70 protein-coding genes, 2 tRNA genes and 8 pseudogenes (1 of these 80 cut by a window edge) are annotated in these 84,321 nt (G+C 59.9%); 24 read left to right on the top strand and 56 right to left on the bottom strand.

Annotated elements, in window-relative coordinates:
- The 5 genes and pseudogenes from E4P82_RS07750 to E4P82_RS07740 form a co-directional block, all read right to left on the bottom strand.
- A pseudogene (locus E4P82_RS07750) lies at positions 1–218 on the bottom strand (transposase); the annotation flags it as partial.
- 530 nt (positions 219–748) lie between these two features.
- Positions 749–814, bottom strand: a pseudogene (locus tag E4P82_RS23575) (hypothetical protein); the annotation flags it as partial.
- A 19-nt stretch (positions 815–833) separates the two neighbouring features.
- Positions 834–1,751, bottom strand: a pseudogene (locus E4P82_RS23570) (exodeoxyribonuclease V subunit gamma); the annotation flags it as partial.
- Positions 1,752–2,008: 257 nt separating this feature from the next.
- The gene (recC, locus tag E4P82_RS23155; protein WP_312914400.1) at positions 2,009–3,706 is read right to left on the bottom strand and encodes an exodeoxyribonuclease V subunit gamma; all 1,698 of its coding nucleotides are present in this window, start codon (positions 3,704–3,706) and stop codon (positions 2,009–2,011) included.
- A 69-nt stretch (positions 3,707–3,775) separates the two neighbouring features.
- Complete coding sequence (locus E4P82_RS07740; RefSeq protein WP_246327439.1) at positions 3,776–4,165, bottom strand: DciA family protein; 390 nt, start codon at positions 4,163–4,165, stop codon at positions 3,776–3,778.
- Between E4P82_RS07740 and E4P82_RS21930 the strand changes: the two genes are divergently transcribed.
- Positions 4,049–4,387, top strand: coding sequence for a hypothetical protein (locus E4P82_RS21930; RefSeq protein ID WP_246327441.1), 339 nt, complete (start codon positions 4,049–4,051; stop codon positions 4,385–4,387). The genes E4P82_RS07740 and E4P82_RS21930 overlap by 117 nt on opposite strands.
- Positions 4,388–4,730: 343 nt before the next feature.
- Here E4P82_RS21930 and mobB read toward each other — a convergent pair whose 3' ends face one another.
- The 8 genes and pseudogenes from mobB to E4P82_RS23145 all read right to left on the bottom strand — a co-directional run bounded on the left by mobB (position 4,731) and on the right by E4P82_RS23145 (position 16,477).
- Complete coding sequence (gene mobB / locus E4P82_RS07735) at positions 4,731–5,249, bottom strand: molybdopterin-guanine dinucleotide biosynthesis protein B (protein WP_312914398.1); 519 nt, start codon at positions 5,247–5,249, stop codon at positions 4,731–4,733.
- A 9-nt stretch (positions 5,250–5,258) separates the two neighbouring features.
- Positions 5,259–5,939 carry a respiratory nitrate reductase subunit gamma gene (narI, locus tag E4P82_RS07730; protein WP_169248342.1) on the bottom strand — a complete coding sequence of 227 codons (681 nt, stop codon included), beginning with the start codon at positions 5,937–5,939 and terminating at the stop codon, positions 5,259–5,261.
- Between the two features lie 38 nt (positions 5,940–5,977).
- Positions 5,978–6,691 carry a nitrate reductase molybdenum cofactor assembly chaperone gene (gene narJ, locus E4P82_RS07725; RefSeq protein ID WP_169248341.1) on the bottom strand — a complete coding sequence of 238 codons (714 nt, stop codon included), beginning with the start codon at positions 6,689–6,691 and terminating at the stop codon, positions 5,978–5,980.
- 63 nt (positions 6,692–6,754) lie between these two features.
- The gene (narH, locus tag E4P82_RS07720) at positions 6,755–8,302 is read right to left on the bottom strand and encodes a nitrate reductase subunit beta (RefSeq protein WP_169248340.1); all 1,548 of its coding nucleotides are present in this window, start codon (positions 8,300–8,302) and stop codon (positions 6,755–6,757) included.
- Between the two features lie 2 nt (positions 8,303–8,304).
- Complete coding sequence (locus E4P82_RS07715; RefSeq protein ID WP_169248339.1) at positions 8,305–12,066, bottom strand: nitrate reductase subunit alpha; 3,762 nt, start codon at positions 12,064–12,066, stop codon at positions 8,305–8,307.
- A 28-nt stretch (positions 12,067–12,094) separates the two neighbouring features.
- Complete coding sequence (locus E4P82_RS07710) at positions 12,095–13,711, bottom strand: MFS transporter (protein WP_169248338.1); 1,617 nt, start codon at positions 13,709–13,711, stop codon at positions 12,095–12,097.
- Between the two features lie 75 nt (positions 13,712–13,786).
- The gene (locus tag E4P82_RS23150; RefSeq protein ID WP_312914397.1) at positions 13,787–14,212 is read right to left on the bottom strand and encodes an MFS transporter; all 426 of its coding nucleotides are present in this window, start codon (positions 14,210–14,212) and stop codon (positions 13,787–13,789) included.
- A 2-nt stretch (positions 14,213–14,214) separates the two neighbouring features.
- Positions 14,215–16,477: pseudogene (locus E4P82_RS23145) on the bottom strand (nitrate/nitrite transporter).
- Between the two features lie 309 nt (positions 16,478–16,786).
- On the opposite strand from E4P82_RS23145, the gene E4P82_RS07695 reads away from it, so the two are divergent.
- Positions 16,787–18,667 carry a type IV pili methyl-accepting chemotaxis transducer N-terminal domain-containing protein gene (locus tag E4P82_RS07695; RefSeq protein ID WP_169248336.1) on the top strand — a complete coding sequence of 627 codons (1,881 nt, stop codon included), beginning with the start codon at positions 16,787–16,789 and terminating at the stop codon, positions 18,665–18,667.
- Positions 18,660–19,310 carry a two-component system response regulator NarL gene (narL, locus tag E4P82_RS07690; RefSeq protein ID WP_169248335.1) on the top strand — a complete coding sequence of 217 codons (651 nt, stop codon included), beginning with the start codon at positions 18,660–18,662 and terminating at the stop codon, positions 19,308–19,310. Before E4P82_RS07695 ends, narL begins: the two co-directional genes overlap by 8 nt.
- Positions 19,311–19,369: 59 nt before the next feature.
- On the opposite strand, the gene mobA is transcribed toward narL, so the two are convergent.
- The 3 genes from mobA to E4P82_RS07675 all read right to left on the bottom strand — a co-directional run bounded on the left by mobA (position 19,370) and on the right by E4P82_RS07675 (position 23,550).
- Positions 19,370–19,966 carry a molybdenum cofactor guanylyltransferase MobA gene (gene mobA / locus E4P82_RS07685; protein ID WP_420887073.1) on the bottom strand — a complete coding sequence of 199 codons (597 nt, stop codon included), beginning with the start codon at positions 19,964–19,966 and terminating at the stop codon, positions 19,370–19,372.
- 25 nt (positions 19,967–19,991) lie between these two features.
- Complete coding sequence (locus E4P82_RS07680) at positions 19,992–20,744, bottom strand: MBL fold metallo-hydrolase (protein ID WP_169248333.1); 753 nt, start codon at positions 20,742–20,744, stop codon at positions 19,992–19,994.
- Between the two features lie 109 nt (positions 20,745–20,853).
- Complete coding sequence (locus tag E4P82_RS07675) at positions 20,854–23,550, bottom strand: bifunctional acetate--CoA ligase family protein/GNAT family N-acetyltransferase (RefSeq protein ID WP_169248332.1); 2,697 nt, start codon at positions 23,548–23,550, stop codon at positions 20,854–20,856.
- 186 nt (positions 23,551–23,736) lie between these two features.
- On the opposite strand from E4P82_RS07675, the gene acsA reads away from it, so the two are divergent.
- Complete coding sequence (gene acsA, locus E4P82_RS07670; RefSeq protein WP_169248331.1) at positions 23,737–25,497, top strand: acetate--CoA ligase; 1,761 nt, start codon at positions 23,737–23,739, stop codon at positions 25,495–25,497.
- A 199-nt stretch (positions 25,498–25,696) separates the two neighbouring features.
- Positions 25,697–25,960 carry an acyl carrier protein gene (locus E4P82_RS07665; RefSeq protein ID WP_169248330.1) on the top strand — a complete coding sequence of 88 codons (264 nt, stop codon included), beginning with the start codon at positions 25,697–25,699 and terminating at the stop codon, positions 25,958–25,960.
- 608 nt (positions 25,961–26,568) lie between these two features.
- Here E4P82_RS07665 and E4P82_RS21920 read toward each other — a convergent pair.
- From E4P82_RS21920 to E4P82_RS07635, 7 genes are all read right to left on the bottom strand, one after another.
- Positions 26,569–26,991, bottom strand: a complete 423-nt coding sequence (locus E4P82_RS21920; protein WP_246327430.1) for a hypothetical protein — start codon at positions 26,989–26,991, stop codon at positions 26,569–26,571.
- 38 nt (positions 26,992–27,029) lie between these two features.
- Entirely contained in the window at positions 27,030–27,869 is an 840-nt protein-coding gene (locus E4P82_RS21915; protein WP_246327429.1) for a glutaredoxin family protein, read from the bottom strand.
- An 8-nt stretch (positions 27,870–27,877) separates the two neighbouring features.
- The gene (gene pdxH / locus E4P82_RS07655) at positions 27,878–28,522 is read right to left on the bottom strand and encodes a pyridoxamine 5'-phosphate oxidase (RefSeq protein ID WP_169248329.1); all 645 of its coding nucleotides are present in this window, start codon (positions 28,520–28,522) and stop codon (positions 27,878–27,880) included.
- Between the two features lie 79 nt (positions 28,523–28,601).
- Complete coding sequence (locus E4P82_RS07650) at positions 28,602–29,276, bottom strand: type 1 periplasmic-binding domain-containing protein (RefSeq protein WP_169248328.1); 675 nt, start codon at positions 29,274–29,276, stop codon at positions 28,602–28,604.
- On the bottom strand, positions 29,239–29,667 hold the full coding sequence (locus tag E4P82_RS07645; RefSeq protein WP_312914407.1) for an ABC transporter substrate-binding protein: 429 nt from the start codon (positions 29,665–29,667) through the stop codon (positions 29,239–29,241). Before E4P82_RS07645 ends, E4P82_RS07650 begins: the two co-directional genes overlap by 38 nt.
- 919 nt (positions 29,668–30,586) lie before the next feature.
- Positions 30,587–31,006: a hypothetical protein gene (locus E4P82_RS07640; protein ID WP_169248326.1), complete on the bottom strand. Its 420-nt coding sequence runs from the start codon at positions 31,004–31,006 to the stop codon at positions 30,587–30,589.
- 21 nt (positions 31,007–31,027) lie between these two features.
- Positions 31,028–31,813, bottom strand: coding sequence for a M23 family metallopeptidase (locus E4P82_RS07635; protein WP_169248325.1), 786 nt, complete (start codon positions 31,811–31,813; stop codon positions 31,028–31,030).
- Positions 31,814–32,025: 212 nt separating this feature from the next.
- Between E4P82_RS07635 and E4P82_RS07630 the strand changes: the two genes are divergently transcribed.
- Both E4P82_RS07630 and E4P82_RS07625 read left to right on the top strand, forming a co-directional pair.
- On the top strand, positions 32,026–33,555 hold the full coding sequence (locus tag E4P82_RS07630) for a B12-binding domain-containing radical SAM protein (RefSeq protein WP_169248358.1): 1,530 nt from the start codon (positions 32,026–32,028) through the stop codon (positions 33,553–33,555).
- Between the two features lie 130 nt (positions 33,556–33,685).
- Positions 33,686–33,859: a hypothetical protein gene (locus tag E4P82_RS07625; RefSeq protein ID WP_169248324.1), complete on the top strand. Its 174-nt coding sequence runs from the start codon at positions 33,686–33,688 to the stop codon at positions 33,857–33,859.
- A 21-nt stretch (positions 33,860–33,880) separates the two neighbouring features.
- Here E4P82_RS07625 and lysS read toward each other — a convergent pair.
- The 12 genes and pseudogenes from lysS to E4P82_RS07565 form a co-directional block, all read right to left on the bottom strand.
- Positions 33,881–35,402 (bottom strand): annotated as a pseudogene (gene lysS, locus E4P82_RS07620) (lysine--tRNA ligase).
- A 35-nt stretch (positions 35,403–35,437) separates the two neighbouring features.
- Positions 35,438–36,538, bottom strand: coding sequence for a peptide chain release factor 2 (gene prfB, locus E4P82_RS07615; protein ID WP_169248323.1), 1,101 nt, complete (start codon positions 36,536–36,538; stop codon positions 35,438–35,440).
- 111 nt (positions 36,539–36,649) lie between these two features.
- Positions 36,650–37,720, bottom strand: a complete 1,071-nt coding sequence (fbaA, locus tag E4P82_RS07610) for a class II fructose-bisphosphate aldolase (protein WP_169248322.1) — start codon at positions 37,718–37,720, stop codon at positions 36,650–36,652.
- Positions 37,721–38,408: 688 nt separating this feature from the next.
- Positions 38,409–38,485, bottom strand: a tRNA-Pro gene (locus E4P82_RS07605).
- A gap of 82 nt (positions 38,486–38,567) precedes the next feature.
- On the bottom strand, positions 38,568–38,867 hold the full coding sequence (gene ihfA / locus E4P82_RS07600; RefSeq protein WP_169248321.1) for an integration host factor subunit alpha: 300 nt from the start codon (positions 38,865–38,867) through the stop codon (positions 38,568–38,570).
- Positions 38,868–38,870: 3 nt separating this feature from the next.
- On the bottom strand, positions 38,871–41,249 hold the full coding sequence (pheT, locus tag E4P82_RS07595) for a phenylalanine--tRNA ligase subunit beta (protein WP_169248320.1): 2,379 nt from the start codon (positions 41,247–41,249) through the stop codon (positions 38,871–38,873).
- A 10-nt stretch (positions 41,250–41,259) separates the two neighbouring features.
- Complete coding sequence (gene pheS / locus E4P82_RS07590) at positions 41,260–42,276, bottom strand: phenylalanine--tRNA ligase subunit alpha (protein ID WP_169248319.1); 1,017 nt, start codon at positions 42,274–42,276, stop codon at positions 41,260–41,262.
- A 168-nt stretch (positions 42,277–42,444) separates the two neighbouring features.
- A complete protein-coding gene (gene rplT / locus E4P82_RS07585) occupies positions 42,445–42,807 on the bottom strand; it encodes a 50S ribosomal protein L20 (protein ID WP_169248318.1) in 363 nt (120 codons plus the stop codon).
- 25 nt (positions 42,808–42,832) lie between these two features.
- The gene (gene rpmI, locus E4P82_RS07580; RefSeq protein ID WP_169248317.1) at positions 42,833–43,030 is read right to left on the bottom strand and encodes a 50S ribosomal protein L35; all 198 of its coding nucleotides are present in this window, start codon (positions 43,028–43,030) and stop codon (positions 42,833–42,835) included.
- 90 nt (positions 43,031–43,120) lie between these two features.
- Positions 43,121–43,642 (bottom strand): translation initiation factor IF-3, encoded by a 522-nt coding sequence (gene infC / locus E4P82_RS07575; protein ID WP_169248357.1) that lies wholly within the window; start codon positions 43,640–43,642, stop codon positions 43,121–43,123.
- 19 nt (positions 43,643–43,661) lie between these two features.
- A complete protein-coding gene (gene thrS, locus E4P82_RS07570; protein WP_169248316.1) occupies positions 43,662–45,578 on the bottom strand; it encodes a threonine--tRNA ligase in 1,917 nt (638 codons plus the stop codon).
- 131 nt (positions 45,579–45,709) lie between these two features.
- Positions 45,710–45,786, bottom strand: a tRNA-Val gene (locus E4P82_RS07565).
- Positions 45,787–46,010: 224 nt separating this feature from the next.
- Between E4P82_RS07565 and E4P82_RS07560 the strand changes: the two genes are divergently transcribed.
- Both E4P82_RS07560 and E4P82_RS23140 read left to right on the top strand, forming a co-directional pair.
- Positions 46,011–48,095: a metallophosphoesterase gene (locus E4P82_RS07560; protein ID WP_169248315.1), complete on the top strand. Its 2,085-nt coding sequence runs from the start codon at positions 46,011–46,013 to the stop codon at positions 48,093–48,095.
- On the top strand, positions 48,064–48,858 hold the full coding sequence (locus tag E4P82_RS23140; protein WP_169248356.1) for a tetratricopeptide repeat protein: 795 nt from the start codon (positions 48,064–48,066) through the stop codon (positions 48,856–48,858). The genes E4P82_RS07560 and E4P82_RS23140 overlap by 32 nt, the downstream gene beginning before the upstream one ends.
- Here the strand turns inward: E4P82_RS23140 and uvrB are convergent.
- A pseudogene (uvrB, locus tag E4P82_RS07550) lies at positions 48,855–50,895 on the bottom strand (excinuclease ABC subunit UvrB). The gene E4P82_RS23140 and the pseudogene uvrB overlap by 4 nt on opposite strands.
- A gap of 91 nt (positions 50,896–50,986) precedes the next feature.
- Here uvrB and E4P82_RS07545 point away from each other — a divergent pair.
- The 5 genes and pseudogenes from E4P82_RS07545 (at position 50,987) to E4P82_RS07525 (ending at position 55,934) form a co-directional block, all read left to right on the top strand.
- On the top strand, positions 50,987–52,171 hold the full coding sequence (locus E4P82_RS07545) for a pyridoxal phosphate-dependent aminotransferase (RefSeq protein WP_169248314.1): 1,185 nt from the start codon (positions 50,987–50,989) through the stop codon (positions 52,169–52,171).
- Between the two features lie 140 nt (positions 52,172–52,311).
- Positions 52,312–52,986 (top strand): annotated as a pseudogene (gene rpe, locus E4P82_RS07540) (ribulose-phosphate 3-epimerase).
- Between the two features lie 2 nt (positions 52,987–52,988).
- A complete protein-coding gene (locus E4P82_RS07535) occupies positions 52,989–53,669 on the top strand; it encodes a phosphoglycolate phosphatase (protein ID WP_169248313.1) in 681 nt (226 codons plus the stop codon).
- A 127-nt stretch (positions 53,670–53,796) separates the two neighbouring features.
- Positions 53,797–55,303: pseudogene (gene trpE / locus E4P82_RS07530) on the top strand (anthranilate synthase component I).
- 208 nt (positions 55,304–55,511) lie between these two features.
- Positions 55,512–55,934, top strand: coding sequence for a hypothetical protein (locus E4P82_RS07525; RefSeq protein WP_169248312.1), 423 nt, complete (start codon positions 55,512–55,514; stop codon positions 55,932–55,934).
- Between the two features lie 403 nt (positions 55,935–56,337).
- Here E4P82_RS07525 and E4P82_RS23565 read toward each other — a convergent pair whose 3' ends face one another.
- From E4P82_RS23565 to E4P82_RS07495, 6 genes are all read right to left on the bottom strand, one after another.
- Positions 56,338–56,523: a lysozyme inhibitor LprI family protein gene (locus tag E4P82_RS23565; RefSeq protein ID WP_169248311.1), complete on the bottom strand. Its 186-nt coding sequence runs from the start codon at positions 56,521–56,523 to the stop codon at positions 56,338–56,340.
- 324 nt (positions 56,524–56,847) lie between these two features.
- On the bottom strand, positions 56,848–57,228 hold the full coding sequence (locus tag E4P82_RS07515; RefSeq protein WP_169248310.1) for a hypothetical protein: 381 nt from the start codon (positions 57,226–57,228) through the stop codon (positions 56,848–56,850).
- 215 nt (positions 57,229–57,443) lie between these two features.
- Positions 57,444–58,145, bottom strand: coding sequence for a hypothetical protein (locus E4P82_RS07510; protein ID WP_169248309.1), 702 nt, complete (start codon positions 58,143–58,145; stop codon positions 57,444–57,446).
- On the bottom strand, positions 58,121–58,561 hold the full coding sequence (locus E4P82_RS07505; RefSeq protein WP_420887074.1) for a hypothetical protein: 441 nt from the start codon (positions 58,559–58,561) through the stop codon (positions 58,121–58,123). Before E4P82_RS07505 ends, E4P82_RS07510 begins: the two co-directional genes overlap by 25 nt.
- Positions 58,562–58,649: 88 nt before the next feature.
- Complete coding sequence (locus E4P82_RS07500) at positions 58,650–59,108, bottom strand: hypothetical protein (protein WP_169248308.1); 459 nt, start codon at positions 59,106–59,108, stop codon at positions 58,650–58,652.
- A 275-nt stretch (positions 59,109–59,383) separates the two neighbouring features.
- Positions 59,384–60,010 carry a hypothetical protein gene (locus tag E4P82_RS07495; RefSeq protein ID WP_169248307.1) on the bottom strand — a complete coding sequence of 209 codons (627 nt, stop codon included), beginning with the start codon at positions 60,008–60,010 and terminating at the stop codon, positions 59,384–59,386.
- 546 nt (positions 60,011–60,556) lie between these two features.
- Between E4P82_RS07495 and E4P82_RS07490 the strand changes: the two genes are divergently transcribed.
- The 3 genes from E4P82_RS07490 to trpC are packed head-to-tail and all read left to right on the top strand — an operon-like array spanning position 60,557 to position 63,001.
- A complete protein-coding gene (locus E4P82_RS07490; RefSeq protein ID WP_169248306.1) occupies positions 60,557–61,138 on the top strand; it encodes an anthranilate synthase component II in 582 nt (193 codons plus the stop codon).
- Between the two features lie 22 nt (positions 61,139–61,160).
- Entirely contained in the window at positions 61,161–62,195 is a 1,035-nt protein-coding gene (gene trpD, locus E4P82_RS07485; protein ID WP_169248305.1) for an anthranilate phosphoribosyltransferase, read from the top strand.
- Positions 62,196–62,200: 5 nt separating this feature from the next.
- Positions 62,201–63,001: an indole-3-glycerol phosphate synthase TrpC gene (gene trpC, locus E4P82_RS07480; RefSeq protein ID WP_169248355.1), complete on the top strand. Its 801-nt coding sequence runs from the start codon at positions 62,201–62,203 to the stop codon at positions 62,999–63,001.
- Between the two features lie 44 nt (positions 63,002–63,045).
- Here the strand turns inward: trpC and E4P82_RS22785 are convergent, their stop codons facing one another.
- The 13 genes from E4P82_RS22785 to E4P82_RS07420 form a co-directional block, all read right to left on the bottom strand.
- On the bottom strand, positions 63,046–63,180 hold the full coding sequence (locus E4P82_RS22785) for a hypothetical protein (RefSeq protein WP_281383662.1): 135 nt from the start codon (positions 63,178–63,180) through the stop codon (positions 63,046–63,048).
- 5 nt (positions 63,181–63,185) lie between these two features.
- The gene (locus tag E4P82_RS07475) at positions 63,186–64,394 is read right to left on the bottom strand and encodes an MFS transporter (protein WP_169248354.1); all 1,209 of its coding nucleotides are present in this window, start codon (positions 64,392–64,394) and stop codon (positions 63,186–63,188) included.
- Positions 64,395–64,463: 69 nt separating this feature from the next.
- Complete coding sequence (gene lipA, locus E4P82_RS07470; protein WP_169248304.1) at positions 64,464–65,486, bottom strand: lipoyl synthase; 1,023 nt, start codon at positions 65,484–65,486, stop codon at positions 64,464–64,466.
- A 100-nt stretch (positions 65,487–65,586) separates the two neighbouring features.
- Positions 65,587–66,249, bottom strand: a complete 663-nt coding sequence (gene lipB, locus E4P82_RS07465; protein WP_169248303.1) for a lipoyl(octanoyl) transferase LipB — start codon at positions 66,247–66,249, stop codon at positions 65,587–65,589.
- An 8-nt stretch (positions 66,250–66,257) separates the two neighbouring features.
- Positions 66,258–66,521: a YbeD family protein gene (locus E4P82_RS07460; protein ID WP_169248302.1), complete on the bottom strand. Its 264-nt coding sequence runs from the start codon at positions 66,519–66,521 to the stop codon at positions 66,258–66,260.
- A gap of 24 nt (positions 66,522–66,545) precedes the next feature.
- On the bottom strand, positions 66,546–67,580 hold the full coding sequence (locus tag E4P82_RS07455; RefSeq protein WP_246327427.1) for a D-alanyl-D-alanine carboxypeptidase family protein: 1,035 nt from the start codon (positions 67,578–67,580) through the stop codon (positions 66,546–66,548).
- Positions 67,581–67,846: 266 nt separating this feature from the next.
- Positions 67,847–68,803, bottom strand: a complete 957-nt coding sequence (locus tag E4P82_RS22780; RefSeq protein WP_169248301.1) for a septal ring lytic transglycosylase RlpA family protein — start codon at positions 68,801–68,803, stop codon at positions 67,847–67,849.
- A 77-nt stretch (positions 68,804–68,880) separates the two neighbouring features.
- Entirely contained in the window at positions 68,881–69,837 is a 957-nt protein-coding gene (gene mltB, locus E4P82_RS07445; protein ID WP_246327426.1) for a lytic murein transglycosylase B, read from the bottom strand.
- Between the two features lie 214 nt (positions 69,838–70,051).
- A complete protein-coding gene (gene rodA / locus E4P82_RS07440; protein ID WP_169248300.1) occupies positions 70,052–71,155 on the bottom strand; it encodes a rod shape-determining protein RodA in 1,104 nt (367 codons plus the stop codon).
- Positions 71,142–73,082 (bottom strand): penicillin-binding protein 2, encoded by a 1,941-nt coding sequence (mrdA, locus tag E4P82_RS07435; RefSeq protein WP_169248299.1) that lies wholly within the window; start codon positions 73,080–73,082, stop codon positions 71,142–71,144. Before mrdA ends, rodA begins: the two co-directional genes overlap by 14 nt.
- 18 nt (positions 73,083–73,100) lie before the next feature.
- On the bottom strand, positions 73,101–73,589 hold the full coding sequence (mreD, locus tag E4P82_RS07430) for a rod shape-determining protein MreD (RefSeq protein WP_169248298.1): 489 nt from the start codon (positions 73,587–73,589) through the stop codon (positions 73,101–73,103).
- Positions 73,586–74,458 carry a rod shape-determining protein MreC gene (mreC, locus tag E4P82_RS07425; protein WP_169248297.1) on the bottom strand — a complete coding sequence of 291 codons (873 nt, stop codon included), beginning with the start codon at positions 74,456–74,458 and terminating at the stop codon, positions 73,586–73,588. The genes mreD and mreC overlap by 4 nt, the downstream gene beginning before the upstream one ends.
- A 39-nt stretch (positions 74,459–74,497) precedes the next feature.
- Positions 74,498–75,547, bottom strand: a complete 1,050-nt coding sequence (locus tag E4P82_RS07420) for a rod shape-determining protein (RefSeq protein ID WP_169248296.1) — start codon at positions 75,545–75,547, stop codon at positions 74,498–74,500.
- Between the two features lie 126 nt (positions 75,548–75,673).
- Between E4P82_RS07420 and gatC the strand changes: the two genes are divergently transcribed.
- From gatC to gatB, 3 genes are all read left to right on the top strand, one after another.
- A complete protein-coding gene (gene gatC / locus E4P82_RS07415) occupies positions 75,674–75,961 on the top strand; it encodes an Asp-tRNA(Asn)/Glu-tRNA(Gln) amidotransferase subunit GatC (protein ID WP_169248295.1) in 288 nt (95 codons plus the stop codon).
- Positions 75,962–76,054: 93 nt separating this feature from the next.
- Positions 76,055–77,509, top strand: coding sequence for an Asp-tRNA(Asn)/Glu-tRNA(Gln) amidotransferase subunit GatA (gene gatA / locus E4P82_RS07410; protein ID WP_169248294.1), 1,455 nt, complete (start codon positions 76,055–76,057; stop codon positions 77,507–77,509).
- A gap of 25 nt (positions 77,510–77,534) precedes the next feature.
- A complete protein-coding gene (gene gatB, locus E4P82_RS07405; protein WP_169248293.1) occupies positions 77,535–78,971 on the top strand; it encodes an Asp-tRNA(Asn)/Glu-tRNA(Gln) amidotransferase subunit GatB in 1,437 nt (478 codons plus the stop codon).
- A 39-nt stretch (positions 78,972–79,010) separates the two neighbouring features.
- Here the strand turns inward: gatB and E4P82_RS07400 are convergent, their stop codons facing one another.
- On the bottom strand, positions 79,011–79,256 hold the full coding sequence (locus tag E4P82_RS07400; RefSeq protein WP_169248292.1) for a hypothetical protein: 246 nt from the start codon (positions 79,254–79,256) through the stop codon (positions 79,011–79,013).
- Positions 79,257–79,266: 10 nt separating this feature from the next.
- On the opposite strand from E4P82_RS07400, the gene E4P82_RS07395 reads away from it, so the two are divergent.
- The 4 genes from E4P82_RS07395 to E4P82_RS07380 form a co-directional block, all read left to right on the top strand.
- Complete coding sequence (locus tag E4P82_RS07395) at positions 79,267–80,028, top strand: toprim domain-containing protein (protein WP_169248291.1); 762 nt, start codon at positions 79,267–79,269, stop codon at positions 80,026–80,028.
- 22 nt (positions 80,029–80,050) lie between these two features.
- Positions 80,051–81,841, top strand: a complete 1,791-nt coding sequence (locus tag E4P82_RS07390; protein ID WP_169248290.1) for an asparagine synthase-related protein — start codon at positions 80,051–80,053, stop codon at positions 81,839–81,841.
- Positions 81,842–82,160: 319 nt separating this feature from the next.
- Positions 82,161–84,194 carry an ATP-dependent nuclease gene (locus tag E4P82_RS07385; protein WP_169248289.1) on the top strand — a complete coding sequence of 678 codons (2,034 nt, stop codon included), beginning with the start codon at positions 82,161–82,163 and terminating at the stop codon, positions 84,192–84,194.
- Positions 84,187–84,321, top strand: the 5' end (the start) of a protein-coding gene (locus E4P82_RS07380) for a UvrD-helicase domain-containing protein (protein ID WP_169248288.1). The gene runs 1,914 nt beyond the window's last position; only the first 135 of its 2,049 coding nucleotides appear in the window; the start codon lies at positions 84,187–84,189; its stop codon lies off the right edge, out of view. Before E4P82_RS07385 ends, E4P82_RS07380 begins: the two co-directional genes overlap by 8 nt.

The raw sequence follows: 84,321 nt of genomic DNA, 5'->3' as shown, positions 1-84,321 counted from the left end.
GGTATAGTGGGGAAAAATCTTTAGGCAAATACCGCCATTGACAACCCGTCTTGTTCAGGTAAAAAAATGGCATTTATCACTTCGCGGAGATCGACTTTACGGGGCCGACCTGTCGTATAAGGATCGGCTTTTTTTAAAATCGGCTCCAAGATTTCCCATTCTTCATCTGTCAAATCACTGGGATACCTCTTACCAGGAATTTCTTTTGGCCAAGCCATGCAGCACCTCGAATAGAATCTCTGAAATTAAAATAATCGCCGGATTTTGGCTTATTTTATCAAAAAATACTATAATAATATCAATGTGTTAGTTTTTTGTACAGCTTCTGAGAAGCTGCCAGCAATCTTGAAAACCGAGCATCATACGCAAGATGTCATACTGCCAATATTCGCATAACAAGGCCGTAACCGGCGTATTTTTTTGTGAGCGCAGCGAACGAGAAATACGCCGGTTACGGCTGGCGTTAGAAGGTAAACAGCAATCAATCCTCCGCCTCGCGTCGAACATGGGCAAACAGCGGTTCGAAAACCGCCATGGCCAGTTCCACGAACTCCCCATCCAGCGGATCGGTATCACGGAACGCCAAGCGATAATAGCCATCCTCCCGCTCTGGACGGCTCTGCCGATATTCGCTGCCCGCCCACTCGGTTTGCGCTGCTCGCAACGCGCGCTCCCCGTCGCCGTCCTTGCCCAGCTTCTCGACGTAAGCCAGCGCGCTTCTCGGAAAGAAATGCAGCAAGCGCCGCGCCCCTCGCCAGTACAGCTCCAGTAACGCCCGCAATGTTTCGTGGGGATTGGCGACCGGCTCCAACACCACTTCCTGATCTTCCGCCACCCAATGGCTGCGCGAGCCACCCCCCCACCGGCGCCACGGCGTTCGATACCAGATGATGCAGCCACAAATTCAAATAATCGTTGGCCTTCATCGACGCCAGTCGGTAGCCCACCCACCCGTCCGGCGTCAGCCCGGTCAGCCGCCCGGTCAGGCGGAATTCCCCCAGCGTCAGATCCAGGCTCAGCGGTTCGGCCGCCCGTCGCGGCACCACCCGCCCCAATCGCCCGGCGAAACGGATGACTCGATCTCGCGCCCCGGCAAACACGCATTCACCCACCTGTCCGTGCGGCAGCGCTCCGCCCGCCCGCAGCACCGTCTCAATGTCCGCCGCCGGCCGATCCTCGCGATACAGCTCCAGTGCCCGACCCAACACCTGATAATTTTCCAACCCGTCCAGCACGAACGGCTCGCGAGTCTCCAGCGCTTCCTCGCCCTCCTCCACCCGAATGCCCAGCCGCTCGCGCAACAACCAACGCGCCGGATTCTTGAAGAATCGAACCAGTCCCTCCAGACTCACCGTGCGCAAGGCCGGCTCCGGTTCCGGCAACGCTTCCGTCAGCAGCGCCGTCGCCACTCGTTCGCCGCGCCCGGCTCGCCGACTGGCTTCCACCCATTCCCGCGCGTAGCTGAACAAGCGCGCATCGCCACTGAAATAGCGCCGGCTAAACGGCTGCAAGGGATGACGGGTCACCAGTCGCGCGCTGGCCCGGCCACCGTCAGGGTCATAAAAACCCCGATCCACCACATCCAGCAATTCGCCGATCAGTACCGAGGGCGGCAACACCGAGTTATCGCGAATGTTCTGGCCGACGTAGCTGAGGTAAAAACACACTCGGGCCGACAGCAGGGTCTCCAAAAACAGATAACGGTCGTCCTGACGACGGGAGCGGTCGCCGCGCCGGAATCGGGTCGCCATCAAATCGAAACCCACCGGCCGGTGCGGGCGCGGATAGGCGTCGTCGTTCATGCCGAGCAGGCACACCACCGGAAACGGGATGCTGCGCATCGGCACCATCGCGCAACACGTCATCCCACCGCCCAGAAACCGTCCCGCGCCGCTCTCGGCCGTGTTCAACTGCCCGCGCAGCGCCGATTTCACCACCGACAGCAACACCGGCTCGTCGAACTCCGCCAGTTCGGCGTTGCCGCGCAGCGTTTCCAACGCGGCCCGAATCAGTTGCAGTTCGTTTTCCTCGCGGTCGCGGGGCTCGAAAAATTGCTCCAGCATGCCGCGCAGCACCTCCACCCAAGCCGCCAACGACCGGCGCTCGCGCAAACGGGCATCCAGGCCGAACAGCGCTTCGGTGAAACTCTGCAAGCATCCCACGCCCGCGCCTCACCGCCTTCCACCTCGTCGTAGGGCAGAATGCCGTCGTACAGCTCTCGGCCGTTTCCCGGCAGCGCGTAGCCCAGCAGCAACCGGTCCAGCCCGGCCCGCCAGGTGTGCTCGGCGGTGGCGGGCAAATCCCAGGTGCTCTTGATGCCGGCGTCGATGCCCCAGCGAATGCCGGCGCCTCGCACCCAGTGGCGAATGTGATCCAGATCGTCTTCCGCCAGACCGAAGCGCCGCCGCACCGCCGGCGGCTCCAGCAGGCCCAACACCTGCGCGGCGTCATGACGCCCACCGCCCAGATCCAGCAACTCGAAAAATATCTCGACCAGCGGATTCTCAACCGGCGCACCCTGATCGGCGACGCTGAACGGTATCCGCCGTTCGCGCGGGACACTGTCGAACACCGCCTCGATCAGCGGCCCGTACACGGCGATATCCGGCGCCATCACGATCACGTCCGATGGCTTCAGATCCCGCCGCGCCGCGAACAGCGCCAGCAATCGATCGTGTAAAACCTCGACCTCGCGCATCGGTCCGTGGCAGGCGTGGATTTGTAACGAGTGGTCGTCCGGCAGCAGTGGCAAGGACGGGCAGTCCTCGCCGCCCCGCTCGCGCAAGTGCAGGATGTCGGCTTGCAAGCGATGCAACAGCGTCTCGCCGTCGGGTTCGGCGAAGCCGTCCCACTCGGCTCGCGGATACGCTTGCAGCAAATCGATGAAATCCCGCCCCTGCTTGCCGAGGGACGCCAACAGCGGATTGCCAACCGTCAGATAAGCGTCCTCCGGGTCGGTTTCCTCGCCCAGCCGGGCCAGATCGCGTTCGGCCCGGATGTCGCCCCAGTATTCCTGGCAGGGATTCAACACGAACAGATGCAGATCCACATGACGCGCCAGTTCGGCCAGCAGGTCCAGGTACAACGGCGGCAACGCCGCCACACCGATGACGGCGACCCGCTCGGGCAGGCGGCGGCAATCGAAATCGCCGTCGCGCAACACCTTGCGAAACTGCGCCTGTACCCGCACCCGGTGTGCCGCGCCTGTCCGCACCAGCCGTCGCCACAACTCGGCCTGCCAGTGGTCTGCTTCGCCCGCTTCCCATTTTTCGATCCAGTCCGGGCGATAAACCAAGTACTGATCGAAACCGTCGGCGATGCGGCAGGCCAGTTCGTGGCGGCGAAAATCGTCGCCGCCATCGCCGAGGTAGACGTTCAAGGATTCAAAGCGCGGCGTGTCTTCCAACTCCCGCAACAGCGCCATGACCCGCCAGACCAGCACCGACTTGTCGAACGCCGAGGTCGGCGGCACCTGGCGCAGCACCGCCCGGCTCATTTCCCAAAGAAAAGTTGCGGGAAACTGGAATGCCAGATTGGCGCAGACGCCCAGGCGCTCAGCCAGCCGCAGCGCCAGCCAGCGGGCCATGCCGTTGCTTTGGGTGATCACGATTTCCCGCGCCAGTGGCGCGCGCAAAGGCTGCCGCAACACGCCGGCCAGTTGCTCGATCAGGATTTCAAGCTGGTTGCTTTGATAGCTGTAAAACACGAGGAAGTGCCTTGGCTTGGGGAAAAGCACGAGCACGGGCTAGCCGTCGCCCGTTCGGGTCCGGCGATCTCAAGCCGCTCCGGAGGAAGCGCCCGCATGCTGCGCCAATCGCCGCAAAGCCGCGCTCAGGCGAGGGTCCGGCACGTTGCGGGCGGTGACTTCCAACAGTTTCGCATTGCGTTGGGTCAGCGTCAGCCTCGGCCGCCGAGGGCGAGGCGGGAAGTCGGGCGGCACGACCCGCACGCGCGGCTTGGGCAAGGGAATGCCGAGTTGCTGGCCCAGCGTCTCGCGGATATTGTGCAGAGCGTAGCGCAGCCGGGTGGCCCAACTGGACGAGTCGGCATGCACCGTCCAATCGTCCTGATCCAGCCGGACCAATACCACATGATCGTGCAGGTGCGGCGGCAGGTAGGCGCGGAAGATACGATTAAGCCGATTCAGCCGGTCGGCGCGGGCCATCAACCGCCCCAAGGTCCCTTGCGGGCGGCGCAGAGTTTCTCCCACCGTCGGGATGGAACCGGTTCGCTGACGCGGCGGCGTTGCCTGGATGGGGGGGGACGGATGGAGCGCGCGGCGTCGGTCGATCCGGCGGCGGCGCCGGCAGTGGCGGGAGCGGCCGGTAGGGAGCGGGGATCTCGGCTATTTTGGCAGGCAGGTCAACGCTGGGCGCGACCGGCGTGACACGAACGGCGCCATCGGGCTCGGAACCAGCGACCGTGGCGAACCGCGCCGGGTTCGCCGGCGACGAACCGGGCTCCGATTCGTGGCCACGCAGCATTTTCAGCAGTTGCGCGGTGTGCCGGCGGGCGGACGCGCGGCTATCGGATTCAGACATGGCGCCACCCGCCGCCTTCGCGGCACCCCTCGCGCCGCGGGCGCGGGTCATTTCGCTCGAACCGTTGCCGGAAAATCACCATAGTCCGCACAGCCACGCCGCTGGGTTAGCCCAGTGCCGAACTTTGGCGCAGATCCCGCCAAACCGCAAGTCAAGACGATGCGGGAATCGCCTTGATCGAACGCACACTCAGGACCGGGCGAACTCCGCCACGAATCCGGCGATGCCGTCCAGGTCGGCCAGCGGGAATACCGGCAAGCCGGGAAGGCCGTACACCACCGGTTCCAACAACGGCTCGCAGGCGACGGCGACAATGCTCGGGTCGCCTGGAAAGCGTGGTGGCTTGTCCTCGGCGAGTGGCCGCCAAACTTCCAGTTTGGGATATACGCCGGTCTTCCAACCTTCGACCAGCACCAGATCCACCGGTTGCAGATGGGCAAGCAACTCGGTCAGCGTGGGCTCCGACTCCTCACGCAGTTCGTGCAACAAGGCCCAACGGCGACCGGTCGCCAAAATCACTTCATGGGCACCGGCCTGGCGGTGACGCCAGGTATCCTTACCGGGCGTCTCCAGATCGACATCGTGATGAGCGTGTTTGAGCGTGGATACGGTCAGCCCGCATGCCCGCAGCCGGGGCAGCAGGGCAACGATGAGCGTGGTTTTGCCGCAACCGCTCCAACCGCTGATACCAAGCACTTTCATCGTCATCCGACCAGATCAGCGCTGCCGGACCACCTGATAAGGGCGTGCCGGATAAGTCACCGGCGCGCTCCAGATATGCACCAGCCGGCTGAACGGGAAGACCAGGAACACAGTCAAGCCGAGGAAAATGTGCAGCTTGAACAGCAAGCCAATGGGCGTTATGGCCGCCACCGCTTCCGCCGGATCGAATGTCACGACATTTCGCGCCCACTGCATGAGCAACAGCATATTGCCGCCATCCAGATGCATCAGCGACAACGGGATGGTCAACAGGCCGAGAATGAGCTGCGCATACAAAAGCAGCAGAATGAAAATATCCATCCGGGTGCTGGTGGCGCGCACCCGAGGATCGTTCAACCGCCGCTGCACCAGCATCGTCAAACCGGCGAAGCACATCAACCCGGCGACACTACCGGCGACGATGGCCAGTATCTGCTTGGCGCCAGCGGAAACGCCCAAGGCGTGAAAGATTTCCGGCGGGGTTAGCAGGCCGACGAAGTGGCCGAGGAACAGCAACAGAATGCCGACGTGAAACAGGTTGCTGGCCAGCCGCATGTTCTTGTTGCTGAGCATCTGACTGGAATGGGCTTTCCAGGTAAACGAGTCGCGATCGAAGCGCGCCAGACTGCCGAGCAGGAATACCGCGCCAGCCAGATACGGATAAACGCCGAATAACAGGGTATTTAAGTAACTCATGATCATCGCCTCGAATGGGTAAAAACCACCCTCATTTTTTATAGGGAACGAGCGGCCTGTGGCGTTGAACCGGGTGGAGACACCCAGCGCACGGGTTGGGCCGTGGCGCGACCACCTTGGCTTTTTCCACAACTGTCCTGATTCGCCAGGAAGTTCACGGCCTCTTCTTCCCAAATCTTGTCCATATTGACGATTGTTTCATCGGGACCCTCGGTCGCGGCCTGCTGGCGAATCGCCTCGATGTCCGCCGGCTCGCCGACCAGGGTGGCCAGCGCATCGAACACGACGTGGTAGTCGCTGCTCTGTTCAGCCAGCCGGGCGCCGAGTAAGACCATGACGTGCATGGCATCGGCCAGCATTTCCAGCGCCTCTTCAGCCGGGCGCTGCGCCAGATACTCCAGAAACAGCGGGATGTAATCGGGCAATTCGTGGGCGTCCAGCTCGAAACCGTGCTGGCGATACACGTCCAGCAGGTTGACCATCGCCTGACCGCGATCCCGCGATTCGCCGTGGATGTGTTCGAACAGGTGCAGCGACAGCGCCCGACCCCGGTCGAACAGCCGGACATACCGCTCCTGTAACTCGATCAGATCGGTCCGCTGTGTCTGGTCGATCAGTGCTAGCAGCGCCCGATGTTCGCGTTCCGGCAACACATTTTCCTGGTCGAGAACCTCAATCATTTCACTCAGCGCGGCTTGCAGTTCCGACTGGGGGTAGCAGAGCAGCGCGGACAGCACTTTCAGGGTTTTCATGGTGCAATTTCTCCTTGTGGAGATGAGGTAGGCATTGCCCACCCCATAGGCTGAAAGTCCACCCTACTTCGTGGGCTCCACCCGGATCGGAATCGCCCGGCGCGTGGTCACTTTCTTGCCGCCGAACAGGTTGGTCTTGTCCGTGCCCGGCGAGCAGCCGTTGCCGAAGCTGAAGCCGCAGCCGCCGCGTTCGCCGAAAGCGTCGTAGGTGGCGCTGGCGTATTCACGGTGGCTGGTTGGAATGACGAAGCGATCCTCGTAATTAGCGATGGCCAGGTAGCGATACATCGACTCGACCTGATCGATGCGGAGATTGACCGCCTTCAACACGTCGTCCTTCACCTCGCCGTCCACCACTTTCGCCCGCATGTAGGCGCGCATTGCCAGCATCCGTTCCAGTGCCAGCTTGACCGGCTTTTCGTCGCCGGCGGTCAGCAGGTTGGCCAGATATTTCAGCGGAATCCGCAATGAACCGACATCGGGAATGATGCCGTTCATGCCGATCTGGCCGGACTCGGCGCGAGCCTGAATCGGCGACAACGCCGGCACGTACCAGACCATCGGCAGGGTGCGGTACTCGGGATGCAGCGGGAAGGCGATCTTCCACTCGATCGCCATCTTGTAGATCGGCGAATCTTGGGCGGCTTTCAGCCACGCATCGGGAATACCGACCTTACGCGCCTCAGCTTGTACGACCGGGTCGAAGGGATCGAGGAACATGTCGAGTTGCGCTTGATACAAACTCTTTTCGTCGAGGACACTGGCCGCTTTTTCGATTTGGTCGGCATCGTAGAGCAACACACCCAGATAGCGGATGCGGCCCACGCAGGTTTCCGAACACACCGTCGGTTGCCCGGACTCGATGCGCGGGTAGCAGAGGATGCACTTCTCGGACTTGCCAGTATTCCAGTTGTAGTAAATCTTCTTGTACGGACAACCGGACACGCACATCCGCCAACCCCGACATTTGTCCTGATCGATCAGGACGATGCCGTCTTCCTCGCGCTTGTAGATCGCACCCGACGGGCACGAAGCGACGCAAGCCGGGTTCAAGCAGTGCTCGCACAGGCGCGGCAGATACATCATGAAGGTGTTTTCGAACTCGCCGTAAATCTCCTTCTGCACGCTCTCGAAGTTGGTGTCCTTGGAGCGCTTGGCGAATTCGGTGCCGAGAATTTCCTCCCAGTTCGGCCCCCAGTGGATTTTCTGCATCCGTTCGCCGCTGATCGCCGAACGCGGCCGGGCGGTGGGCATGGCTTTCGACTCCGGTGCATTCTGCAAATGCGCGTAGTCGTAATCCCACGGCTCGTAGTAATCGTCGATGGCCGGCAGGTCGGGATTGGCGAAGATGTTGGCCAGAATCCGCCATTTGCCGCCCTGCTTCGGCTCGATCTTGCCGTCCCGGTGGCGTTTCCAGCCGCCGTTCCACTTTTGCTGGTTCTCCCACTCCTTGGGATAACCAATGCCGGGTTTGGTCTCGACGTTGTTGAACCAGGCGTATTCCATGCCGTCGCGGCTGGTCCAGACGTTCTTGCAGGTCACCGAACAGGTGTGGCAGCCAATGCACTTGTCCAGGTTCAGGACCATGGCGATTTGTGCGCGTACTTTCATGATCAATGCGCCTCCACGGTGGCGTTGTCCGGGGTTTCGTCGTCGAGCCAATCAACCTTGGCCATCTTGCGGACGATGATGAATTCGTCGCGGTTGGCGCCGACGGTGCCGTAATAGTTGAAACCGTAGCTCTGCTGGGCATAGCCGCCGATCATGTGGGTCGGCTTCAGCACGGTGCGCGTCACCGAGTTGTGAATGCCGCCCCGGGTGCCGGTGATTTCGGAACCGGGCGTGTTCACGATCTTTTCCTGGGCGTGGTACATCATCGACATGCCTTCGGGAACGCGCTGGCTGACCACGGCGCGAGCGGCAATGGCGCCGTTGAGGTTGTAGGCTTCGATCCAGTCGTTGTCCTCGATGCCGGCCTTCTTGGCGTCGATCTCGGACATCCAGATGATCGGACCACCCCGCGACAGGGTGAGCATTAGCAGGTTGTCGGTGTAGGTGCTGTGGATGCCCCACTTCTGGTGCGGGGTGATGAAGTTCAGCACGATCTCCGGGTTACCGTTCGGTTTCTGGCCGATGATCGGCTCGACCGTCTTCATGTCCACCGGCGGCCGGTAGGCGCACATCGCCTCGCCGAAGCCCAGCATCCAGGGATGATCCTGATAGAACTGCTGGCGACCGGTCAGGGTTCGCCACGGAATCAGTTCGTGAACGTTGGTGTAGCCGGCGTTGTAGCTGACCTTCTCGTCCTCCAATCCCGACCAGGTCGGCGAGGAAATGATCTTGCGCGGCTGGGCCTGAATGTCGCGGAAGCGGATCTTTTCATGCTCCTTGGGAATCGCCAGATGGGTATGATCGCGGCCGGTAATCTTGCTCAATGCCGCCCAGGCTTTCACCGCCACATGGCCGTTGGTCTCCGGGGCCAGCATCATGATCATTTCGGCGGCGTCGATGTCGCTGTCGATACGCGGTCGGCCCTTGGACACACCCTCCTCCAGCACGGTGTAATTGAGCGTCGCCAGCGCTTCGACCTCGTGCTCGGTGTTCCAAGTGATGCCTTTACCGCCGTTACCGACTTTATCCAGTAGCGGCCCGACCGAGGTGAACTTCTTGTAGGTATTCGGATAGTCGCGCTCGACCACGACCAGGCTCGGCGCGGTCTTGCCGGGGATCAGCTCGCATTCGCCCTTCTTCCAGTCCTTCACCGTCAATGGTTGAGCGAGTTCGGTCGGCGTGTCATGCAGAGTGGGCAAGGCAACGATGTCTTTCTCCACGCCGAGATGACCGGGGCAGGTCTCCGAAAATGCCTTGGCGATGCCCTTGAAAATGTCCCAATCGGTGCGTGATTCCCAAGCGGGATCGACGGCGGCGCTCAACGGGTGAATAAACGGGTGCATATCGCTGGTGTTGAGATCGTTCTTCTCGTACCAGGTGGCGGTCGGTAGCACGATGTCGGAGTACATGCAGGTGGTGGACATGCGGAAGTCCAGCGTCACCAGCAAGTCGAGCTTGCCTTCCGCGCCCTTCCGCCATTTCACCTCCAGCGGCTTCTCGCCGCCCTCCTCGCCCAAATCCTTGCCCTGCACGCCGTGGGTGGTGCCCAACAGGTACTTGAGGAAGTACTCATGACCCTTGCCGGAGGAACCGAGCAGGTTGGAGCGCCAGACGAACAGGTTGCGCGGGAAGTTGGCCGGATTGTCCGGGTCCTCGAAGGCGAAGTTGACCTTGCCGGCCTTGAGATTCTCCGCCAGATACGCGTTCGGCGCTTTACCGGCGGCAGCAGCATCTTTTGCGATTTGCAGCGGATTGGCGTCGAAATGCGGCGCGGTCGGCAGCCAACCCATGCGCGCCGAACGCACGTTGTAGTCGATCTGCGTCCCCCGCCACTGTTGCGGATCGGCCAGCGGCGACAGAATTTCGGTCATCGCCAGCTTTTCATGACGCCACTGGCTGCTGTGGATGTAGAAGAACGAGGTCGAATTCATGTGGCGGGGCGGACGGTGCCAATCCAGCGCGAACGCCAGCGCGGTCCAGCCGGTTTGCGGGCGCAGCTTCTCCTGGCCGACGTAATGCGACCAACCGCCGCCGCTCTGGCCGACGCAACCACACATCATCAACATGTTGATGACGCCTCGGTAATTCATGTCCATGTGATACCAATGGTTCATCGCCGCGCCGATGATGATCATCGACTTGCCATGGGTCTTGTCGGCGTTCTCGGCGAACTGGCGGGCGACGGTGATGATTTGCTCACGCGGCGTTCCGGTGATTTTCTCCTGCCAGGCCGGGGTGTAAGGCACATCGTCGTCATAGGTTTTGGCGACGTTACCGCCACCCAAACCGCGATCCAACCCGTATTGCGCCAAGGTTAGATCGTAAACAGTGGCGACCAACGCTTCGGAGCCATCGGCCAACTTCACCTTCTTCGCCGGCACGTTGCGCACCTGAATGGGGTCGTGACGGGTGCAGGAGAAATGCGGGTGTTGGGTGGAACCGAAATAGGGGAAGGCGACCGGAACCACCTCGTCCCGGATTTCGTTCACCGACAAGCGTAATTGGGTTTCGGCGCCGGTCAGCGACTCTTTCGCTTCCAGATTCCATTTACCAACCATGCCGTCCTTCTCGCCCCAGCGGAAACCGATGGAGCCGTTCGGCACGATCAGTTGATCGCTGTTTTCGTCGAAAGCCAGCGTCTTCCACTCTGGATTGTTGGCCTGCTCGGCGCTGCCGGCCAAATCGGAGGCGCGCAGGAAGCGACCATTGAAGTAGGTCCCATCCGCTCGCCGCTCCAGCAGCACCAGATAGGGAAAATCGGTCTTGGTGCGCACGTAGTCGGTGAAATAGTCCGATTTGCCATCGAGATAGAACTCGCGCAGGATGACGTGGCCCATGGCCATCGCCACGGCGGCGTCGGTGCCTTGCTTGGGGTGCAGCCAGATGTCGGCGAATTTGGAGGCTTCCGAATAATCCGGGCAGACCACCGCGATCTTGGCGCCCTTGTAGCGCACTTCGGTCATGAAATGGGCATCCGGGGTACGGGTCTGCGGGACGTTGGAGCCCCACATCATCAAGAAAGTGGAGTTGTACCAGTCCGCCGATTCCGGCACGTCGGTTTGCTCGCCCCAGACCATCGGACTGGCGGGCGGCAGGTCGCAGTACCAATCGTAGAAACTACCGCACGCGCCACCGATCAGCGATAGATAGCGGGAACCCGCCGCATAGGACACCATCGACATGGCTGGAATCGGCGAAAAGCCGTAGATGCGATCCGGCCCGTATTGCTTGGCGGTGTAGACGTTGGCGGCGGCGATGATCGGGTTGACCTCGTCCCAGGTGGAGCGAACGAAACCGCCCAGACCACGTTGGCGCTTGTACTCGGTGGCCTTGGCCGGGTCTTCGACGATGGACGCCCACGCCGCCACCGGGTCTTTATGCACCGCCAGCGCCGCGCGCCAGAGCTTGATCAGCCGTCCGCGAATCATCGGGTATTTCACCCGATTAGCGCTGTACAGATACCAACTGTAGGACGCGCCCCGCGCGCAGCCGCGCGGCTCATGATTCGGTAGATCGTCGCGAGTGCGTGGATAGTCGGTCTGCTGGGTTTCCCAAGTCACCAAACCGTTCTTGACGTAAATCTTCCAGCTACAGGAACCGGTGCAATTCACGCCGTGGGTCGAACGCACAATCTTGTCGTGCTGCCAGCGGGCGCGGTAGGCGTCCTCCCAACCTCGATCTTCGTTGGTGACGATGCCGTGGTCGCCAGAGAAAGTGTCGGTAATCTTTTTGAAGAAATTCAGTCGGTCGAGAAAGTGGCTCATCTCTGCTTACCTCGCAATCTTTAGCCTGCTAAGGATTCTTGAATTCCGCCTTGGGGCCGAGGTAGTACCACCCATTCAGCACCAAGCAGATGAAGTAGAAAACCGCGAAGCCGTAGAGCGCGTATTCCGGCGTGGTGGCATTAATCTGCTCGCCGAAAACTTGCGGGATGATGAACGCACCGTAAGCAGCGACCGCCGAGGTCCAGCCCAGCACCGGACCGGCCTGTTCCTTGGGAAACACCATGGCGATGGTGCGGAAGGTGGAACCGTTGCCGATGCCGCTGGCCGCGAACAGCGTCAGAAATAGCAGGAAAAACGGCATGAAATACTGTTCCGGTGTCGCCGATTGATAGGCCGCGCTCATGTAATAAGCCACCCCCAGCGCGGCGGCGATCATCACCACGGTAATGATCTGCGTGACCAGCGCGCCGCCCACCTTGTCGGAAATCCAGCCGCCGATGGGCCGGATCAGAGCCCCGATAAAGGGTCCCATCCAGGCATACATCAGCGCGCTAGGGGCGTTCGGATTGACGGTGGCGTGGGTCAGCGCGCCATCCGCGCCGGCGATGTGGCTGAATCCGAAGATCACCTTGATCGCCAAGGCAAAAGCGGCGGAATAACCGATGAAGCTACCGAAGGTCATGGTGTAGATCACGCTCATGACCCAAGTGTGCTTGTTGCCGAAGATCAGGAATTGCCGCTGCAAATTAGGCTTGATTTCACCGGGAATCAGCTTGAGCAGGAACACGGTCAGCGCGATGACACCGGGCAGCACCAGCCACTTGCTCCACGAAGGCAGCCCGAGTCCCATCGGCGCGGGCAGGATCAGATACAAGCCCACGCCGGCGGTGATGAAGCCGATCAACAACATCCCCACGATCTTGGAGATCGCGCCCAGGGGCGAACCGATGTGCGGCGAGACTTCTTCGGTGCGGAGGTTGTTCATGCCGAACCAGCCGATGAACGCGAGCGGGATCAGCAGAAACAGCCAGACGAAACCGGCATTCTGAATGTAGGTCGGCGCACCGGCGGGAATCTTGCCGATCAGCGAGCCGGACGCTTGCACCAGCGTCACCGGTTCGCCGCCAAAAGAACCCAGCAAGGGAAACGTCATCACCAGCGGCACCAGAATCTGCATGGTGGTTACGCCGGCGTTGCCCAAGCCTGCGTTCAGCCCCAGCGCCAAACCCTGCATCCGCTTAGGGAAGAAGAAGCTGATGTTGGACATGCTGGAGGCGAAATTGCCACCGCCGAAACCCGACAGGAACGCCAGCAATTGAAACACCCACAACGGGGTTTCCTTGCTCTGCAAGGCGATGCCGGTACCCAGCGCCGGGATCATCAGCAACGCCGTGGTGAACACGATGGTATTGCGACCGCCGGCGATGCGGATGAAGAAGCTCGACGGGATGCGCAGGGTCGCGCCGGTCAGACCGGCGATGGCCGCCAGCGTGAACAACTCCGCCGGCTTGAACGGAAATCCGGCATTGAGCATCTGTACGGTGATGATGCTCCAGTAAATCCACACCGCGAAGCCGCACAACAGGCTGGGAATGGAAATCCACAGATTACGGTTGGCGATGCCTTTGCCCGTGGTCTCCCAAAATTGGGGATCTTCCACGCGCCATTCACGAATGTCTGCCATGATCTTGAAACCTCTATAATTTTATAATCATCGATCAAACGGGGTTTGCATTCGGTACCTTCGTAACCGCTCTTTTCAGCACGAGACTTCGGCCTCCTTGCGGGAATACCACCGCCAAGTCACCAGCACGCAACTCAGATAAAACAGGCTGAAGAAAATCAACGCGCTTTGCGGACTGCCGGTCCATTCGATGGAGGTGCCATAGGCCATGGGGATGAAGAACCCACCGAAGGCCGCGATTGCCGCGCTCAAACCCATGGCCGCCGCTGCTTCGGTCGCGCCGTCGCGCCGCGCCTGTTCGAGCGCCGCTTCATCATTCCGGTCGGCGACCTGCCGCTCGCGCAGGGTGCGGAAGATGATCGGGATCATGCGGAAGGTGGAGCCGTTGCCGATGCCGGCGGCGAGGAACAGCACCAGGAACATCGCCACGAAGCCCACGACATTGCCCCCACCGTTCACCCCCGGCAGGAACGCCGTGGCGGCCAGAGGCGCCGCCGCCATGATCAGGAAGATTCCGAAAGTGATGACCGCCCCGCCCACACGATCCGCCAACCAACCGCCGATAGGCGGACGAACGCAGCGAGCAGCGGGCCGACAAACGCGAACTGGAAAGCGTCCACACCAGGGAAAATGGTGTTGACCAGCATCGGGAATCCGGCCGCCAAACCGATGAAAGAACCGAAAGTGCCGATGTAGAGCCAGCTCATCAGCCATTGATGCTTGTGCTTGAAGATCGCGGCCTGCTCGGCGAAACCCGCCTTGACGCTGGCGATGTTGTTCATGCCCAAGTAGACGGCGACAGCGGCGACGGAAATGAACGGAACCCAGATGAATCCGGCGTTTTGCACCCAGATTTGGGTCGTCGCGCCCCCATCCGTATGGCTTTGCGGATTACCGCCCAGCACCAGCAGCGCCCCGCCGTAAACCACGATCGGCGTGATCAACTGCGCCAAGCCCACGCCCAGATTGCCGATGCCGGCGTTCAATCCCAACGCCGTGCCCTGCAAACGCCGTGGATAGAAGAAGCTGATATTGGCCATGCTGGACGAGAAGTTACCGCCACCCAGCCCACACAACAGCGCGATGACGACGAACACCGGATACTGGGTATTGGGGTCTTGCACCGCGACGCCGATCCACAAGGTCGGCAGCAACAATAGCGCGGTGCTGAACACCGTCCAGTTGCGCCCGCCGAAAATCGGCACCACGAAGGAGAACAGTAGGCGGAACAAGGCCCCGGATAGTCCGGGCAGCGCCGCCAGCCAGAACAACTGATTGGCGGTGAACTGGAAGCCGATATGCGGCAACTCGACCACGATCACGCTCCACACCACCCAGACGGCGAAGGCCAACAGCAGCGCAGGCATCGACAGCCACAGATTGCGGTTGGCGACACGCCGACCGGTTTTTTCCCAGAAGGTGTCGTCGTCGGGCCGCCAATCGACCAGCCGACGCCAATGTGGCCGCACATGCTCGATCAGTTGCGCCTGTTCCATCTCGGCGCGGACATCGGCGTGCCGTTCCAAGATCGCCTCGCGTTCATTCCGCTCGGCCAACCAGGTCCACAGCATGGTTCCAGCCAGCACCGCGAACATGATCATGTAGGCGCTACTGCGCACACCGATGGCGTCCACGGCGACGCCGAACATGATCGGCATGGTGAAACCGCCCAGGCCACCGATCACCCCGACCAAACCACCGACCGAACCCATGCTGTTGGGATAGTAATCGGCCAAACTGCGATAGACGCTGGCTTTGCCGATACCCTGCGCGATGCCGACCACGAATACCAGCACGGTGAAAGACACCACGCCCAGACCGACATTGAGCGACACGTCGCCGCGCAGGGTATGGACGGTCATGGTGGTCTGCGGATAGCAGAGGAAGAACAAGCTGATCAGCGAAATCCAGAACACCCACCAAGTGGTCTGGCCGCCGCCGTAACGGTCGGAAATCCAGCCGCCCAAGGCACGGATGACCCCGGAAGGCAGGGTAAACAGCATGGTGACGAAAGAAGCGGTCTTGAGATCGAGACCGTATTCACCGACGTAATATTTGGGCAGCCACAACGCCAGTGCCACGAAGCCGCCGAACACGAAGTAATAGGCCACGCCGAATCGCCATACCCGCAGGTCCATGAGTGGCGTCAATTGCTGGCCCAGGGTGAGCTTGACTCCGGCCTTCTTGCGTTCCTCGGTCTTGGGGTCGGGATAAGTCAACAACCAGAAGACCACGGCCATGACCAGCATGGCGACGGAATAGACCTGCGGCACCATCCGCCAGCCATAGGCCACCACCAGCAGCGGCGCGACCAGATTGGTGATGGCGGAACCCGCATTGCCCGCACCGAAGATGCCCATCGCCGTGCCCTGCCGTTCCTTGCTGAACCAAGCCGAGGTATAGGCGATGCCTGTGGCGAACGAGCCACCGGCCAAGCCCACGAACAGGCCGAGCACCAGGTATTGCCAGTATTGCGTCGCGAACGCCAATCCGTAGACGGGGATGGCGACGATGAGCATCTGCACGAAAAAAGACGATGCGACCACCGAAGCGGTCGGTGAGAATGCCGAGCGGCAGTCGGACCAGCGAACCGGTCAGAATCGGCGTGGCGACCAGCAGGCCGAATTCCGTTTCACTCAGATTGAGTTGCTGTTTAATGCGGATGCCGATGATCGAAAACATGGTCCACACGGCGAAATTCACCGCGAAGGCCAAGGTGTTCATCGTCAGCACCGAGATCTGTTTTTGTTGAAGCGTCGTAGCCATTGCGAACCTCGCTTTTATGCTGCAAGTGCGATACTACGACGCCCGCGACGCCTAATTCTTGAGTTAAGCCATTGGTTTTTATCTCCAAAACGACCATCCTGACCGATCGCATACCTCTTTGGAGGTACATCGATCACGCAAGATAACTAGCTGTTATTATTTCACTTATCGAATGCCACTCGATGACGGCGCGAATGGACTGCCCACCCTGCGTCACTCCGTGGGGGTATCCACAATACCCTAGTAATATTCAGGTGTTTCGGCATGGTCGAGCCATGACGGACAGGGCGACGATGAGAGAATCTTCCAATGAAAAGCAACGACTCGATCATTTTCCGCAACGGCCTGACCATGGGCGGCATCGTGCTGCTGGCGCTGCTGAGCATGACCAGTTCGGTGTTCATCGCCGAATCCAGCAAGGGCGACGCCGCCGCGCTCAACCTGGCCGGCTCGTTGCGCATGCAGTCCTACCGCATCGCCACCCGTTTGCAGGACTCCCATGGCACCGATACCCACCCTGTCGAGAATGTGGCTCGGGAAATCGACCAGTTCGAACGCCGCTTGGATCATCTCTGGCAAACCGGCGCGATCTCCCCGGCCAAAAGCGACTCCAAGAACCGGACGCTGAGGGCCATCATGTCGTCCTGGCGCGACGCCCTGCGGCCGATCCTGGAAACTTCCGTGGCGGACACCTCGCCCTCCACGGCCTATTTGCGGCAGGTGGACGATTTCGTCGCCAAGCTGGATGCCTTCGTCAAGCTGCTGGAACAGGACACCGAGGCGAAAATCCTGTGGTTGCGGTTGGTGCAGGGCATGGCCCTGTTTTTAACCCTGGTGCTGATTTTCACCGCCATGTACCAATTGCACAGCGGCGTCATCGCGCCGTTGCGCGATCTGGTGGAACTGGCGCGCAAGGCCCGCAGCGGCGACTTGACGGTGCGGGCCAGCCATGTCGGCAACGACGAATTGGGCGTGCTGGGCCACGCCTTCAACCTGATGGCGACCGACCTGTCGGCGATGTACGCCGATCTGGAGGCTCGGGTCGAACGGCAAACCCAGGCGCTGCGGATCAGCAACCGCTCGCTGGAGTTGCTCTACCACACCGCCAGACGGCTCGGCGAGTCGGCCCTCGACGATGCCAACTACCAGGCCTTGTTGGCGGAGATCGAAAAATTGACCGGTATGGATTCGATCACGCTCTGCCTGATCGACCCCACCAGCCGCCAGGCCAGTCGGGTCTTTACCGCCCAGCCGCAACCGCCCGATCGTGCGGCGTTCTGTCGTCGGCCGAACTGCGAATCTTGTCTGGGCGATGGCGCCACCCACCCGCTAGACACCGGCCACGAACTGTTTTCCATCCCGATCACGGTCCAGGAGCGGCAGTTCGGGGTATTGATCGTCCGTAGCCCCAGTCTGGAAACGGTCGCCACCTGGCAACTACCGCTGTTGGAAGCGGTGGCGCGCAACATCGCCGCCGCGTTGCGGGCCAACGAACAAACCGAGCATCGTCGCCGGCTGGCGCTGTTGGAAGAGCGCGCGGTCATCGCCCGTGAATTGCACGACTCGCTGGCGCAATCGTTGTCCTATCTGAAAATCCAGGTCGGTCGCCTGCAACTGCTACCGGGCGGCGCCGAAGCCGCCGCGCAAGCACGCGACATCGTCACCGAGCTGCGCGAGGGTCTCAACGGTGCTTACCGGCAATTGCGGGAACTGATCGCCACGTTTCGCCTGAAGATGGAACATCCCCGACTGGAGGACAGCCTGCGCGAAGTAGCGCGGGAATTCAGTCACCGCAGCCAACTGCCGATCGAACTGAATCATTCTGGCTGGAACTGCCCGCTTGATCCCAACGAACAGATTCATGTGATGCAAATCGTCCGGGAAGCACTGAACAACGCCGTCAAACACGCCCGCGCCCAGCGGATTTCGGTGCGACTGTACAACACGCACGAGGGCGAGGCGGCCATCGACATCGCCGACGACGGCATCGGATTACCGGCCGAAACCAATAGGGAAAACCACTTTGGCCTCAATATCATGCGCGAGCGAGCCGCTCAGATGGGCGGCGTGTTGAGCTTTCATTCCCAACCCGGCCGTGGCCTGCGGGTGCAATTAAGGTTCCTGCCCACCGCTCATCGGCGCTCCCTCGACAGTGCCGGCCAGCCACGCGACGAGGTGCGTTATGCTTGACGAAGTCCAAACCATTCTGGTCGTCGACGACCACCCGCTGATGCGCAAGGGCATTCTGCAACTGATCGCCATGGAGCCCTCCCTGCGGTTGGTCGGCGAGGCCGGCGACGGCCAACAGGGCGTGGAGTTGGCGCATCGCTTACGGCCGGATTTGATCCTGCTCGATCTGAACATGCGCGGCCTGAGCGGCATGGAAGCCCTGAAAGCCCTCAAAGCCGCCGACCTGGACACGCGGGTGATCATCCTGACCGTTTCCGATAGCGAGGAAGACGTGGTGGCGGCGCTGCGGCTGGGCGCCGACGGCTATCTGCTCAAGGACATGGAACCGGAAGAGGTTCTGCACAGCCTGAAAGCCGCCGCGCAGGGCCGTATCGCGCTGGGCGAGCGGGTGGCGGCGATTCTGGCCGACACACTGCGCCACGAGACCCAACCCAGACCCATCGACAGTGTCAAGCTAACCGAGCGGGAGCGGGAAATCTTGTCGCTGATCGCCGCTGGTTGCAGCAACAAACTGATTGCCCGCAAACTGAACATCACCGAAGGCACGGTGAAAGTTCATGTCAAACACCTGTTGCGCAAACTCGATCTGGCTTCGCGGGTCGAAGCGGCGGTTTGGGCGGTCAAACAGGGATTTCACGCTTAGCGGCGACTGATTCAGACCTACAAGCTGGGGCAAATTCCCCCATCGCTGACATCCGGCAGTCACCTCCATGCCGCTTCCAGCAGAGCCAATTCCTCCGGCGTATTCACATTACGAAATAGCATCGGTCGGTCGGCGAACTCGGCCCGCGCCGGCCGATGCCGACGCAGCCAGCGGCCCACGCCACCCTCGCCCACCGCCAACCAAGCGGCCAGATCGTCCCGCAACGTCACCGGCAACAACGCGAACACCGGCTGCCAACAACCTTCGCCATACGCCACGCTGATCGTGGTCTGTTCCCGTTCCAGCGCCGCCAGCATCCGTTGTGCGTAATCCGCCGGTAGCCATGGAGAATCGCAGGGCGCGGTCAACACATAGGGTGTTTCGGCCGCCCGTAGCGCCGCCAGCACCCCGGCCAATGGTCCCCGGAAACGCAGACTCGGATCGTCGCCGATCACCCGGCAACCATGAGTTCGATAAACGTCGTGATTGCGGTTGGCGCTGATCAGCAACTCGGCGACTTGCGGCCGCAAGCGGCGGACACCGTGCGCGATCAACGGTTCGCCGGCCAGTGGCAGCAGGCCCTTGTCCCGGCCACCCATGCGCTCGGCGCGTCCGCCGGCCAGAAGGACCCCGGTCACCCCGGTTCGTGGATTCAAGACCATGCGCCGGGATCGATCCGCATCAGCCCTGATCGCCAAACTCGCAAGGCGAGCGCAACTCGTCCGGTACGTTCGGCGGGCATTGACCGCAGAGTTGGTTGCCGGGCACCGCGAACGCCATTTTTCTCGGATTGGGCAGGTCGAGGCCATTCATGATCGCCACGAACTGCTCCAGACTCTTGCCGCCGCCCAGCCGTAAGTTGCGCGCCTTTTCCTGGGCGATGGACGACACGAACCGTCCGTCGTAATCGTGCCCCGGATACACCAATGTCTCGTCCGGCAACACGAACAGTTTGTCGTGGATGCTGCGATACAACGCCACCGGATCGCCGGACTGAAAATCGGTACGCCCGCAACCGTCGATCAGCAAGGTATCGCCGGAGAACAATAAGGTGTGAACGCCGGCATCCGTCATATAACAATGATGGGTGTCAGTATGACCCGGCGTGAATAACGGGTGCAATGCGAGCTGACCGATCCGCAGCGGCTCACCCTCGCGCAGGCCGATATCGGCACAAGGCAGCGCATCCATGGCCGGATAGGCGATCCGGCTACCCGCCAGATGCTTGAGTTTGAGCGCGCCGGTCAGATGGTCGGCATGGACATGGGTTTCGATGGTGCAGCTCAGGCGCAAGCCAAGATCCCGAATCACCGCCAGATCGCGTTCCGCAGTTTCGATCACCGGATCGATCAGGGCACACTCGCCGCTGGTCGGACAACCCAATAGGTAGGTGTAGGTACAGGACACTGGCTCGAACAGTTGCCGGAAAAGCATGATCGCCTCCTTATTAAGCTCATCGGTGAGTGCATCTGATTACTTGGAGTAGGCAAGACACAGCCGTTTTCCGTCCGTATGACCCGTATGAACGATGCACGCTCAACGCTCAGTTCAGCGGCAAGGACACATGCAATACCCCAGGATCGTCGAACGTGGCTTGGATCTTGAAATTGAGCGCCCGATTGAGCCGGAGCATCGCCTCGTTCTCCCGCAACACCTCCCCATACAACTCCTTGATACCGAGCTTCCTGGCGTACTCGATGATGTAGCGCATCAGCATCGGCCCCAGCCCGATTCCAGTCATGGCCCGATCCACCAGAATCGAATATTCGGCCTTCTCCATGTTCGGGTCGGCGTTGCAGCGCACCACGCCCCAGATCGTGGTTTTACCCGGCACGCCATCGGGCGATGTCATGGCGATCGCCATCTCCCGGTTGTAATCGAGCTGGGTCAGGCGGGCGGCCATGTCGTGCGACAGTTCGCGAATGGGCTGGAAGAAGCGCATCCGCACGTCCTCGGCCGGCATGCGCCGCACCAGATCGATAATCTGCGGTTCGTCTTCGGGCAAGATCGGCCGCATCAGGAATCGGCGGCCATCGGGCAGCACGAAAAGTTTTTCCAGCTCTTTCGGGTAGGGCAGGATCGCCAGCCGCTGGCTGACGGTCGTTGGATCGACCGTCTCGATCGATACATTGGCGTCCAGCGCCAACAAGCCGCTGTTATTGATCCAGAGCGGGTTGATGTCCATCTCCACCACCTCGGCCAGATCGACCACCATCTGGGAAACCTTGATCAGAGTCAGGGCGATTTCATCCAGATCGACCGGCCGGCCGCGGTTATCGCGAAGCTGGCGGTACAAGCGGGTCCGCGACATCAGATCGCGTGCCAGTTGCATGTTCAACGGCGGCAAGGCATAGGCCATATCGTCGATCACTTCGGCTTCGGTGCCGCCGTGACCGAAGATGATGACCGGCCCGAAGCGGCGACCGGTACGTACACCGACCATCAACTCATAGGCACCGTGCCGGGATTGCATCGCTTGCACCGCAAACCCGTCAATCACCGCTTCGGGCGCGAGTTCGCGTACCCGCGCTAACATGTCGCTGGCGGCGACCAATACCTGCAACGGATTGCTCAGGCCAAAGGCCACGCCACCCACCTCGGATTTACTGGCGATGTCGGGCGAGAGGATCTTGAGCGCGACGGGAACCTTCAGCTCCAGGGCCATTTCACTAGCCGCTTCCGGCGTGGAAGCAAAATGCAGCGGTGCCACCGGGATTTCATAAGCGCTCAGGATCTGGCTGGTTTCGTAAGCGTTCAAGCGGCGCCGACCGGCGATCAAGGCAATCTGGATGACGCGGCGGGCGGTCTCGGTATCGGGCGTAAACTCCTCCGGGATCGAGGGGGGGGTCTCCATCAACAGTTCCTGATTGCGCCGGTGCTGAGCCAGGCGCATGAAAGCTTCCACCGCTTCGCCGGGTGCCTGATAGGTGGGAATGTGCGCGGACTTGAACATCTCCCGCGCCGATTGCACCGACGACTCACCGATCCAGCAGGTCATGATCAATCGCCGGCCACCAGCCCGCTCGACCAAAGTTCTCGCGCTCTCCATCGAGCGATCCATCGAGGAGGGTGCATGCAGCACCAGTATCCCGTCGGTGCCCGGTTCCTTCAGCAATAAATCCAGCGCCTTGCCATATTCCTCGGCACCGGCCATATCGCCCAGATCGACCGGGTTTTCGATCGGATAGTCCGGGCGGCAGGCTCGCGCCACCTGCGCACGGGTCTCTTCGCTGATCCGAGTCAACTGGCCACCATAACGATGCAAGGCATCGCTGGTCAGCAAAGCCAGACTATAGCTGTTGCTAAGGATCATGAGCCGGTTGCTGAACACCGGTTTGGCGGTGGCGAGGGTTTCGGCGGCGGCAAACAACTGCTCGATATTGTCCACCCGCAAAATGCCGGCCCGCTGGAACACGGCGTCGTACACGGCATCCTCGACCGACCCGGCCCGAAAATCGCGCGGCTTGAGCACAATGACCGGCTTGACCCGAGCGGCGGCGCGCGCGGCCGAGACGAACTTGCGGCGGTTGCGGGTATTTTCCATGTACATCAGGATGGCGCGGGTGTGCGAGTCCCGCAGCAAGTAATCCAGCAAATCGCCGAAATCCACATCCCAGCGCATGCCCACCGAGATCACATGCGAGAAACCAATCTCGTGGCTGGTCGCCCAATCGAGGAGGCTGCGCATCACCGCGGCGGACTGGCAGAGCAAGGCGATGTGGCCCAACAATGGTCGGCTGGCGCTCAAGCTGGCATTGAGGTCCGCCGAGGGTACCGCATAACCCAGATGATCCGGACCCATGACGCGGAGCAGATACGGCTTGGCGGCGGCCAATATCCTTTGCTTCAGACTCTCGCCTTCATCCGTATACCTGCGGGAGATTTCCGGGCCGAGCAACGCCGCCTTGGCGCCGCGATGATCCTGCAACACTTCCCGGCTGAGCAGCAGCACCGCCTTGGTGCCGCGCGCGCCCAACTGGCCGATTAGCTCCGGGGCTTCTTCGACCGGCGTGGTCAAAATGGCCAGCTCGGGCACCAGCGGCAGGCTATCGATATTCTTGTAGGCCAGCACGCCGGAAACAGCCTGCTGGTCCGGATTGACCGGCATCACCGGCCCCTTGAACCCACCCTCGATCAGATTGAACTCCACGGTGGCATCGAAACCACCCGCCCGTTTGCCTCGCCCGACGATGGCGATGGAGCGGGGCTTGAACAGGTATTCAAGATTGCGAATGGTCATGAATGGGTCTCTTGCGATGGTCGTCACCGCTGACGGCGGGACCAGTGGGTCGAAGGGGAATGCGAATATGGTAACGCGATTCCCACCAGTCTGAACCTTATCGCGGACCCGATGGCCATGCCAGCACCGTGGATTTTTCCTACAATCGAAGCGACCCGAAGCCCATAACCCCTGGAGACACTCGGCATGAGTTGGACACCGATATGCAAAAAACCGGCGCCTGACGAACCGGCGCCGAACTTGATCGATGAGACAGTGATGCGAGCCGGCTTCTCCTGGGAGAACGCCCGCGCCGAATTGGCTGGATTGCCCAATGGCGGTTTGAATATCGCCTACGAGGCGGTGGACCGCCAGGTCGAAGCTGGCCTGGGTAAAACCGTGGCGCTGCGCTGGCTGGGCAAAAACGGCGAGCGCCGAGAATACACCTACGCCGATCTGGCCCACTTGAGCAATCGCTTCGCCAACCTGCTGGAACGGCTCGGCATCGGCAAGGGCGATCGGGTGTGCACACTGGCCGGCCGCATCCCCGAGCTGTATGTGACCGCGCTGGGAACCCTGAAGGTCGGCGCGGTGTTCTGCCCCTTGTTTTCCGCCTTTGGCCCGGAGCCGGTGCGGGTGCGGGTGGCCAAGAGCCGAGCACGGCTACTGGTAACCACCTCGCTGCTTTACCAGCGCAAGATCCTACCGCAGCGCGAACAACTGCCGGATCTGGAGCACGTATTGCTGGCCGATGGCGACGACGATTCCAACGTTCGTTCCTTTCACACTCTCATGGAGGCCGAATCGGATCGACGCGCACCGCCCACCACTCTACCGGAAGACTGGGCACTGCTGCATTTCACCAGCGGCACCACCGGTGCCCCCAAGGGCGCGGTGCACGTCCACGACGCCGTGGCGGCCCACCGCCTGACCGGCCGTTGGGTGCTGGACCTGCGGCCTGGTGACGTCTTTTGGTGCACCGCAGACCCTGGCTGGGTCACCGGAGTGTCCTACGGCATCATCGCCCCGCTGACCAACGGTGTAACTCTGGTGGTCGACGAGGCTGAATTCGATGCTCGCCGCTGGTACGCCATTCTCGCAAGGGAACGGGTCAACGTCTGGTATACCGCCCCGACCGCGATCCGCATGCTGATGAAGGTCGGCGCCGACGCCGCGCACGGACACGATCTGAGCGCGTTGCGGTTCATGGCCAGCGTCGGCGAGCCGCTGAACCCCGAAGGCGTGATCTGGGGCCTGGAAACCTTGGGTCAGCCGTTCCACGACACCTGGTGGCAAACCGAAACCGGGGCAATCATGATCGCCAACACCCGCGACCGAGATATCCGACCCGGCTCCATGGGCCAGCCGCTGCCGGGCGTCGAGGCCGCCATCGTCCGGCGGCGGTCGGATGGGGGCGTGGATCTACTCGAATCCGGCGAAGAGGGTGAGCTGGCCCTGCGGACAGGCTGGCCTTCCATGTTCCGCGGCTACCTGGAAGACGAGGCGCGTTACCGGCAATGCTTCGCCGCCGACTGGTACCTCAGTGGTGATTTGGCCACCCGGGACGCCGACGGCTACTTCTGGTTCCTGGGTCGTTCCGGCGACGTGATCAAGACTTCCGGGCACCTGATTGGGCCGTTCGAGGTGGAAAACGTGCTGCTGGAGCACCCGGCGGTGGCCGAGGCCGGCATGATCGGCAAGCCGGACGATTACGCCGGCCAAATCGTCAAGGTTTTCGTGGCGCTCAAGCCCGACCATGCGCCGGACGACGCACTGCGCCGAGAACTGCTCGGTTTTGCGCGTAACCGGCTGGGACCGGCGGTGGCGCCGCGCGAACTGGAATTCATGAGCGATCTGCCCAAAACCCGTAGCGGCAAGATCATGCGTCGGCTGCTGCGCGCCCAAGAACTGGGGTTACCACCCGGCGATCTTTCGACGCTGGAAAACAACGATGGGAACGAATCCTGAGATCAGTTTAGTAGGTTTATTCTAATCATTGCTGGTAAGATTATTGCAGCATTTAACCAAGAGCAGTTGATCGCTGGCCACCGAAACTGGCTTGCTTTTTCAAATGATCGATGAGACACTCGTGCTGCACTGCAGCATATCGTCATACAATGACCTACAGGGTTTGAGCGCGCCTTACCCCGCGCGAGAGGAAAAATCCATGAGCACCATGAACAAAGAACAAATTCGCGAAGCGATCCTTCGCATCCTTGCCGATGTCATCCCGAACGCCGATACCCAGGCAATCAACCCTGACATCAGCTTTCACGACCAGCTCGAATTGGACTCGATTGACTTCCTTCGGCTGATGATGAGCCTGGAAAAGGAAATGAATGTGACCATCTTCGACTTCGACTATCCAAAGCTGTCGACATTGAAGGGGTGTGAACGCTATTTGGCTGAACAACTGATGCTGACAGCCTGATCGGGAAGGCCACATCCCACCATAATTCAAGCGAAAGACACAGTTGTAGCCATTGGCCCAAGAAGTTTTTCACCTGGCGAAAGCGCCATCGTCCGCGAACCCTTACCCGCCCTACAGATCCACCTTCACCACATCATGGGCAGGGCACGGATGCGATGCCCAAAATGAAGAAAACCGATCCAACGGGGGATCGGTCATCGTGTCGCCATGAGGATCTTAGAGTGCTTGCTCTAAACTGGAATCCTAGAATCGGCGATGTCAGGTAGGCTCATCGAACGCCCCGAACCATCGCGCAATCCTCCTTTGATGATTTTTGGTCAAGCACTTTGCCCGGTCATTTTTTTAACGTTTTCTTTGGATTCCACCAATCACCGCAACCCTGACAACAAAAGGCCCCATAACGGGGAAATCGCCATTAATTCTAATATTGGCACGACCTTGGCGATGGTCGCATTATACCGATTGCGCCTGATCGCGCAACCCTTGGATGCGCGAAATATGGTCACGACAGATCCGGTCATACGGACCAAGCACAAGTTCCGACCCACTGGAAGCGCGGTTAAATGCCTGTTGACCGATACACAAGCGCACACGGTGGAAACGTGCCCTCAACCTTTCTTCACCACCGACACCACACCGGTCAACGCCAGCGCGGCGGCGATCACCAGCAACGAAGTCAATGCGTCGCTCAATCCCTCGGGATAAACCAGCAACAGCAATCCCAACCCCATCATCATGATGCCCGACAGCAGCTTCAAGACCCGCGCTTCCCCTTCCCGTAACTTGCGCGAACCCAGCGTCCAGGTGAATACCAGCACGATCGCCAGCAACGGTAGTACGTAAATCAGATTGTAGAGTGCCAGGTAGCCGTAATATGCCCCAGTGGACAACTGATTCAGGGTCAGTGCGCGGGTATAGACCATCGGAAAACCGGCGGTACACAGCAGTTCGTAACTGTTGGCGACGATGGCCAGCGCGATCGTGCCCATCAACAACGACGGCAATTTCTCCCCACCCACCAGCGCTCGCATGCGCTTGAACAGCTTCGGCTTGGCTTCATCGGCAATGCTCAGCGACGGCCCTTGCCGAAAAGCAAAAAAAATCCTTGACGTTCACTCCACCCATCGACACCGCCAACAACCCGGCCAGCACGGTGATAAACCGCAATTCGCCCAGCCACAAAAAAGACGTTGAGCCAAGCGGTCATGAACACGAAATAGATCGCGCCCGAAAAGAACACGAATACTCCGCCGATCAGCAGCATCCGCCTCCGGTCGCGGGCATGCACCAGCAGGCTGAGCAGAAACAGCAACACGAAGAACGCACAGGGATTGAACGCATCCAATCCGGCCAGCACCACGGTCAACGCCGGCAGGGAAAGCGCCGAGGGATCCAGCGCGCCGAGCAGCGGCAGGGTCAACACCGGTGGTTCGGCGGCGGGCGGGGTGATCGTCGTGGGCGCGGAAGCCGTCATGGATTGCGCGTAACGACGGTGACACTCTTCCAGTTGTTGGCGCAGGGCATGGCCGGTGCTATCGGGACTGTCGAAGCCGGTTATCATCCGGCCGCAGAACAGCAAAGCCGGCACGGCGCGAGCCGACTCGCCCAATGCCTCGGCCATTCGGGCGTACCGCAACCCCGCGGCCATGTCCCGCGACAGGTCGTGACTGTGCAGCTCCAGCCAGGGATATTGACCCGGCAACGACTCGATGAAGGGTCGTGCCCGCCGGCAGTGGGGGCAGGTCCGTGTCCAGAAAAAATATAGATGCACACGCGGCTCACCGCTCGCGGTACGGGTCAGCCACCCGTCGTCCGGCGCGGTCGGCGTTCCTTGTGCGAAGCTGCTTGGCGCAAACCATCCAACTAACAATAGGGCCAGCAACAACCCACCCAGCCTCAAGCACGACATGGTGGGATTCAGGGTTCCAATCGCTCCAGCAACCAGCCACCCTCGTTTCGCGGGCGATAACGCAGCCGGTCGTGCATCCGGCCATGGCGACCCTGCCAAAACTCCAGCAGGTCCGGTTTGACCCGATAACCGCCCCAGTGGTAGGCCATCGGAATATCATCGTCCGGATATTGGGCAGCCAATTGCTCGAAGCGCTGGTCCAGGATCTGGCGGCTGGCCACCACCTGACTCTGCCGCGAGGCCAGTGCGCCCAACCGGCTTTCGCGTGGCCGGCAGCGGAAATAGGCTTCCGACTCGGCTGCGGATATCTGGCTGACCGTACCCTCGACCCGCACCTGCCGTTCCACCTCCAACCAGAGAAACACGAGAGCGACATGGGGATTTTCGGCGATCTGCCGACCCTTGTCGCTGCGGTAGTTGCTAAAGAACACGAAACCGTCGGCATCGCACTCCTTGAGCAGCACCACGCGCGCGTAGGGGCGTCCAGTCCGATCGGCGGTGGCCAAAGTCATGGCGTTAGGCTCGGGCAATTGCGCGGCGATGGCTTCCCGCATCCAGCGCTGAAATTGCCGGATCGGATCAGGGTCCACATTGGCCTTGGTCAAGACACTTAAGGAATAATCCTGACGCAGTTCGGCAAGAGATTGGCTCATGGCGGTTCCAGTTTCCCGTGGCGGATTGGCAATCAGGCACGATTATACCCAAGTTTGGAGTCCAGCCCTGATGACAAAATCACTGATTAAATAACTTTTGAAGTTGCTGAGGGGTATGCAACTTGAAAGTACCCTCCTCGAACACATAAGGTTGTACAAAATTAGAGCCCTGATTATCGTCAGTAAAATCCAGTGTCAATCCACCGAGATCAAATGTTTTACCTCTTACCGCAGCGAGAAAATTAGCTCGGGTAATGTCACCTTTGATGTCATGCATGATGGCAAGAAACATTTTGCCAACAATATATCCTTCTAGCGAAGAATTATTTAGCTGAATGCCTAAAGCCTTGCGTGCATCATTAACAATGGGCAGAGGCGAATCCATGGAAGGTACGACCTGTGTCAAAATGATATTTTCGAAGACTTTATAATTTCTCATGTCTTCGACAAAGGTAGTAAGTTCAAGCTGAGACGTCACGCTAAACACCCATGGCTCTTTCTTGTAATTAGCATAGCCAATGAATGCACTAGTTGGCATATTGCCCCCACCTAATAGCATCACTAACCGACATTTGGTGTTGGCGGTTTTTTCCCATTTCTTCAAAGACTCATATCCGGGGCGTGCAAATTGTTGTGTATGCCGCGTAAAGAATCCGACCGGACCCACACCGTTGTGCTTGGGATCTTCATCTGGCAGAGCAATAATTTCGTCTAGCTTAGCGATAACTTCTGCTGCACCTGGTTGTTTTTTCAAATATTTTCTTAAGCATCTTCAAATTACCGATGCCCCCGGCGTCATTAGGAACGTAAGCACATATCTCCTTCGGTTTCACGCCGGCGGCAAGCGCGGCTTCCACCACCAATGCGGCTTCTTGGCCAAAGCTGGGACGAAAATTAATGATATCGCCAATGCCAGGACGTAGAAAATCGACACCGATGGGAAAGCCAACTGCAGGAACTTTGTTTTCAGCTAACAAAGGCAACGCAGCTTTGACCGTAGGGCCGCCCGTATTGGCAATCATGGCAAATATACCCTGTTCAATCAGTTTCTTTGTACTTTCAACCGCCTTATTTGGGCTATATGAATCGTTCAGAACAGTCAGTTCAATGGTACGACCTTCGACTTTTTTCGCCTTTAAGCGCACTTTCAAGACCTATTTTGATCGCTTGGCCACGCATTTGGGTTTCATCATCTAAATCCATGATCGAACCGACCCGGATAGAGGTAGGTGTGACACCATCACCTTGCATATCCGCGCTTTTGACAAACACCGCCTGAAGTAATCAGGCTTAAAAAAACCAACCATTGCCAAAAAAAATGGACTTTGATAAATATTTATATTTTTCAATGAAATACATGATTGCATTATTTCCTTATGTACCAAATAGCACTAAAATAGCGCTTGAATTACCGATAACTTATTGAATTTAATGGAATATCGCTATTTTCAGCAGCTTATTCATTACAAGTATATGATTTTACTTGATAAATACAACAAGCACCGGAGATTATGTAAAATTTAATTTACAAGTATAATATTTTATATATATGAAAACAATTTTTCAACTATCGCCCAAAGTAGTGCAGGGCAATCACGTCATGCGGGAGGGTTGACAAGAGGCTGATTGCCTAGGTAATGGGAGGGGGTTGCTTTGGTGGAGAAAATCGATGCTGCCCAAACTGCCCGGCCCTTGGCCGTATTTTCCCGACCGGCCCGATCCGTGCCGTCAGACCCGGAACCAGCGGACCTGCCCGGCAAGCGCGCTCACCAAATGTGTCGCCTTCTCGCCATCTCAACCGCCATGCACGGCCTCACCATCCACCCCGACCTGCTCGCCGGCTAAACGCGGTAACGCCGCCGGCGCTCAGACGGAGATGATGTGCCGACTCGGCAAGATAACTGTCCGACCTTTTGCACCTGCTCTTCGGTCAGCCCAGTACGGCGGCCGCATTGCGCGATTGCCCTGGCTGCTGCTTCAACTCGACAGGTGCTGGGTTCGATCAAACGTTTTTTCCACCAAGTCCACAAAGAAACCACGCGGACCCGATCAAAGTACGACTACTCATTCCGCGTTGGCATTGTCGATGTAGCTAAAACGATATTTGCCATTATGCTGCTCAAAACCGAACGCCAACGCGTCTTCGCACACCACCAAATAACCGGGAAAACCGGTCTCTTGCCGCAGTTCGGCGTCGGCAAAACAGGCCACGATCTCCGGGCGAAAGATTTTCTTGAACCGCGCGCGCAATACCGCCGGTGACGGAATGACGCCACCGAAATCGTTGGACGCGATCGGAAACCGCGATAGCGCGGCCACTTGGTCGCTGTCACCCGCCGCCACCGCCTGCCGATAAGCCTGCCAAACCTTTAACAATTCGGGCGGTACTCCGCCACCCGCCCAGCAGCCCGATGTCGAAACGCACAGCAAAGTGGTCAAGATCAATCCCAGAAATCCGTTGAGGCCAATGCGAATTCGTTGCATGAAGGCAATCTCCGTAAGGAATCAAGTCAGGGTCGCCTGATCCAAATAAGGCGTGGGATCGAGTAAATCGCTACGCCGCTGATAGGGCGGATTGCCGCGCACGGTCAGGGAACCGCTGGCGGTACCTGCGTACATCTCGAAATGCAGCATCGAACTGCCGCTTTCCAATTTGCCGACGAAGGCGATCACTTGCCCACGAGCGACCGAGTTGCCCGCGCTGACGCCCTGGGCGGCCGTGGAGATTTCTCCGTAACGGACGACGAAACCGCCGGTATGGCGTACTTCCAGCGCATAGGTACCCGAGTAGAAATAGTACGGGTTCCGAATCACTTCGCCATCCGCCACCGCCACGATCGGGGTCCCCTTGGGAACGATCAAGTCACAACCGGCATGGGAACGATGGCCACCGGTACTGGTCGTGCGCGGTGCGCCAAAATAACGGCCACCGGTCTTGTAGCTTAATCGGGGCCGGGCATTCAACGGAAACCGCAAAACGACGCTGATGCCAGGCGCGGCGGGGGGCGCGGGCAACGGTGCCGGAATCGTGGGCGCGTTGACTCCTTGGTTGAGCGCCCGCAGGGTCCCACCGTTCGGGTCTACCCGACCATCCGGATTGGACAGCCCCACCACATGGCGTTGGAAATTGATAATGGCATTGATGGTTTCGGGGCCGACCAGACCATCGACCGTGATCTCCCGCGCGTCGGGAACCCGGGCACGGTTCTGATTCAACAGATTCTGTACCTTGATGACATCCTGGGGCCGGTTCGCCCCACCCGCTCCGACCGAAGCTGAAATCGTCTCCATAAGCCCTCCTCATGCTTGACGCATTGCCGTCAAGTCATCGATTTTGGAATGTCCAATTCAAAGATTAGATCGCGCGGGCGGAAAACTCAGCGGCTCGGGAAACCCACGGCGTCGTCGAATCAACGCATCGGGACAACGAGCGGGTCAATATAATGGATGGATGTTATCCACCAACCCGAACCGGGATGAAACCCACCACCGTCCAGCCGCTCATGCCCGCCATCCTGCTCTCGACCCTGAATGCTCGTTACTTTCACGCCTCGCTCGGGTTGCGCTACCTGCTGGCCAACCTAGGCGAGTTGCAAGCTGACGCCGCCATCCGCGAATTCATCATCACCCAGCGACCGCTGGACATCGCCGAGGCACTGCTGGCCGAACAGCCGCGCATCGTCGGTTTTGGCGTCTATATCTGGAACGTGGTGGAAACCGCTCAGGTCGTCGCCCTGCTCAAGCAAGTACGGCCGGATCTGGTCGTGGTGCTCGGCGGTCCCGAGGTGAGTCATGAATGGGACCGGCAAGCAATCGTCGAGCTGGCCGACTATCTGATTGCCGGCCCAGGCGACTGGGCGTTCGCGCAACTGTGCCAACGCATCCACGCGGGAAATCCACCGACCGAAAAGGTCATCGCCGCCGACCCCCCACCGTTGGATCGCTTGCTCTCGCCATATCGGTTCTATACCGATGAGGACATCGCCCACCGCCTGATTTACGTCGAAGCTTCGCGCGGCTGCCCGTTCAAATGCGAGTTCTGTCTGTCGGCGCTGGACAAGACCGCCTGGCCGTTCCCACTGGAGCCGTTCCTGGCCGAACTGCAAATGCTGCATCAACGCGGCGTGCGCCATTTCAAATTCGTGGACCGCACTTTCAACCTGAACGTCAAGACCTGTGCGCGGATTTTGGACTTCTTCCTGGAGCGGCTGGATGAGCGCTTGTTCCTGCACTTCGAATTGATTCCCGATCATCTACCGGAACCCCTCAAAACCCGGCTTCTGCGTTTCCCGCCCGGATCGCTGCAATTCGAAATTGGGGTTCAAACCTTCAACCCCACCGTGCAGACATTGATCAGCCGCAAGCAGGACAACCGCAAGACCGTGGACAATCTCGTCTGGCTGCGCCGGAACACCCACGCCTACCTGCACGCCGATCTGATCGCTGGATTACCGGGCGAGGATCTGGCCAGCTTCGCTGACAGCTTCGACCGGTTGGCGGCACTTGATCCGCACGAAATCCAGGTTGGCGTGCTCAAACGGCTGCGCGGCGCACCGCTCGACCGCCATACCGCGCCCTTCGATTGCCGTTATAACCCGCATCCCCCTTACAACCTGTTGTGCTCGGCCACCCTGGATTTTGCGACGATGCGACGGCTGGAGCGCTTTGCCCGTTACTGGGATTTGATTGGCAATTCCGGACGGTTCCCGAAAACCCGCCCACTACTGCTGGGCGAACAGCCGTTTGACCGCTTCATGCGCTTAAGTGACTGGCTGTTCGCCACCACCGGCCAAACCCATCGATTCGCGCTGGAACGGCTGTTCGATCTACTGTATCGGGGACTGGTCGAGATACTGAGTGTCGCCGAGCCGGCCGCGCGTGCGGCACTGGCGACGGATTATCAAGCGAGCGGCGCCAAAGGTTGCCCGGCGTTCCTGCGACCGGCGCAACTGTCAGCCAGTAACGAGGGTAGCGTGATGTTCGGAACCACCTCATCCACTCGACAGGCACGACACCAGCGCTCCGAGCGATAAATCGCGGCAGTGTGCTTGGCTGTGGAACACCTGACTGTTGCGACGCAACAATTTTTTGTTGCATTGCGGAATAAAATCGTCAAGACTGTTGTCGAAGGGACAAGAACACATCTTCACGAAGGAAACACAGATGCAAGTTTCACAACCAATCTATATGGTCTGCCCGCACTGCAAGCGGCCCGTCGCGGTCACCCGCGAGCAACCTTACGCCCATTGCGCGGAGCACGGCAACATCGTGCCGATGCGCAGCGCCGTCGCCAATTCACCGCTCCCACGCGTCCTTCTTGAAGAAGCGAACGCCTGAGCGCACGGTGTCTGGACGGCATCATTCCGGCCGCAGGTGCGGGAACAGGAGCACATCGCGGATCGAAGGCACATCCGCAAACAGCATGACGAGCCGGTCGATGCCGATGCCCTCTCCCGCCGTCGGCGGTAAGCCATACTCCAGCGCCCGAATGTAATCGGCGTCGTAGTGCATGGCTTCCTGATCGCCGGCCGCCTTGGCTTCGACCTGTCGGCGAAACCGGTCCGCCTGATCCTCGGGATCGTTCAACTCGGAAAAACCGTTGGCGATTTCCCGCCCGCCCACGAATAGCTCGAAACGATCGGTGATGCTGGGATCGGCGTCGTTGCGCCGGGCCAGCGGCGATACTTCGGTCGGATAGGCCGTGATGAAAGTCGGATCGCGCAACTGATGCTCGACGGTCTGCTCGAAGATATCCAACTGCACCCGGCCTAATCCGTGCTCGGGTTGCACCTTCAGCCCCAAACCTGCGGCAATGTGCCGGGCCGCGTCCAGATCGTCCAACTCGGCGGCGGTAATCGCCGGATTGAAACGCAGCACAGCCTCTCGAACCGTCAGCCGCTGGAACGGCTGATCAAAATCGTAACTCTCGCCCTGGTACTGAACGGTGGCGTGACCCAATAACGCGTGCGCCATGCCGCGCAAGAGTTCCTCGGTCAAATCCATCAGGTCATGGTAGTCGGTATACGCCTGATAGAACTCCAGCATGGTGAACTCGGGATTGTGGCGGGTAGACAAGCCTTCGTTGCGGAAATTGCGGTTGATTTCATAGACCCGCTCGAAACCGCCCACCACCAAGCGCTTCAGATACAGTTCCGGCGCGATGCGCAGGTACAGCTCCATATCCAAGGCATTGTGATGGGTAATGAACGGTCGCGCCGTCGCGCCACCGGGAATCGGCTGCATCATCGGCGTCTCGACTTCCAAGAAGTCGCGCCGGTTAAAAAAAGTCGCGGATATAGGCGACCATGGCCGAGCGCAAGCGGAAAGTGGCGCGAGTGGACTCGTTCATGATCAAGTCCACATAGCGCTGCCGGTAGCGGGTTTCCTGATCGGCCAGTCCGTGGAATTTCTCCGGCAATGGTCGCAGCGACTTGGTCAACAGGCGCAGCACATCCACCTTGACCGACAATTCGCCGGTTTTGGTCTTGAATACCGTGCCTTCGGCACCCAGGATGTCGCCCAAATCCCAATTCTTGAAGTCCTCATACAACCCATCCGGTAGCGCGCTTTTCTGGATAAACAGTTGAATGTCGCCGGATTGGTCGCGCAGGCGCGCGAAACTGGCCTTGCCCATGATCCGTTTGGCCAGCATCCGCCCGGCGATACGACATCGCCGCGCTTCGGCATCCAATTCGGAGGTTTCCTTATCGCCATAGGCGGCGTGTAGTTCCGCCGCCAAGGTATCGCGACGGAAATCGGTGGGATAAGCGCTGGTGGCCTGGCGCAACTCGTGTAATTTCTGGCGGCGCAGGGCGATCAGTTTATTCTCATCAAGGCGCTCTTCGGAAATGGCGGTGGGATTTTGTGGTTCCAGGGACATGGGACAAAACCGGTTTGGGTGAACGAGGGAATGGCTTACAGCCCACTCTTCAGGCTGGCCTCAATGAATGCATCCAGATCGCCATCCAGCACCGCTTGGGTATTACCGGTTTCGAAGCCGGTACGCAGATCCTTGATGCGCGATTGATCCAGTACATAGGAACGGATCTGGCTACCCCAGCCGATATCGGATTTGCTGTCCTCCACCACCTGGGCCTGGGCATTGCGCTTTTGCAGTTCCAGTTCGTAGAGCTTAGCCTTGAGTTGCTTCATCGCGGTGGAGCGGTTCTTGTGCTGGGAACGGTCGTTCTGGCATTGCACGACGGTATTGGTCGGCAGGTGGGTGATGCGCACCGCCGACTCGGTACGGTTGACATGCTGGCCGCCCGCCCCGGAGGCGCGGTAGACATCGACGCGCAAGTCAGCCGGATTGATCTCTACCTCGATGCTGTCGTCGATTTCCGGCGATACGAACACCGCCGCGAACGAGGTATGGCGACGGTTACCGGAATCGAATGGCGACTTGCGCACCAGCCGATGCACACCAATCTCGGTCCGCAGCCAGCCAAAAGCGTAGCTGCCCTCGAAACTGACGCTGGCGCTCTTGATCCCCGCCACTTCCCCCGGCGACACCTCCAGCAGTTCGGTCTTGAAACCGCGTCGCTCACCCCAACGCAAGTACATCCGCAGCAGCATCTCCGCCCAGTCCTGGGCCTCGGTACCACCGGAGCCGGCTTGAATATCGAGAAAAGCGTTGCTGGCATCCAACTCGCCGGAGAACATTCGCTGGAATTCCAGATCGGCGACGACTCGGCCGTAGCCGTCCAGATCGCGCACCATTTCGACAATCGCCGCTTCGTCGCCTTCCTCGCCGGCCAGCGTCAGTAATTCAGCGACTTCGTTCAAACCTCGGTCGAGGCTCTCCAGCCGGTTTACCACGGCTTCGAGTTGGGCGCGTTCCTTACCCAGCGTCTGCGCGCGCTCCGGGTCATTCCAGACATTGGATTCCTGCAGTTCGCGGTTGACCTCGTCCAGCCGCTCGCGCCGAGTCTCGAAGTCAAAGATACCCCCCTCAGAGACGCGCAGCGCCCCCTGGAGGTCTTGAATCTGATGAAAGTAAGGATTGAGTTCCTGCACGATGCGGCTCCAGGCCCGATGAAAAGGGATATCTTCGGAAAAAAAAAGCCCGCCGAAAACTCGGCAGGCTTTTTCCGTACTTAATTACCAGCTATCAGCAAGCAACGGTTCTCAGGCCGCCAGCGACTTGTCCTTGGAACCAAGATCGGCGAACGCCTCGTTCAAGCGCGCCACCATGTTCTGCTCCGCCAGGCGCAGATACTTGCGCGGGTCGTAGAACTTCTTATAGGGCTTGTCGGTTTCCGGGTCGATCTGATACATGAACGCCTTGGGGTTCTCGCTGACGAACTTGCCGATGGCTTCGGAATAGGCAAACTGCAGGTCGGTGTCGATGTTCATCTTGAACACCCCGTAACCGACCGCCTCGGTGATCTTCGCCTTCTCCGAGCCGGAACCACCGTGGAACACCAGATTCAGCGGCTTCGAACCAGTGCTGCGTTCCTTCTCAATCAGCGCCTGTGAGTTCTTGAGGATTTCCGGGCGCAGTTGGACATTGCCGGGCTTGTACACCCCATGCACGTTACCGAAGGACGCGGCGACCGAGAAATGTCCGATGGGCGACAGCCGCTCGTAAGCCTGCAACACATCTTCCGGCTGCGTGTAAAGATGGGAGTTGTCGGCACTCTCGTCGAGCTCGCCGCCAATGCCGTCTTCCTCGCCACCGGTAACGCCCAGTTCGATTTCCAGACTCATGTTCAGCGGGGCCATCCGCGTCAGGATGCGCGCACACTCACTGAGGTTGAACTCCATCGGATCTTCGGAAAGATCCAACATGTGCGAACTGAACAGCGGCTTGCCGTGCTGCTTGAAATACGCCTCGCCGTGATCCAACAACGCTTCAACCCAGGGAATCAGGCCCTTGTTGGCATGATCGGTGTGCAACACTACGCAAACCCCATAGTGCTCGGCCAGCAAATGCACATGGTAGGCCGCCGCCACCGCGCCCAGCACCTTGGCCTTGAAGCCGTCTTTCATGCCTTGGCCGGCGTAGAACTGCGCGCCGCCGTTGGAAAGCTGGACGATGATGTCAGCATTGTTCTTGGCCGCGGCTTCCAGTACCGCGTTGATCGTGCTGCTACTGGAGACATTGACCGCCGGCAAAGCGTAACCGCCTGCCTTCGCGGCAGCCACGAGCGTAAGGTAGTCTTTGCCAGAAACGACACCGGGTTTGAGCTGTGCCATAAAAAATCCTCTTATATAACAATAAGTTGTCTTAGAAACTACGCTTGATGCAGGGACAATCCGAGCCTTAGTATAGACCGGGTTTACCAGGGTCACGAACAAAAAAACGCAAGACTCGGCGAACATCTCGCCCGCAGCCTCACACGCAAGTTCTTGGACAGCGGGGCTGCAGGTCGTTGCGAGTCGCCACCGCCATCACTCCGCGCACAACGAGCGATGTGGAGACAAAGAAAGACAGTTGGGTTTGCACTTCACTCAAGTCCGCCAACCACGATCGCACTTGGGGTAATGATGAAATTCACCGGCCGCTTTGTCCAGAACCCTATACCCTCCAAACCAACCTTCATGAGATGTGGAAAAAACCCAGGTTGGGCATTCGCGTATCCAGAGCGGGCCGCGTGCCTTGAGGCATCGTTACCAAGGTAGGCTGCGTTTATACCACGCATGAAGCTTATCCGACCATGTTCGCGGCCTTGGCGTCCAGGGTAATGGTGTCATGTGGAATATTGACAAGGGCTGAGCATGCGGTCAATGCGAGCAGAGGTTTTCCTGTGGAGCCAGCTCACGCTACCACCGTGATCCGACCGCCGTCTCTCTTTTGCCAACCTGCCCGATCCTCGTCACTTCGACTTTGGAAAAGCCCAAAAAAAAACGGCTTGATGTTTTAACATCAAGCCGTTTTATTCATTGGTCGGGGCGAGAGGATTTGAACCTCCGACCACCTGCACCCCATGCAGGTGCGCTACCAGGCTGCGCTACGCCCCGGTTTGCAGCGATCGCCCGCCGCAAGGGTTGGCAATGTTAATGCAATCCATGCCGCTTGCCAAGCGCTTCGTCACCGAACGATCTACTGTGCTTCCCCCTTAAAAGCGTCCACCCGCGCCTTGAGCTTCTGCCCAGGCCGAAAGGTCACTACCCGTCGCGCGGTAATGGGGATTTCCTCTCCTGTTTTAGGGTTGCGACCCGGGCGCTGGTTCTTATCGCGCAGGTCGAAATTGCCAAACCCGGACAGCTTCACTTGTTGCCCCTGTTCCAGAGCGCTACGGATCTCCTCGAAAAAGATCTCCACCAAATCCTTGGCCTCGCGCTTGTTAATGCCCAGTTCTTCGAACAAACGTTCCGCCATATCGGCTTTTGTCAGTGCCATGCTCTAAACCCTAAGCGTTGCGCCAAACTGTTCCGCCAGTCCAGCGATGATGCCGGATACGGTCTCCTCGACCACATTGTCAGTAAGATTGCGCGAGAAATCCTGTAAAATCAATCCCAAAGCCAAACTTTTCCGGCCATCGGAAATTCCAGGACCCCAATAAACATCGAAAAGCCACACATCGCGCAATAATTCGCCGCCGTGCTGGCGTATGCAATCCCGAACCGCCTGGACCGAAGTCGCCTCATCCACCACAATCGCGATATCGCGGCGACTGGCTGGAAAGCGGGACAGCTCGTGAAATGTCGGCACGCGCGCTGTTTGCAGCCCAGCAAGCGCCAACTCGAATACGAAGGCGTCGCCCTCCACATCCAGCTCTCGCGCCACCCGCGGGTGCAAGGTGCCCAGCCAACCGACCCGTGCGCCGGCCCTCTCAATCCGCGCGCACTGGCCGGGATGCAACGCCGGGTGAACGGCCGCCACGAAGGTGAACGCCTCCGGCTCGCCGGTCAATGCCAACAGCACCTCGACATCGCTCTTGAGGTCGAAAAAATCCGCCGCCCGTTTCGGCAATCCCCACTGTTCCGGCAGCGCGGTACCCGCCAGCACCCCACCGAGATACGGTTCCTGTCGCAGACCGTCGTTGGCTGGAACAAACGTCAGGCCATGCTCGAACAACCTGACTCGCGGTTGCTGGCGCTTCTGGTTGTGAATCAACACCTTGAGCAAGCCCGGCCATAGGCTGGTGCGCATCGCCGCCAAGTCGGCGGAAATCGGATTGGTCAGCGCCAGCGGTTGCCGCGCCGGGTCAAGCACGGCCTGGAACGCCGGATCGACAAAGCTATAGGTGATCGCCTCCTGAAAGCCGCGCTGCACCAGCGCCTCCTTAAAGCGTGCCAGCGCAACCTGCCGTTCCGATTGCGGCGGCATCTCCAGGCGGGTCAGGGAGCGGTTGCCCGGCAGCCGGTCATAACCATGCACGCGGGCGATTTCTTCGATCAGATCCACCTCCAGGCGAATATCGAAGCGGCTACTGGGAGGCACGACCAACCAGTGATGCACCTCGACTGCCACCGCCATGCCCAACCGTCGAAGGATGTCCTCTATTTCGGCGGCGGGAATGTCCAGACCCAGCAGCAGGCGGACTCGCTCCGGTCGCAACCGGATCGCCGACTCCGCCGGCAGGAATTCGGGCGCCACCGCCTCGATGATCGGTCCTGGCTGGCCGCCGGCGATGTCCAACAACAATCGGGTGGCCCGCTCGGCGGCGCGGTGCTGCAGTTGTGGATCGACACCGCGCTCGAAGCGGTACGACGCATCGGTCTGCAAGCCATAACGGCGGGCACGACCAGCGATACTGGTCGGAGTGAAGAAGGCGCTTTCCAGAAACACGTCGCGGGTCACATCGGTGCAGGAACTGATTTCGCCGCCCATGATGCCGGCCAGCGCCAGCGGCCCGGCCTGGTCGGCAATCAGCAAGGTTTCCGCGTCCAGCTCCACCACGACCCCGTTCAGCAACTCCAGGCGATCGCCGGGCCGGGCGCGACGCACCTCGATACCGCCGGTCAACCGGTTCAGGTCGAAGGCATGCATCGGCTGGCCGAGTTCCAACATCACGTAGTTGGTCACGTCCACCAACGGTCCTAGACTACGCAGACCAGCGCGGCGCAAGCGTTCCTTCATCCACAGCGGCGTCTCGGCGGTCGGATCGACGTCGCGGATGACTCGACCCACATAACGCGGACAATCGGCCGGATCGAGCAAGGTCACCGGAAACGTCGCGTCCAGCACCGGCTCCACTGCGGCAGCCGGTAACGCCCGAAACTCGCAACGGTTGAGCACCGCCACCTCGCGGGCGATGCCTTCCATGCCCAGACAGTCGCCGCGATTCGGTGTCAACTCGATCTCGATAACGACATCATCCAACGCCAGCAACTCGCGCAGGTTCTGGCCAGGCCGGCTATCCGGCGGTAACGGCAACAACCCTTCCGAGGTTTCCGCCAAGCCCAATTCCTTGGCCGAACACAACATGCCGCGCGACTCGATCCCTCGCAACCTGGACTTTTTGATGGCCAGCCCGCCCGGCAACACCGCGCCGATCAATGCGGTCGGCGCACACAGGCCGATGGCCACATTCGGAGCGCCGCAAACGATTTGCAGCGGTTCCGTATCGCCCACGTCCACGGTCGCCACTCGCAAGCGATCGGCTTGGGGATGCGGGACCAAGTCCATCACTCGACCGACCACAATCCGATCGAAAGCCGGGGCAGCCGGCTCGATACGATCCACTTCCAGACCGGCCATGGTCAGTTGCGCCGCCAGTTCGGCGCCGGACGCCGCGGGATCGACCCATTCTCGCAGCCACTGCTCGCTGACTTTCATGCCGGGGACCTCACTGAAACTGCCGCAGAAAGCGCAGATCGTTGTCGAAGAACAGCCGCAGGTCGTTGACGCCGTAGCGCAGCATGGCCAACCGCTCGACGCCCATGCCGAAGGCATAGCCGGTGTAGCGTTCGGCGTCGATGCCGATCTGCTCGAACACCGCCGGATGCACCATGCCGCAACCCAGGATTTCCAGCCAGCCGCTGTGCTTGCAGACCCGGCAACCGTCACCGCCGCAGATCACGCACTGAATATCCACCTCGGCGGATGGCTCGGTGAACGGAAAATAAGAAGGTCGGAAACGCACCGCCAAATCGCGTTCGAAGAACTGGCGCAGGAAATCGTCCAACACACCCTTCAGATCCGCGAAGCTGACCGCTTCATCCACCAGTAATCCCTCGACCTGATGGAACATCGGGCTGTGCGTCACATCCGAATCGCAGCGGTAAACCCGGCCGGGCGCGATGATCCGCACTGGTGGTTCCCGTTGCTCCATCACCCGGATCTGCACTGGCGAGGTATGAGTACGTAGCAGGGTATGCGCGTCGAAATAGAAGGTGTCGTGCATGGCCCGCGCCGGATGATGGGCGGGGATGTTGAGCGCCTCGAAGTTGTGGAAATCGTCCTCGACCTCCGGCCCTTCGACGACCGTAAAACCGATCTGAGCAAACAACGCCTCGATGCGGGCCAGCGTGCGGCTGACCGGATGGTGACCGCCGGACCGCTGACCACGCCCCGGCAACGTCACATCAATGGCCTCGCTCGCCAACCGAGCATCCAGCGCCGCCGCTTCCAACTCGGTCTTGCGGGCGGCGAGCGCGGTTTCCAGCACCTGCTTGGCCTCGTTGATCACCTGGCCGGCTTGACGCCGCTCTTCGGGCGGCAGCCGCCCCAGCTCCTTCAGGCGCTCGGTAAGCGCGCCTTTCTTACCCAGATAAAGCACACGCGCCTGGTCCAGGGTGGCAAGATCGCCGGCCCCGGCAATCGCGGCTTGGGCAGTTTGCAGCAGTTCGGACAATGCATCCACGCCAGTGCTCTCTCCAACTCTCAAACAGCCACTCACTCCCCTTGCCCGCTGGCGGGAAAGGGGTTGGGGTGAGGATGGATCACAAACGAAAAAGGGAAAGGACCACGCCCTTCCCTCGTTGCGGAATCCCGCCAGCCGCCAGACCGGATCTCCGGCCCGGCGAACGACTCAGGCGATGCCGAGCGCGGCTTTGGCGCGGCCAGCCAGTGCGGCAAAGGCCGGCTTGTCCGACACCGCCAGATCGGCCAACACCTTGCGGTCGACCTCGATGGCGGCCAGCTTCAGACCGTTGATCAGCCGACTGTAGGACAGGCCGTTTTCATGGGCGCCGGCGTTGATGCGAACGATCCACAGCGCGCGGAATTCGCGCTTCTTCTGACGACGGTCGCGATACGCGTATTGACCAGCCTTGATTACGGCCTGTTTGGCGACGCGGTACACCTTGCTGCGGGCACCGTAATAGCCTTTGGCCTGCTTCAGGACTTTTTTATGGCGGGCGTGGGCGGTAACGCCACGTTTCACTCGGGGCATGGTTTAGTTCTCCGGTCCGGTGGCATCAAGTGTAAGGCAGCATCCGACGCACCGCCGGGGTATCCACCGCGGCAATGATCGTGGTACCGCGCAACTGGCGTTTCCGCTTGGCGCTCTTCTTGGTCAGAATGTGCCGGAGATGCGAGTGAGAGCATTTGTATTGGCCGGACCCGGTGCGGCTGAAACGCTTGGCCGCGCCGCGGTTGGTTTTCATCTTGGGCATTGCATGGCTCCGCAATTTGCAAAAAGTCGGTTCGGGGATCACCCCCGATCTGCGTCAAAGGACGGGAAGCTCAGTGCCTGGTGGGAAGGATTATTTCTTTTTCACCGGCGCAATGGTCATGACCATCTGCCGCCCTTCCATCCGAGGCCGCTGTTCCACCGTGCCATATTGAATCAAGTCGTCCTCGACGCGCTTGAGAAGGTTGACGCCAAGATCCTGATGCGCCATTTCGCGGCCCCGAAACCGCAGCGTCACCTTGGCCTTGTCGCCATCGCTCAGGAAACGGATCAGGTTGCGTAGTTTGACCTGATAGTCCCCTTCGTCCGTACCTGGACGGAATTTGATTTCCTTGACCTGGATTTGTTTTTGCTTTTTCCGGGCTTCATTCTGCTTCTTGGCCTGTTCGAACCGGAATTTTCCATAATCCATGATGCGACAAACCGGCGGCTTGGCGCTCGGGGAAATCTCCACCAAATCCAGTTCGGCTTCCTCGGCCATTCGCCTGGCCTGTATCAGGAGCACGACCCCTGCTTGCTCGCCATCCTGATCGATCAGACGCACTTCGCGCCCGGTAATCTCTTCATTGAGCCGGAGTTCGTTGTTCGCGGCGATGTTGCTGTCCTCCCAAGGATTATTCGATTCGTCCGCGCCGGGCGATGTCGGCTTGCAGGCGCTCGGCGAAAGCAGTCAGTGTCATGACGCCCAGGTCCTTGCCAGCGCGGGTGCGCACGGCGACGGTCTCCGTTTCCAGTTCCCGGTCGCCAGTAACCAGTAAGTATGGAACGCGTTGCAAGGTATGTTCGCGAATTTTAAAGCCGATCTTTTCGTTTCTCAAGTCGGCGGCGACACGGAAACCTTGTTGCATAAGGAGTTTTTCGATCCGAGAAACATAATCGGCCTGATGGTCGGTGATATTGAGCACCACCACCTGCACCGGCGCCAGCCAAGCCGGCAGCGCGCCGGCGTATTGCTCGATCAGAATGCCGATAAACCGCTCCAGCGAGCCGAGAATCGCCCGGTGCAACATGACCGGTACCCGCTTGCCGCCGTCCTCGGCGATATAGTGGGCATCCAGCCGGCCAGGCATGGAAAAATCCACCTGGATGGTGCCGCACTGCCAGAGTCGATCCAGGCAATCGCGCAACACGAATTCGATCTTGGGGCCGTAGAAGGCACCTTCGCCGGGCTTGAGTTGCCAGGGCAGTTCGGTGCGATTCAGCGCCATTTCCAGCGCCTTTTCCGCCTTATCCCACACCTCGTCGCTACCGACTCGTTTGTCGGGACGGGTGGCCAAGGCCAGTTGCACCTCGTTGAAACCAAAATCGGCGTAGACCCGGAACAGCAGATCCATGAACGCCGAAACCTCGACCTGAATCTGCTCTTCGGTGCAGAAGATGTGGGCGTCGTCCTGCACGAAATTGCGCACCCGCATCAACCCGTGCAGAGTACCGGATGGCTCGTTGCGATGGCAGGAACCAAATTCGGCCATGCGCAGCGGCAGGTCGCGATAACTTTTCAGCCCTTGATTGAAAATCTGAATATGACCGGGACAGTTCATTGGCTTGACCGCATAGTCGCGGTTTTCCGAAGCCGTGGTGAACATGTCGTCGCGGAATTTTTCCCAGTGCCCGGAACGCTCCCACAGGCTGCGGTCGATGATCTGCGGGGTGTGCACTTCCTGGTAGTCGTGTTCGCGCAACATCTGGCGGATGTAATTCTGCACTTCGACGTAGACCCGCCAGCCGTGATCGTGCCAGAACACCATGCCCGGCGCTTCTTCCTGGACATGGAACAGGTCGAGCGCCTTGCCGACCCGGCGATGATCGCGTTTTTCCGCCTCTTCCAAGCGGTGCAGGTAGGCTTTCAACGCCTTCTGATCGATCCAGGCCGTGCCGTAGATGCGCTGCAACATCTCGTTGCGGGAATCGCCGCGCCAGTAGGCGCCGGCCAACTTCATCAGCTTGAAGGCCTTGAGCTTGCCGGTGGAAGGCACATGCGGACCACGGCAGAGGTCGATGAAGTCGTCCTGCCGGTACAGCGAAATTTCCTGGTCGGCCGGAATGTCGGCGATGATCTGGGCCTTGTACTCCTCGCCCATGTCGCGGAAGAAGGCGACTGCTTCGTCACGCGGCATGACCGAGCGGGTTACGGGAATGTCGCGGGTGGCCAATTCCTCCATCCGCGTCTGGATGCGCTCCAGATCCTCGGGAGTAAAGGCACGTTCGAAGGCAAAGTCGTAGTAGAAGCCGTTTTCGATGACCGGGCCGATGGTGACCTGAGCACTTGGATACAACTGCTTGACGGCGTGCGCCAGCAGATGCGCGCTGGAATGACGCACGATCTCCAGCCCTTCCGGGTCGCGTTCGGTGACGATGGCCAGATTCGCATCCCCGGCGATGAGGTGCGAAGTATCCACCAAGCGGCCGTCCACCTTGCCCGCCAAAGCAGCCTTGGCCAAGCCCGCGCCGATCGCGGCGGCAACTTGGTGAACGCTGACCGGCTCGTCGAAAACGCGCTGGCTGCCATCTGGAAGCGTGATTACCGGCATCGTTGAAATTCTCTCGATCCGCTTGTTCGGCCTAGGCCTGTAAATAGTAAAGGGCACGCCATGAAACCCTTCTTTTGGAAGGAAGGCGCGCCCTTTTGCAAAACGGTCTGTTGCGCAACTCAACAAAAATCTGGTAGGCGCGATTGGACTCGAACCAACGACCCCCACCATGTCAAGGTGGTGCTCTAACCAACTGAGCTACGCGCCTAATGCGATAGGAGCGGAAGGATAATCAATGACGGCGGGCTTGGCAAGAGGACATCCATATTTTTTCCATCAAAACGTACGATACCAGCCGTGGCTCTCCTTCATGCGTGATGACTGGCTCGCGAACAGCCCCAACCCCTTTTTCATAAGTGACCATATTCTCGCTTGTGATACGCTTGCATCTAGTGCTCGAATCGTCACGATTGACTCAAGGATCGTCTTGTCATGATCGATAACACCTCCTTCAAACTGCGTCTCTTGCATCTCTCGGACTTGCACGAGCGCGGTTCGCGCGAAGGCGAGTCCTGGCGTCGGCGGCGGGTACTGGGCGATGCCTGGCTACGCAATCTGGATGAGCTGAAGGTGACGGGGCCGTTCGATCTGGTCTGCTTCACCGGGGATACCGCCGATTGGGGCTTGGTGGATGAGTACACGGCGGTTACCGGGTTTTTCCGGGAGACCTTGCAACGGCTGGGCGTGCCGCCGGAACGGTTCTTCCTTGTGCCCGGCAATCACGACGTTTGCCGCAAGGTCGCCACGGATGATTGGCAGGCACTGCGCGCGAACCTCCATCGCGTGAACGATCAAGACCTGTCGCGTTGGCTGGCGGGCGGCGCGACACCTTGGGGCTTTCAGGACGCGCAACGCGACACACTCTTAACCCGCCAAACCGCTTATCGCGATTGGTTGAGGAACGACCTGAACCGGCCCGAGCTACTGCCCGATCCATCCATCCATCCCCATCTCGGTTATCGCTGCACCTTGCGCTTACCGAAATTCCCTTTCGCGATCCATGTCATCGGCCTGGATTCCGCTTGGCTAGCGGGGGATGACCACGACGCCGGCAAGCTACGATTGACCGAAAATCAGGTGATGCAACTGGCCGGCGAAGGGCTCGACGGCTTTCGGCTGGCGTTGATCCATCATCCGTTGAGCGATTTAGCCGATGGGGCTCATTGCCGGCAGTTGCTGGCAGAACAAGATCGGGTAGACCTGCTGCTGCGCGGGCATCTGCACGAGCCGGAACCCACGGAATGGGCCGACCCGGACCGGCGCTTGCGCCAAGTCGCGGCGGGTTGTTTGTACGAGGGCCACGGAGCGGATCGGTATCCCAATGCCTGCGAGGTGGTGGAGATCACCCTGGATGCCCGAGGCTGTCCGCTGCGTTACGAGTTGTGGTTTCGAGGCTGGTCGGGTCGGGGATTCTGGTTCGACGACAACAGCCTGTATCGCGGGACCCAAAACGGCCGGCTGACTTGGTGGATGCAGTCGCCACCCGCGCCGAGCACCGTACATCCGCGTGTGGAAGATGTGTTCGCCGGCCGGCAAGCGGAATTGGCGCGATTGGAACAGGTCTTGTTGCGGGCGAACGGCGGCACGCGGACCGTGGCAGTCTGCTCGGTGCAGGGCATGGCCGGGGTCGGTAAATCCTATCTGGTGGATCGCTTCTACGCGCTGCACGAGGCCGATTTTCCCGGTGGCTATCTGCGGTTGGCGCTCGACCCTCGGCAACCGCTGGAGGCCGAGACGCTGTTGGGACGGTTGCGAGATCTGCTTCAGTTGCCGGCCGGCGCCGATCTATCCGCCCGACTGCAACAACCGCTGACGCTGGTGCACATCGAAAACGTCGATTCGCGGGAAACGGCGCGGGCCGTGGCGCAAGCGGTACAACGTCTGGCGGATTGTCCGATGGCGGTCAGCGGACGCTTTCAACACCTGGGTGAAAGCACGAACTGGGCACGGGTTCCACTGCGCCCTTTCGAAGAGGACGCGGCACTCGATCAGTTGAGCCAAGAATTGGAAAAAACCGCGACCACGCGAGATTACGGCGAACTGGTGCGCGCCTTGGGCTATCTGCCACTGGCGATTCACTTGGCCGCTGGGCATTTGCGCGCCGGGCGGAGCGTGGCGGGTTTTCTGGGTTTATTGCGAAAGGCAGGTTTGTGCTTGGACCACCCCGACCCGGCTGACCCCAACCGGCTGTTGTCCGCCACATTCGAGCTATCGCTGGATCTGTTGCGGGAGCAACTGGGTACTGACGCCGAACGCCTGCTGCCGGCTTTTTTATGCCTTGAGCCACGGACCGACCGGTGGCTTTGGGGCCTGCCTGGGCGCGGCACTGGCTGGGCTGAATGTGACAGATTTCGAGGAATTGGCCGTGCAGACCCACACCCTGTCGTTGCTGGATCGGACGCCGGATGGGAAAAGCTGGCGTTTGCATCCCCTGCTGACGGAGTTGTTGCGGCCACGCACCGAGGAAACCACCGTTCTGGCGCGAATGACCGCATGGTTCGTGGAACGCTTACCTGAAAGCGAGGCTGGCCAGGAAGACGATCAAGGGCGACGCTGGGACGAAATCCACCAGGAGAACGCGGCGTTAGTGGAATGGCTGGCGCGAGTGCTGGAAACGGATTGGGTTCAAATAGAACGTGCTGGTTCCAGGTTCGCCATACGCAACGGCCCTTTCGGTGCCTGGCTGGCGTTCTGCGAACGAGCCTTGCGAAACAATCTAGCCGATGACGAAAAATCCAATATTTTGTGGACGGCGGGGAATGTTGCGCAAAGTGCCGGACTGATGGATCGGGCGCTGGCGCTGGCCAGCCAGAAAACAAAATTGGACCAATCCAGAGGTGCGGCACGGGAAGCAGCTTTGGCATGGGGTTTGATGGCCGACGTGTATCAGGCGCGCGGGCAATGGGACGAGGCGCTGCGGATTCGCCAGGAGGAACAACTGCCGGTCTACGAGCGGCTGGGCGACGTGCGCTCGCGGGCGGTGACGCTGGGTCAGATCGCCGACGTGTTGCAGGCGCGCGGGCAATTGGACGAGGCGCTGCGGATTCGCCAGGAGGAACAACTGCCGGTCTACGAGCGGCTCCAGTCGGTGCGGGATTTACTGATCTGCCGTGCCAACATCGGGATTTATTATCTGATGCGCGGCGAGGCGGGAGACCGCGAAAAGGCGTTGGAGCTTCTACGCTTGGCGCTGCAAGACGCTCAGCGGTTGCAACTGCCCGAAGCCCAGCAAATCGCCGGGATCATCCGGCAAGTGGAGCATCCGCCGGAATCTGGCTAACCCGCCTTCGCCTCCGACAATCCCAACCCAAGCTGCCGAATCCGTTGAATCTCGTCACGCAGCTTGGCCGCCTTCTCGAACTCCAGATCGCGGGCGTGGCGGTACATCGCCTGTTCCAGTTGCTTGATCTTCTTCATCAGCAGCGCCGGCGTTTCGTGGGCGTAGGCCGCTTCCTCTTCGGCAACCTTGGCGTATTGCGTCGCCGGCAGCGGCGCGCCGGGATGGGAATAGGCGCCTTCCATGATGTCGGCCACCGCCTTCTCGATGCCGCGCGGAGTAATGCCGTGGGTCTGGTTGTACATCTGCTGCTTGGTCCGACGCCGTTCGGTTTCGTCCAGCGCCCGCCGCATCGAACCGGTGATCTGGTCGGCGTACAGAATCGCCTTGCCGCGCAGATTGCGGGCGGCGCGACCGATGGTCTGAATCAAGGAACGGTCGGATCGCAGAAAACCCTCCTTGTCGGCGTCGAGAATCGCCACCAGCGACACTTCCGGCAGATCCAGCCCTTCTCGCAACAAATTGATGCCCACTAGCACGTCGAACTGGCCCAAGCGCAGATCGCGGATGATCTCGACCCGCTCCACCGTATCGATATCGGCGTGCAGATAACGCACCCGCACCCCGTTCTCGGCCAGATACTCGGTCAAATCCTCGGCCATGCGTTTGGTCAAGGTCGTAACCAGCACCCGCTCCTTGAGCTGGACCCGTTCGCGGATTTCGCCCAGCAAATCATCCACCTGATGCCGGGCGGGACGCACTTCGACCTCGGGGTCCACCAAGCCGGTGGGGCGCACCACCTGCTCCGCCACCGCCCCGCCGGAATGCTCTAGCTCGAAGGGGCCGGGCGTGGCGGAGATGAATACGGTCTGGCCGCTCAGCCGCTCGAACTCGTCGAAGCGCAAGGGCCGATTGTCCAGCGCCGACGGTAGTCGGAATCCATAATCGACCAGGGTTTCCTTGCGCGAACGGTCGCCTTTGTACATCGCGCCCAATTGCGGCACGGTGACATGGCTTTCGTCGATGAAAATCAGCGCCTCGGGCGGCAAATAATCGAGCAGAGTCGGCGGCGGTTCGCCCATCTCGCGCCCGGACAGATGACGGGAGTAGTTCTCGATGCCGCTGCAATAACCCAGCTCCAGCATCATCTCGATATCGAAGCGGGTACGCTGCTCCAAGCGCTGCGCTTCCAGTAATTTGTTGGCAGCGTGCATCTCGGCCAAGCGTTCGCGCAGTTCGTCCTTGACCTGATCCACCGCCTTGAGCAATTGCTCGCGCGGGGTGACGTAGTGGGTCTTGGGATAAACGGTATAGCGCGGCGTCTTGCGCAGCACATGACCGGTCAGCGGATCGAACAGACTGAGCGATTCGATCTCGTCGTCGAACAATTCCACCCGCACCGCCTCGGTATCGGATTCGGCCGGATGGATGTCGATCACCTCGCCGCGCACCCGAAACGTGCCGCGCGCCAGTTCCAGATCGTTGCGGGTGTACTGCAAATCCGCCAGCCGCCGCAAAATGGCGCGCTGATCGACCCGCTCGCCGCGCACCAGATGCAGCAGCATCTTCATGTACGACTCGGGATCGCCCAAGCCGTAAATCGCCGACACCGTGGCCACGATGACGGTATCGGGCCGCTCCAGAATCGCCTTGGTCGCCGACAACCGCATCTGCTCGATGTGCTCGTTGATCGAGGCATCCTTCTCGATGTAGGTGTCCGACGACGGCACGTAGGCTTCCGGCTGGTAGTAATCGTAATAGGAAACGAAATACTCCACCGCGTTGTCGGGAAAAAAACGCCTTCATCTCGCCGTATAGCTGCGCCGCCAGGGTCTTGTTGGGCGCCAACACCAACGCCGGACGCTGCACGGTGGCGATGACATTGGCGACGGTAAAGGTCTTGCCGCTGCCGGTGACGCCGAGCAAGGTCTGATGCGCCAAGCCATCGTTCAGGCCCGCGACCAGCGCGCGGATGGCGTCCGGCTGATCGCCGGTGGGCTGGAATCGGGCGCGAAGGGTAAAGGGCTTTTTCGTTTGCATGGGAAATTGGTTGGCGTGGGAATTTTCAGTATGATCCGACAATCTGAGTTATTCCCGTGTTCAACTTTTCCGTCCGTATCCAGGAGTCCTCGTGAGTACCCCTCTTTCCGAACGTGTGCAGCGCATCAAGCCTTCTCCTACTCTGGCGGTGACCGCCAAGGCCAACGAACTCAAGGCCGCCGGCAAGGATGTCGTCGGTCTGGGCGCCGGCGAGCCGGATTTCGATACGCCCGCGTTCATCAAGGACGCCGCCATCAAGGCCATCAACGCCGGCTTCACCAAATACACGCCGGTGGACGGCACGGCCAGCCTAAAGAAAGCCATCATTGCCAAGTTTCAGCGCGACAACGGCCTGAGCTACGAGCCCAAGCAGATTCTGGTGTCCTGCGGCGGCAAACAGAGCTTTTACAATCTGGCCCAAGCGCTGCTGAACAGCGGCGACGAAGTGATCATCCCCGCGCCGTATTGGGTGTCCTACCCCGACATGGTGCTGCTGGCCGACGGCGTGCCGGTGATTGTCGAAGCCGGCATCGATCAGCATTTCAAGATCACCGCCGCGCAACTGGAAGCCGCCATCACCCCGCGCACCAAGCTGCTGGTGATCAACAGCCCCTCCAATCCGACCGGCGTCGCCTACAACGCCGCCGAGTTGAGTGCGCTGGGCGAAGTGCTGCGCCGCCATCCGCAGATTTACATTGCCACCGACGATATGTACGAGCATATCCAGTGGACGGGGGAGAAGTTCTGCAACGTCCTCAATGTCTGCCCGGACCTGTACGACCGCACCATCGTCCTGAATGGCGTCTCCAAAGTGTATTCGATGACCGGCTGGCGAATTGGTTATTGTGGCGGTCCCAAGGATTTGATCAACGCCATGACCAACATCCAGTCGCAGAGCACCTCCAACCCGACCTCAATTTCCCAAGTGGCGGCGGAAGCGGGACTGAACGGCGATCAATCCTGCGTCGCAATGATGACCCAGGCGTTCAAGGAGCGTCATGACTACGTCTATAAGACGTTGAAGGCAATGGACGGCGTCGAGGTCGCGCCGGCCGACGGCACCTTCTATATCTTCCCCAGCTTCCAGAAGGTCATCGAGCGGCTGGGACTGGCCAACGACATCGCCTTTGCGGAACTATTGCTGAACGAAGGCGGCGTGGCGCTGGTGCCGGGCTCGGCCTTCGGCGCCGAAGGTTGCGCCCGCATCTCGTTCGCGACCAGCATGGACAATCTGGTCAAGGCGCTGGAACGCATCCAGCGCGTCATCGCGCGCTGAAAACCGCGCCATACCGTCGGTCGCCCGGATTTTCGGGGACCGGCGGTCGCCAAACCTGGCGCGATTCGGCTAAAGTGATCATTCCCGATGGACTGCCTCCGGCGCTGGCCGGGGATTTCGCCCGAGACGTCTTGCCCATCATGCGCGACTACCTGATCGCACCCTCGATTCTGTCCGCCGATTTCGCCCGACTCGGCGCGGAAGTGGACGCCGTGCTGGCGGCGGGCGCGGACTGGGTGCACTTCGACGTCATGGACAATCACTACGTCCCCAACCTGACCGTCGGCCCTCTGGTTTGCGAGGCGTTGCGCAAGCACGGAGTCACCGCGCCCATCGACGCCCACCTGATGATCCGGCCGGTGGACCGCATCATCCCAGATTTCGCTCAAGCTGGCGCCTCCTACATCACCTTTCACCCGGAAACCAGCGACCACGTCGACCGCAGCCTGCAATTGATCCGCGACTGCGGCTGCCGCTCCGGCTGGTGTTCAATCCCGCCACCCCGCTGGAATATCTGAAATACGTGATGGATAAGGTGGACATGGTGCTGCTGATGTCGGTCAACCCCGGCTTCGGCGGCCAAAGTTTCATCAACGGCACCCTGAAAAAAATTGCGCGAGGCCCGGCGGCTGATCGACGACAGCGGCTATCCGATCCGGCTGGAAGTGGACGGCGGCGTCAAGATCGACAACATCCGGCTCATCGCCGAAGCGGGCGCCGACACCTTCGTCGCCGGTTCGGCCATCTTCAACACTCCCGACTATCGGGCCACCATCGCCGCCCTGCGCGCCGAACTGGCTCAGGCGGACCCCTAATCATGTTTGAGAATATCTCGGCCCTTTTCTTCGATCTCGACGGCACCCTGGTGGACAGCGTCCCCGACCTGACCGCAGCGATCAACGTCATGCTGCGGCAACTGGAGCTGCCGGCGCGCGAGGAAGTACAGGTGCGCGCCTGGGTCGGCAACGGCATGGACAACCTGATCCGCCGCGCCTTGGTCGGCGAGATGGACGGCAGCCGGGCCGATCCCAAGCTGTTCGCCCGCGCCAAACCACTGTACCGGGCCGCCTACGCCGATCATATCAGCGTCTACAGCGCGCTCTATCCCGGTGTTCGCAAAGGGCTGGCGGACCTGCATGCCGTGAGTTTTCCGATGGCCTGTGTCACCAACAAGCCCGCCGAGTTCGCGCGACCGCTGCTGGAACGGCTCGGCATCGGCGAGTTCTTTGCCACTGTGGTCGGCGGCGAATGCATCCCCCAGCCCAAACCGGCCCCGGACGCGCTGCTGCTGTGCGCGGAACGCCTGGGCATACCGGTCGCGCAAGGGCTCATGGTCGGCGACTCGATCAACGACGTGGGCGCCGCCCGCAACGCCGGTTGTCCCATCGTGTGCGTGCCCTACGGCTACAACCACGGCCGCGATATCCGCGACGCCGCGCCGGACGCCGTGATCGACTCCATTGCCGAATTGCCCCCCCTGCTGCGAAAGGCGGCCTGATGCACCCTCATCCCCTCCCCTACCTCCCGCGCTCGAAACCAGCTCCGGATTTTCGATGGCGTCGCCCGGACTGACGCCCGCGAATCGATACCGTTTCCCGTTTCCGTTGCCCGAGGCTGTTTCACCCATGACCCCGAACGAATTTCAACGCCTGGTTGGCGAAGGTTTCAACCGCATTCCGGTCGCCCGCGAAGTGCTGGCCGACTTCGATACGCCGCTCAGCACTTATCTCAAACTGGCCGATGCGCCGTACAGCTATCTGCTGGAATCGGTGCAGGGCGGCGAAAAATGGGGCCGCTATTCGATCATCGGCCTACCCTGCCGCAAGATCATCCGGGTGCGCGGTCAGCGGATCACTGTCGAACACGCCGGCGAAATCGTCGAAGCGCTGGAGTGTCCCGACCCGCTGGACTGGATTCAGGATTTCCAGAGCCGCTACCGGGTACCGGCCACCGGCGAGGGTCTGCCGCGCTTCATCGGCGGATTGGTCGGCTATTTCGGCTACGACACCGTCCGCTACATCGAACCCCGGCTGGCCACCTGCCCGAATCCCGATCCGCTAGATAACCCGGATATTCTGCTGCTGGTATCCGAGGATTTGGTGGTGTTCGACAACCTGGCCGGGCGGCTGTATCTGATCACCCTGGTGGATCCGGCGGTGGAACGTGCCTTGGTCCGTGCCCAGCAGCGCTTGGACGAGTGGGTGGAAAAGCTGCGCGCGCCCCGCTCGCTCTACGCCCCGCGCCGTACTGGTCCCGAGATGGACGAGATCGAATTCGTCTCCGGCTTCACCCAGCAGGGTTATGAAAACGCGGTCGAGCGGATCAAAAAAATACATCCTGGCCGGCGACTGCATGCAGGTGGTGCCGTCGCAGCGCCTGTCGGCGCCGTTCCGGGCCGCGCCGCTGGATCTGTACCGGGCACTGCGCGGGCTGAATCCCTCGCCGTATATGTATTTCCTCAACCTGGGCGAGCTGCATATCGTCGGCTCCTCGCCGGAAATCCTGACCCGATTGGAAGACGGGCTGGTGACGGTGCGGCCGATCGCCGGCACCCGCCGCCGAGGCGCCACCGAGGAACAGGATCGGGCGCTGGAAGCCGAGATGCTGGCCGATCCCAAGGAGCTGGCGGAACATCTGATGTTGATCGATCTGGGCCGCAACGATGTCGGCCGGGTCAGCGAGATCGGCAGCGTATGCTTGACCGAGAAGATGGTGGTCGAGCGCTACTCGCACGTCATGCACATCGTCTCCAACGTGACCGGGCGGCTGCGTCCCGAACTGAGCACCATCGACGCGTTGCGCGCCACTTTTCCGGCCGGTACGGTCAGCGGTGCGCCCAAGATCCGGGCGATGGAGATCATCGACGAGCTGGAGCCGGTCAAGCGTGGGGTCTATGCCGGCGCGGTCGGCTATCTGTCCTGGTCCGGCAATATGGATACCGCCATCGCCATTCGCACCGCCGTGATCAAGGATGGGTTTTTGCACGTTCAGGCCGGCGCTGGCATCGTCGCCGATTCCGTGCCGGAAAATGAGTGGGAAGAAACCATGAACAAGGGCCGCGCCCTGTTCCGGGCGGCGGCGTTGGCGGAACGGGGGCTGGACGAACCGAGGGCGGTTGGAGCAAAAATCTGACGCCCAGCGGGAAAGGATACCCGCCTTCCATCCTGGTCGCCTTCCTTGTAGCAGCGGGACCAAACGAACCCGCTGGTACCCATCGGGATTTCCGTTTCGGCATGATAAAATACTGACCGCAAACCTGATCGTATACTGATTTTTGGCCTGCGTCTTGCGCAAGTCTTTGGAAAAGCAACATAAAAATTTCCTGCGAGGAACCGCCCCGATGCAGGTACCACGCCTCGTCATGTTCCACATTCAATCCACCAGCGCCCGCACTCGGTTCCTGATGCTGAACCACGGCAGTATCTGCGCCTTTGGCGGCCTACCCAGTCTCTCCAAATTGGTCGAAGTGAGCGAGAAGACCCACGAGACCGTCGCTCATCATCCCGCATCGGTGATCGGCCGCGCCGAGCGCGAGCTCGGCCTGGTAGCGGGTAGTCTTGTAAACGAGAGAGACTTTCGTGCCAAGGTGAATACCCCCGACGGACTGATCGAGGTCTTCCTGGCCCGTTTCAACAGTATCGATCCCCCGTTCGAGTGGGCGGCTGAACACGGCGCCAAATTCATCGATATCACCCAGGCACGCGGCCTACCCACCGTGGAGCTTCAGATCTTGCGCCGAGCCTACGAGCAGATCCTCGGATGAAGTGAATGGGATTTCCAGGACCTCACGGGTTCTCAGTCTGATGCTGGTTCTACTTCACCAAATTTCTTCAATTGATGGATTATCTAGACTTGCCGCATTGCTCTTGATGCTTGATGGGTTGGCCCACATATCCTTTCTAATAAACCAATTGGGCATCCCAGTTGACCATGGTGTTAGGGTGTTGATTATTCGCCAGGTCCATCTTTTAGCATCTGTAGGAGTTGTTTGTTTCTTTCTCGCGTGAGTTCTGCTTTGCGAGAGAGAAACAACATCGGGTACATGCTCCCCCCAACAAATTCTTACATCGCTTTCCGCACAAGCAAACCGTGCATCAAGTTCAGCATCGCGGAACGCTAGCCATGCTTTTTGAGCTAGTCGGAGCTTACTGATAAATAACTTGTCATCAGCTTCTTTTTTTGATCAGAGCTTGGTATGTCTTGTTTAGCTCGCTATCGGCCTTGGCAAAATCATCGCGAGCACAAGCATTAATCTCTAGTTGGTTTCCACCAGGATCGCATTTGATTTCATCACTGGCCGACGCCGCGGTTACTGCGAGTGCAATAAGAATTATCAGAATTTGCTGTGGCATAGCGTTTCACTCTAACGAGGCAGCGGATAAGCCGCGAGGACGGAAAAGCCGCAGTCTTTAACGGGCGATGTCGGCTTGATCCGCCGCCCCGTTGTCGCGGGCGCGTAGCGCTGGTTGTTACCCACAAATCAGATAATCTCAACAAAATCAATTACATGATAAATATTTCATATAGCTGATTTTGCAAGAGTTTTTTCGACTTATGGGTAAAGGCCAGCGCGTAGCGTCCGCGACAACGTCACAAATCACCCACCGATGAAGGAGGTCGGGTGAATTTGTTTGTTAGCACACTTGCTTCAAACAAGAAAGGATTTTTAAATTAATTCAACGGAACCTCATCCTAATTTCATGAAGAAACCGATCGGCTTCATGCTCTGGAAAGTTTCTCTTTACTCCTTCTTCAAACTCATCATATTTACCAAGTATTTCATAAATCTTCCCAACCTCGAACAAATCTGAAGACGGCCCTTTCCGGATGGCGTGGTTAAATAATTCTCCAATGTTTTTTTGAATGATCTCAGTCTTGTCTTGGGATTTTGCTATCCTAATAGCTGCACTGGAATTGGCAATGATCAATCGAGAAAGAACAGACTCTTTTGCCAATAAAGCAAGGTAATCAGTATCGTCAGCATCTAGCGCAAACTCTGCCCATGACGAAAGAAATCCACTCTCCTTTTCTAGAGATTCTTTGAATTGCTCAATCAATATTTTTTGCTTGCGACTTATCACCGGATTTTAGTAGGAGTTGAATGGTTCTAGAAACGGTTTTGTCGTCGTCAGCGCCCTGCAGATTAATCAATTCAAGATAAATTTTGACAGCTTTTCGTGCCTCATCTATTTCACTATAAGTATCTCCAATTTTTCGTCCGAATTCTAGGTCACCTTCTTCACTGGTTGCCCGCCAAACGCTTTCAATAAACTCAAGATTTGGCCTCCATTTTCTCCCATATCTCCAAGAATATTGCGCTAAAAAATACTTTTCGCACAATTGGCTTTAGCGAAGGCTCTTTTGCATCATTTGTTAATTCCCAATAACGTTGCGCAACTTTCAGAGCATTTTCATCCAACATATTTCGAATAATGTAAAATTGGAGAAGTTCACGAAAGCCCTCCGGTCTTCCATAAAACTCTGCAAGTTGCTCAACCTCTTTAGTTGCAGTTTCTGGATCTGTCCAAATTTTATCTCTTGCAGCCTGAAAAAGTCCGGCGATCTTTGGGCGAATCATTTCAGCAGGTACAAAATAGGAAAATAATCTTAGATAATCACGTAAAAGAATTGACTCATCAATGGTTACACCTCTCCCAACTCTAAGAGATTCTCTAAGTTGCAACGCCGGTTCAGAATGCAATACGAAGACATTTTCAATACTTAATGTATCATTTAAATCGTTAGCCTCAGATGAAAGAAACTCTTTTATCTCTTTGATGACGGTTTCTTCATCATCTTGTTTATCCTGTTCTGGTACGCGGCTCAAGGTTGCCAAAACAGGGATTGGCTTTTCCTCACGCTGGGCTTGCCAACGATTCAAAGATCGCAAAACCTCTCGTATTCCATCTAAATTCTCTCGATTGTTTAAAAAATATGCACACAATTGCATCAGGTAAAATTGTTGTCGCAACACCCCCCCATTTCAGTGACGCCCGTCCTGGAGTCTATGAGAAGAAAATCTGGGGCAAGAGACTCTTCAATTCTGCTTTTCAGGTCGAGAAACAGCTTTACACCTTTTGGATCTGGAGAGTAAAACAGGTCATGCCAATTAATGCGACAAAGTTTCTCCCAATAGTCTGCTGTTGGAGCCCTTCCAGCAGGGAATAATGTTACGAGTGGGTTATCTGTACTAGGGATAGGTATCTCTTTTGTATACTCCAATATAGAACCAGGCTTCTTTCCTTCAATCACGACATCAAAAAGGTAATCTACCAATCCCCGCTTAACATCAACCGGTGCACCATCTTTAGAAACGGTAAATTTATAGCAAAGTCCAGGGGCTTCTAAATCAAAGTCTAGTACTACAGACTTGAATCCCAACTGGGCCAGATAACACGCAGCGTTCGCAACGGCTAGGGAGCGGCCTGTGCCTCCCTTATATGAGAAAAAAGGTCATTGTGCGCATTTTTACTACGTCCTATCTGGCAAAAGACCAAATTGAGCGTTCAAAATATATCTTTTTCGTAATAGATCTTGCCTTTTCCATTTGCCCACTCCTTTGAAGGCTATCAAAACAGGAATCCTCAAGTTGCGATCGCCAGGATTTACTAGTCTTCATTCTGGCAGTTACTGTTTCTATTAGGCTTCCCACTCGATTTCTTAATTCTTTATGTTTCATTACGTTGTCAGATTTAAGCATCATAAATAGGGTCGACTGGGCTTGGTCTAATTGCTGCGCTGGCAGCAATTCCGCTTCTATCTTATCTAAATATCGTGAAACAACCTGCGGTGGGGCAGCATCGATCACCTGCAATCCTATATCTACGTTCTGAATATCCTCACCAAGTTTTTCCCTAGCTACTTTTACGAGTTCGTTGAGATGATTGATTAACGCTGACCAAGAAAAAAAACTGAAAATCTGCGGCAGAAAAGCCAAAATTTAGAATGGCTTTTTCGACGTCTGATTGATCGATCTTAACTCGGTGCTGAGACTTGTAGGGGGGGCGAATAAAAAAATTTACTGCCATCAACTTCCACGAAGGCGCTACCATCTAAGTCTAGCATAGCCATTACTTTAATTATCATGAAAAATCTCCAATCGAAAACTCCCTCGCCTCGATTCCGTGACAAGGTAAGTAAAATCTAACACTAGTGCTTTCTCCGCATTAGACAACTTGCGTCCAAAAATTGGCAAATGCAAGATCCCATAGTTCATCGTAATGTTTGCGTTTGATGCGAACCTCTGATACCAAGGAAAAATGCGGGGGATTCGCTAAGTATAGCCTCGATGTAACTATCATCAGAGAGAACTAAGTAACTCCATAAAGCTGGTGAAGATGACACTACTTGTTGGTGAAGTTTTAGTGCAGCCAAAGAATCCCGGTGACTATGAGGCGCAATCAATTCCGATAGGCGGTTGAATAGGAAATTATTTGTTGCGTCGAAACAACAGGAAAGACTGTCGTCCGCAATATATGCAACATCATCAGTTTCAGATGGAAAACCAGCTTGGAAAACGGAACAGAAAGTGCCAAACTTGGAGCTGAACCCAGTTCCGCCAGCGTTGACAGCAGCATATACGAATTTGTCTCCATTGATGAAAAAGTTGTCAAATATTATTCGGCGTTTATAAAATACTCCAAGTTTTTCTTGTAAACATAAATCAGATGAACGACCACTTAGCTCCTCTTGTTCACGCGCCCAACCATGTATGTTTATGTATCGCCCTGTTCTTGAAAAGGATGCGAGGACAGATGGAGGAAGGTTTAAAGATATCCTTGAGTTAATACCAAACCAAATTTTAAAGTCAGCCAATTGTTGTATCGCATCCGCCTCCATATTGTCGCAAATTTCTTTTTAATAGCTGCTCTAAACGAGCTGCATTGTGGTGGGCCAGAAGGAATAGGTCATTCTTGGTTGTTGACATTTTTTCGGAACCTAATTAACGTCCTGAATTATTGTGCTAACAAGTGATTATACGGTTTCCGCTTACCTACTAGAATCCGCCATTATTGAAAATAACCAGTTGATTCAACTTGTATTTAATAGCCGCATAACATTCATTGCAGCTTCATGCCGACGCAGGCGATTCATGACTCGATTAAGAGACGTCTCCTGTACAAGCCGCCAATAATAGTTACATAATTATCACTCGATTTGGAAAAAATTACCAGTCCGAACAGAAGGCAAACCCACCGGATGTAATCCCCAGTCAACTTGGGTAGTTCCGCTTCCCGCCCTCCCCTGCCCCATCCACATTCCAACGAACCCCGCCGAACCAGTACAATTCAACCAGCACACCAACGAACCAAACGGGTTCCCATGCGGGTATCCAGGATGTTCGTTGGACGCACTCCCTAGCCGCGCCAAGAGGTTCAGCCCGTCATGCTGCTCATGATCGACAACTACGACTCCTTCACCTACAACCTGGTGCAATACTTCGGCGAGCTGGGCGAAGAGGTGTGGGTTTACCGCAACGATCAGATCGACCCCGACCAGATCGCCGAATATGCCCCGGCGCGCATCGTGCTCTCACCTGGTCCCTGCACCCCCAATGAAGCGGGCGTCTCGCTGGCCGCCATCGAACGTTTCGCCAGCCAGATCCCGATCCTGGGCGTCTGCCTGGGCCACCAGAGCATCGGCCAAGCCTTCGGCGGACACATCGTCCGCGCCGGGCACGTCATGCACGGTAAGACCTCCGAGGTCCACCACCGGGGGCAAGGCGTATTCGCCGGCCTGCCCAGCCCCTTCACCGTGGTGCGCTATCATTCCCTGGTCATCGACAAAGCCACCGCCCCGGATTGCCTGGACATCACCGCCTGGACCCAGACCCCGGACGGCGACATCGACGAAATCATGGGCGTGCGCCACAAAACCCTGCCGGTCGAGGGCGTGCAGTTCCATCCCGAATCGATCCTGACCGAACACGGCCACACCCTGCTGCGCAATTTTCTGACCCAGCACTGAACCGCCCCGGAGAACGCCCGACATGTCCATCACCCCCCAGGAAGCCCTGCAACGCACCATCGAACACCGCGAAATCTTCTACGACGAGATGCTCTCGCTGATGCGTCAGATCATGGCCGGCGAGATTTCCCCGGTCATGACCGCCGCCGTCCTGACCGGCCTGCGGATCAAGAAGGAAACCATCGGCGAGATCACCGCCGCCGCCACGGTGATGCGCGATCTCTCCACCAAGGTCCACGTTCCGCCGCCGCATGAACATTTCGTCGATATCGTCGGCACCGGCGGCGACGGCTCGCACACCTTCAACATCTCCACCGCCTCCATGTTCGTCGTCGCCGCCGCCGGCGCGCGGGTCGCCAAGCACGGCAATCGCGGTGTCTCGTCCAAATCCGGCAGCGCCGACGTGCTGGAAGCGCTGGGCGTGCGCATCGACCTGCAGGCCGAACAGGTGGCCGACTGCATCGCCACCACCGGCATCGGCTTCATGTTCGCCCCCAACCACCATTCGGCCATGAAAAACGTCGCGCCAGTCCGTCGCGAAATGGGCGTGCGCACCATCTTCAACATTCTCGGCCCGCTGACCAACCCCGCCAGCGCCCCCAACCAGTTGATGGGCGTCTTCCATCCCGATCTGGTCGGCATTCAGGTGCGGGTCATGCAGCGGCTCGGCGCGCAACACGTCCTCGTGGTCTGGGGCAAGGACGGCATGGACGAAATTTCGCTGGGCGCACCCACCCAAGTCGGCGAACTCAGGAACGGCGAAATCGTGGAATACGAGATTCACCCCGAGGATTTCGGGCTGGCCATGGTCTCCAACCGGGGGCTCAAGGTCGAAAACGCCGAACAGTCCAAGGCCATGCTGCTGAACGCGCTGGACAACGAGCCGGGCACCCCGCGCGACATCGTCGCCTTCAACGCCGGCGCGGCGCTGTACGCGGCTAACGTGGCGCCCTCCATCGCCACCGGCATCGAACTGGCCCGCGAGGCCCTGGCCAGCGGCGCGGCGCGGGTCAAGCTGGACGAATTCGTAAGCTACACGCAGACCTTGGCGTCATGAGCGTCATGAGCAACCCGCCCGACATTCTGCAAAAAATCCTGGCCCGCAAGGCCGAGGAAATCGCCGAGCGCCAGCAGCGGCTGAGTCTGCGCGAACTGCGCCAGCAGACGGCGAATCTCCCTGCTCCCCGCCCGTTCCAGGATCAGTTGACGCGGACCATCGCGGCCGGTCGTGCCGCCGTCATCGCCGAGATCAAGCGCGCCTCGCCCAGCAAGGGCCTGCTACGCGATCCGTTCGAACCGGCCGCCATCGCGCAAAGCTATGCCGCCGCCGGGGCAGCCTGCCTGTCGGTGCTGACCGACCGCGATTTCTTCCAGGGCCACGAGGACTATCTAAGGGCGGCGCGGGCCGCCTGCGACCTGCCGACGCTGCGCAAGGATTTCATCGTCGACCCCTATCAGGTCCACGAAGCGCGGCTGATCGGCGCCGATTGCATCCTGCTGATCGTGGCCGCGCTGGACGATGCCACCTTGGGCGAACTGGCGCGACTGGCGGCGGAACTCGGCCTGGACGTGCTGCTGGAAGTCCACGACGCGGAGGAACTGGAACGGGCGCTGGCCACCGGCGCGACCCTGATCGGCATTAACAACCGCAACCTGCGCACTTTCGAAACCCGGCTGGACACCACGCTCGATCTGCTGTCCCAAATACCCAAGGACCGCACCGTGGTCACCGAGAGCGGCATTCACACCCCGGCGGACGTGGCGCTCATGCACGAGCATGGGGTACATGCCTTTCTGGTGGGTGAAGCCTTCATGCGCGCCCCCGACCCCGGCGCGAAATTGGCGGAACTGTTCGGGGCGTGATGCCCCCTTGCTTGGGCGACCTAGTTGGCCTGGTTGCCCGCCGCCTACATGCAGAGCTTCCAGCCGGCAAAGAACACCACCATCATGTCGGGGCCGCGATAGGCGACGAACGCCAGCAGCGCGGCCAGCGCCATCAGGCCGATAGCGAGCGCGCCGGAAAAGGACAGCGGTCTGCGCATCGCCGTCAGGCCGTCGCGGTGGCCGGACGCACCGCCTGTTCGCGAATCGGCCAGTTGAGCAGGGCGGCGGCGAGGCTCAGGCCGATGGCGATGATCCAAACCGCGCGGTAGGAGCCGGTCGCATCGTACAAGTAGCCCCCCAGCCAGCCGCCGAGAAACGCGCCGATCTGATGGAACAGGAACACGATGCCGCCAAGCATCGACATATTCCCGACGCCGAACACCGTCGCCACCGTGCCGTTGGTCAGCGGCACCGTGCTCAACCACAGCAGACCCATCACCATACCGAAGGCATAGGCGCTCCAGGCCGTGACCGGCAGCAGGATAAATACGGTGATCACCACCGCCCGCGTCAGATAGATCCCGGTCAGCAGCATCGGCTTGCGGAATTTGCCGCCGCCCAGTCCGGCCAGGTAAGACCCGAAAATATTGAACAGCCCGATCAGGGCGAGCACGGTGGTGCCCACCAGCGGGGACAGGCCCCGATCCATCAAAAAGGCCGGAATGTGGACGGCGATGAACACCACCTGGAAACCGCACACGAAAAAGCCCAGCGACAACAGCCAGAACCCTCGGTGGGTGAACGCCTCCGCCAGAATCGCCCGCAATGGCCGCGCCTCCCCCGCGGCGGGATTCGCCGACGGGCGCTCGAACAGCGCGGCCGACAGCGGCCCCATGCCGACCCCCAGCAAGCCCAACACGACCAACGCCGCCGCCCAGCCGAACGCCCCGATCAGCCACTGACTACCCGGCAGCAGCACGAACTGCCCGAGCGAACCGACCGCCATCGCGATACCCATGGCCATGCTGCGCTGTTCCGGCGGCACCGCCCGGCTGACCGCGCCGAACACCACCGGAAAGGTGGTGCCGCTCAAACCGAGCCCGATCAGCACGCCCGCGCTCAGCGCCAAGCCGAAGGTCGAAGCGGACTGCGCCATCAACAACAAACCGGCCACGTACAGCAGGGTGCCGACCAGAATCGCCCAACCGGCGCCGAAACGGTCGGCCAGCCGCCCGGCAAACGGTTGCGCCAGCCCCCAGACCAGATTCTGCAGGGCGATGGCGAAGGCGAAGGCTTCTCGACCCCAACCGTTGTCCAGACTCATCGGTTGCAGGAACAAGCCGAAGGTATGGCGGATGCCCAGCGAAACCGCCAGGATCAACGCCCCGCACCACAAGATGACCGCCGGGGTTCGCCAGTTCTCGATCTTCATCATTCGCTACGCCTCCTGAAACCGTGACCGCCGGACGTGTATCGACGACCGCAATGGGAATGCTCGGACTCAACCCACCCCGGCACCCTTGGCCTGCGCATCGGCGTGATAGGACGAGCGCACCAGCGGCGCGGAAGCGACATGGGTGAATCCCATGGCCTCGCCCAACGCGCGCAGGTGCTCGAATTCCTCCGGCGGCGCGTAGCGCTCCACCGGCAGATGATGGGCGCTGGGCTGGAGATATTGGCCGAGGGTCAGCATCTCCACGCGATGGGTGCGCAGATCGCGCATGACCACCTCGATTTCATCCGTCGTCTCGCCCAAACCCAACATCAGCCCCGATTTGGTCGGGATATGCGGATGCCTTTCCTTGAAACGCTGGAGCAAGGTCAGCGAATACTGATAGTCGGCGCCGGGCCGAGCCTGCCGGTACAAACGGGGCACGGTTTCCAGATTGTGGTTGAACACGTCCGGCGGCTCCCGCCCCAGAATCTCCAAGGCCACGTCCATCCGGCCGCGAAAATCGGGCGTCAGAATTTCGATGACGATGCCCGGCCAGGCGGCGCGCATCGCTCGGATGCACTCGACGAAGTGCGCCGCGCCGCCGTCGCGCAGATCGTCACGGTCCACCGAGGTGACGACCACGTACTTCAGCGCCATCGCCGCGACGGTGCGCGCCAAGTTCTCCGGTTCCTGGGGATCGAGCGGATTGGGCCGGCCGTGGCCCACGTCGCAGAACGGGCAGCGGCGGGTGCAGATGTCGCCCATGATCATGAAAGTGGCGGTGCCGTGGCCGAAGCATTCGCCCAGATTGGGGCAACTGGCCTCCTCGCAGACCGTGTGCAAGCGGTTCTCCCGCAAGATGCGTTTCAGCCGCTGCACTTCCGGCGTGCCGGGGAACGGGGCGCGAATCCAAGCCGGCTTGCGCAAACGCTGGCTGGGATCGCTGGGCGCGATCTTGACCGGGATGCGGGCAACCTTGTCCTCGCCACGCAGTTTCTCACCCTGTCGCGGCGCGGTTCTGACCGTGGTGGACTGGGCGGAAGCGACCGGGGCAAGAGCAGTTTCGTCGGGGGCGGTGCGTTCGGACATGGCCTGTTCCTGGAAGAATGGAGGGCGAATTGTTGAGGCTTTGACTCAACATTATGCCGCAGGTTGCCCGGCAAATCCCGATTCGGACGATGCCCGGCGCTCAGGGCAAGCCATCGGCACGCGCGAAGGCGGTGTAACCCAGATTGCGGCTCAAGTTCGCTAGCAATTCGGCGGCGGCGGCCTCTGGGATCAGTTCGAGGCCCAGATCGCGCAACTGGGTCACGCGCAGGCCGGGATAACCGCAGGGATTGATCCGGGTGAAGGGTTCCAAGTCCATGGCCACGTTGAGACTCAGGCCGTGGTAGGAGCGGCCCTGGCGCAGGCGCAGCCCCAGCGAGGCTACCTTGGCATCGCCGACATAGACGCCCGGTGCGTCGGGCCGGGCGCGACCGGCGATGCCGTGAGCGGCGAGCAGGTCGATCACCGAGCGCTCCAACACCGTCACCAAGCCGCGCACGCTCAAGCCCAGTCGCCGCACGTCCAGCAGACAATACACCACTACCTGACCGGGGCCGTGGTAAGTCACCTGACCGCCGCGATCCACTTGCACGACCGGGATGTCCCCCGGCGCCAGCAGGTGTTCGGCCTTGCCGGCCAATCCCTGGGTGAAGACGGGCGGATGTTCGACCCACCACAGTTCGTCCGGCGTGGCTGCGTCGCGGGCCGCGGTGAAGGCTTGCATGGCGGCGAACACCGGTTGGTACTCGCGGCGGCCGAGACCCCGCAGGCACAAGGATTCACAACGGGAATCGGGCGTCGCCATGCCCGTGGTCACAGCACCATCGCAACACCCGGATGGCTGCTGAGTTCCCGATAGAGGGCATCCAGTTGCGCGCGGCTTTGGGCGTTTATCACCACCGTCACCGACTGATAGCGACCGGTGCGGCTGTCCCGCACCTGAATCCGCGTCTCGTCCAGATCGGCGGCGTGGCGACGCACCAGTTCCACCATCAGCCCCCGAAAATCGGGTGTGCCGGCACCCATGACCTTGATGGGGAACTCACAGGGAAATTGCAGCGGCGATTCGTCGCTCATGCCAGACTGCGCCTTAAACCGGGTTCAGTTGAACAGCGAATAGAAAAACAGCAGGATCGAATCGATCATCCGCCCGAACCAGCCACTCTCCGGCACCTCTTGCAACGCGACCAGCGGCGTCTTGCTGACTTCCTGCTCGCCCAGTTTGACCACGATGTCGCCGAACGCCTGATCCTTCTGAGCTGGCGCGATAATGGTCGGTTGCACGGTGGTGGTGGTGCTGACCTGCGGCGCTTGCCCCTTGGGCACGGTCACGTACAAGGGCTGGGTCACGCCCAGCGGCAATTCGTTTTCCTGACCTTTCCAAATCCGGGCGGTCACGATGGGCGTATTGGCATCGTACAGCTTGCGGCTTTCGAAAAAACTGAAGCCGTAGTTGAGCAACGCCTGGCTGGCCACGAACCGATCCCGCTCCTTGGTAGCCCCCAACACTACGCCGATCAGACGGGTATCGTTGCGCTTGGCCGACGAAACCAAGCAATAGCCCGCCGAATCGGTATGGCCGGTCTTGACGCCGTCCACCGAGGAATCGGTTGCTAGCAGGCGGTTGCGGTTTTGCTGTTCGATGTTGTTGTACTTGAAGCTGCGCACCGAATAGCGAGCGTACTGTTCTGGAAAATCCCGAATCAGCGCCCGGGTCAAAACGGCAATGTCGAGGGCCGACATGTAATGATTGGGATCGGGCAGGCCCGGCGCATTGGTGAAATGACTGCTGGTCATCCCCAATTGCGCCGCCTGCTCGTTCATCAATTGGACGAACGTCTCCTCGGAACCGGCCACATGCTCGGCCAGCGCCACCGTGGCGTCGTTGCCGGACTGTACATCCATGCCCATCAGCAGATCTTCCACCGATACCTGGCTACCCACCTTGACGAACATCTTGGAGCCCCCGGTCCGCCAAGCTTTTTCGCTGATGGTCACCTGATCGTCGTGGTGAATCTTGCCGGATTTCAGCGCCTTGTAGACGACGTAGCCGGTCATCAGTTTGGTGATGCTGGCCGGCTCCATCCGTTCCTCGCCTTTCAAGTCCGCCAGCACATTGCCGCTCTGGTAGTCCATCAGCAAATAACCCCCGTACCGGGACTTGCGGCGGGGGCGGTATGGTTTCGGCGCGGACGGCGGTCCAACTGGAACACAAGAAAGCAACCGCCAGCACCAGTGGTAACGACAAAGAACGAAGCACAGTCGAGTACAACATGAATCGTGTAGGACTCCCGTGGTTGAAAATCATCGCCCGGCGATTCTAGCCAGACACAGTCACGAAGCAAACCGCCACACCCATGGGGTGACCCCGCAAGACGGCGCCAACGTCAGCTCGACGCCGCTCAATCGACGATGACGCGCGAATGGCTGACGCCCAAACCGGCCAAGCGAACCGCCATCTGCCGGGCCTCGCTCGAATCACGCAGTGGTACCCGCACCTGGTAGTGGCTACCGGTGGTGGATTCCACCCGCACGTTACGTTGCAACTGGCTGGCCAGTCGGTTTTGCAACTGCCGGGGAGGATTGCCACGCTCGCCGCTGACCGTGCCCACCAGATACAAGGTACCATTCTTTCCGGCCGGCGCGGCGCGACGTTCCACCGGCTTATTCTTGCCCTTCGCCACCGGCGCGGCGGAGGCTAGTCGCTCGGTGGCGTCGGGTTTATCTTGAACCGGCACGACGGAGACCAACCGCTGCGCTTTCCGGTCCGCCACCGCCGCCAGCCGCTCTCGCTCCGCCGCGCGCCGGGCCACCAATTCCGGTAGGTACTGGTAAGGCTCCAGCGCGGCCACTTCCACCAGGGCGGTCCCTCGCTCCAGCATATCGAGCCGCAGGGCGGCGGCGTAGGATAGATCGATAATCCGCCCGGAGACGAACGGGCCGCGGTCGGTGACCTTGACCACGGTGCTGCGGCCGTTCTCCAGATTAGTCACCCGCACGTAGGCCGGTAGCGGCAGGCTCTTGTGCGCGGCGGTTAGCTCATACATATCGTACAACGGGCCACTGGAAGTTTTGCGGCCATGAAAATCCGCTCCGTACCAGGACGCGGTGCCCTGCTCCCGATAACCCTCGCTGGTTTCCCTGACCCGATAACGCCGGCCGAAGACCACATAGGTATCGGCGTTACCACTACGGCTGGGGGGTTCGACCCGCGGGATCGGCTCATCCCCGCTCGAAGCGGCTTTGAGATCGGTTCCGGCGGGCCGGATGCTTACCGGTCGGTCGGGGATGGTGCCGCAACCGGCCAGCGCCCCCGCCAACGATGCCAACAGCAAAGTCTGGCTCCAGGATTTCGCCATCAATCCTCCCTCGCACCGGGCAACAGCCAGTCCGCGCCGCAGCCGATGCAGTGACTTTCAGATTATTGTCGGAAAATTCAGTCAGCGCGGGCCACGCGTTCCGGTCGAACGGCACCGGGGTAAAATGCGTGTTGCTCGCGGATTTCCTGACTGAGCTGGTATACCGCCATGGCATACAAGCGGCTGTGGTTGTAGCGGGTGATCACGTAAAAATTATCGAAACCCAACCAGTACTCCAGGCCATCGCGCCCTTGATACTCCAGCAGCATCGCGGCCTGCGCTCCGCTGACCGGGACCTCGGGCGCAATGCCTTGAGCTTGCAGATGGGCGACACTGTCCCTTGGCGGGTTCAATTGCTGGCTGACCAACGTGGGGTAGCGGGTACCACTCACCTGTGCCGGCACGGCAACCGGCTCGCCGGGTCGCCAACCATGGCCTTGGAAATAATGAGCGACGCTGCCAATTGCGTCGTCGGAATCGCTCCAGAGATTGCGATGACCGTCGCCGTCGAAGTCCACCGCATAGGACAAAAAACTGCTGGGCATGAATTGTCCCAAGCCCATGGCCCCGGCGTAGGACCCGCGAGGAGTCAAGGGATCGATGCCTTCTTGCCGGGTCAGCAACAGATAATTTTCCAGTTCCTTACGGAAGTAAGCGGCACGCCGGGGATAGTCGAACGCCAGGGTGGACAGTGCTTCCAGGACTCGGAAACTACCCATGTTGCCGCCGTACTGGGTTTCCACGCCGATGATGGCCACCACGATTTCCGGTGGCACGCCGTAAACCCGTTCGGCCTGAGTCAACGCCGCCGCATTGGCCCGCCAGAACCGCACGCCGCCCTGGATACGGTTGGAATTGACGAAAATGTCCCGGTACGCATACCAGGGTTTGGTCTCGCCCGGCTTGGACATGGCGGAAATGATGCTGGGTTTGTCTTTGGCTTGGCTGAAAACCGTCAGAAGATAATCGACATCGAAACGATGCCGGTTAGCCATCTCCTGGATGAACACTTGTACATCGGCCCGATTGGCCAAGGAATCCGCAGGGATCTGGACGCTTGAGCGAGCCACCCTCATTGGCGGGGGCACGGGCCTGGAGGCGCCTGGCATCGTACCCCTCGAAACCTCCGGTGATCGGGGAATCACCGCCGCTGGCGGTGGCGACGATGCACAAGCGTTCAACAGCAAGATGACACCAAGCAAAAACGGGCTCTTCACGCGCAGATCTCGTCGTTGGTCGTGGTGGCAATTACCGCGTCGGGGTCCGGCGGTGCGAATAGACGCTCATCAGGATACCGAAGCCGGCCATGATCGTCACTAGGGATGTTCCCCCATAGCTGAACAACGGCAGCGGCAACCCCACCACCGGCAATAGGCCGGATACCATCCCGGAGTTGACGAAGGCGTAGACGAAGAAAATCAGCGTCAGACTGCCGGCCAGCAGCCGGGTATAGGTATCCGGGGTATGGGTCGCCATGTACAGGCAGCGGGCGATGACGAAGAAATACAGCGTCAACAGCAGGCAGCCGCCCACCAGGCCGAACTCCTCCGAAAACGCGGCAAAGATGAAATCGGTCGAACCTTCCGGCAGGAAATCCAGATGCGACTGGGTGCCGTTCAGCCAACCCTTGCCGTAGATGCCGCCCGAACCAATGGCGATCTTGGATTGAATGATGTGATAGCCGGCCCCCAGCGGATCGCTTTCCGGATCGAGGAAGGTCAGCACCCGCTGGCGCTGATAGTCGTGCATGGCGAAGGTCCAAAACAGCGGCACCGCGGCACCCAGCGCCGCGACCAGACCGAGCAGGATGGTCCAGCTCAGCCCGGCGAGAAACAGTACGAACGCCCCGGCACAGCCCACCACCAGCGCCGTGCCCAGATCCGGCTGTTTAGCGATCAACAGAAACGGCACCCCGGTAATCGACACCCCGCCCAGCAAATGCCACAACCGCGGCGGCAGCGGTTTGTTGGCGAAGTACCAGCTCATCATCATCGGCACCGCCAGTTTCATGATCTCCGAGGGCTGAAACCGCAACACACCCAAATCCAGCCAGCGCCGCGCGCCCTTGGAGATATCGCCGGCCACCATGACCGCCAACAACAGCAGGATTCCAGCCAGATAAATCCATGGCGACCAGAAGCGGAAGTAGTGCGGCGGGATCTGCGCCAGGGCCAGCATGATGGCAAATCCCAGACCCAGCCGCATGGCCTGCCCAGTCACCAGATCCAGATCGCGCTGGCCGGCGCTGTACAACACCACCAGCCCCGTGCCCGATATCACCAGCAACCCCAGCAGCAATGTCAGATCCAGATGAATCAGCCTGAGAAACTTGCCTTTATTACTCCGATCCATCCCGCTGGGCGTCTCCCTGAGTGTCCCGTGCCCCATCGGCGGCGGGTTGATCATATTTGTCGAGCAGATAGGCATCCATGACCTTGCGCGCCATCGGCGCGGCGGTCTTGCTGCCACCGCCGCCATGTTCGGCGATCACCGCCACCGCGATACGCGGATCATCGGCCGGCGCGAAGGCCACGAACAGAGCATGGTCCAACAAATGTCGGGCCAGGCGGCTAGCGTTATAGCGCTCGTTCTGACCCACGGTGAAAACCTGGGCGGTACCGGTCTTGCCGGCGATGCGGTACTTGGCGCCGATTCCGATGCGATGGGCGGTGCCACCTTCCACCACATGAATCATGCCGGCGATCACCGTATCCCAGAACTGAGGATTCTTGACCGTCACTGGCGGCAACGGCCGCGGGACTTCCGGAGTCTTGATCCGGGTACCGGGATCTTCGGTGGCCAGCAGGACTCGCGGCTTGAAATCCGCGCCCCGCTGGGAAATCACCGCAGTGGCGTGAGCGAGTTGCAGTGGCGTGGTCAGGAAATAGCCCTGCCCGATCCCGGCGCTGATGGTATCGCCCGCGAACCAAGCGTGTTTGTGGACTCGGCGCTTCCATTCCTGGGACGGCAATAGCGCGCTCTTTTCGCCCGGCAGGTCGACGCCGGTCGGTCGGCCCAGGTGAAAGCGATCCAGAAATTCATGAATGCGGTCGATACCCAGATTGAATGCCAGATTGTAGAAGTACACATCGCAGGATTGGGCGATGGCCCGGTCCATGCTCACGCTGCCGTGGCCACCGCGCCGCCAGTCGCGGAACTTGTGGCTGGAACCGGGCAACCGATAGAACCCCGGACAGAATACGCCGCTGTAGCGGTTGACTTCTCCGTATTCCAACCCGGCCAGCGCCATCAATGGCTTGACGGTGCTGCCGGGCGGATAGATCCCGCGCAGGGCGCGATTGAGCAGCGGCCGGTCCTTGGAGGTGTTGAGCAAGCGGTAAGAGGCAAAGTCGATGCCGTTGACGAAGGGGTTGGGATCGTAGGTCGGCTGACTGGCCAGCGCCAGTATCTCGCCATTGCGCGGGTCTAGGGCGACAATGGCACCGTTGTAGTCTTCCAGCGCCTTTTCCGCCACCGCCTGCAAGCGTACATCGATGCTCAGATAGATATGCTGGCCCGGTACCGGCGGGGTACGGCTGAGAACTCGCAGCGGGCGGCCCTCGGCATTGGTTTCGACCTGCTGCCAGCCGGTGCGCCCCCGCAGCAAGTCTTCGTAGGATCGTTCCACGCCGGTCTTGCCGATGTGGGTGCTGCCGCTGTACTGACCGGGGTCGAGCCGACGCAACTCGTTCTCGTCGATCCGCCCGACATAACCAATGGCGTGAACGGCCAGCGGCCCGAGCGGATAGCGGCGGGTCAGGTCGGCTTTGATGTCCACGCCCGGCAAGCGGTACAGATCGACCGCCAGCCGGGCGATTTCCTCATCGGTCAAGCGAAACCGCAACGGCACGCCGGTGTAGGGTGGCGCGCGGCGGGCCAGCTTGCGGTAGCGCTCGATGTCGGCGTCGGTGAGTTCGATGCGCTGACGTAGTTCCGCCAGGGTCGTATCCAGATCCTTGACCTGCTCGCGGGTGATTTCCAGGTGATAGGAGGCCAGATTGTCGGCCAGCAGTACCCCGTTACGGTCGAAGATAAAGCCGCGGGTCGGCGGCAGCGGCTGCAAGCGAACTCGATTGCTCTCGGACAGGGTGGTGAAACGCTCGTGGTTGAGCACTTGCAGGTAGACCAAACGGCCCGCCACGGCCAGGAAGCTCAGGAACACCGCGAATAGCACCACCAGGGCACGACGGAAAAACAGCTCGCTCTCGGCGGTGTTGTCCTTTTCCCGAGCCAGCGGTTCGCCGGTGGCGGGCTTGGCGAACGGTTGCCAGCGTTTCATGGTCGCCTTGTCGGGCTCTCAGGTGACTTGGAAATAACGGCGCACATCGCGCAGGATCACGAACAACAGAGGCCACATCACCATGCCGCCCAGCGCGGGCGCCAGGTACCACCAGTCGCGTGGTGGATAGCCGATCACGCCACTGATCCAGAATACCAGCAGTTGTTCGACCAACAGAAAAAGCAGGATGCTGAATGCCTGCTGCCAGGGCGGCGCCACCCGGACGCGCCGGTAAGTCTGCAGCGTCAGATAGGCCACAACCGCCAGGGCCAAGGCATATTGGCCCAACAGCGCGCCTCGCGCCACGTCCAGCAACAACCCGACCAGCCAACCCACCCCGATCCCAACCCGATGCGGCAATGCCATGCACCAGTAGATCAGCACCATCGCCACCCAATCGGGCCGAAAATGATCCAGCCCACCCGGCAAGGGGATGGTGGACAACAGAAACGCCAGCAGCAGGCTCAAGGCCATGATCCCGCCGCCGGTGGGGCGAGGCGCGCTCATGGCGGGCGCGGCGAGGCGGAGCGTCCGTCCATGGCGGGCGCGGGCGGTTCCGACGCCCCCGATTCGTTCTCCAGCAACATCACTTCGCGGATTCGATCCAGCGCCGCAAGCGGCCGGGCGACGATGTGGGCAAAGGGGCTACCGGGATCGAATTCCACCTTCACCACCTTGCCCACCGGATAACCACGCGGAAACCGCCCGCCCAGACCGGAGGTCACCAACAGATCGCCGACCTTCACGTCTTCATTGTTGGGAACATGGGGCAGTTCCAACTCCTGAAAGTTGCCAGTACCCAAGGCCAGGGTGCGAACCCCGGTGCGGTCGATCTGGATCGGCAGGGCGTGGTTGGGGTCGGTGATGAGGATGGCCGTGGCGGTAAAGGGATCGGCCCGAACGATCTGCCCGACGATGCCATGCTGGTCCAGTACCGGCTCGCCGACGTAAATGCCGTGCTGGCGACCCCGGTTGAGCAGGATGTGATGCCGGTACGGATCGAAGTCCACCGCCAGCAGTTCGGCGATCAACACTCGCTCCGGGGTATTGACCGCCGACTCCAGCAGGGAACGCAGCCGGTGATTTTCCGCCTCCAGCGTGGTCAGTTTCTGCAACTGGGCGTTGAGAAACACCTGCTTTTCGCGCAGTTGGGCATTTTCTTCCAGCAGGACGCCTCGGCCGATCAGATTCTCGGTCAGCCAAGTCTTGGCGTCGCCCGGCAAGCGCGCCAAATACTGTAGCGGGTAGATCGCCGTGGCCAGGACATCGCGCGCGCCGTCGAGATAGCGATAGCGGTGATCCATCGTCATGATGACGATGGACAGCGCCACCCACAATCCGAGCCGAAGAGTCGCCGTGGGGTTGACCGTGAACAAGTAACGGGACCGCCTGCTGGGTTTGAGGGCGGCCAATAGCTATTCGATGGCGAACGCTTCGACGGCGTGTTCGTCCTTGGCGATCAGCTCCAACACCCGGCCGCCGCCGCGCGCCACGCAAGTGAGCGGATCCTCGGCGATCACCACGTTCAGGCCGGTTTCCTCCATGATCAGCTTGTCGATATCCCGCATCAGCGCGCCGCCGCCGGTGAGCACGATACCGCGCTCGGCCACATCGCCCGCCAACTCTGGCGGCGTGGTCTCCAGCGCCATTTTCACCGCGCTGATGATGCCCGACAGCGGCTCCTGCAAGGCTTCGAGGATTTCGTTGCTGTTGAGGGTGAAGCTGCGCGGCACGCCCTCGGCCAGATTGCGGCCCTTGATCTCGATTTCGCGCACTTCCGAGGTGGGATAGGCGCTGCCGATCTCATGCTTGATGCGTTCGGCGGTGGGCTCGCCGATCAGCACCCCGAAATTGCGACGCACGTAGCTGATGATGGCTTCGTCGAAGCGGTCGCCGCCGACTCGCACCGCGCCGGCGTAAACGATGCCGTTCAGTGAGATGACCGCCACCTCCGAGGTGCCGCCGCCGATGTCCAGGACCATCGCCCCGCGCGCTTCCTCGACCGGGATGCCGGCGCCGATGGCCGCCGCCATGGGCTCGGGGATCAGGTACACCACCCGCGCGCCGGCGCCCATCGCCGATTCACGGATCGCCCGCCGCTCCACCTGGGTGGAACCGCAAGGCACGCTGATCAGGACCCGCGGACTGGGGTTGAAAAACTTGCGGGAATGCACTTTGCGGATAAAGTGTTGCAGCATCTTTTCGGTGACGGTGAAATCGGCGATCACGCCGTCTTTCATCGGCCGGATGGTGGAAAGATTGTTGGGTGTGCGGCCCAGCATCCGCTTGGCGTCCGTGCCCACCGCCGCGATGGTGCGAATCCCCCGAACCGGGTCCTGATTGATGGCGACCACCGAGGGTTCGTTGAGGACGATGCCGCCTCCCCGAACATAAATCAACGTGTTAGCGGTCCCCAGATCGATCGAGAGATCGTTAGAGAACTTGCCGCGCAACCATTTGAACATGTTGTCGAAAGTCCTATCGTCAGAAACGGCTAATGCTAGCAAGCAGGGGGGTTAGGAGCAAGCCGGCAAATTATGATAGGGTTACATGTCCGTTTTCTTCGATCTCTTGCAAGGAGAATTCTCGCGATGTCTCTGGGACCCGCCGAAGTCGCCAAAATCGCCCATCTGGCGCGCTTGGCCATCCGCGACGAGGATGTGCCGGCCTACGCTCGCAACCTGTCCGCCATTCTCGAATTGGTGGCGCAGATGAACGCCGCCGATACGGCCGGCGTCGCGCCGATGGCACATCCGCTGGACATGACACAGCGCCTGCGTTCCGATGCGGTCACCGAACCCGACCAGCGCGAGCATTTCCAGGCCATCGCTCCGCAAGTCGAAGCCGGGTTGTATCTGGTGCCGAAGGTGATCGAGTGAACTTCAGCGCTCGCTCCAAGCCCTACACTCTCGCTTCGCGCTCCCCCAAGGAGGGCGGGAAGTTCTTGGATAATCATCTCCGATTCCATCGCCATGCATGAGAAAACCATCGCCCAACTCAGCGCCGGCCTCGCCGCCGGCGAGTTCAGCAGCGAAGAGCTGACCCGCGCTTTCCTGGAGCGCGTGGAGCGGTTCAACCCCCAACTGAACGCCTTCATCACCGTCACCGCCGAAGCGGCGCTGGCCCGCGCGCGCGCCGCCGACCAACGCCGCCACCGTGACGAAGCGGGGCCGCTGACCGGCGTGCCCATCGTCCACAAGGATATCTTCTGTACCGAAGGGGTACGCACCTCCTGCGGCTCGCGCATGCTGGACCGCTTCGTCGCGCCCTACGACGCCACCGTGGTCGAGAAGCTGAATACCGCCGGCGCGGTGATGCTGGGCAAGACCAACATGGACGAGTTCGCCATGGGCTCCTCCAACGAAACCAGCCTGTATGGCCCGGTCCACAATCCTTGGGATCTGGCGATGGTGCCCGGCGGCTCCTCCGGCGGGTCCGCCGCCGCCGTGGCGGCGCGGCTAACGCCCGGCGCCACCGGCACCGACACCGGCGGCTCCATCCGCCAACCGGCCGCGCTGTGCGGCATCACTGGCTTGAAACCGACCTATGGCCGGGTCTCGCGCTGGGGGATGATCGCCTACGCCTCCAGCCTCGACCAGGGCGGGCCGATGGCGCGCAGCGCTGAGGATTGCGCCCTGCTGCTGGGCGCGATGGCCGGATTCGACCCGCGCGATTCCACCAGCGCCGACCGGCCGGTGCCCGACTACACCGCCCTGCTCGACCGGCCGCTGGACGGCCTGAAGATCGGCCTGCCGAAAGAATATTTCGGCGAGGGCTTGGACGGCGCGGTGGCCCAAGTGGTGGAAGAAGCCATCGCCGAGTATCGGAAGCTGGGCGCGGAGACGGTCGAAATCAGCCTGCCCAACAGCCGGCTGGCGATTCCCGCCTATTACGTGATCGCCCCGGCGGAATGCTCCTCCAACCTGGCGCGTTTCGACGGGGTACGCTACGGCCACCGCTGCGAGAATCCCAAGGATTTGCTGGACCTGTACACCCGCTCGCGTGGCGAAGGCTTCGGTCCCGAGGTTACCCGCCGCATCCTGGTCGGCACCTTCGCGCTGTCGGCTGGCTACTATGATGCTTACTATTTGAAAGCGCAGCAGATTCGCCGCTTGATCAGCGACGATTTTCAACGGGCTTTCCAACAAGTGGACGTGATTGCGGGGCCGACTTCGCCGACCGTGGCCTTCAAGCTGGGCGAAAAGGTGGACGATCCGATCACCATGTACCTGTCGGATATCTACACCATCGCGGTCAATCTAGCCGGTCTGCCCGGTCTGTCGCTGCCGGTGGGTTTCGCCGCTGGATTGCCGGTGGGCCTGCAACTCATCGGCGATTACTTCGCCGAGGATCGCTTGTTGCACACGGCGCACCGCTATCAGCAAGCCACCGACTGGCACCTGCGCGCGCCCGCCGCCTTCGCCTGACGTTCAATTCGCAAGGTTTCGATTTATGGAATGGGAAACGGTTATCGGGCTGGAAATCCATGCCCAACTCGCCACCAAGAGCAAGATCTTCTCCGGGGCCTCCACCGCCTACGGCGCCGCGCCCAACACTCAGGCTTGCGCCATCGATCTCGGCCTGCCGGGGGTGTTGCCGGTGCTGAACCGGGATGCGGTGCGCATGGCGGCCATGCTCGGACTGGCCATCGGCGCCGAAGTCGCACGCCGCTCGGTGTTCGCCCGCAAAAATTACTTTTATCCCGACTTGCCGAAGGGCTACCAAATCAGCCAGTACGAACTGCCGGTGGTCCAGAAAGGCCAGTTGACCATCGACCTGGACGACGGCTCCAGCAAGGTGATCGGCATCACCCGCGCCCATCTGGAGGAAGATGCCGGTAAGTCGCTGCACGAGGATTTTCACGGTCGGTCCGGGATCGACCTGAACCGTGCCGGTACGCCGCTGCTGGAAATCGTCTCCGAGCCGGATATGCGTTCGGCCAAGGAGGCGGTGGCGTATATGAAGAAGCTGCACCAACTGGTGGTGTATCTCGGTATCTGCGACGGCAACATGCAGGAAGGTTCGTTCCGCTGCGACGCCAACGTGTCGGTACGACCCAAGGGCGAGCCCAAGCTCGGCACCCGCGCCGAACTCAAGAATCTCAACTCCTTCCGCTTCGTCGAGCGGGCGATCGAGTTCGAGATCGAGCGGCAGATCGACCTGATCGAATCCGGCGGCAAGGTGGTGCAGGAAACCCGGCTGTACGACCCGGACAAGGGCGAAACCCGCTCCATGCGCGGCAAGGAAGAAGCCAACGATTACCGCTACTTCCCCGATCCCGATCTGCTGCCGCTGGTGCTGGACGATGCGTTCATCGATGCCGCCCGCGCCGCCTTGCCGGAACTGCCGGACGTCAAGAAACAGCGCTTCACGGCACAGTATGGCCTATCCGCCTATGACGCCGGCGTGCTCACCACCAGCCGCGGACTGGCCGACCACTACGAGGCGACGGTCGCGGCGCTGGGCGGCGAACCGAAGCTGTGCGCCAACTGGGTGATGGGCGATTTCTCGGCCTTCCTGAACAAGGACAACCGGGACATCGCCGACAGTCCGGTCAGTGCCACGCAACTGGCCGGCCTGCTGCGGCGGATTCAGGACCGGACCATTTCCGGCAAGATCGCCAAGGAAGTGTTCGAGGCGATGTGGGCCGGCGAAGGCGATGCCGACGCCATCATCGAAAAGCGTGGCCTGCGGCAGATCACCGATACCTCCGCCATTGAAAAAGTGATCGACGACGTGATCGCCGCCAATCCCGAGCAACTGGCTCAGTACCGCGCTGGCAAGGACAAGCTATTCGGCTTCTTCGTCGGCCAGGTGATGAAGCTGTCCAAGGGCAAGGCCAACCCGCAGCAGGTGAATGACTTGCTGATGGAGAAGTTGAAAGCTTAGCGCACTAGACTCGGTACCCTATAGCCACCGCCGAGAGGGTTACCGATGCGCTGCCCAGAGTGCAACCACAACCAGCGCCACAAGGACGGTACGCGCTGCAATAAGTGTCGCTATCAGTTCGTGTTCCGCAAAAAGGAAGACCGGATCAGCGACTTTGCGCTGAGGCAGACCATTCAGCGCCTGTCCGACAACGGGCAGCAAGCGTTCACCACGACCCAGCTTGCCCTGGCCATCTGCCGGCTTTGGCGCAAAAAAAACGCTGGGGCCGGTTGGCTGCGGCGTCATCGCGCTTATCGTGAGCGCCATCGCCGGGCTGTTTGCGTTCAGCAATTGGAGCTGGTGGGGTGGAGCGCTGATTCTGGCGGTGCTGCTGCCCTTGGCGATCTGGCTGGGCCAGCGGGAGAAAGGCAAACTGCCCTTCGAGAAGGCCCGCAAGATCGTCGACCAATACCATCAGGCCCATCCGATCCAGGCCCTGGCGGACGGCACCGCATTCCGGCGCCAAGCCGCGCCACTCGACCTGCAAGACCCGCACTATGCACCCGAACGGATTCTGGTGGTGGAACGGGACGATCTGGTGGACATGCTGATCCGCAACCGTTTCCACTTGACCGCCAAGGCGGTGGTGGTCAGCCGCACCGGCTACCCGGAACCGGTGTTCGCCGCCTGTCGGGAGTTTCTGCGCAACCATCCCGACACCCCGGTGCAACTGGTTCACGATGCCTCCACGCAAGGGTTCGCGCTGGCCACGCAACTGGCCGACGAATCGAAATGGCGGTTCGCGCGTGAGCACCTGAGCGATCTAGGCATCTCCAGGGCGGCATTGCAACATGGAGCCACCCTGCCCTGGCTACCGCCGATGCCCTCCCGATCCAACGGCGCTTTCGGCGGCAATCCGACGGAAATGCTGCGCACCGGTTACCGGGTTCCTCTTGATTACATCGGTCCGAAACCACTAATCGGTCTGCTGAGCGCGGCGATGGTCGGCGGCGCGCTGCTGCTCGCGCCGGAGGCTCTGAACGCGGCGGGCGCCGAGGTGGAAAGTGACTATGGCTAAAACCCCGAAAAGCCGTTAGCCCATGGCCTGCCTGTTCGGTTATTGCGGACCACCGGCGGACGGTCTGCTGGCGCGTATGGCGGCGTTGCTGGTCTACCGTTGTCCGCTGGGCTGGGAGCGCGTGGATGGCGCGACCGTGACCGGGGATCGGGTGGAAATCGGTCACGGCATTGCTGCCTGGAGCCAGCAATCGCAACTCGCCCGGCGTGACCATGACCTGCTCGGTTATGGCGGGGTGCTGTTCAATCTGGATGTGTTGGCGACGCCGGGCGATACCGCGACCAATGGCGCGAACCGCCTGCTGGCGGAACCGGGTCTGCGTCATGCCCCCGAGCCCTATCTCGAACAATTGACCGGCTGTTTCGTATTGGCCACGAGCTTGGGTGATGCCTTTTACCTGTTGCGCGATCATGCGGGCGTCAAAGCGTTGTACTGGACCGTCCACCAGGGCCGCTTGCTGTTCGCCAGCGAGATCAAGGCGCTGTTCGCCGATCCCACCCTGCCCCGCCGGATGCGGGCCGGCGCGTTGCCGGAATATCTGAGCTTCAGTTTCGTTCCCGGCGCGGGCACCATGTTCGAGGGCATCGAGGAATTACAGCCCGGCTCCATCCTATGCTTCCGCCATGGCCAAGCGCGGGTACGGCGGCATTTCCGCTTCGAAACGCTGGAAACAGCACCCGACGCTCCCCCGCAAGACTATTCCGCCTTGGTGCGCGCCGCCCTGGAGCACTCGGTGGCCGAGTGCCTCGCGGTCAGCCCGGATAAATCACCGGCGGTGTTCCTGTCGGGGGGTATCGATTCCAGCGCGGTGCTGGCGGTTGCCGCCCGACAATTGCCGGAGGTCCGCATCCCGACCTTTTCGGCGCATTTCGGCGCGGAGTACGCGCGGGAAAATGAGTTCGTGCAGTTGATGGTGGATCGTTACCACACCGATCACCACTGGCTGGAAATCCGTCCCGGCGGTTTTCTCGAACGGCTGCGGGAGATCATCTGGCGGCTGGACGATCCCATCGGCGATCCGGTGACCGTGCCCAATTATCTGTTGGCGCAAGCGGCCTCCCAAGTCGCGGACGTGGTCTTGAACGGCGAAGGCGGTGATCCTTGTTTCGGCGGTCCGAAAAACATTCCCATGCTGTTGGCCCGGCTGTACGGTCCCCTGCCGGGCGAACCGTCCGCTGGCTGGCTGGAGCGCAATTATCTGCGGGCATTCCAGCGCTGCTATCAGGATCTGAGCGCCTTGCTGGACCCGGCGCTGCTGCGGGAAGCCGGTGGCGAGGAGGCGTTGATCGCCTTGCTGGAACCGTATTTCCGCGAACCCGAGCCGCTGGATTTCGTCAACAAGCTGATGAGTATCAATATCCGGCTCAAGGGCGCCAATCTGATTCTGGTCAAGGTGGAGAAGATGAGTTCGGCGCATGGCCTGCTGGCGCTGCCACCGCTGTTCTCGCGGCGAATCGTCGAAACCAGCATGGTCTGTCCGCCGGGCGTGAAACTAGCGGGCGCGGTGGAAAAAAGCGTGCTCAAACAAGCCGTGCGAGATTGGGTGCCGGAAGCGATCATCGCCCGGCCCAAATCGGGGATGATGGTGCCGGTGCGGTTCTGGTTTCAGGGCGACATGCGCCGTTATGGGAAGAAATTGCTATCCCGCTCACAAATCCGGCGTGGCGGTTTGTTCAACCCGGACTATGTGGAACGCCTACTGAATTACGAAATGGAAGGCGTCCCCGGCCTGCGCCATGGCTTGAAGCTATGGATGCTCGTTACTTTCCTACTGTGGCACGAGCAGATGGTGGAAAATTCTCTCACCTCTTGAGTAATTGAGAGGCAGGAAACAGTGACGGCGAACGATATGGAGAAGTGTCACTTTTCAGAAAGGCCGAGTAGAGAAACGTATCCATTCAACGCCTCAGCAATAATTAGTTTTATATAAAACATAGACTTGTATTGTTACAGCGGCATTTGTCATGATTATGTCGCAAGAGAGCGCGCCAAGCAAATCACCAGTCTGTAACTCCATCGGTCGCTCACGGTTGACGGGATCAGGCATCTACTTTGACATTAAGCGAGGGATTGAGAGGATCAATGCTCTATCGGAGGCAATCTCTTATTCGGGGCGATCACACGGAAAGCACATGTATCTATCAAGCATTATTATTAGGAATTTCCGCCAGTTTGGTGATGGCGACGCTGCGCTTGATATCACCTTCAACAGTGGAGTGACAGCACTGGTCGGTCGGAATGATAGCGGAAAATCCGCTGTCATCGATGCTATCCGATACGCCCTACTCACCCGTGACCAAGAATTCATTCGTATCCAGCCGGAGGATTTCCATCATGATCGGATGGGAAAACAGGCTACCGACATCTTCATACGCTGCAAGATGAGTGGGCTAGACGACAACGAGAAGGGCGCCTTCGCGGAGTATCTTTCATACGAAGGTAATGAAGTTTCCCTCTTGATCAACTGGACGGCCAAGAGGTTGACTGAATCGCCGGGAGGCCGTCGATGGATCGATGTATCTGTACGCAGCGGCAAAGACGGTGCGGGACCCGCCTTGGAGGCATCCGTCCGCCAGTTGCTGTCGAGCACATATCTACGGCCGCTCCGTGATGCCGAACGTGAAATGTCGCCAGGTCGCAGCTCACGTCTTTCACAGATTCTTGCTAATGTCCCGGAAATTGGCCAGGGTGATGACTTCAATGAAGCTGCGCTGCCGGTAAATGCGGAGGCAGTGAATCGTTTGAGCCTCTTGGGGTTATCGGACTATTTACGTTACAGTATTGAGCGTCACGAAGGTATTAGCAGTGCAGAGGATGCAATTAACACCCAGTACCTATCCTTGCTCTCACTGACCGGCGATAGCCTGCGAGGCAAAATCGATGTTACAGAGGGTGGGACAAGTGAATCACGGCTTCGTCAAATCCTGGAGCGTTTGGAACTCGGCCTTCTCGATGCGACTAGCGGAAGCCAGCGAGGGCGTTACGGGCTCGGCTCAAACAACTTGCTTTACATGGCCTGCGAACTTCTGCTTCTCGGCCGGGAACCTGAAGGGCTACCGCTGCTACTGATCGAAGAACCGGAAGCACATCTTCATCCTCAGCGTCAGCTCCGGCTCATGGAGTTCTTAACAAAGGCCGCCACGAACATTGCCAAGCACACCAAGCGCACTGTCCAAATCATCCTCTCGACGCACAGCCCTAACTTGGCGTCGAAGATTCCTTTGCAAAACATCGTGATTCTGGATGAGAGCCGCGCCTTTCCTCTCGTTCGAGGTCAGACTCGACTTGAAACGAGCGACTATCGTTTCCTAGAACGGTTCCTTGACGTAACCAAAGCCAACCTATTCTTCGCTCATGGTGTCATCGTGGTCGAGGGTGACGCTGAGGCTATTCTCCTACCCGTCCTTGCGAACCTCATGGGTACTGATCTCACCGAATACGGCATCTCCATCGTCAACGTTGGTAGCACAGGACTCAGGCGGTTCAGCCGCATCTTCCAGCGCCGTGACGATGGGGCGCCACGGCTGTCAGTTCCCGTCGCTTGTGTCGCTGATTTTGATGTTATGCCTGACTGTGCACCGGAGATTCTCGGGCTTGTTACTGGTAAGGATGATCCAACATGGCACAGCCCAAAGCGCCGATGGAAAGCAGTGTGTGATTTTGGCGGTGACGACAACACGCAGAAGCAAGAATTGAATAACTGGCGGACACGCCTGCAATCCAACGATGGGCAATCGGTCAAGACCTTTGTCGCCGACCACTGGACGCTGGAATACGATCTGGCCTTCTGCGGCCTAGCGGAAGAGGTCTACATTGCCGCCTCCCTCGCCCTAAAAGATGACGCGCTTAGTGAGGAAAGGAAACAACGTGCTGAAGTCGAGGCGACTGCACGAACGGCCTACGAAGAGATGGAGACGGCTGCCAAGGGAAACCATGCAGTCTTGTGTACGCAGGTCTATCAACTCTTCCATTCGCGTAGGGCGTCAAAAGCCATTGGCGCACAGTATCTTGCCGATATCTTAGCTGAGGTGGGGAAAGCTGCGGGATTTGACACGGCGGCGTTTGCCGCCAAGCTGCCGCGCTACATTGTGGACGTGATCGCGCATGTTCGACGCTCCGCGTCCGCACCACCGGCACCCGACTCGGGAAACAGCAGCAATGCCTGAGGCATCGTCGCAGGCCCCGGAGATTACCGACGCGGACATCGATTGGGTCCGTGCCTTGATGGGGTTGGAGATCCTCGACCCGCCGCGCCGGACATTTCTAGCCGCACGCAACACGCTCGACGTATCC

The organism is Candidatus Competibacter phosphatis (assembly GCF_012939995.1).
In the GTDB taxonomy this organism is placed as follows: Bacteria; Pseudomonadota; Gammaproteobacteria; order Competibacterales; family Competibacteraceae; genus Competibacter; species Competibacter phosphatis.
This window is presented reverse-complemented; position numbering and strand designations above follow the sequence as displayed.

Excerpts from the sequence above, each read along its gene's own strand:
- E4P82_RS23150 (WP_312914397.1), bottom strand. The coding sequence starts at position 14,212 with ATGGCGGCGGCGCCTCTGGCCGCCACGGCGTTCCTGCCGGGGGTGAAC.
- E4P82_RS07390 (WP_169248290.1), top strand. The coding sequence starts at position 80,051 with ATGGCCTGCCTGTTCGGTTATTGCGGACCACCGGCGGACGGTCTGCTG.
- E4P82_RS07680 (WP_169248333.1), bottom strand. The coding sequence starts at position 20,744 with ATGCTTTTCCGGCAACTGTTCGAGCCAGTGTCCTGTACCTACACCTAC.
- pdxH (WP_169248329.1), bottom strand. The coding sequence starts at position 28,522 with ATGAGCCAATCTCTTGCCGAACTGCGTCAGGATTATTCCTTAAGTGTC.
- E4P82_RS07400 (WP_169248292.1), bottom strand. The coding sequence starts at position 79,256 with ATGACGCCGCAGCCAACCGGCCCCAGCGTTTTTTTTGCGCCAAAGCCG.
- E4P82_RS07525 (WP_169248312.1), top strand. The coding sequence starts at position 55,512 with ATGCAGGTACCACGCCTCGTCATGTTCCACATTCAATCCACCAGCGCC.
- E4P82_RS07455 (WP_246327427.1), bottom strand. The coding sequence starts at position 67,580 with ATGGACTACCAGAGCGGCAATGTGCTGGCGGACTTGAAAGGCGAGGAA.
- E4P82_RS07665 (WP_169248330.1), top strand. The coding sequence starts at position 25,697 with ATGAGCACCATGAACAAAGAACAAATTCGCGAAGCGATCCTTCGCATC.
- E4P82_RS07695 (WP_169248336.1), top strand. The coding sequence starts at position 16,787 with ATGAAAAGCAACGACTCGATCATTTTCCGCAACGGCCTGACCATGGGC.
- thrS (WP_169248316.1), bottom strand. The coding sequence starts at position 45,578 with ATGCCGGTAATCACGCTTCCAGATGGCAGCCAGCGCGTTTTCGACGAG.
- pheT (WP_169248320.1), bottom strand. The coding sequence starts at position 41,249 with ATGAAAGTCAGCGAGCAGTGGCTGCGAGAATGGGTCGATCCCGCGGCG.
- E4P82_RS23565 (WP_169248311.1), bottom strand. The coding sequence starts at position 56,523 with ATGCCACAGCAAATTCTGATAATTCTTATTGCACTCGCAGTAACCGCG.
- rplT (WP_169248318.1), bottom strand. The coding sequence starts at position 42,807 with ATGCCCCGAGTGAAACGTGGCGTTACCGCCCACGCCCGCCATAAAAAA.
- trpC (WP_169248355.1), top strand. The coding sequence starts at position 62,201 with ATGAGCAACCCGCCCGACATTCTGCAAAAAATCCTGGCCCGCAAGGCC.
- E4P82_RS07560 (WP_169248315.1), top strand. The coding sequence starts at position 46,011 with ATGATCGATAACACCTCCTTCAAACTGCGTCTCTTGCATCTCTCGGAC.
- E4P82_RS21920 (WP_246327430.1), bottom strand. The coding sequence starts at position 26,991 with ATGCGAGCGCTGGTGGGTGGGGAGAAATTGCCGTCGTTGTTGATGGGC.
- narL (WP_169248335.1), top strand. The coding sequence starts at position 18,660 with ATGCTTGACGAAGTCCAAACCATTCTGGTCGTCGACGACCACCCGCTG.
- mreD (WP_169248298.1), bottom strand. The coding sequence starts at position 73,589 with ATGAGCGCGCCTCGCCCCACCGGCGGCGGGATCATGGCCTTGAGCCTG.
- gatC (WP_169248295.1), top strand. The coding sequence starts at position 75,674 with ATGTCTCTGGGACCCGCCGAAGTCGCCAAAATCGCCCATCTGGCGCGC.
- gatB (WP_169248293.1), top strand. The coding sequence starts at position 77,535 with ATGGAATGGGAAACGGTTATCGGGCTGGAAATCCATGCCCAACTCGCC.
- lipA (WP_169248304.1), bottom strand. The coding sequence starts at position 65,486 with ATGTCCGAACGCACCGCCCCCGACGAAACTGCTCTTGCCCCGGTCGCT.
- acsA (WP_169248331.1), top strand. The coding sequence starts at position 23,737 with ATGAGTTGGACACCGATATGCAAAAAACCGGCGCCTGACGAACCGGCG.
- mobB (WP_312914398.1), bottom strand. The coding sequence starts at position 5,249 with ATGACGATGAAAGTGCTTGGTATCAGCGGTTGGAGCGGTTGCGGCAAA.
- E4P82_RS07675 (WP_169248332.1), bottom strand. The coding sequence starts at position 23,550 with ATGACCATTCGCAATCTTGAATACCTGTTCAAGCCCCGCTCCATCGCC.
- E4P82_RS07630 (WP_169248358.1), top strand. The coding sequence starts at position 32,026 with ATGCCCGCCATCCTGCTCTCGACCCTGAATGCTCGTTACTTTCACGCC.
- E4P82_RS07385 (WP_169248289.1), top strand. The coding sequence starts at position 82,161 with ATGTATCTATCAAGCATTATTATTAGGAATTTCCGCCAGTTTGGTGAT.
- gatA (WP_169248294.1), top strand. The coding sequence starts at position 76,055 with ATGCATGAGAAAACCATCGCCCAACTCAGCGCCGGCCTCGCCGCCGGC.
- E4P82_RS21915 (WP_246327429.1), bottom strand. The coding sequence starts at position 27,869 with ATGTCGTGCTTGAGGCTGGGTGGGTTGTTGCTGGCCCTATTGTTAGTT.
- E4P82_RS07625 (WP_169248324.1), top strand. The coding sequence starts at position 33,686 with ATGCAAGTTTCACAACCAATCTATATGGTCTGCCCGCACTGCAAGCGG.
- E4P82_RS07495 (WP_169248307.1), bottom strand. The coding sequence starts at position 60,010 with ATGGAGGCGGATGCGATACAACAATTGGCTGACTTTAAAATTTGGTTT.
- mrdA (WP_169248299.1), bottom strand. The coding sequence starts at position 73,082 with ATGAAACGCTGGCAACCGTTCGCCAAGCCCGCCACCGGCGAACCGCTG.
- narJ (WP_169248341.1), bottom strand. The coding sequence starts at position 6,691 with ATGAAAACCCTGAAAGTGCTGTCCGCGCTGCTCTGCTACCCCCAGTCG.
- trpD (WP_169248305.1), top strand. The coding sequence starts at position 61,161 with ATGTCCATCACCCCCCAGGAAGCCCTGCAACGCACCATCGAACACCGC.
- E4P82_RS07420 (WP_169248296.1), bottom strand. The coding sequence starts at position 75,547 with ATGTTCAAATGGTTGCGCGGCAAGTTCTCTAACGATCTCTCGATCGAT.
- E4P82_RS22785 (WP_281383662.1), bottom strand. The coding sequence starts at position 63,180 with ATGCGCAGACCGCTGTCCTTTTCCGGCGCGCTCGCTATCGGCCTGATG.
- E4P82_RS22780 (WP_169248301.1), bottom strand. The coding sequence starts at position 68,803 with ATGGCGAAATCCTGGAGCCAGACTTTGCTGTTGGCATCGTTGGCGGGG.
- E4P82_RS07635 (WP_169248325.1), bottom strand. The coding sequence starts at position 31,813 with ATGGAGACGATTTCAGCTTCGGTCGGAGCGGGTGGGGCGAACCGGCCC.
- narH (WP_169248340.1), bottom strand. The coding sequence starts at position 8,302 with ATGAAAGTACGCGCACAAATCGCCATGGTCCTGAACCTGGACAAGTGC.
- E4P82_RS07740 (WP_246327439.1), bottom strand. The coding sequence starts at position 4,165 with ATGGCCCGCGCCGACCGGCTGAATCGGCTTAATCGTATCTTCCGCGCC.
- E4P82_RS07535 (WP_169248313.1), top strand. The coding sequence starts at position 52,989 with ATGTTTGAGAATATCTCGGCCCTTTTCTTCGATCTCGACGGCACCCTG.
- E4P82_RS07640 (WP_169248326.1), bottom strand. The coding sequence starts at position 31,006 with ATGCAACGAATTCGCATTGGCCTCAACGGATTTCTGGGATTGATCTTG.
- lipB (WP_169248303.1), bottom strand. The coding sequence starts at position 66,249 with ATGGCGACGCCCGATTCCCGTTGTGAATCCTTGTGCCTGCGGGGTCTC.
- E4P82_RS21930 (WP_246327441.1), top strand. The coding sequence starts at position 4,049 with ATGCACCGTCCAATCGTCCTGATCCAGCCGGACCAATACCACATGATC.
- E4P82_RS07460 (WP_169248302.1), bottom strand. The coding sequence starts at position 66,521 with ATGAGCGACGAATCGCCGCTGCAATTTCCCTGTGAGTTCCCCATCAAG.
- E4P82_RS07710 (WP_169248338.1), bottom strand. The coding sequence starts at position 13,711 with ATGGCAGACATTCGTGAATGGCGCGTGGAAGATCCCCAATTTTGGGAG.
- fbaA (WP_169248322.1), bottom strand. The coding sequence starts at position 37,720 with ATGGCACAGCTCAAACCCGGTGTCGTTTCTGGCAAAGACTACCTTACG.
- ihfA (WP_169248321.1), bottom strand. The coding sequence starts at position 38,867 with ATGGCACTGACAAAAGCCGATATGGCGGAACGTTTGTTCGAAGAACTG.
- E4P82_RS07475 (WP_169248354.1), bottom strand. The coding sequence starts at position 64,394 with ATGAAGATCGAGAACTGGCGAACCCCGGCGGTCATCTTGTGGTGCGGG.
- rpmI (WP_169248317.1), bottom strand. The coding sequence starts at position 43,030 with ATGCCCAAGATGAAAACCAACCGCGGCGCGGCCAAGCGTTTCAGCCGC.
- narI (WP_169248342.1), bottom strand. The coding sequence starts at position 5,939 with ATGAGTTACTTAAATACCCTGTTATTCGGCGTTTATCCGTATCTGGCT.
- E4P82_RS23140 (WP_169248356.1), top strand. The coding sequence starts at position 48,064 with ATGACCGCATGGTTCGTGGAACGCTTACCTGAAAGCGAGGCTGGCCAG.
- E4P82_RS07715 (WP_169248339.1), bottom strand. The coding sequence starts at position 12,066 with ATGAGCCACTTTCTCGACCGACTGAATTTCTTCAAAAAGATTACCGAC.
- E4P82_RS07490 (WP_169248306.1), top strand. The coding sequence starts at position 60,557 with ATGCTGCTCATGATCGACAACTACGACTCCTTCACCTACAACCTGGTG.
- rodA (WP_169248300.1), bottom strand. The coding sequence starts at position 71,155 with ATGGATCGGAGTAATAAAGGCAAGTTTCTCAGGCTGATTCATCTGGAT.